Annotated in this window: 103 protein-coding genes, 1 pseudogene and 1 riboswitch (2 of these 105 cut by a window edge); of the genes and pseudogenes, 49 read left to right on the forward strand and 55 right to left on the reverse strand. The window is 69.7% G+C overall.

The window, feature by feature from the left end:
- Together Q5696_RS06785 and Q5696_RS06790 are read right to left on the reverse strand one after the other, a co-directional pair.
- Window positions 1-1,313 carry the 5' portion of a molybdopterin-dependent oxidoreductase gene (locus tag Q5696_RS06785; RefSeq protein ID WP_305094432.1) on the reverse strand. Its footprint begins 490 nt before the window's first position, so 1,313 of the gene's 1,803 nt are visible here — the first part of the coding sequence; it begins with the start codon at window positions 1,311-1,313; its stop codon lies off the left edge, out of view.
- Window positions 1,314-1,323: 10 nt separating this feature from the next.
- On the reverse strand, window positions 1,324-1,581 hold the full coding sequence (locus Q5696_RS06790; protein ID WP_305094433.1) for a hypothetical protein: 258 nt from the start codon (window positions 1,579-1,581) through the stop codon (window positions 1,324-1,326).
- Between the two features lie 245 nt (window positions 1,582-1,826).
- Here Q5696_RS06790 and Q5696_RS06795 point away from each other — a divergent pair, with 245 nt between their 5' ends.
- Window positions 1,827-2,204 (forward strand): DUF488 domain-containing protein, encoded by a 378-nt coding sequence (locus tag Q5696_RS06795; protein ID WP_305094434.1) that lies wholly within the window; start codon window positions 1,827-1,829, stop codon window positions 2,202-2,204.
- On the opposite strand, the gene Q5696_RS06800 is transcribed toward Q5696_RS06795, so the two are convergent.
- From Q5696_RS06800 to Q5696_RS06815, 4 genes are all read right to left on the reverse strand, one after another.
- Window positions 2,196-2,354 (reverse strand): hypothetical protein, encoded by a 159-nt coding sequence (locus Q5696_RS06800; protein ID WP_305094435.1) that lies wholly within the window; start codon window positions 2,352-2,354, stop codon window positions 2,196-2,198. The two genes, Q5696_RS06795 and Q5696_RS06800, sit on opposite strands and share 9 nt — an antisense overlap.
- A gap of 319 nt (window positions 2,355-2,673) precedes the next feature.
- Window positions 2,674-2,799 (reverse strand): hypothetical protein, encoded by a 126-nt coding sequence (locus Q5696_RS06805; RefSeq protein WP_305094436.1) that lies wholly within the window; start codon window positions 2,797-2,799, stop codon window positions 2,674-2,676.
- Window positions 2,800-2,859: 60 nt separating this feature from the next.
- Complete coding sequence (locus Q5696_RS06810; RefSeq protein ID WP_305094437.1) at window positions 2,860-4,182, reverse strand: amidase family protein; 1,323 nt, start codon at window positions 4,180-4,182, stop codon at window positions 2,860-2,862.
- 23 nt (window positions 4,183-4,205) lie between these two features.
- Complete coding sequence (locus Q5696_RS06815) at window positions 4,206-5,516, reverse strand: D-arabinono-1,4-lactone oxidase (RefSeq protein WP_305094438.1); 1,311 nt, start codon at window positions 5,514-5,516, stop codon at window positions 4,206-4,208.
- Window positions 5,517-5,593: 77 nt separating this feature from the next.
- Here Q5696_RS06815 and Q5696_RS06820 point away from each other — a divergent pair, with 77 nt between their 5' ends.
- From Q5696_RS06820 to Q5696_RS06855, 8 genes are all read left to right on the forward strand, one after another.
- On the forward strand, window positions 5,594-6,295 hold the full coding sequence (locus Q5696_RS06820; protein WP_305094439.1) for a TetR/AcrR family transcriptional regulator: 702 nt from the start codon (window positions 5,594-5,596) through the stop codon (window positions 6,293-6,295).
- 13 nt (window positions 6,296-6,308) lie between these two features.
- On the forward strand, window positions 6,309-7,487 hold the full coding sequence (locus Q5696_RS06825; protein ID WP_305094440.1) for an amino acid deaminase/aldolase: 1,179 nt from the start codon (window positions 6,309-6,311) through the stop codon (window positions 7,485-7,487).
- A gap of 43 nt (window positions 7,488-7,530) precedes the next feature.
- A complete protein-coding gene (locus Q5696_RS06830) occupies window positions 7,531-8,160 on the forward strand; it encodes an alpha/beta hydrolase (RefSeq protein ID WP_305094441.1) in 630 nt (209 codons plus the stop codon).
- Complete coding sequence (locus Q5696_RS06835; protein ID WP_305094442.1) at window positions 8,157-8,942, forward strand: maleylpyruvate isomerase N-terminal domain-containing protein; 786 nt, start codon at window positions 8,157-8,159, stop codon at window positions 8,940-8,942. The genes Q5696_RS06830 and Q5696_RS06835 overlap by 4 nt, the downstream gene beginning before the upstream one ends.
- Before the next feature lie 326 nt (window positions 8,943-9,268).
- Complete coding sequence (locus tag Q5696_RS06840) at window positions 9,269-10,261, forward strand: AraC family transcriptional regulator (RefSeq protein WP_305094443.1); 993 nt, start codon at window positions 9,269-9,271, stop codon at window positions 10,259-10,261.
- Window positions 10,262-10,380: 119 nt separating this feature from the next.
- Window positions 10,381-11,565, forward strand: a complete 1,185-nt coding sequence (acmB, locus tag Q5696_RS06845; protein ID WP_305094444.1) for a methyl acetate hydrolase AcmB — start codon at window positions 10,381-10,383, stop codon at window positions 11,563-11,565.
- A 678-nt stretch (window positions 11,566-12,243) separates the two neighbouring features.
- Complete coding sequence (locus tag Q5696_RS06850; protein WP_305094445.1) at window positions 12,244-12,672, forward strand: nuclear transport factor 2 family protein; 429 nt, start codon at window positions 12,244-12,246, stop codon at window positions 12,670-12,672.
- Window positions 12,673-12,955: 283 nt separating this feature from the next.
- Entirely contained in the window at window positions 12,956-13,171 is a 216-nt protein-coding gene (locus tag Q5696_RS06855; protein WP_305094446.1) for a hypothetical protein, read from the forward strand.
- 292 nt (window positions 13,172-13,463) lie between these two features.
- Here Q5696_RS06855 and Q5696_RS06860 read toward each other — a convergent pair whose 3' ends face one another.
- The 5 genes from Q5696_RS06860 to Q5696_RS06880 form a co-directional block, all read right to left on the reverse strand.
- Window positions 13,464-14,726, reverse strand: coding sequence for an IS701 family transposase (locus Q5696_RS06860; protein ID WP_305094447.1), 1,263 nt, complete (start codon window positions 14,724-14,726; stop codon window positions 13,464-13,466).
- Between the two features lie 75 nt (window positions 14,727-14,801).
- Window positions 14,802-16,589, reverse strand: a complete 1,788-nt coding sequence (locus tag Q5696_RS06865) for an AMP-dependent synthetase/ligase (protein ID WP_305094448.1) — start codon at window positions 16,587-16,589, stop codon at window positions 14,802-14,804.
- 163 nt (window positions 16,590-16,752) lie between these two features.
- Window positions 16,753-17,463 (reverse strand): DUF8548 family protein, encoded by a 711-nt coding sequence (locus Q5696_RS06870; RefSeq protein WP_305094449.1) that lies wholly within the window; start codon window positions 17,461-17,463, stop codon window positions 16,753-16,755.
- Between the two features lie 69 nt (window positions 17,464-17,532).
- Window positions 17,533-18,177 (reverse strand): phosphoribosyltransferase, encoded by a 645-nt coding sequence (locus Q5696_RS06875; protein ID WP_305094450.1) that lies wholly within the window; start codon window positions 18,175-18,177, stop codon window positions 17,533-17,535.
- 119 nt (window positions 18,178-18,296) lie between these two features.
- Entirely contained in the window at window positions 18,297-19,592 is a 1,296-nt protein-coding gene (locus tag Q5696_RS06880; RefSeq protein WP_305094451.1) for a TrpB-like pyridoxal phosphate-dependent enzyme, read from the reverse strand.
- 192 nt (window positions 19,593-19,784) lie between these two features.
- Between Q5696_RS06880 and Q5696_RS06885 the strand changes: the two genes are divergently transcribed.
- Window positions 19,785-21,575 carry a DEAD/DEAH box helicase gene (locus Q5696_RS06885; protein ID WP_305094452.1) on the forward strand — a complete coding sequence of 597 codons (1,791 nt, stop codon included), beginning with the start codon at window positions 19,785-19,787 and terminating at the stop codon, window positions 21,573-21,575.
- A gap of 197 nt (window positions 21,576-21,772) precedes the next feature.
- A complete protein-coding gene (locus tag Q5696_RS06890; RefSeq protein ID WP_370654876.1) occupies window positions 21,773-22,288 on the forward strand; it encodes an NlpC/P60 family protein in 516 nt (171 codons plus the stop codon).
- Here the strand turns inward: Q5696_RS06890 and Q5696_RS06895 are convergent, their stop codons facing one another.
- The 3 genes from Q5696_RS06895 to Q5696_RS06905 all read right to left on the reverse strand — a co-directional run bounded on the left by Q5696_RS06895 (window position 22,289) and on the right by Q5696_RS06905 (window position 25,804).
- On the reverse strand, window positions 22,289-24,187 hold the full coding sequence (locus Q5696_RS06895) for an ABC transporter ATP-binding protein (RefSeq protein WP_305094453.1): 1,899 nt from the start codon (window positions 24,185-24,187) through the stop codon (window positions 22,289-22,291).
- 101 nt (window positions 24,188-24,288) lie between these two features.
- A complete protein-coding gene (locus Q5696_RS06900) occupies window positions 24,289-24,924 on the reverse strand; it encodes an AMIN-like domain-containing (lipo)protein (protein WP_305094454.1) in 636 nt (211 codons plus the stop codon).
- Window positions 24,925-25,027: 103 nt separating this feature from the next.
- Complete coding sequence (locus tag Q5696_RS06905; RefSeq protein ID WP_305094455.1) at window positions 25,028-25,804, reverse strand: deoxyribonuclease IV; 777 nt, start codon at window positions 25,802-25,804, stop codon at window positions 25,028-25,030.
- Between the two features lie 128 nt (window positions 25,805-25,932).
- Here Q5696_RS06905 and Q5696_RS06910 point away from each other — a divergent pair, with 128 nt between their 5' ends.
- From Q5696_RS06910 to Q5696_RS06945, 8 genes are all read left to right on the forward strand, one after another.
- A complete protein-coding gene (locus Q5696_RS06910) occupies window positions 25,933-26,694 on the forward strand; it encodes an SDR family NAD(P)-dependent oxidoreductase (RefSeq protein WP_305094456.1) in 762 nt (253 codons plus the stop codon).
- A gap of 85 nt (window positions 26,695-26,779) precedes the next feature.
- Window positions 26,780-29,158, forward strand: coding sequence for an arylsulfatase (locus Q5696_RS06915; RefSeq protein WP_305094457.1), 2,379 nt, complete (start codon window positions 26,780-26,782; stop codon window positions 29,156-29,158).
- Window positions 29,159-29,301: 143 nt separating this feature from the next.
- The gene (locus tag Q5696_RS06920) at window positions 29,302-30,042 is read left to right on the forward strand and encodes an ABC transporter ATP-binding protein (RefSeq protein ID WP_370654906.1); all 741 of its coding nucleotides are present in this window, start codon (window positions 29,302-29,304) and stop codon (window positions 30,040-30,042) included.
- Between the two features lie 4 nt (window positions 30,043-30,046).
- The gene (locus tag Q5696_RS06925) at window positions 30,047-32,572 is read left to right on the forward strand and encodes an ABC transporter permease (protein WP_305094459.1); all 2,526 of its coding nucleotides are present in this window, start codon (window positions 30,047-30,049) and stop codon (window positions 32,570-32,572) included.
- Between the two features lie 48 nt (window positions 32,573-32,620).
- Window positions 32,621-33,064: a hypothetical protein gene (locus tag Q5696_RS06930; protein WP_305094460.1), complete on the forward strand. Its 444-nt coding sequence runs from the start codon at window positions 32,621-32,623 to the stop codon at window positions 33,062-33,064.
- A gap of 94 nt (window positions 33,065-33,158) precedes the next feature.
- Window positions 33,159-34,334 (forward strand): acyl-CoA dehydrogenase family protein, encoded by a 1,176-nt coding sequence (locus Q5696_RS06935; RefSeq protein WP_305094461.1) that lies wholly within the window; start codon window positions 33,159-33,161, stop codon window positions 34,332-34,334.
- 9 nt (window positions 34,335-34,343) lie between these two features.
- Entirely contained in the window at window positions 34,344-35,495 is a 1,152-nt protein-coding gene (locus Q5696_RS06940) for an acyl-CoA dehydrogenase family protein (protein WP_305094462.1), read from the forward strand.
- A gap of 27 nt (window positions 35,496-35,522) precedes the next feature.
- Window positions 35,523-38,345, forward strand: coding sequence for an ATP-binding protein (locus tag Q5696_RS06945; protein WP_305094463.1), 2,823 nt, complete (start codon window positions 35,523-35,525; stop codon window positions 38,343-38,345).
- A 19-nt stretch (window positions 38,346-38,364) separates the two neighbouring features.
- Here the strand turns inward: Q5696_RS06945 and Q5696_RS06950 are convergent, their stop codons facing one another.
- The gene (locus tag Q5696_RS06950) at window positions 38,365-38,943 is read right to left on the reverse strand and encodes a TetR/AcrR family transcriptional regulator (protein ID WP_305094464.1); all 579 of its coding nucleotides are present in this window, start codon (window positions 38,941-38,943) and stop codon (window positions 38,365-38,367) included.
- A gap of 58 nt (window positions 38,944-39,001) precedes the next feature.
- Between Q5696_RS06950 and Q5696_RS06955 the strand changes: the two genes are divergently transcribed.
- Window positions 39,002-39,523 (forward strand): SRPBCC family protein, encoded by a 522-nt coding sequence (locus tag Q5696_RS06955; protein WP_305094465.1) that lies wholly within the window; start codon window positions 39,002-39,004, stop codon window positions 39,521-39,523.
- Between the two features lie 23 nt (window positions 39,524-39,546).
- Here the strand turns inward: Q5696_RS06955 and Q5696_RS06960 are convergent, their stop codons facing one another.
- Together Q5696_RS06960 and Q5696_RS06965 are read right to left on the reverse strand one after the other, a co-directional pair.
- Window positions 39,547-40,485, reverse strand: coding sequence for a hydroxymethylglutaryl-CoA lyase-like TIM-barrel protein (locus Q5696_RS06960; protein ID WP_305094466.1), 939 nt, complete (start codon window positions 40,483-40,485; stop codon window positions 39,547-39,549).
- The gene (locus Q5696_RS06965) at window positions 40,482-41,720 is read right to left on the reverse strand and encodes a CaiB/BaiF CoA transferase family protein (RefSeq protein ID WP_305094467.1); all 1,239 of its coding nucleotides are present in this window, start codon (window positions 41,718-41,720) and stop codon (window positions 40,482-40,484) included. Before Q5696_RS06965 ends, Q5696_RS06960 begins: the two co-directional genes overlap by 4 nt.
- A gap of 146 nt (window positions 41,721-41,866) precedes the next feature.
- Between Q5696_RS06965 and Q5696_RS06970 the strand changes: the two genes are divergently transcribed.
- Both Q5696_RS06970 and Q5696_RS06975 read left to right on the forward strand, forming a co-directional pair.
- A complete protein-coding gene (locus Q5696_RS06970; protein ID WP_370654907.1) occupies window positions 41,867-42,724 on the forward strand; it encodes an SDR family NAD(P)-dependent oxidoreductase in 858 nt (285 codons plus the stop codon).
- Between the two features lie 64 nt (window positions 42,725-42,788).
- Complete coding sequence (locus Q5696_RS06975) at window positions 42,789-43,937, forward strand: hypothetical protein (RefSeq protein ID WP_305094469.1); 1,149 nt, start codon at window positions 42,789-42,791, stop codon at window positions 43,935-43,937.
- On the opposite strand, the gene Q5696_RS06980 is transcribed toward Q5696_RS06975, so the two are convergent.
- The 5 genes from Q5696_RS06980 to Q5696_RS07000 all read right to left on the reverse strand — a co-directional run bounded on the left by Q5696_RS06980 (window position 43,869) and on the right by Q5696_RS07000 (window position 48,077).
- Window positions 43,869-44,861 (reverse strand): barstar family protein, encoded by a 993-nt coding sequence (locus tag Q5696_RS06980; protein ID WP_305094470.1) that lies wholly within the window; start codon window positions 44,859-44,861, stop codon window positions 43,869-43,871. The two genes, Q5696_RS06975 and Q5696_RS06980, sit on opposite strands and share 69 nt — an antisense overlap.
- Before the next feature lie 34 nt (window positions 44,862-44,895).
- Complete coding sequence (locus Q5696_RS06985) at window positions 44,896-45,576, reverse strand: SDR family NAD(P)-dependent oxidoreductase (protein WP_305094471.1); 681 nt, start codon at window positions 45,574-45,576, stop codon at window positions 44,896-44,898.
- Between the two features lie 148 nt (window positions 45,577-45,724).
- Entirely contained in the window at window positions 45,725-46,228 is a 504-nt protein-coding gene (locus tag Q5696_RS06990) for an excalibur calcium-binding domain-containing protein (RefSeq protein WP_305094472.1), read from the reverse strand.
- Between the two features lie 114 nt (window positions 46,229-46,342).
- Complete coding sequence (locus Q5696_RS06995; RefSeq protein WP_305094473.1) at window positions 46,343-47,425, reverse strand: T3SS (YopN, CesT) and YbjN peptide-binding chaperone 1; 1,083 nt, start codon at window positions 47,423-47,425, stop codon at window positions 46,343-46,345.
- A gap of 52 nt (window positions 47,426-47,477) precedes the next feature.
- Entirely contained in the window at window positions 47,478-48,077 is a 600-nt protein-coding gene (locus Q5696_RS07000) for a DUF4232 domain-containing protein (RefSeq protein WP_305094474.1), read from the reverse strand.
- Window positions 48,078-48,208: 131 nt separating this feature from the next.
- On the opposite strand from Q5696_RS07000, the gene Q5696_RS07005 reads away from it, so the two are divergent.
- Both Q5696_RS07005 and Q5696_RS07010 read left to right on the forward strand, forming a co-directional pair.
- Window positions 48,209-48,688, forward strand: coding sequence for a MarR family winged helix-turn-helix transcriptional regulator (locus tag Q5696_RS07005; protein ID WP_305094475.1), 480 nt, complete (start codon window positions 48,209-48,211; stop codon window positions 48,686-48,688).
- Entirely contained in the window at window positions 48,681-50,465 is a 1,785-nt protein-coding gene (locus tag Q5696_RS07010; RefSeq protein WP_305094476.1) for an AMP-dependent synthetase/ligase, read from the forward strand. Before Q5696_RS07005 ends, Q5696_RS07010 begins: the two co-directional genes overlap by 8 nt.
- Here Q5696_RS07010 and Q5696_RS07015 read toward each other — a convergent pair.
- Window positions 50,453-51,226 (reverse strand): NAD-dependent deacylase, encoded by a 774-nt coding sequence (locus tag Q5696_RS07015; protein ID WP_305094477.1) that lies wholly within the window; start codon window positions 51,224-51,226, stop codon window positions 50,453-50,455. The genes Q5696_RS07010 and Q5696_RS07015 overlap by 13 nt on opposite strands.
- Window positions 51,227-51,305: 79 nt before the next feature.
- On the opposite strand from Q5696_RS07015, the gene Q5696_RS07020 reads away from it, so the two are divergent.
- Window positions 51,306-52,178, forward strand: coding sequence for a uracil-DNA glycosylase (locus Q5696_RS07020; RefSeq protein ID WP_305094478.1), 873 nt, complete (start codon window positions 51,306-51,308; stop codon window positions 52,176-52,178).
- Between the two features lie 108 nt (window positions 52,179-52,286).
- The gene (locus Q5696_RS07025) at window positions 52,287-53,825 is read left to right on the forward strand and encodes an FAD-binding protein (RefSeq protein ID WP_305094479.1); all 1,539 of its coding nucleotides are present in this window, start codon (window positions 52,287-52,289) and stop codon (window positions 53,823-53,825) included.
- Between the two features lie 78 nt (window positions 53,826-53,903).
- On the opposite strand, the gene Q5696_RS07030 is transcribed toward Q5696_RS07025, so the two are convergent.
- From Q5696_RS07030 to Q5696_RS07050, 5 genes are all read right to left on the reverse strand, one after another.
- The gene (locus Q5696_RS07030; RefSeq protein ID WP_305094480.1) at window positions 53,904-54,626 is read right to left on the reverse strand and encodes a chymotrypsin family serine protease; all 723 of its coding nucleotides are present in this window, start codon (window positions 54,624-54,626) and stop codon (window positions 53,904-53,906) included.
- A gap of 201 nt (window positions 54,627-54,827) precedes the next feature.
- Entirely contained in the window at window positions 54,828-55,565 is a 738-nt protein-coding gene (locus Q5696_RS07035; protein ID WP_305094481.1) for an ABC transporter ATP-binding protein, read from the reverse strand.
- On the reverse strand, window positions 55,558-56,343 hold the full coding sequence (locus tag Q5696_RS07040) for an ABC transporter permease (protein WP_305094482.1): 786 nt from the start codon (window positions 56,341-56,343) through the stop codon (window positions 55,558-55,560). The genes Q5696_RS07035 and Q5696_RS07040 overlap by 8 nt, the downstream gene beginning before the upstream one ends.
- Entirely contained in the window at window positions 56,327-57,340 is a 1,014-nt protein-coding gene (locus Q5696_RS07045; protein WP_305095166.1) for an ABC transporter substrate-binding protein, read from the reverse strand. The genes Q5696_RS07040 and Q5696_RS07045 overlap by 17 nt, the downstream gene beginning before the upstream one ends.
- A 5-nt stretch (window positions 57,341-57,345) precedes the next feature.
- Complete coding sequence (locus tag Q5696_RS07050; protein ID WP_305094483.1) at window positions 57,346-58,080, reverse strand: TenA family protein; 735 nt, start codon at window positions 58,078-58,080, stop codon at window positions 57,346-57,348.
- Window positions 58,074-58,171, reverse strand: a riboswitch (TPP riboswitch). (Overlaps the previous gene by 7 nt.)
- Before the next feature lie 98 nt (window positions 58,172-58,269).
- On the opposite strand from Q5696_RS07050, the gene Q5696_RS07055 reads away from it, so the two are divergent.
- Window positions 58,270-59,838, forward strand: coding sequence for a carboxylesterase/lipase family protein (locus Q5696_RS07055; protein WP_305095167.1), 1,569 nt, complete (start codon window positions 58,270-58,272; stop codon window positions 59,836-59,838).
- A gap of 6 nt (window positions 59,839-59,844) precedes the next feature.
- Here the strand turns inward: Q5696_RS07055 and Q5696_RS07060 are convergent, their stop codons facing one another.
- The 4 genes from Q5696_RS07060 to Q5696_RS07075 form a co-directional block, all read right to left on the reverse strand.
- The gene (locus tag Q5696_RS07060) at window positions 59,845-60,141 is read right to left on the reverse strand and encodes a DUF2470 domain-containing protein (RefSeq protein ID WP_305094484.1); all 297 of its coding nucleotides are present in this window, start codon (window positions 60,139-60,141) and stop codon (window positions 59,845-59,847) included.
- Complete coding sequence (locus Q5696_RS07065; protein ID WP_305094485.1) at window positions 60,138-61,403, reverse strand: MFS transporter; 1,266 nt, start codon at window positions 61,401-61,403, stop codon at window positions 60,138-60,140. Before Q5696_RS07065 ends, Q5696_RS07060 begins: the two co-directional genes overlap by 4 nt.
- Window positions 61,404-61,481: 78 nt before the next feature.
- Entirely contained in the window at window positions 61,482-63,986 is a 2,505-nt protein-coding gene (locus Q5696_RS07070) for an FtsX-like permease family protein (RefSeq protein WP_305094486.1), read from the reverse strand.
- Between the two features lie 2 nt (window positions 63,987-63,988).
- Window positions 63,989-64,759, reverse strand: coding sequence for an ABC transporter ATP-binding protein (locus Q5696_RS07075; RefSeq protein WP_305094487.1), 771 nt, complete (start codon window positions 64,757-64,759; stop codon window positions 63,989-63,991).
- A gap of 109 nt (window positions 64,760-64,868) precedes the next feature.
- Here Q5696_RS07075 and Q5696_RS07080 point away from each other — a divergent pair, with 109 nt between their 5' ends.
- Window positions 64,869-66,119 (forward strand): sensor histidine kinase, encoded by a 1,251-nt coding sequence (locus Q5696_RS07080; protein ID WP_305094488.1) that lies wholly within the window; start codon window positions 64,869-64,871, stop codon window positions 66,117-66,119.
- Window positions 66,107-66,751 (forward strand): response regulator, encoded by a 645-nt coding sequence (locus tag Q5696_RS07085; protein ID WP_305094489.1) that lies wholly within the window; start codon window positions 66,107-66,109, stop codon window positions 66,749-66,751. The genes Q5696_RS07080 and Q5696_RS07085 overlap by 13 nt, the downstream gene beginning before the upstream one ends.
- 7 nt (window positions 66,752-66,758) lie before the next feature.
- Here Q5696_RS07085 and Q5696_RS07090 read toward each other — a convergent pair whose 3' ends face one another.
- Window positions 66,759-67,067: a hypothetical protein gene (locus tag Q5696_RS07090; protein WP_305094490.1), complete on the reverse strand. Its 309-nt coding sequence runs from the start codon at window positions 67,065-67,067 to the stop codon at window positions 66,759-66,761.
- A 168-nt stretch (window positions 67,068-67,235) separates the two neighbouring features.
- On the opposite strand from Q5696_RS07090, the gene Q5696_RS21435 reads away from it, so the two are divergent.
- On the forward strand, window positions 67,236-67,304 hold the full coding sequence (locus tag Q5696_RS21435) for an Rv1535 domain-containing protein (protein ID WP_370654908.1): 69 nt from the start codon (window positions 67,236-67,238) through the stop codon (window positions 67,302-67,304).
- A 110-nt stretch (window positions 67,305-67,414) separates the two neighbouring features.
- Here Q5696_RS21435 and Q5696_RS21440 read toward each other — a convergent pair.
- Both Q5696_RS21440 and Q5696_RS07100 read right to left on the reverse strand, forming a co-directional pair.
- Window positions 67,415-69,904 (reverse strand): annotated as a pseudogene (locus Q5696_RS21440) (HAD-IC family P-type ATPase); the annotation flags it as partial.
- 1,448 nt (window positions 69,905-71,352) lie between these two features.
- On the reverse strand, window positions 71,353-71,847 hold the full coding sequence (locus Q5696_RS07100; protein WP_305094492.1) for a hypothetical protein: 495 nt from the start codon (window positions 71,845-71,847) through the stop codon (window positions 71,353-71,355).
- Window positions 71,848-71,987: 140 nt separating this feature from the next.
- Here Q5696_RS07100 and Q5696_RS07105 point away from each other — a divergent pair, with 140 nt between their 5' ends.
- Window positions 71,988-72,845, forward strand: a complete 858-nt coding sequence (locus Q5696_RS07105) for a spermidine synthase (RefSeq protein ID WP_305094493.1) — start codon at window positions 71,988-71,990, stop codon at window positions 72,843-72,845.
- On the opposite strand, the gene Q5696_RS07110 is transcribed toward Q5696_RS07105, so the two are convergent.
- Entirely contained in the window at window positions 72,842-73,216 is a 375-nt protein-coding gene (locus Q5696_RS07110) for an SdpI family protein (protein ID WP_305094494.1), read from the reverse strand. The two genes, Q5696_RS07105 and Q5696_RS07110, sit on opposite strands and share 4 nt — an antisense overlap.
- Before the next feature lie 67 nt (window positions 73,217-73,283).
- A complete protein-coding gene (locus tag Q5696_RS07115) occupies window positions 73,284-74,069 on the reverse strand; it encodes an enoyl-CoA hydratase/isomerase family protein (RefSeq protein WP_305094495.1) in 786 nt (261 codons plus the stop codon).
- A gap of 129 nt (window positions 74,070-74,198) precedes the next feature.
- On the opposite strand from Q5696_RS07115, the gene Q5696_RS07120 reads away from it, so the two are divergent.
- Complete coding sequence (locus Q5696_RS07120; protein ID WP_305094496.1) at window positions 74,199-75,122, forward strand: SPFH domain-containing protein; 924 nt, start codon at window positions 74,199-74,201, stop codon at window positions 75,120-75,122.
- A gap of 11 nt (window positions 75,123-75,133) precedes the next feature.
- Window positions 75,134-75,346 carry a type II toxin-antitoxin system antitoxin gene (locus tag Q5696_RS07125; protein ID WP_305094497.1) on the forward strand — a complete coding sequence of 71 codons (213 nt, stop codon included), beginning with the start codon at window positions 75,134-75,136 and terminating at the stop codon, window positions 75,344-75,346.
- On the opposite strand, the gene Q5696_RS07130 is transcribed toward Q5696_RS07125, so the two are convergent.
- The 6 genes from Q5696_RS07130 to Q5696_RS07155 all read right to left on the reverse strand — a co-directional run bounded on the left by Q5696_RS07130 (window position 75,343) and on the right by Q5696_RS07155 (window position 80,100).
- A complete protein-coding gene (locus Q5696_RS07130; protein ID WP_305094498.1) occupies window positions 75,343-76,341 on the reverse strand; it encodes an MBL fold metallo-hydrolase in 999 nt (332 codons plus the stop codon). The two genes, Q5696_RS07125 and Q5696_RS07130, sit on opposite strands and share 4 nt — an antisense overlap.
- 113 nt (window positions 76,342-76,454) lie before the next feature.
- Window positions 76,455-76,733, reverse strand: coding sequence for a GNAT family N-acetyltransferase (locus tag Q5696_RS07135; protein WP_305094499.1), 279 nt, complete (start codon window positions 76,731-76,733; stop codon window positions 76,455-76,457).
- Between the two features lie 23 nt (window positions 76,734-76,756).
- On the reverse strand, window positions 76,757-77,680 hold the full coding sequence (locus Q5696_RS07140; protein ID WP_305094500.1) for a hypothetical protein: 924 nt from the start codon (window positions 77,678-77,680) through the stop codon (window positions 76,757-76,759).
- Window positions 77,664-78,014 carry a DUF7144 family membrane protein gene (locus tag Q5696_RS07145; RefSeq protein WP_305094501.1) on the reverse strand — a complete coding sequence of 117 codons (351 nt, stop codon included), beginning with the start codon at window positions 78,012-78,014 and terminating at the stop codon, window positions 77,664-77,666. Before Q5696_RS07145 ends, Q5696_RS07140 begins: the two co-directional genes overlap by 17 nt.
- 13 nt (window positions 78,015-78,027) lie before the next feature.
- Entirely contained in the window at window positions 78,028-79,305 is a 1,278-nt protein-coding gene (locus Q5696_RS07150; RefSeq protein WP_305094502.1) for a T3SS (YopN, CesT) and YbjN peptide-binding chaperone 1, read from the reverse strand.
- 84 nt (window positions 79,306-79,389) lie between these two features.
- Window positions 79,390-80,100: an NUDIX hydrolase gene (locus Q5696_RS07155; RefSeq protein WP_305094503.1), complete on the reverse strand. Its 711-nt coding sequence runs from the start codon at window positions 80,098-80,100 to the stop codon at window positions 79,390-79,392.
- Between the two features lie 65 nt (window positions 80,101-80,165).
- On the opposite strand from Q5696_RS07155, the gene Q5696_RS07160 reads away from it, so the two are divergent.
- On the forward strand, window positions 80,166-81,128 hold the full coding sequence (locus tag Q5696_RS07160; RefSeq protein ID WP_305094504.1) for an ADP-ribosylglycohydrolase family protein: 963 nt from the start codon (window positions 80,166-80,168) through the stop codon (window positions 81,126-81,128).
- Window positions 81,125-81,634, forward strand: a complete 510-nt coding sequence (locus Q5696_RS07165) for an O-acetyl-ADP-ribose deacetylase (protein ID WP_305094505.1) — start codon at window positions 81,125-81,127, stop codon at window positions 81,632-81,634. The genes Q5696_RS07160 and Q5696_RS07165 overlap by 4 nt, the downstream gene beginning before the upstream one ends.
- 7 nt (window positions 81,635-81,641) lie before the next feature.
- Here Q5696_RS07165 and Q5696_RS07170 read toward each other — a convergent pair whose 3' ends face one another.
- Together Q5696_RS07170 and Q5696_RS07175 are read right to left on the reverse strand one after the other, a co-directional pair.
- A complete protein-coding gene (locus Q5696_RS07170) occupies window positions 81,642-82,376 on the reverse strand; it encodes a FadR/GntR family transcriptional regulator (RefSeq protein ID WP_305094506.1) in 735 nt (244 codons plus the stop codon).
- A gap of 35 nt (window positions 82,377-82,411) precedes the next feature.
- On the reverse strand, window positions 82,412-84,079 hold the full coding sequence (locus tag Q5696_RS07175) for an L-lactate permease (RefSeq protein WP_305094507.1): 1,668 nt from the start codon (window positions 84,077-84,079) through the stop codon (window positions 82,412-82,414).
- Window positions 84,080-84,291: 212 nt separating this feature from the next.
- On the opposite strand from Q5696_RS07175, the gene Q5696_RS07180 reads away from it, so the two are divergent.
- Genes Q5696_RS07180 through Q5696_RS07190 form a run of 3 tightly spaced genes read left to right on the forward strand, consistent with a single transcriptional unit; the run spans window position 84,292 to window position 87,202 of the window.
- The gene (locus Q5696_RS07180; RefSeq protein WP_305094508.1) at window positions 84,292-85,059 is read left to right on the forward strand and encodes a (Fe-S)-binding protein; all 768 of its coding nucleotides are present in this window, start codon (window positions 84,292-84,294) and stop codon (window positions 85,057-85,059) included.
- Window positions 85,056-86,570, forward strand: coding sequence for a LutB/LldF family L-lactate oxidation iron-sulfur protein (locus Q5696_RS07185; RefSeq protein ID WP_305094509.1), 1,515 nt, complete (start codon window positions 85,056-85,058; stop codon window positions 86,568-86,570). Before Q5696_RS07180 ends, Q5696_RS07185 begins: the two co-directional genes overlap by 4 nt.
- Complete coding sequence (locus Q5696_RS07190) at window positions 86,567-87,202, forward strand: LutC/YkgG family protein (RefSeq protein ID WP_305094510.1); 636 nt, start codon at window positions 86,567-86,569, stop codon at window positions 87,200-87,202. Before Q5696_RS07185 ends, Q5696_RS07190 begins: the two co-directional genes overlap by 4 nt.
- Here Q5696_RS07190 and Q5696_RS07195 read toward each other — a convergent pair.
- From Q5696_RS07195 to Q5696_RS07205, 3 genes are read right to left on the reverse strand one after another with little or no spacing between them, the layout of a single operon-like run.
- Complete coding sequence (locus Q5696_RS07195) at window positions 87,189-88,739, reverse strand: AMP-binding protein (RefSeq protein WP_305094512.1); 1,551 nt, start codon at window positions 88,737-88,739, stop codon at window positions 87,189-87,191. The genes Q5696_RS07190 and Q5696_RS07195 overlap by 14 nt on opposite strands.
- Window positions 88,736-89,719 carry an NAD(P)H-dependent flavin oxidoreductase gene (locus Q5696_RS07200; protein ID WP_305094513.1) on the reverse strand — a complete coding sequence of 328 codons (984 nt, stop codon included), beginning with the start codon at window positions 89,717-89,719 and terminating at the stop codon, window positions 88,736-88,738. Before Q5696_RS07200 ends, Q5696_RS07195 begins: the two co-directional genes overlap by 4 nt.
- Entirely contained in the window at window positions 89,716-91,329 is a 1,614-nt protein-coding gene (locus tag Q5696_RS07205; RefSeq protein ID WP_305094514.1) for an ABC transporter substrate-binding protein, read from the reverse strand. Before Q5696_RS07205 ends, Q5696_RS07200 begins: the two co-directional genes overlap by 4 nt.
- 183 nt (window positions 91,330-91,512) lie before the next feature.
- Between Q5696_RS07205 and Q5696_RS07210 the strand changes: the two genes are divergently transcribed.
- From Q5696_RS07210 to recD, 4 genes are all read left to right on the forward strand, one after another.
- Window positions 91,513-92,778, forward strand: coding sequence for a globin domain-containing protein (locus Q5696_RS07210; protein WP_305094515.1), 1,266 nt, complete (start codon window positions 91,513-91,515; stop codon window positions 92,776-92,778).
- A 97-nt stretch (window positions 92,779-92,875) separates the two neighbouring features.
- On the forward strand, window positions 92,876-96,157 hold the full coding sequence (gene recC / locus Q5696_RS07215; RefSeq protein ID WP_305094516.1) for an exodeoxyribonuclease V subunit gamma: 3,282 nt from the start codon (window positions 92,876-92,878) through the stop codon (window positions 96,155-96,157).
- Window positions 96,154-99,474, forward strand: a complete 3,321-nt coding sequence (locus Q5696_RS07220) for a UvrD-helicase domain-containing protein (RefSeq protein ID WP_305094517.1) — start codon at window positions 96,154-96,156, stop codon at window positions 99,472-99,474. The genes recC and Q5696_RS07220 overlap by 4 nt, the downstream gene beginning before the upstream one ends.
- A complete protein-coding gene (gene recD, locus Q5696_RS07225) occupies window positions 99,471-101,345 on the forward strand; it encodes an exodeoxyribonuclease V subunit alpha (protein WP_305094518.1) in 1,875 nt (624 codons plus the stop codon). The genes Q5696_RS07220 and recD overlap by 4 nt, the downstream gene beginning before the upstream one ends.
- A 27-nt stretch (window positions 101,346-101,372) precedes the next feature.
- Here the strand turns inward: recD and Q5696_RS07230 are convergent, their stop codons facing one another.
- The 4 genes from Q5696_RS07230 to Q5696_RS07245 are packed head-to-tail and all read right to left on the reverse strand — an operon-like array spanning window position 101,373 to window position 106,339.
- Entirely contained in the window at window positions 101,373-102,347 is a 975-nt protein-coding gene (locus tag Q5696_RS07230; protein ID WP_305094519.1) for an alpha/beta fold hydrolase, read from the reverse strand.
- Complete coding sequence (locus tag Q5696_RS07235) at window positions 102,337-102,879, reverse strand: nuclear transport factor 2 family protein (RefSeq protein WP_305094520.1); 543 nt, start codon at window positions 102,877-102,879, stop codon at window positions 102,337-102,339. Before Q5696_RS07235 ends, Q5696_RS07230 begins: the two co-directional genes overlap by 11 nt.
- Before the next feature lie 49 nt (window positions 102,880-102,928).
- Window positions 102,929-104,392: an MFS transporter gene (locus tag Q5696_RS07240; protein ID WP_305094521.1), complete on the reverse strand. Its 1,464-nt coding sequence runs from the start codon at window positions 104,390-104,392 to the stop codon at window positions 102,929-102,931.
- A 24-nt stretch (window positions 104,393-104,416) separates the two neighbouring features.
- Complete coding sequence (locus tag Q5696_RS07245) at window positions 104,417-106,339, reverse strand: flavin-containing monooxygenase (RefSeq protein ID WP_305094522.1); 1,923 nt, start codon at window positions 106,337-106,339, stop codon at window positions 104,417-104,419.
- A gap of 282 nt (window positions 106,340-106,621) precedes the next feature.
- Here Q5696_RS07245 and Q5696_RS07250 point away from each other — a divergent pair, with 282 nt between their 5' ends.
- Together Q5696_RS07250 and Q5696_RS07255 are read left to right on the forward strand one after the other, a co-directional pair.
- A complete protein-coding gene (locus Q5696_RS07250; RefSeq protein ID WP_305094523.1) occupies window positions 106,622-107,557 on the forward strand; it encodes an SDR family oxidoreductase in 936 nt (311 codons plus the stop codon).
- Window positions 107,558-107,574: 17 nt separating this feature from the next.
- A complete protein-coding gene (locus tag Q5696_RS07255; RefSeq protein ID WP_305094524.1) occupies window positions 107,575-108,501 on the forward strand; it encodes an alpha/beta hydrolase in 927 nt (308 codons plus the stop codon).
- A gap of 13 nt (window positions 108,502-108,514) precedes the next feature.
- Here the strand turns inward: Q5696_RS07255 and Q5696_RS07260 are convergent, their stop codons facing one another.
- The 3 genes from Q5696_RS07260 to Q5696_RS07270 all read right to left on the reverse strand — a co-directional run bounded on the left by Q5696_RS07260 (window position 108,515) and on the right by Q5696_RS07270 (window position 110,689).
- A complete protein-coding gene (locus Q5696_RS07260) occupies window positions 108,515-109,111 on the reverse strand; it encodes a TetR/AcrR family transcriptional regulator (protein WP_305094525.1) in 597 nt (198 codons plus the stop codon).
- Between the two features lie 122 nt (window positions 109,112-109,233).
- The gene (locus tag Q5696_RS07265; protein WP_305094526.1) at window positions 109,234-109,896 is read right to left on the reverse strand and encodes an SIMPL domain-containing protein; all 663 of its coding nucleotides are present in this window, start codon (window positions 109,894-109,896) and stop codon (window positions 109,234-109,236) included.
- Between the two features lie 28 nt (window positions 109,897-109,924).
- A complete protein-coding gene (locus tag Q5696_RS07270; RefSeq protein WP_305094527.1) occupies window positions 109,925-110,689 on the reverse strand; it encodes an 8-oxoguanine DNA glycosylase OGG fold protein in 765 nt (254 codons plus the stop codon).
- Between the two features lie 304 nt (window positions 110,690-110,993).
- Between Q5696_RS07270 and Q5696_RS07275 the strand changes: the two genes are divergently transcribed.
- The 5 genes from Q5696_RS07275 to Q5696_RS07295 all read left to right on the forward strand — a co-directional run.
- Window positions 110,994-111,692: a hypothetical protein gene (locus Q5696_RS07275; protein WP_305094528.1), complete on the forward strand. Its 699-nt coding sequence runs from the start codon at window positions 110,994-110,996 to the stop codon at window positions 111,690-111,692.
- A 104-nt stretch (window positions 111,693-111,796) separates the two neighbouring features.
- On the forward strand, window positions 111,797-112,264 hold the full coding sequence (locus Q5696_RS07280; RefSeq protein WP_305094529.1) for an NfeD family protein: 468 nt from the start codon (window positions 111,797-111,799) through the stop codon (window positions 112,262-112,264).
- The gene (locus tag Q5696_RS07285) at window positions 112,261-113,154 is read left to right on the forward strand and encodes a slipin family protein (protein ID WP_305095168.1); all 894 of its coding nucleotides are present in this window, start codon (window positions 112,261-112,263) and stop codon (window positions 113,152-113,154) included. The genes Q5696_RS07280 and Q5696_RS07285 overlap by 4 nt, the downstream gene beginning before the upstream one ends.
- A gap of 67 nt (window positions 113,155-113,221) precedes the next feature.
- Entirely contained in the window at window positions 113,222-113,740 is a 519-nt protein-coding gene (locus Q5696_RS07290) for a DUF3558 domain-containing protein (protein ID WP_305094530.1), read from the forward strand.
- A gap of 25 nt (window positions 113,741-113,765) precedes the next feature.
- On the forward strand, window positions 113,766-113,971 hold the 5' portion of the coding sequence (locus Q5696_RS07295; RefSeq protein WP_305094531.1) for a hypothetical protein. The gene runs 163 nt beyond the window's last position; 206 of the gene's 369 nt are visible here — the first part of the coding sequence; its start codon is at window positions 113,766-113,768; its stop codon lies off the right edge, out of view.

Below are 113,971 nucleotides of genomic sequence, written 5' to 3' on the forward strand. Positions count from 1 at the left end.
AAGTCGTTTTCCGCCAGGTGTTTGTACTCGGCGCTGTCGGGGGTGGTGCCGTTGGGCCACAGATACGGGGAGACGTCGTCGTCGGTGTAGGCGCCGGGTTTCGGGTTCACGTACTCGAACAGTCGCTGGAACGGTCCGATCAGCGCGTACCCGACCCGCTGCACGACGCGCGGATGCCGGAACGTGAACGGGGTGGCCGCGACCCACGCGACGGTCGTCACGACCAGTGCGACGCAGAAGACCCCGAATCCGATCCACGAGTCGTCGTCGCGTCCGGCGAACATGTGGTTGAAGTTGCGCAGTGCGCTCGTCGTCACCACGAACGTCACATGAATGACGATGAACTGCACGAACCACACCATCACCAGGAAGTGGATCGAGCGGGCCAACTGGATGTTGAGCGGCTTGCCGATCCACGGGAACCGCGTCGACAACGCCGGCGACATCGCCAGCCCGGACAGCACCGCGAGTGGCGCGAACACGAACACGGTGAGGAAGTACGTGAGCAGTTGCAGGCTGTTGTAGACGATCCAGCCGTTGTCCGTCGGCCAGTCCAGCGACAGATAGCGGACCAGGACGGTCACCGCGTTCGGGAACACCTCCCAGCTGGACGGGACCAGGTGCCGCCACTGGCCGGTGGTGAACAGCAACACGAAGAACACGATCCCGTTGACCAGCCACAGCACGTCGGCGCCGAGGTGCCACCACCGGGCCAATCCGATCGAGTGCCGGATCCCGGGCAGACCGACCTGGCCGGGCAGGCCGACGGAATCCTCCTTCGCGGTCCACACACGCCCCTTCGGCACCCGGTGCTGGACGCGCAGCCACTCCTTGCCGGGGGTGCAGTCGCGGGTGAAGTACAACCGCGGATGGTCGACGAAGATCTGGATCCCGGACCGGATGATGAACGTCATCAGGAACAGGTTGAAGAAGTGCTGCCACTGCACCCACGCGGGGAACCCCTGATGTTCCTCGAGTTCGACGGGCACGTGGGTGCCGGGATGCCGGACCATGAAGTCCTGCATCGCCGGAATGTTGTGGACGCCCTTGGCGATCGCGACAGCCGAGATGAGCACGACGAATCCGATCGGCAGCAGCCACAGGACGTTGAACCATCTGTCGCGGCCGATGCGCAGGCGGGGCGCGATACCGCCGGTGTGCGGTATCCGCCCGGCCCACGTGCCGGGATCGAGGACGTCGTTGCCGGGTTCGAGCCTCGGACGACGATCGGAGAGTGAGGTACTGCCCGCCCCGTGGGCGCTCGGTGTGGAACCGGTGGGTCGATCAGGGGCAGGGCGATCGACAGAGCCCATGACTTCGACGCTACGCCACCGGTGCGTGGCGCACGAGCAGGGCGGACACCTCGATCAGGGCGATACCGCCGACGGTGACGGTGCCGACGAATGCCCCGACGGAGGTGCCCACAGCGGCGCCGACGATCGTGCCGGTGAGACTCCCCAGGGTCATGGCGGTGGAGAGCGTGTCCGCAGCGGTCGACAGCCGGGGGTCGGAGAGCACCGGCGGGGTCAGGAGAGCCGGCGGGGGCGAGGGGAAGGCCGGGACGGAGAAGACGGTGGACATGACAACGACCCTTCGGTCGTCCGCGCGAGCCGCACGGTCGGGCAGGGACTGTGACCGTGGCTGTGACCGGATTTCATCGTCCCCACCTCCTCACGGTCGTGGCACGGTGCTCGTGGCACACCGGCCCGGTGGATCGGGTCCATGTCCAGAACGGCACCGGGCCGGTCGGGACGCACCCCTGCACGTTGACGGGTCGTGACCGGCCTGGTTGTGTCGAGGACACGCCCCGAACGGGAGGGAACACGATGGTGAAGACGGACGGACGGGTCCGGGTGCGCCGCATCTACGAGGAACCCGACTCCCACGACGGCACCCGGGTCCTCGTCGACCGGATCTGGCCGCGCGGCGTCAGCAAGGAACGCGCGCATCTCGACGAGTGGTGCAAGCAGATCGCGCCGTCGACCGACCTGCGCAAGTGGTACGGGCACGAGCCGGACCGGTTCGACGAGTTCACCCGCCGCTACCTCGACGAACTCACCGAGGACGAGCACGCGGCCGCCGTCGAGCACCTGCGCGAGCTGGCACGCGACGGCACGCTGACGCTGCTGACCGCGACGAAGGCCGTCGACATCAGCGAGGCCGCGGTGCTCGCCGACGTGGTCGCGGGCCGGGCGTCATCCTGATCCGATACTGCTCGTTCCGAGCTGTCGCCGGGTGTGCCGACGTCCGAGACGAACCGCCCGCCGGGTGAACGCCGGGTCGAAGAACAGATAGCTGAGCAGGTTGCCGTGGTCGTCGGGGTCGCCACCGATGAGCCGCGACAGCATCCACATCGACGGATTCCGGGCGAGGCCGAACGTGCCGTACCGGGCGTGGAACGCGTCGTCGGCGAGGGCGGCGATGTCGCCGCGTCATCGGCTGGGTAGCGACGACACCGAGCCGGTCGCAGCCGAACGCGATCGCCGGGCTGAGCGGGGCGTTCAGGCGCAGGCCTCCGTCGACGTACCAGCCTGCCCACGGCTCGGGATCGTAGATCCGGACGGGCCGGAACAGCAGCGGCACCGACGGGTGTTTCTCGACGAACACGACGGTGCCGCCCGTTGCGACCGAGGTGGTCGTCACCCGCGACGACCAGGCCGGTCCGCGAGTCTGTCACGGGGCCGGGTCCGGTGGCGGATCGGCCACGGTCCGGCAGCCGCCCACCACGAGTGCGACGGCGAGCGCGACCGCGCAGGCCGCGCAGCGTGTCGGTGGGACGGGATCGACCGGTGGGCGCATGACGGCTCCTTCGAGCCGGTGCCTCCCCGGGGCGGGAGGCCCTCGGTTCCACCTTGGCACTCAACCGACCAGGTCGGCGACCTTCGCGGCCAGCGCGAGCACGTCCCGGTCCCGTCCGGCGGGCCCGATCACCGACAGCCCCGCCGGCAGGCCGTCGGTGCGGAGCGGGACGGTCGCGGTCGGTAGTCCGGCGACGGTGGCGATCGCGGTGAGCAGGCCGGTGCTGCGCAACTGTTCCGCGACCCGGACGTTGGCCGGGTCGTCGGTCGTCGACGGGGCGGGTGTCGCGGTGGTCGGGACGAGCAGCACCCCGCTGCCGACGAGATCCTGCACGATGTGTCCGGCCGCCGTCACCTCGTCGAGGCGGCGCCGGTACGTCGACTCCGACACCTTCGCGGCGTCGAGGAAGTTCGCGCGGGCCTCGTCGCCGATCGAACCGGTCGCGGTCGACACCCAGCCGCCGTACTGCTGCCACGCCTCGTAGCCCTGTACGGCGCGGACCGCGTCGTACCAGTCCGGGAGGGCGGCGAGATCGACGTCGACGGTCGACAGGGCGGGCAGCCCGGACCGCCGCCATCGGGCGAGGGCGGCGTCGACGGCGGGCGCGACGACCGCGTCGGCGATCGCGACGACACCGGGGGACACCACGGCGGTATCGATCGGGTGTGTCGCCGCCGTCGGCAGCAGCACGTCGCCGACGGCGGCGAGGGTCGCGGCGTCCGCGCAGATCCACCCGACGGCGTCGAAGGTCCGGGACAGCGGCAGCATGCCCGCCGTGGACACCGCGTCCCGGGTGGGGACGAACCCGAACAGACCCTGGTAGGCGGCCGGGATCCGGATCGACCCGGTGGTGTCCGGTCCGAGCCCGACCCGGGCCGACCCGCTCGCGACGGCGGTGGCGGCACCGGAGGTGGCTCCACCCGGAATCCGTCCCGGCGCAGCAGGATTCGTCGGCGTCCCGTACGAAGCATTGATGCCGGAGTGGCCGAATCCGAAGTCGACGGTCTGCGCGATCCCGACGACGCGGGCGCCACCGGCGAGCAGCGCGGCGACAGCGTCCGCGGTGGTCGTCTCCACCGCGGCCTGGCCGAGCCATCCCGGATTGCCGGCCCCGATGCGCTGCCCGCGCACCGCGAACAGGTCGGTGACCGCGACCGTGAGCCCGTCCGCGCGGCCCGCCCCCGCCGCACCGACGAGCGGATCTCCCTGCACCCGCCACGTGACCGGATCGGCGGCCACCGTGTTTCCGCCGGGGAGTGGCGGCACCTCCGGATCACGCAGTCCCGCACCACAACCGGTGAGCAGGGCGGCGCCACCCACGCCGGCGGCCAGCGCACTCGCCCGCAGGAACGAGCGGCGGTCCAGGTGGGACGATCCGGTCATGAGGGCCTCTCCGGGGGCTCCGGTCAGGCCAGCACCTGCCGGAGGTAGTCGTTGTCGAACGTCCGGGACGGATCGTACTTGTCTCGGACGGTGCAGAAGTCGTCGAAACGCGCATACGTGGGACGCAGATCCGCGGCTGTGCGGCCGTGCATCTTGCCCCAGTGCGGACGTCCGTCGACGGCGCGGGTGATCGCCTCCACCGCGTCGAAGTATTCGCGATGCTCCCGCCGGTGGTACTGGTGGACGGCGATGTACGCGCTGTCGCGGCCGTGCGCGGTGGACATCCACACGTCGTCGGCCGGGGCGAAACGCACCTCGACGGGGAATGCGACCCGGCACCCCGATCGGTCCAGCCACGTCTCGATCTCCCGGAGCGTGTCCTTCACGGCGGCCTGCGGGATCGCGTACTCCATCTCGCGGAACTTCACGCGGCGCGGTGACGCGAACACGCGGTAGCTGCGATCGGTGAACTCGCGGGCCGACAGCACCCGTGCCGAGACCTGGTTGATCTGCGGGATCATCGCGGGCCACAGGACCGTGGCCCGGTTGATGCCTTCGAAGACCGTGTTGGAGAGCAGTTCGTCGTCGATGTAGCCGCTCACCCGGCCCACCGGACGCAACGGTGTGTCGCCCGGCAGGCGGGTGTTGCGTTTGGTGAGCACCCGGTCGGTGTGCGGGAACCAGTAGAACTCGAAGTGGTCGACGGTCGCGAGGTCGTGCTCGAGGCCGTCGAGGGTCTCGCCGAGCCGGGCCGGGCCCTCGACCGCCCGCATCGTGTAGGCGGACTGCACCGCGAGATCGACCTTGGTGACGATGCCGAGTGCACCGAGACCGACTTTCGCGGCCTCGTACAGGTCCGGGTTCTCGGTGTCCGAGCAGTTGACGACGCTGCCGTCGGCCAGCACGATCTGCAGGCCGCGGATCAGGGTCGCGAGCCCGCCGAATCGGGCGCCGGTGCCGTGGGTGCCGGTGGCCAGGGCCCCGGCGATCGACTGCACGTCGATGTCACCGAGGTTGATCATCGCGAGCCCACGGTCCCACAACTGCTCGTTGAGGTTCCGCAGTCGTGTGCCCGCCCACACGGTCACGATCGGCCCCTCCGGGGTGTCGCGTACCGATTCGATGCCGGTGAGATGGTCCAGGCTCACCAGGACGCCGCCGGTGACGGCGATACCGGTGAACGAGTGGCCGGCCCCCACGGCCTTGACGCGCAGTCCCTGCTCGGTCGCGTCCGCTGTCAGCGTGCTCAGTTCCGCCACCGATCGCGGAGTCGCGAAGCGGTGCGGTGTCGACGAGTGGGTCCCCGCCCAATTGCGCCACGTGTCTTTTGTCACCTGGGTCACTATTCTCTTGGACGAGCGTCCAGGCAAATGGAACACGAATTTTCGGTCGCAAGACTTACGATCGGGGGATGCTGAACCGGCTCCCTGCGGAAGAACGTCGCGCCCAACTCGTCGAAGCTGCACTCTCGATCGCCGAACGGGGTGGGATCGCGTCGGTGACGATTCGTGCCGTCGCGGAGGAGGCCGGCGTCTCCCTCGGGGTCGTGCACTACTGCTTCGAGAGCAAGGAAGCATTGGTCGCGGCCATGGCCGAGAGCCTGGTGCTGCAGCTCAGCGGCGGTGTGCGCGAGACGTTCGCGTCGGTGTGGGACGGCCGGGAGCTGAGCGGTCTGCAGGATCTGCGGGAGGTGCTGCACACCGGTCTGACCGCGATGTGGTCGCTGCTCGAGGCGTTCGCGGACCGGCAGTTGCTCACCTACGAGATCACGGCGTACGCCCTGCGGCATCGTGCCGCCGGCGCGCCGATGGCCGGCAGTATCGCCGAGGAGCAGTACCGCGTCATGGACGTCGAGGCCACCGTGTTCCTCGGTGAGGCGACACGCCGGACCGGGTGCACATGGACGGAGCCGGTGGCGTCGATCGCCCGGTTCGCGCTCGCGGTCATCGACGGCATCGTGTTGCGGTGGCTGGTGGACCGGGACAGCGACGCGATCGTCGCCGAGCTCGACGATCTGGTGCGGATCGTCGCGGCCAAGGCGGTCGAGGTCGAGCCGGGCGATGTGACTGCGGCGGAAACGGAATCGAACCTGGACAATCGTTCAGGAGAGTGATCGACTGGTCGTCATGACCGCACCGATCCACCGACTGGCCACCGCCACCGCACATCTCGACCCGCCGCTCGCCGCGGTCGATCTCGGGACCCTGCAGGTCAACGCGGCCGATCTGGTGCGGCGGGCCGCGGGCACACCGGTGCGGGTGGCGAGCAAGTCGGTGCGCTGCCGGACGGTCCTCGAGACGGTCCTCGGGCAGGGACTGACGGCGTCCGGTGGATTCCGGGGCATCATGGCGTACTCGTTGCGCGAGGCGATCTGGCTGGCCCGGCTCGGGGCCGAGGACGTCCTCGTCGGCTATCCCACCGTCGACCGCGGCGCGCTCGCCGAACTCGGTTCCGATCCCGTTCTGCCGCAGCGGATCACCCTCATGATCGACTCGGGTGCGCATCTCGACCTGATCCGGGACGCCGTCGGCTCCGAACGGGTGCGGCCGCGCGTGTGCCTCGACGTGGACGCGTCGCTGCGGATCGGTCCGGCGCATCTCGGGGTGCGTCGCTCCCCGCTGCGCGACCCCGGTGACGTCGCCCGACTGGCCCGGGCCGCACGGGATCGCGGGTTCGTGGTGGCCGGGGTGATGTTCTACGAGGCGCAGATCGCCGGTCTGCCCGACACGAGTCTCGCGGTGCGGCTGGTGAAGAAGGCCTCGGCGGCCGAACTGTCCACGCGCCGAACGGCGGTCGTCGACGCCGTGACCGCGGAGGTGGGCCGGCTCGAGATCGTCAACAGCGGTGGCACGGGCTCGCTCGAGGTGAGTTCCGCGGATGCGGTGGTCACCGAGGTCACCGCCGGATCGGGCCTGTACGTGCCCACACTGTTCGACCGCTACCACTCGTTCACACCGCGTCCGGCGATGTTCTTCGCGCTGCCCGCGGTCCGCAAACCGGCACCGCGGATCACCACGCTGTTCGGCGGCGGCTATATCGCGTCCGGGCCGGCGGGCGCGTCCCGTGTCCCGGCGCCGGTGTGGCCGCACGGACTGAAGCTGCTCCGCAACGAGGGCGCGGGCGAGGTCCAGACCCCGGTGACCGGCGCTGCCGCGGCCGAACTGGCAGTGGGGGACCGGGTGTGGTTCCGGCATGCCAAGGCCGGGGAGATGTGCGAACGCTTCACCACCGTGCACGTCGTGGACACCGACGGCAGCGCCGTCGCCGCGCCCACGTACCGCGGTGAGGGGCACTGTTTCGGCTGACCGGTGGCGCCGACCGCCGAGACGGACCGGCAGAATGGCCGTCATGCCGTTCTTCGCCGGGGCCACCGGACAGATCCACTACCGCCGCTGGACCGTCGACGCGCCCCGGGCCGGGGTCGTGTTCCTGCACGGCATGGGCCAGCACACCGGCCACTACCACCGGTTCGCGGCCGGACTGGCCGCCCACGGCATCGAGATGTGGGGCCTCGACCAGGCCGGGCACGGGCTGTCGGAGGGCACCCCCGGCACCCCTGGGCCGCTCGCCGGCCTCGCCGACGACGCCACCCGTCTCACCGGGATCGCGGTCGCCGACCGGCCGGGGCTCCCGTTGGTCCTCATGGGGCATTCGCTCGGGGCGGCGGTGTCGGTGACGCTGCTGCGCCGCACCCTCGACCCGTTCCGCGGTGCTGTCCTGTGTGGAACCCCGAAATCCGTTGTACAGACGCCGGATACGTCGGACTTCACCCGTGCCGGGTTTCCGGTGCTCGCGATCCACGGTGTCGACGACCGGCTCGCACCGGTCGACGGTGTGCGGGCATGGGTGTCGGGACTGCCCGGGGTGACCCTGCGCGAGTACGCCGACACCGGCCACGACCTCCTGCACGAGAAGATCCACCGCACCGTGACGGGCGATGTCGCCGCGTTCGTGTCGGCCAGTACTGTGAGCGGATGAGTTCCGCCGCACCGCATCCCGGCTCCGACCTCGCCCCCGCGATCCTGCTCGACGCGCTGCGGGAGCAGGGCGAGATGCTCGCCGCGACACCCGCGCTGGCCCTGGCCGAGCCGGTGCCGGCGGTGCCGGGGTGGACCGTCGAGGACGTCGTACGCCACACTGCCGAGGTGCACCGGTGGGTGCGCGCGGTGCTGGTGTCGTCGCCGGACACGCGACTGTCGCAGATCCCCGACGCGGATCCGGTCCCGCACGGCCCGGCCTGTCTCGACGCGTACCGGGACGCGCTCGACGAGATCGTCGACGCGTTCACGAGTCGTGATCTCACGCAGCCGGTTCGGACACTGTCCGGTACCGGCACCGTCTCCTGGTGGCTGCGCCGGCAGGTCCACGAGGTGGCGGTCCACCGTATCGACGTCGCCGACACGATGCGGGCGCTCGGCGGGCCCAGCGTTCCCGCGCTGGATCCGGCGATCGCGGTCGACGGCGTCGACGAGTGGGCGCACGTCTTCCTGCCGAGGTTGGCGCGGGCCGGGCGGTTCCCGAGCCTGGACGGGCGCAGCATCCACCTGCACGGCACCGACACCGGGCACGCGGAGTGGCATCTGACGTTCACCCAGGCCGATGTCGTGGTCACTCGGGAGCATCGGAAGGGCGACGTCGCGCTGCGCGGCCGCGCTCAGGACCTGCTGCTGGCAGTGTGGCGCCGCCGCCCCCTGTCCCGGCTCGAGACGATCGGCGACGAGGCGATCGCGGAGACGATGTGGGGTGCTGCGGCGCTGTAGCCGTGCGGGGCGGTGTCCAGCAGGACTTTGTTGGGTTGGAAACCTGTGGTGACACAGCGGGCAGGTGCCGATCCAGATGGTGAGTGCGCGTTGGATGTCGCATCCGATCCGGCGGCGATCACCATGTCCTTGCAGCTGGACTTCGGCACCCGGTAGCGAGCGGCGGCGGGACGGCCGGGGCCGATTCTTCGCTGTCGGTGTGGTCGATTGTCTTCGTGTCCGTCAGCGACGTGGTGTACGGCCGCGGTACAATGTCGGGCTCTTTGACTACTTAGACTACTTATAAGTATGAAAAGTACGTGTTCGGTGCTGCCTATACTCTCGATGTGCCGTCGATCTTCGATCCCCGGACCCGCCGCGAGCGTGGTGTCGGGCCCGTCACCGACTGGGATGCGATCAAGCAGTGGTCGGATGCGGTGTACATGCCGTACGAGGTCCGGCCGGTGGGCCGCGCGCTCGTACCTGCGTCCGACATGTTCTCGGTGGAGATCGGCGAGATGACGCTCACCCGGTTCAGCTACGGGATTCCGGTCGAGCTCGGCAAGTTCGCGCCCGAGGCCGGAAACATTCTCGTGCTCACCACCTTGACTGGACGGACGCGGCACGAGACGAACTCGAAATCCAGTGTCGACCTGACGACTGGACAGACGTTCGTCGTCGACTGCAGTCGGGTCGACTACAGGTTTGCCGCCGACGCAGACCACCTCCAGCTCAATCTCACCGTCCCGCACCGGCTGTTGGCCGATTTGGCGTTGCGCTGGTGGGGTCGGGCTCCCGACGACCGACTGTGGCGGCACAAGTGTGTCGTCGGTGGTCCGAACAGTCCGTGGCTGGCGTTGTTGGATTATGTTTCGCGTACCTTGGCGACGGATCGCGACGTGGTCGCGCACGGCCGCATCGGGGTGAATCTGCAGGAACTCATCGCTGCGCAGTTGCTCGAGGAATGGGCGGCGAGTGCGGGCGTCGACCTGGCGTCGGCCACGGCGGTGCCGGCGCCAGGTTACGTTCGGCGAGCGGTCCGCTACATCGAGGACAACGCACGTGACCTTCCGACGGTGGCCGAAGTGGCCCAGGAGGTCGGTGTCAGCGTCCGGGCGTTGTCCGGAGCATTCCGTGAGTATCTCGGGACCACTCCACGGGACTGTCTCCGCGAGCATCGACTGGAAGGGGTGCGGCGAGAGCTGTCGTCCCCGGCGGAGACTACCGTCGCCGCCGCCGCAGGTGCATGGGGATACGTCAACATGGGTGTCTTCGCCGCGGCTTACCGGCAACGGTTCGGTGAGAACCCGTCCGACACCCTGCGTCGTGCGCGAGGGTGACGCCGATCATCGATATCTGCCGATTCGAGACGGTGATTGCCGATTGAGGACATGGTCGCCGCGGAAATCTCCATAGTTTGCCCTCCTGTACGAGATCATCGATTGGTGGGAGAGATATTGTGGAACAACGTGATTCGAACCTGAACTGCGTTCTCGATGCCGTGATCGGGGCCGGAGCCGGGCAGGTTCCCGGTGTGGTCGCGATGCTGACCGACCGGAACGGGACCGTGTACGAGGGGTCGGCCGGAGTTCGGTCGGTACGTGACGTGCAGCCGATGACACCCGACACCGTCTTCGCCATGTTCTCGACGACGAAGGCGATCACCGGCACCGCTGTGCTGCAGTGTGTGGAGGAAGGTCTCCTCGATCTCGACGCCCCGGCGTCGAACTACTTGCCGGAGATCGGGAAGCTCGAAGTGATCGACGGGTTCGATGCGAACGGGGTGCCGATATTGCGGGCGCCCAGACGTGCGATCACGACACGTATGCTGCTGTTGCACACCGCCGGGTTCGGATACTCGTTCTTCGACGAGACCTATCATCGGTTGACGGTCGAGCACGGCCAGCCGAGCGTCATCACCGGCGCCAAGTCCGCGCTGACGACGCCGTTGCTGTTCGATCCGGGTGACCGCTGGCAGTACGGTTCGAGCATCGACTGGGCGGGGCTGGTCGTCGAGGCTGTGCGGGGTGAGCGTCTGGGGGAGGTGATGTCCGAGCGTATCTTCGCCCCGTTGGGGATGTCGGACACGGCGTTCACTCTCGACGAGGCGATGGAGCGGCGTCGGGCGACGATCCATCAGCGGCGGCCGGACGGTGTGCTCGAGCCACTCGACCTGGTGTTGCCGCAGGATCCCGAAGTGCACATGGGCGGTCACGGTTTGTACTCGACTGTGGGTGACTACACCAGGTTCCTCCGCATGTGGCTGAACGACGGTATGGGCGAACACGGCCGTGTTCTTGCGCCCGAAACTGTGGAGCGGGCGGTTGTGAGCGGTCTGCGTGATCAGCGGGTAACGATGTTGCCCGGCGTCGAACCGGAACTGTCGAACGACGCCGAGTTCTTCCCAGGGCAGCGCAAATCCTGGGCGTACACGTTCATGGTCAACGATGAGCCGGCTCCGACCGGGCGGTCGGCGGGCTCGCTCGCCTGGGCTGGGCTCGCGAACCTCTACTACTGGATCGACCGTCAGAACGGCATCGCGGGTATGTGGGCCGCGCAGGTTTTGCCCTTTGCGGACCCTGCATCGCTCGGGGGCTACTTCGAGTTCGAAGCGACCGCCTACCGCACTCTCTGGCAGCAGTAGGGCCACCGCCCGGCAGGGAAGGCTCTTGTTGCCACTGCCGGGCGCTCGTGGCTCGCTCGAACGTGAGTTCGCTCGACCGCGCGGTCGCGGTGGTGCGGCGGCAGGCTGGTGCACAGCTGCGCCATGTTCGATCCCGCACGAGATGCCGACTTCTACTGCACGGTCGCTACAGGAGATGTCGGTCGAACGGGCACCCTCTTCCGTCGCCTCCGTCCCTTCCTCGACATGATCGTCAGCGGAGGCTCCTCACCGCATTCAAGTCCGGCCTGCAGGGCATCGGAATTGATGCCGGCCTCCCACGCAGGCCGCTACTTCCCCTCAGCGATTCCGATACGGCCAGGCTCCGCAACCTCATTGCGAATGCATAGCGCACGTGGATGTCCCACGAGGCAATCGACAGGTACTTACCTCGCCCCGCCACGCGCTCTATGCGCTGACTGAACCGCAAGCGTGGACGGCTGCAAGGTCGTCCGGCTCGGATGGCAGGTCGGGGTGTACCCGGCATTCACGCCCGGCGTCGCGACCGTGATCGCACTCGCGGCGGTCTCCGCCTCACGTTCAGAGTCGAGGACACTTAGTGGCCAATAGGACACATGGTTGACTGGGCGACCGTGGCGCAGTAACCTCTCTCACTATTCGTTGCATTTCGTCGACCAACAAAGTGAGGAAAGGAATCGAATGAACAAGCTCGAGAATGCGCGGAAATTCTTCGAGGCATGCGAATCTGCATCCGGGTGGGAAGGGTGCCGAAGCTACGTTGCGGATGGTGCTTCTTTTCAAACTTTCGCGCCCGGATCCGCTGGAATGAAGACCGTGAAGTCATATTGCGATGCTGTCGCAGTATCCTTCAAAACGACATTTCTCGGCTCAACTTACGAATTGGCAGCTTCTGCCTACGACGCAGAGAACGACATTGCGCTGCTGCATGGCGTGTCGCATGCGCAGCACACGGGCGAAGGTGGTCCGGTGCCGCCGACAGGGAAAGTAGCGCAGATTCCCTTTGTCTACTCGATCAAGTTCAACTCTGACGCCAAGATCGTCCATCTGAGCAAGGTTTTTGATGAGTCCTCTGTGAAGCAGCAACTTGGCTGGCCCGAATCCTACTAGCCTCGATCTTTCGCTTCTCTGAAGGCAAGGACCTGGCGCAGTCGTGAGTGAGGCCCACTGAGTTGCGGTTTCAGGGAGGAAGAGGCTCGACGGAGCACGTGAATTGGGGCGGGCACGACTGTCTCGGTGATGGTTCAAGTTCCTACGCAATCCCCACCACCAGGGATGAGTCGTGCCCGCTGCCTTGTCTTCTCCCCATGCGCGTTCCGGTACCGGACACCTCGTCCTCGAGGTGCTCGATCGGGTTCCTGACCCACGATCGCGGTACAGGATCCGGCACGGGTTGACGGTGATCCTGTCGATCGTGCTCGCCGCGGTGTGCGCGGCGCGCGGTCGCTCACCGCGATCGCAGAATGGGCCCGCAGACGCACCGGCGAAAGCACTCGAGAAACGCGGGATCGTGGGCCTGCGGTTGGTCGGCCACGCCGGCATCGTCGCCGCGCTACGACACCACAGCCGCAACCCACACCGGCCGGTCGAGCTACTTCACACCATCTGACATGTAATTACACGACTTTGCCGGAGTTCTGAGCTGTCACCCGATCGTGCAGCAGTCCCAACGCCGGTTCTGCCACCTCGAGCAGTGGCGCGGTCTGGCCACTCGCTTCGACAAACTCGCCATCGTCTACCTCGCAGCGGCGGTTCTTCACGCCGTCATTGCCTGGGCTCGCCGATTGTCAGACATGCCCTAGTAGGACTTTGTTAGGTTGGGAATCTGTGGTGACACAGTGGGCAGGTGCCGATCCAGATGGCGAGTGAGCGTTGGATGTCGCGGACGATGCCGTAGAGGGTCAGCCCTGCCCACCGGCTTTTGGGTCGGCCAGCCGCAGGGTGGTCAGGAACAGGTGGGCGGCGGTGACGAGGGTGGCGTGGTGGTGCCAGCCGAGCCAGGAGCGGCCTTCGAAGTGGTCGAGGCCCAGGGCGACTTTCAGTTCGCGGTAGTCGTGTTCGATGCGCCAGCGTAGTTTCGCGAGGCGGACGAGTTCGTAGATCGGGGTGTCGGCGGGCAGGGTGGACAGCCAGTAGTCGGTGGGTTCTGTTGCGCCGATGGGCCATTCGGCCAGTAGCCACACCTGCTCGACCGATCCGTCGGTGGCGCGAGGCACTCGGTGGCCGGCGGGTCGGGCACGCGCGGCGACGAACCGGGAGCGCATGACGGCATCAGGATTACCGGGTGTGGTCTTGGTGCCGCGCCGCCACGACACTTCCTGTGCCGCATCCAGTCCGGCGTCGATCACCATGTCCTTGCAGCTGGACTTCGGCACCCGGTAGCGGGCGGTGAACGGGCGGCCGGGGCCGATCCGGGGAGGGGTCTCGGGTCGGGCGTCGGCCGGGTAGACGCCGGTCGCCGATTTGACGGCCACCATGCAGGGGATGCCGCGGTCGGAGAGTGCGGCACGGAACTGTGCGCCCTCGCCGTAGCCGGCGTCCGCGACCACGACATCAGGCCGGGGGCGACCCCAGGCGATCAGTTCGTCGATCATCTCCACCGCCATCTCCCATTTCGGCCGGTGTCGCTCCCCGTCGGGTATCGCCGACTTCTTCCGGCGTGCCGCGACCACGCTCGCAGCGTCTGGATTATCGGCGCAGGTCTCGTCCCAGCTCTGCGGCACGAACAGTCGCCAGTTCAACGGGCACGACGCGGTATCGGACGCGACGTGCACGCTGACCGCGACCTGGCAGTTGCCGACCTTGCCCAGCGTGCCCGAGTACTGCCGGGCCACGCAGGGAGAGGAATCGCCGTCCTTACCGAAACCCGTGTCGTCGACCACCCACGCATCGGGTGCGATGAGCTCGCACGCCTTGCGTGAGAGCACCATCCGCACTGGCTCGACCTTCCACGGGGAGGTGGTCACGAACTGCTGTAACCGTTGATGATCGACACCGAGTCGGGCCGCCATCGGCTGCATCGACTTGCGCTCACCACTGAGCATCAGTCCCCGCGTGTACACCCCCGCCGTCGCCAGCCGGTCCTTACGCAACAACGACGAGAACACCTCACCGACAAAGGAATCAAGACGTTCATCGACCTCGTGCAGGGCTGCGGCATCCACCCGATCATCGTCTCGAAGATCACGCCGAAACTCGAGACCCCACACCCAAACCGTGACAGACCTAACAAAGTCCTACTAGGTGTAGATCCGTTCGATCGCTTCCGCATGCTGGGTGTGGATGATGTTGCGCTTGAGCTTGAGTGTCGGGGTGAGCTCACCGGTCTCGACGGTGAAGTCGACGTCGAGGATCCGGTACTTCTTGATCTGCTCGGGTTGGGACACCTTCTTGTTGCCCTCGGAGACCGCGGCGTCGATCTCGGAGACGAGGTCGGGATGCGTCACGAGATCGGCGATCGGGGTGTCGGCCGGCAGGCTGTTCCGCTCCAACCAGCCGGGCAGGGCCTCGGGATCGAGGGTGATGAGGGCGCCGATGAACGGTTTCGCGTCGCCCACGACGAGGCACTGGCTGATCAGCGGGTGCGCGCGGAGCGCGTCCTCGAGCGTCGCCGGGGCGACGTTCTTGCCGCCCGCGGTCACGATGATCTCCTTCTTGCGGCCGGTGATGGAAACGTAGCCTTCGGTGTCGATCGAACCGAGATCGCCGGTGTGGAACCAGCCGTCCCGAATGGCGTCCGCGGTGGCCTGCTCGTTCTTCCAGTACCCGTCGAACACGACCGGCCCGCGTACGAGAAGCTCACCGTCCTCGGCGATCTTCGCGGCGTGCCCGTTGATGGGTTTGCCGACGGTGCCGACCTTCTGGTTGCCGGTGGTGTTGACGGTGATCGCGGCACTGGTCTCGGTGAGCCCGTAGCCCTCGTACACGGGGACGCCGACGCCGCGGAAGAAGTGGCCCAGGCGGGCGCCGAGCGCGGCACCACCGGAGACGGCGCGGGTGCACTCGCCGCCGAGCGCGGCGCGCAGCTTGGCGTAGACGAGCTTGTCGAACAGGGCGTGCTTGAGTCGCAGCCCGAGTCCGGCGCCACCGGTGTCCTGGGCCTCGCTCCACGCGATCGCGGTGTCGGCGGCCGCGGAGAAGATCTTGCCCTTGCCGCCGTCCTCGGCCTTCTGCTTGGCCGAGTTGTACACCTTCTCGAACACGCGCGGCACCGACAGGATGAAGTTCGGTTTGAACACCGCGAACTGGTCGAGCAGCGTCGTCAGGTCGGCGGTGTGCGCGACGGTGACCTTGGCGTCGAACGCGCCGAACGAGATGGCGCGGGCGAACACGTGCGCGAGCGGCAGGAACATCAGGGTGCGCTTGCCCTCCTCCATCGCGTCGCCGAGCGCGATCTGCACCGCGGCCGACTCGGCGTAGAAGTTGGAGTGGGTGAGTTGCACTCCCTTGGGGCGGCCGGTGGTGCCGGACGTGTAGATCAGGGTGGCCGGCGACGAGGCGTGCACCTGCCGACGGCGCTCGTGCAGGGCGTCGTCGTCGATGCCGGCGCCGCGGGTGGCGAGTTCGGCGAGGGCGCCCGTGTCGATCTGCAGGACCTCGCGCAGCGCGGGTGCGGCCTCGGCGACGTCCTTGACGCGTTCGGCGTGGGCCGAGTTCTCGACGACGAGCAGTGACGTCGCCGAATCCTCGAGAATCCACTGCGCCTGGTCGGCCGACGACGTCTCGTAGATCGCGACGGTGCAGCCGCCGGCGGTCCAGATCGCGTAGTCGAGGACGACCCATTCGTAGCGGGTGGCGGACAGGATCGCGACGCGGTCGCCGAGTTCGACGCCGGACGCCATGAGCCCCTTGGCGGTGGCCGCGACCTCCGCGGCGAACTGTGCGGCGGTGACGTCGACCCAGCGGCCCCCGTCGAGTTTCTTGAACGGCACGAGGTTCGGGCACTCCGCTGCGTACCGGAACACGGTGTCCGCCATGGACGCGTCCTCCGGAATGGTGAACGACTGTGGAACCGAATACTCGCGCACTGTGACCCCTCCGTTTGGTGACCTTCCGGATGTGCATTGCATCACATTCGAGGGGGCTTCGCACCAAGTCGATCGCCTGATTCGGCCCGTTCGCGCGTCTACCTGCGGAAATACCTGTAACTGTGAGTGATGCTAATTTTCTGCTGGTAGGGGCGTCGGCCGTTCACGCGACGGACACGACGTGGTCCTCGCGCGTGCAGTGCCAGCGCCGGACGGCATGCTCGAGTGCGGCGGGGGAGACGTCCAGTCGTCCGGCCGCGGCGGCGAGTGCGTCGGCGGACTCGGACGCCGACGGGTCGCCCCCGGCTGCGGTCCGGACGAACCGGGTCACCGCGGTCGTCGCGGGATCGGCGGCGTCCGGAACACCGGCGAGCAACAGCAGATGTTGCCACGGGGTGGCGTCGCAGGTTCCGCTCGATTCCTTCCACGCCGCCCGGACGGTATCGGTGCGGGAGTTCCCGGACGTCGCCGCCACGAGGTCGGGCACCGAGTCGATGTGCAGGTCGTGGAGGCGTTCGGCGGTGCGCTGGATCTCGCCGGCCCGCAGCGGCGGCGCCGATGCGGTGTAGCGACGCCGGTAGTTGCCGACCTTGCCGGCCCACTGATCGGCGCTGCCCGCCTCCTCGAACGTGCGCAGCAGTGTGCGGGCGCCGTCGGTCACCGGCTCGGTGTCGCGGGCGCGTCGGTACGCGAGATAGCGGTCCACCACCGTACCCGCGTCGGCCAGCCGGGTGCCGGCGGCCTGCACGGATTCGATGATGCACAGCGCGAGGCTGCGTCGGTACATATCGGGCGCCAGCCATCCGGACGGATCGCCGAGGCGTGCCCGGCACGCGTCTACGACGGATCGGACGAGCTGTTCCGAGACGGTCACGGGTCCTCCCTGGAATGTGCGGAGCTTCCGAGGCGTGTATCGGTCCCGCCGCACGAAGTGTTGCGCCCGTCACCTGTCGCGGGTGCGGTACCGGTCGAGCAGTGCGGTGACCTCGCGGTCGTCGAGCTGATGGAAGTCGGTGAACGCGGCGCCGACCGAACCCAGGTCGACCGGTACGTACGGGCAGATCACGTCGTCGGCGACCACCCGGAGCCGGGCCACCGCCTCGGGTGGCGCCACCGGGACCGCGACCACCACCCGGGCTGCGCCCGCCGCCCGCACCACCCGGCACGCGACGGCGGCCGTCGCGCCGGTCGCCATACCGTCGTCGACGAGGACCACGGTCCGCCCGGACACCGGGATGCGCGGGTGCCCGCCCCGCAGGATCGCCGCCCGTCGCCGTAGTTCGGCGCGTTCCCGGACCCGGACCGCATCGATCACCTGCCGGGTCACCCGGCCGCGGCCCACCACGTCGTCGTTGAGTACCTCGGCGTCGTCCTCGCCGATCGCACCCATCGCCAGTTCGGGCTGCGTCGGAAGACCGAGTTTGCGGACCGGGACGATGTCGAGGGGCGCGTCCAGGGCGCGGGCGACCTCGTACGCGACGGGGACGCCACCGCGCGGCAGCCCGAGGACGACGGTGTTCGAGTCGTTCAGATGGGTCAGTGAATTCGCCAGGGCGCGACCGGCTTCCGCGCGCGACGCATAGTGCATGCGGGTACTCCGAAAGGATCGTTCGGCAGGGGCCGACTTCCTCCACCGACGATACGCCGCGGGCCGCGACGCATCACGGCGTCGCGGCCCGCAGGAGGGATCGGCTGTGCGATCGAGACCTATGCCGTCGAGACCAGGTCGCCGTCGATGTGCGACTGGTACGCGGGCAGATCGAGCATGCCGTGCCCGGACAGGCCGATCACCAGGACCTCGGGTTCGGTGAGGCCGCGCGCGTACTCGGCGGCCGCGGCGATCGCGTGCGCCGACTCCGGTGCCGGGACGATGCCCTGCGTGCGGGCGAACAGCACACCCGCGTCGAACGAATCGCGCTGGTCGACGGCCTGACCGGTGACGTAACCGAGTTCGACGGTGTGGCTGAGCAGCGGCGCCATGCCGTGGTAGCGCAGGCCGCCGGCGTGGATCGGGTCCGGCACGAAGTCCTGGCCGAGCGTGTGCATCTTCAGCAGCGGCGTCAGGCCGGCGACGTCGCCGTGGTCGTAGCGGTACTCGCCCTTGGTGATCGACGGGCACGCGGCCGGCTCGGCGGCGATGATCCGGGTCTGCGCCTTGCCCTCGAGCACCTCACGGATGAACGGGAACGCCAGACCGGCCAGGTTGGAACCGCCACCGGCGCAGCCGAACACGACGTCCGCGTTCTCCTCGCCCGCATTCCGCAGCTGTTCGACGGCCTCGAGTCCGATGACCGTCTGGTGGAGCACGACGTGGTTGAGGACGCTGCCGAGCGCGTAGCGGGCGTCGGGGTCGTTCGCGGCGACCTCGACGGCCTCGGTGACGGCCATGCCCAGCGAGCCGGGGGTGTCGGGGAAGTCGGCGAGCATCTTGCGGCCCGACTCGGTGAGCTCGGACGGGCTCGGGTGCACGGTGCCGCCGTACGTCTCCATCAGGTGCCGGCGGTACGGCTTGGACCGGTACGACGCCCGCACCTGCCACACCTCGAGGTCGATACCGAACTTGGCGCACGCGAACGACAGCGCGCTGCCCCACTGACCGGCGCCGGTCTCGGTCGTGATCTTCTTCACGCCGTCCTGCGCGTTGTAGTACGCCTGCGCGACCGCGGTGTTGGTCTTGTGGCTGCCGACCGGGCTCACACCCTCGTACTTGACGTAGATGCGGGCCGGGGTGCCGAGCGCCTTCTCGAACTCCCGCGCCCGGATCAGCGGCGCGGGCCGCCACGTCCGGTACGCCTCACGGATCGGTTCGGGGATCTCGATGTAGCGGTCGGTGGCGACCTCCTGCGCGATGAGGGCGCTCGGGAACAGTGCCTCCAGGTCGGCGGCCTGCACCGGCTCCTTGGTGCCCGGATGCAGGTGCGGCGGCGGCGCGACCGGCAGGTCCGCCACGATGTTGTACCAGTGGGTGGGGATGGGGGTGGCGGCGAACGCGTCGTCGGACACTGCGTGGTTCCTTCCGGACGTGACTGGGGATCACCACATTGTGCATTCCGTGTGTATTCACGGAGTCCGGGTGTCGAACGGGAACCCGGGGAGCGCTCCGTCGACGAAAGCGGTACCAGATGTCCCGTTCGTGGACCGTGGGAGGCGGTCCGGCGATCCCCATAGCACGCATCGATTAAACTCACTGGTCAAATGAGTGACACCGAGCGCGACCCGCAGTCCGACAACCATCCCCCCACCTTCGCCGAACTCGACATCGACGAGCGCGTGCTGAAGGCGCTTTCCGACGTCGGATACGAGTCGCCCTCGCCGATCCAGGCGGCGACGATTCCGCCGCTGCTCGCCGGTAGCGACGTCGTCGGTCTCGCGCAGACCGGTACCGGTAAGACGGCCGCGTTCGCGATCCCGATCCTCACCCGGCTCGACGTCGAGAAGCGGGTGCCGCAGGCCCTGGTCCTGGCGCCGACGCGTGAGCTGGCGCTGCAGGTCGCCGAGGCGTTCGGCAAGTACTCCGCCCACATTCCGGGTCTGCACGTGCTGCCGATCTACGGCGGTCAGGCATACGGCGTGCAGCTGTCCGGGCTGCGGCGCGGCGCACAGATCATCGTCGGTACCCCCGGCCGCGTCATCGACCACCTGGAGAAGGGCACGCTCGACCTGTCGCAGCTCGAATACCTCGTCCTCGACGAGGCCGACGAGATGCTCAAGATGGGTTTCCAGGACGACGTCGAGCGCATCCTGGCGGACACCCCCGAGTACAAGCAGGTCGCGCTGTTCTCGGCGACGATGCCGCCGGCGATCCGCAAGATCTCCAAGCAGTACCTGCACGATCCGGTCGAGATCACCGTCAAGTCGAAGACACAGACGGCGTCGAACATCACCCAGCGGTGGGTGCAGGTGGCGCACCAGCGCAAGCTCGACGCGCTCACCCGCTTCCTCGAGGTCGAGACCTTCGAGGCGATGATCATCTTCGTCCGCACCAAGCAGGCCACCGAGGACCTCGCCGAACGTCTGCGGGCCCGCGGTTTCTCGGCGGCCGCGATCAACGGCGACATCGTGCAGGCCCAGCGTGAGCGCACGATCGGCCAGCTCAAGGCCGGCACCCTCGACATCCTCGTCGCCACCGACGTCGCCGCCCGCGGCCTGGACGTCGAGCGCATCTCGCACGTCGTCAACTACGACATCCCGCACGACACCGAGTCGTACGTGCACCGCATCGGCCGCACGGGCCGCGCCGGCCGCACCGGTGACGCGCTGCTGTTCGTCGCCCCGAGGGAACGGCACCTGCTCAAGTCGATCGAGCGCACCACCCGCCAGTCGCTCATCGAGATCCCGCTGCCGTCGGTCGACGACGTCAACGCGCAGCGCGTCTCGAAGTTCAACGACGGCATCACCGCGGCCCTCGAATCCGAGCACCTGTCCCTGTTCCGCAAGTTCATCGAGGACTACGAGCGTGAGCACGACGTCCCGCTCGCGGACATCGCCGCGGCCCTCGCCGTGCAGTCCCGGGACGGCGAATCGTTCCTGATGGCGCCCGAGCCGCCGCCCGCGCCGCGCCGCGAACGCGAGCCGCGGGAGCGTCCGGCCCGACGCTTCGACGAGGGCGGCCCGAGCGGCCCGCGCGTCGGACGCGACGGCCAGGAGTTCGCCACCTACCGGATCGCGGTCGGCAAACGCCACAAGGTGGTGCCGGGTGCGATCGTCGGTGCCATCGCCAACGAGGGTGGCCTGCGACGCAGCGACTTCGGGCACATCAGCATCCGCCCCGACCACAGCCTCGTGGAGCTGCCGGCGAACCTGCCGTGGGAGACCGTCGAGGCGCTGCGCGCCACCCGGATCTCCGGTGTGCTGATCCAGCTGCAGCCCGACACCGGGGCGCCCGGGGGACGGCCGTCGTCGCGCGGCGGCCGGGACGATCGGGCCGGCGGCAAGTACGGCCGCAAGGGCGGCGACAAGTTCGGGAAGCGTCGCCCGCGCGACTGACGCTCCACCTCGCCGAAGGCGTCGACGGTTCCGGCCGTCGGCGCCTTTTCCGGCTTTCCGGACTATCGGTGGGCTGTGCGTTCGATTCTGCGACACAACCGTTTTCGGGTCGGTAGGGTTCCTCACGGTTTGCGGTCGGGGGATCCCCTGTAGTCCGACAGAGAGGCTCGAACGTGGCGCACACGTTTCGTCGAGGATTGATCGCAGCAGCACTCGTCGCCGGTTCCACCGTCCTGGTGGTGGCCCCGGCGGCGGCACAACCGGCCGGAAGTTCCGGCAGCACGGGCAGCACCGGGAGTGCGAGCCTGTTCACCGGCAGCGGCGACATCGCGATTCCGCTGCCGATCCCGAGTCCGCGCGGGCTGGCAGCCCTCGCGGCCGCCCAGACCCAGATCGGGAAGCGGTACGTGTGGGGCGGTAACGGCCCCGACGTGTGGGACTGCTCGGGTCTGGTGCAGTGGGCGTTCCGGACCGTCGGCATCGCTCTGCCGCGCACCAGCCAGGAGATGGCCGCGTATCCCGGCGGCCTGCTCGTCCCGCTGTCGGTGCTGCAGCCCGGCGACGTCGTCACGATGAACACGTACGACATCGCCGGGCACGTCGGCATCTACGCCGGCAACGGAATGGTGTTCAACGCGTACGGCGACGGGGTGCCGATCGGGTTGACTCCGTTGTCTGACTTCGACATCCACAACATCCGACGCTACTTCTGATCAGGTGATCACCTCGGTGAGCAGCGGGCGGGGTGCGGCACCGGTGTCGAACTGGGTCCGGTACAGCTCGGCGTAGCGCCCGCCCGCGGCCAACAGCGTGGTGTGGTCGCCGCGTTCGACGATGCGGCCCGCCTCCACGACGAGGATCTCGTCGGCGGCGCGGATCGTGGACAGCCGGTGGGCGATCACGACGGCGGTGCGGCCGGTGAGGGCCTCGGCGAGGGCGTCCTGCACGGCGGCCTCGGACGTCGAATCCAGGTGGGCGGTGGCCTCGTCGAGGATCACGACCCGCGGCTGCGCCAGCAGCAGTCGCGCGATGGTCAGGCGCTGGCGTTCACCACCGGAGAGCCGGTAGCCGCGTTCGCCGACGACGGTGTCGAGGCCGTCGGGCAGCGACCGGATCAGGTCGGTCAGGTTGGCGCGGCGCAGTGCGTCCCACAGGTCGGTCTCGGTGGCGTCGGGGCGGGCCAGCAGCAGGTTGGCGCGCACCGATTCGTGGAACAGGTGACCGTCCTGGGTGACCAGGCCGACGGTCGCGCGGATCGAATCGGTGGTCAGGTCGCGCACGTCGACACCGCCGATGAGGACGGCGCCGGCGTCGACGTCGTACAGGCGGGGGAGCAGTTGCGCGACCGTCGACTTCCCGGCGCCGGACGATCCGACGAGCGCGACCATGCGGCCCGGTTCGACACGGAACGAGATGTCGTGCAGGACGGGGTCGCCGCCGCGGGTGTCGATACCGGCGACCTCCTCGAGGGATGCGAGGGACACCTTGTCGGGGGCCGGGTAGGCGAAGTCGACGGACCGGAACTCGACGGATGCGGGACCGGCCGGGACGTCGATCGCGTCCGGCTTCTGCGCGATGAGCGGGGTGAGGTCGAGGATCTCGAAGACCCGCTCGAAGCTGACCAGTGCACTCATGACGTCCATGCGGGCACTCGCGAGGGCGGTGAGCGGCGAGTACAGCCGGGTGAGCAGCAGCGCGAGGGACACCACGGCGCCGGCCTCGAGCTGCCCGCGCAGTGCGAGGTAGCCGCCGAGACCGTAGACGAGGGCCAGGGCGAGGGCCGACACGAGCGTGAGGGCGGTGACGAACACCGACTGCAGCATCGCGGTGCGGACCCCGATGTCGCGTACGCGCCGGGCGCGTACCGCGAACTCCGCCGATTCCTGCGACGGCCGGCCGAACAGCTTGACGAGCGTCGCGCCGGGCGCCGAGAACCGCTCCGTCATCTGCGTGCTCATCACCGAGTTGTGGTTGGCGGCTTCCCGGCTCAATCGGGCCAGCCGGGTGCCCATCCGCCGGGCCGGGATCACGAACACCGGCAGCAGTAGTAGCGACAGCAGCGTGATCTGCCACGAGATGCCGACCATCACGACCAGGGTGATCGCGAGCGTCACGACGTTGCCGACGACCCCGGACAGGGTGTCGCTGAAGGCGCGCTGTGCGCCGATCACGTCGTTGTTGAGGCGGCTGACCAGGGCGCCGGTGCGGGTGCGGGTGAAGAACGCGACCGGCATGCGCTGGACGTGGTCGAACACCGCGGTCCGCAGGTCGAGGATGAGGTCTTCGCCGATGCTCGCCGACAACCACCGGGTCAGGACGGCCAGTGCGGCCTCGAGCAGGGCGATGACGGCGATCGCGACGGCCAGCAGCACCACCACCCGGACGGCGTCACCGGCGACGATCGCGTCGACGACCCGGCCGGCGAGGACCGGCGTCGCCACCGCGAGAGCCGCGGTGACGACGCTGAGCAGCAGGTACCACGAGATGTTCCGGCGGTGTGGCTGCGCGAACGCGACGATCCGGCGCAGTGTCGCCTTGGAGAAGGGCCTCCGGTCCTGTTCCGCGTGCATCGCGTTGTACATCGCGTTCCACGCGGTGACGTCCATACTCATCGTTCGCCCCTCTCGTCGGCCCCGTCACGATAGGACGGGGGTCCGACACCGACGGTAGAACTTCGAGCGAGGTTTAAGTCAAACGACGGGTGGGGGCGTGGTCAGCGGGCGATGTCCACGACGAGACGGGTGGGCCCGTCGAGCGTGTAGACGCGGTACGAGACGTCCCGGGTGGTCAGTCCGATCGCGGTCTGTGCGGTGCCCTCGAACACGCCGGCGTCGCGGACCTCGGTGACGATCTCCGGGTTCGGGACCTCCACCGGATTGGGGCCGTCGTACGGCTCGACACCGGTGGTGACCGGCATCGCCGAACCGTCGATCAGGACCTGCAGGATGCCCTGCCCGGCCACCGCGATCGGGTTGCCGCTGCCCTGCTGGGTGACGGTGCCGACGATCTCGGTGCGCCAGCCGGGGGTGCCGGTGCCGTCGAGTTCGTAGACCACCCGGTCGAAGCCGTCGTGGTGGCCGACGCGCATGTCGGTGATCGTCAGGGCGGCATCGGCGGACGCGTCCCCACGTTGCCCCTCCTGCGTGGTGGGGGCGTCGGTGCGGGCGCCGTCCTCGGTCGCGGCCAGCGGAGTCGAGGCCGGAGTGGTCGATTCGTTCGTCGTCGTCGACGTGATCGATGTCGACGACGCGGTCGGCTCGGTTTCGGAGCTGGTGCAGCCCGCGAGTGCGAGGGCTGCGACGGCGACGGAGGACAGGGCGAGCGTGCGGCGGGACCGGTAGTGCGTCATGGCACGGATGCTAGGCGCCGGAGGGGTGTCGGGCAGGTTTCGACGCGGCGCCGTGTCCGTTTCGGAATGTGATTCCGGAGACCCGGAAGGGTGGTGTCCCAGCTCAGCGGTGTCCCAGTGCATCGCGCAGGTAGGCGAGGTCCTCGGCGACGCCGTCGGCGGGAGTCTCCAGGACGACGGGCGCGTCGGCGGCCGCAGCGACCGCGACCAGCATCCCGGGGTCGATCGTCCCGGAGGTCAGGTTGGCGTGCCGGTCACGGGCCGAGTCGAACGGGTCGCGAGAGTTGTTGAGGTGGACCAGGTCGATGCGGCCCGTGATCGTGCGGATCCGGTCGACGAGTCCGACGAGGTCCTCGCCGCCGGCCCACGCATGGCACGTGTCGAGGCAGAAGCCGGCACCGAACTCGCCGATCGCGTCCCACAACCGGGCGATCGCGTCCAGCCGGCGGGCCATCGCGAAGTCGCCGCCGGCGGTGTTCTCCACCAGGATCGGCACCCCGAACCCACCCGCGTCCTGTTGCCGCTCGAACAGTTTGCGCCAGTTCGCGATTCCGGCAGCCGGGTCGTCGCCGTCGCGGACGTGGCCGCCGTGGACGACGAGGCCGATCGCACCGATGTCGGCGGCCGCGGCCGCCTGGTCCGCGACCGCTTTCCGGGACGGGATCCGCAGCCGGTTGTTCAGGCTCGCCACGTTGATCACGTACGAGGAGTGCACGACGACGTCGAGCGGGCTCTCCCGGATCCGGTCGGCCTGCGGGTGAGGCTGCGGCGGATCCCATTTCTGTGGATCGGTGAGGAACAGCTGGACGAGGTCGGCGCCGAGCCGTTCACCGGCCCCGACGGGGTCGGTGTCCTGCCGGACGTGTGCTCCGATCCGCATACGGGCGAGCCTAGCCGGGGGACGGTCCCGATCAACGGGAAACGGGCTGTGGTCGTGGGGGCCGCCTGGTTGGGTGTGCAGCGACAAACGGACGGGCACACGGACTGTTGCGGGAGACGAAGAGACACATGGGCAAATTGGACGGGAAGGTCGCGCTCATCACGGGCGCCGGTCAGGGCGTCGGCCAGGGCACGGCGTTCGCACTCGCGAAGGAGGGCGCGCGGATCGCGGTGACCGGACGCACCGAGTCGAAGCTGATCGACACGGTCGAGGCGATCACCGCGGCCGGTGGCATCGCCGAGCCGATCGTCGCGGACGTCTCCGTCCCCGCCGACATCACGCGGGCCGTCGAGACGACGGTGTCGCTGTTCGGGGGTGTCGACATCCTCGTCAACAATGCGAGCCTCAACCCGCTGGGCCCGATCAACGATCTCGAGCCCGACTACCTCGAGCGGGCGTACGCGGCCGGACCGGTCGCGGCGCTGCGGGCCATGCAGGCGTGCTATCCGTCGATGAAGGAGCGTGGCGGCGGCGCGATCGTCAACATGGTGTCGTCGGTGGCGGTGCGCTGGGATGCCAGTGGCTACGGCGGCTACGCGTCGGTCAAGGAGGCGCTCCGCTCGCTCACCCGGGCTGCGGCCTGCGAGTGGGGTGTCGACAACATCCGGGTCCTCGCCGTCGCGCCGCACGCGATGTCGCCCGGCCTGCAGCGGTGGACGGAGGCCCGCCCGGAGGAGGCTGCCGCATTCGTCGCGAGCATCCCGATGCGTCGGATCGGTGACTGCGAGACCGACATCGGCAATGCCATCGCGTTCCTCGTCGGCCCCGATGCCGGTTATCTGACGGGTGCGACGATCCCGCTGGACGGCGGCCAGTCCCGCTGGGGGTGACCGGTCGGTTGTGATCACGACGTGACCTTGCCGGGCTCCCGATGCGTGTGATGATGGAAGTCCACCGCATCGGGAGGTCCCGGCCATGGGTGAGGAATTCACGAGCAATCGGTTCACCGGCAAGGTAGCGACGGACATTCGGGATTCGACGCCCGACTGGTCGCCGTTCGCGGAACCCACTGCCCCCGAAGGCGCCCCGAATGTCCTGTATCTGGTGTGGGACGACACCGGTATCGGCACGTGGGACATGTACGGCGGTCTGGTGGAGATGCCGAATCTGCGGCGGATCGCCGACCGCGGCATCCTGCTGAGCCAGTTCCACACCACCGCACTGTGTTCCCCGACGCGGGCGTCGTTGCTGTCGGGTCGCAATCCGACGACCGTCGGGATGGCGACGATCGTGGAGTTCACCGACGGGTTCGCCAATGCGAACGGCAGGATGCCCGCGGACTGTGCGTTGATCTCCGACGTACTCGGAGAGCGGGGCTGGAACACGTACGCCGTCGGCAAGTGGCATCTGACGCCGCTCGAGGAAGCGAATCTTGCCGCATCGAAACGGCATTGGCCGCTCGGGCACGGATTCGAGCGGTTCTACGGTTTCCTCGGCGGCGAGGCCGACCAGTGGTATCCGGACCTGGTGTACGACAACCACCCGGTGGAGCCGCCGTATTCGCCGGAGGACGGCTATCACCTGTCGCGGGATCTGGCGGACCGGTCGATCGAGTTCGTCCGGGACTCGAAGGTGATCGCACCGGACAAGCCGTGGTTCCTGTACCTGTGCCCGGGCTGTGGTCATGCGCCGCACCATGTTTCGCGGGAGTGGGCGGACCGGTACCGGGGCCGGTTCGACATGGGGTACGAGAAGTATCGCGAGATCGTGCTGGAGAACCAGAAGCGTCTGGGACTGGTGCCCGCGGACACCGAACTGTCTCCGATGAATCCGTACGCCGACGAGGTGAGTGCGGACGGGACACCATGGCCGGAACTGGACACGGTGCGGCCGTGGGAGTCGCTGAGCGACGACGAGAAGCGCCTGTTCTGCCGGATGGCGGAGGTGTTCGCCGGATTCCAGAGCTACACCGACGCGCAGATCGGCCGGGTCCTCGACCATCTCGAGGAGTCCGGGCAACTGGACAACACGATCGTGGTGGTGCTGTCCGACAACGGTGCCAGCGGGGAGGGCGGGCCCAACGGGTCGGTCAACGAGTACCGGTTCTTCAACGGGTACCCGGACCGGATCGAGGACGGGCTCGACCGGATCGACGACCTGGGCGGGCCGGACACCTACAACCACTACTGCCTCGGTTGGGCGATGGCGTTCAACACGCCGTACAAGCTGTTCAAACGGTATGCCTCACACGAGGGCGGGATCGCGGACCCGTGTCTGATCTCGTGGCCGGACGGGATCCCGGCGCGCGGGGAGACCCGGGACCGGTACGTCAACGTCTGCGATGTCACGCCGACGGTGTACGACCTGCTCGGGGTCACGCCGCCCGCGTCGGTGCGCGGGATACCGCAGCGTCCGCTCGAGGGCACCAGCTTCCGATCGATACTGTTCGATCCGGACGCGGCCACCGGGAAGCGGACCCAGTTCTATTCGATGCTCGGCACCCGCGGCATCTGGCACGACGGCTGGTTCGCGAACACCGTGCACCCGGCGGCCCCGTCGAACTGGTCGCACTTCGACGACGACCGCTGGGAGTTGTTCCACCTCGAGAGGGACCGCAGCCAGTGCCACGATCTCGCGGCGGCCCGGCCCGACCTGCTCGACGAGATGAAGGCCCTGTGGTTCGCGGAGGCACAGCGGTACGACGGGCTGCCGCTCAACGACCTGGACATCCTGTCGGCGTTCCTGCGGTACCGGCCCTATCCGACCGGGCAGCGCACGTCGAACACCTACTATCCGGACATCGCGCCGGTCGGACCCGGGGCCGCCCTCGACATCCGCGGACGGTCGTTCGCGCTGCTCGCCGACGTCACCGTCGATGCGGCGGACGACGGCGCCGTGCCCGAGGGGGTCCTGTTCTCGCACGGGGGACGGCTCGGCGGGCACACCCTGTTCGTGCAGGACCGGAGGCTCGGATACGTCTACAACTTCCTCGGCGAGGAGCAGCAGGAGGTGACCGCCACCGAACCGGTCCCGGCGGGCCGACACGTGCTCGGGGTGCGGTTCGACCGGGACGGGGTCGCCGACGACGGCTTCACCCCGGTCGGCCGGGTGACGTTGCACGTCGACGACCGCGAGGTCGGGGTGCGGGACGGGGTGCGGATCCAGCCGGCGATGTTCTCCGGGGTGGGGAAGGGGATCCGGGTCGGCCGGGACACCGGGCGGTCGGTGTCCGACCGGTACGTGGCGCCGTTCCGGTTCCGGGGCGGCACTGTCGCGCACGTCACGGTCGACGTCTCCGGTGACCCGTATCTCGATCTGGAACGGGAGATCGCACGGGCGTTCGCCCACGACTGACCTGCCGTTCGCCACGATCGGCACGGGAGTTCGCCCACGAGCGACATCGCCGGCCACGATTCCCGGACAAGATCAGGGTTGTCCCCGATAGCGGCATGTCACCGGTTCACGTCAGGATGGTGGGCATGTCAACCGAAACCGAGATGTCCACGGAAACCACGGTGGCCGCACGCGCGGTCGACCTGACGAAGGTCTACGGCACCGGCGACACCCGGGTCCACGCCCTGGCGGGGGTGTCTGCGGAGTTCGCGCGCGGCGAGTTCACTGCGATCATGGGGCCGTCCGGCTCCGGTAAGTCGACGCTCATGCACTGCCTCGCGGGCCTCGACGCGGCCTCCTCGGGTTCGGTGCTGATCGGCGACACGGACCTGACGACGCTGTCGGACAAGCAGATGACGCAGTTGCGCCGGGACCGGATCGGGTTCGTGTTCCAGGCGTTCAACCTGGTGCCGACGCTGACTGCGCTCGAGAACATCACCCTGCCTCTCGACATCGCGGGCCGCAAGGCCGATCAGCAGTGGCTCGACACCGTGATCGATCGGCTCGGTCTGCGGGACCGGATCGACCACCGCCCCGGTGAGCTCTCGGGTGGCCAGCAGCAGCGGGTCGCGTGTGCGCGGGCGCTCGCGGGCCGGCCGGAGATCATCTTCGGTGACGAACCGACCGGCAACCTGGACTCGCATTCCTCGGGCGAGGTGCTGTCGATCCTGCGGGCCGCGGTCGACGAGTTCGACCAGACCGTCGTGATCGTCACGCACGATCCGCGGGCCGCGAGCTTCGCCGACCGGGTCGTGTTCCTCGCGGACGGCCGGATCGTCGACGAGCTCCGCGATCCCACCGCCGAGTCGGTGCTCGACCGCATGAAGAACCTCGAGACGGTCTGACGCCATGGCCGTGACCACATCCCCCATGCGCAAGGTGTCTCTGCGCAATCTCGCCGCCCACAAGGTGCGGCTCCTGCTGACCGTGCTGTCGGTGGTGCTGGGCACCGCGTTCGTCGCGGGTTCGTTCGTGTTCACCGACACCCTGCAGAAGACGTTCGACAGCATCTTCGAGGGCACCGCGCAGGGTGTCGACGTCCGGGTCAGCGCGGTCGAGCAGGGCTCGAGCGGTGTTCCGACCGCGGACATCGACACGATCGCGGCGATCGACGGCGTCCGTGTCGTCGCACCGGCCGTGAGCGGGCAGATCGTCGTCCTGAACGCGGACGGCAAGCCCATGCAGAACGGCGGCGCCCCGAGCCTCGGATCGGCGTATCTACCGCCCGAGCAGCAGCTCGGTGAGCAGACGCCGTTCGTGGCGGGCACGCCGCCCGAGCAGCCCGGGCAGATCGCACTCAACGAGTCCGCCGCGACCCGGGCGGGTCTCGCGGTGGGCGACCGGACACGGGTGCTGACGATGTCCGGCTGGAACGACGTCACCCTGTCGGGCGTCTACTCCACCGACACCGACACCGGCGGTTTCGTCGGGGCCCTGTTCACGGATGCGCAGGCCCGCCAGCTGTTCACCGACGGCAACCACGTCGCCTACGTCGACGTGGCCGGGACCGGGGTGTCGCAGGAGGAGCTGCGGGACCGGGTGGCGGCCGCGTTGCCCGACACCAAGGTGCAGACCGGCGACCAGGTCCGGGAGGAGACCAAGGACGAGATCGCGCAGGCCCTGAGTTTCGTCAACTACTTCCTGCTGGCGTTCGGCGCGATCGCGCTGCTGGTGGGCACGTTCATCATCTACAACACGTTCTCGATGATCGTGGCGCAGCGACTCAAGGAGCTCGCGTTGCTGCGGGCGATCGGCGCCGGACGCGGTCAGGTGGGCCGGTCGGTGGTGTTCGAGGCCCTCGTCATCGGTGTGATCGGCAGTGCGCTCGGCCTCGCGGCCGGTGTCGGGCTGGCGTACGGACTGCGGGGCCTGCTCAACGCGTTCGATCTGGGTCTGCCGGAGGGGCCGCTGCAGGTGGCGCCGCGCACGATCGTGGTGGCACTGGTCCTCGGCATTCTCGTGACCGTCGTCAGTGCGTACGCGCCGGCGCGGCGGGCCGCGAAGGTGCCGCCGGTCGCCGCGATGCGCGAGGAGTTCGCGTCCGCCGGTGACACACTGCGGGTGCGCACCCTGATCGGTGCGATCGCCGCGGTCCTCGGTGCGGTCGCGCTGATCGCGGGCGCGCAGTCCACCGGTGGTGGTGCGGCCGGGCTCGTCGGGATCGGGGCGCTGGCCCTCGTCCTCGCGGTGCTGCTCGCGGCCCCCGCCCTGTCCCGGCCGATCGTCGGGGCGCTCGGCGCGGTGTTCGCCCGGCCGTTCGGGCCGGTGGGCCGGCTGGCCCGCACCAATGCGGTCCGCAACCCCAAGCGCACCGCCGCGACGGCGTTCGCGCTCACCCTCGGCCTGATGCTGGTGTCGGTGATCGGTGTGTTCGGTGCGTCCGCGAAGGAGAGCACCAACGCGCTCGTCGACAAGGGCATCGAGGCGGACTTCGTGCTCACCGGCCCACCCGGCATCGGTGTCCCGGCGGGTGCGGCGGGGGCGGCGGCCCGTGTGGACGGCGTCGTGGACGCGGTCTCGTTGCACGGTGTCGCCGTGAAGATCGACGACGAGGACGTGTTCGGGTCCGCGGTGAGCGGATCCCTCGACGGGGTACTCGCGTACACGATGGAGGAAGGCTCGGAGACGGTCGCCGGCACCGACATGATCGTCTCGCAGACCGAGGCCGCCGACCGTGGCTGGACGCTCGGCACCCCGGTCACGCTGACCGACCGGGACGGCGGGCAGGTCACCACCACGGTGACCGGTATCTACGCCGACAACCAGTTGCTCGGCTCGTGGGTGGTGTCGAACGAGGTGTACCAGGAGGTGACGCCGGTCAACCAGCGCGCCGAATGGGCGGTGATGATCAAGGCCGCACCGGGTGCCGATCAGGCGACGATGGCCGCCGACCTGGCGACCGCGACCGACCCGTTCGTCGTGGTCCAGGTCCAGGACCGGGAACAGTTCAAGGGGGCGCAGGCGCAGCTGATCGACTCGTTGCTCGCGGTGCTGTACGGGTTGCTCGCACTCGCCGTGGTCATCGCGATCCTCGGCATCGTCAACACGCTCGCTCTGTCGGTCGTCGAACGCCGCCGGGAGATCGGCATGCTCCGGGCGGTCGGCATGCAGCGCGCCCAGGTGCGCCGCACGATCTACCTCGAGTCGGTGCTCATCGCGGTGTTCGGTGCCCTCGTCGGGGTACTGCTCGGTGTCGTGTTCGGCTGGGGATTCGTGCGGACCCTCGCCGATCAGGGCCTCGACCACATCGCCGTCCCGTGGGGCCAGGTGGTGGCGATGCTGATCGGTTCCGGCGTCGTCGGTGTCCTCGCGGCCCTGTGGCCGGCGGCGCGGGCGGCGCGGACCAAGCCGCTCGAGGCGATCGCCGACATGTGACACCGGACGGTACCTTCGCGGTGAATGCCGCGAAGGTACCGTCCTCGGGTGAGTAATCTGCAGGACATCGGAGACCGTGACGGCTGGCGTTGCTGGCTGTGCGACGAGGCCGTCGACCCGGACATGTCGGTGAACGATCCGCGCGGACCGAGTGTCGACGCGATCGGTACCGCGAAGAAGACCAAGGGCAAGGCCGTGCAGGAGCGGCTCGCGCACCGCGCCTGCAACACCAAGAAGGGTGCCGTCAAGCCGGTCGTGCCGTGGCCGGACCACCTGTTCGTGGTCGACCCGGCGCCCATCGTCGGGGTCGTCGAGCAGCTGACCCGCAAGGGCGGCCGGGTGGCGGTCGCCCGCTGCCCCGGCGAGGCGGACGCCGTCGCCGCGGGGGAGTGGCTGCTCGACCGGCTCTCCCGGCTGGCACCCGACCTGGACCTGGCCACCCGCATCGACGCCGGCGGCGGCGGGTACCTGCTGGTGCTCGAGACACGCTAGGCGGCGACGCAAAGCCGCAGCTCCCGGCGCAGGAACGGAGTAGCGTTCGCTTCGAGGCCCCGGCCGATCCCAGCGCATGTGGAGGACGTCGTCGATGAATCTGGCTCTGACTACCGAGCAGCATGCGTTCCGGGACGAGATGCGGACCTTCTTCCGCACCGAGATCCCGGACGAGATCCGAGAGAAGGTGGCGTCCGGGGCTCCCGTGGACCGCGACGATCTCGTCGTCACGCAGCGCATCCTGAACACGGCCGGGCTCGCCGTCCCGCACTGGCCGGCCCGCTGGGGCGGCCGGGACTGGTCGGCGGTGCAGCGGCACCTGTGGCGGGACGAGATGCAGCTCGCGTCGGTGCCCGAACCGCTGGCGTTCAACGTCGACATGGTGGGGCCGGTGATCGCGGCGTTCGGGTCCGAGGAACAGCAGGCCCGGTTCCTGCCGGCCACCGCGAACCTCGACATCTGGTGGTGTCAGGGCTTTTCGGAGCCCGGCTCGGGATCGGATCTGGCGTCGCTGCAGACCCGGGCGGTGCGCGACGGCGACCACTATGTCGTCGACGGGCAGAAGACGTGGACGACGCTCGCGCAGCACGCCGACTGGATCTTCTGCCTCGTCCGCACGAATCCGGACGCACCGAGGAAGCAGGCCGGTATCTCGTTCCTGCTGATCGATCTGGCGTCGCCGGGGGTGACGGTGCGCCCGATCCGGTTGATCGACGGCGGCCACGAGGTCAACGAGGTGTTCTTCGACAGTGTCCGGGTGCCCGCGGAGAACCTGGTCGGTGAGGAGAACGCGGGCTGGAGTTACGCGAAGTTCCTGCTCGGCAACGAACGCACCGGCGTCACCGGGGTGGGCCGGTCGAAGGTGCGGCTGGCCCGTGCGAAAGCGCATGCGGCACAGGTTCGGACGGGCGCGGGAACGCTGCTCGACGACCCGCTGTTCGCGGCCCGCGTCGCCGACCTCGAGAACGAACTGCTGGCACTGGAGTTGACACAGCTGCGGGTCGTGGCGGGGTCGGCGCACGGCAAACCGGATCCGGCGTCGTCGCTGCTGAAGTTGCGCGGCTCGCAACTGCAGCAGGCGGTCACCGAACTGATGGTGGACGTGGCCGGACCCGACTCGTTGCCGTTCGACGCCGGCGACGACGTCGCGAGCCCACTCTGGGCGCAACGCGCCGCGCCCACATATCTGAACTATCGCAAGGTGTCCATCTACAGTGGGTCGAGCGAGGTACAGCGCAGCATCATCGCGTCCTCGATTCTGGGTCTGTGAGGCGGGGGTATGGACTTCGAGCTGGACGACGAACAGAAACTGTTACGGGACACCACCCGGGAGCTGCTGGCCCGCACCTACGATGCGGCCTCGCTCGCGGCGGTGAAGGCGACGCCACGCGGCTGGAGTGAGGACATGTGGCGCCGGCTCGCCGAAACCGGGCTGCTGGGGCTCGGATTCGCCGACGAGGACGGCGGTTCCGACGCCGGTCCGATCGAGGTCGGGATCGTGATGGGGGAACTGGGCCGGCGGCTGGCACCGGAGCCGCTGCTCGACTGTGTGCTCGTGCCCGGACGGCTCGTCGCCGACGCCGGCAGCGCGGCGCAGCGCGGCAAGCTGCTGCCCGCAGTCGTCGGCGGCGAACTGCTGCTCGCGTTCGCGCACGCCGAGCCCGGCGTCCGGTGGCCCGCCGTCGATGTCGCTACCCGTGCTGTCCGGCAAGGGGATTCGTGGTCGGTGACCGGTATCAAGAATCCGGTGCCGCACGGCGGCTGCGCGGACGTCCTCGTCGTGTCGGCGACACTGCCCGGCGGTGGTGTCGGCCTGTTCCTCGTGGCCGGGGACGCTGTCGGGGTGACGCGCCGAACCTATGCGACCCACGACGAACGGCGCGGCGCCCAGGTCGAATTCGTCGAAGCGACGGCCGAGCCGCTCGGTGACACTGCGGCCGGAGTTCCGGACGATGCCATCGCCACGATCCGCTCCGCGCACGTGTACGCGCAGGCCGCGTTGTGCGCCGAGGCCGTCGGGGCGATGGAGGAGGCGTTGCGGCTCACCGTCGACTATCTGCGCACGCGTAAGCAGTTCGGGGTGCCGCTGTCGACGTTCCAGGCGCTGACGCATCGTGCGGCCGACATGTACGTGGCGCTCGAACTGGCACGGAGCATGAGCCTGTACGCGACGATGTCGCTCGCCGACGGTGTCGCCGATCCGATGGCGGCGTCGCGCGCGAAGCTGACGGTGGACCGGTCTGCCCGGCTGATCGGGCAGGAGTCGATCCAGATGCACGGTGGGATCGGCATGACCGCCGAATACGCCGTGGGGCACTACGTGTCGCGGTTGACGGCGATCGGGCACACGTTGGGGTCGATCGACGATCACGTGCGGGTCCTGGCTGCCGATGTGGCGGGGCACGACATGGTGGACGTCACGGGCGGGTAGCGAGGGCGAGTCGGGAAGGGGTGCGCGGTGGCGGACGACATCGAGTTCGCGGTCCTGGGACCTGTCACGGCATCGGTCGGGGGGCGGCCTCTGGTGTTCGATGCGGAGCAGCGTGCGGTGCTGGCTGCGCTGCTGGTGGCGTACCCGAATTCGGTGGACATCGAGCGGTTGCGGGGCCAGCTCCGCTGCGACGACCTGGAGCGCAGTCTGGCCCGGTTGGCCGGCCGGCTGGATCCGGACGGTGACGGCGGCGCCGTGAGCGTACTGGTCCGTGAGGGAACCCGGTACCGGCTCGACGTGCCGCGCGACGCGGTCGACGCGACCCGGTTCGTCGACGAGGTGCAGCGGGGTACCGCACTGCACGCGCACGCCCCGGACACCGCGGCCGACGCCTACCGGGAGGGCCTGCGGCTGTGGCGCGGCCCCGCGTTCTCGGGTATCGACCCGTCCCGGTTCGTGGAGTCGGCGTATCTCGAGGCGGAGGCGGACAGGCTGACCGAGCTCCGGTTCGAGGCGCGGCTCGCGTTGACGCAGGCCCAGTTCCAGGCGGGGGAGCCGGCTGCGGCCATGTCGGCGGAGGCGCTGGTGGCCGACCATCCGCTCGAGGAGCGCGCGTGGGAGTTGCTGGTGCTGGGCCTGTACCGGTCGGGTCAGACGGCGCAGGCCCGGACCGCGATCCGCCGGTGCCGCGCCATGTTCGACGACCGGCTCGGCTGCGAGATCGGGCCGGGGCTGCGCCGTCTGGAGGCCGCGATCGCGTCGAAGGACAGCGTGTACCTCGAGGCCGCGCAACCGTCTGCGGCACCGTCGCTCGGTGGCTCCAATCTGCTGTTGCCGACCACCCGGTTGATCGACGACGAGCAGGCGATCTCGTCGGTTCTCGGGTTGTTCGAGGAGCACCGGCTCGTGACGCTCGTCGGACCGGAGGGGGTCGGCAAGACCCGGCTGGCCGTCGAGGTGTGTCGCCGGATCGAGATGCCCGACGGCCCGTGGGTGGTCGATCTGACGAAGGTGAGCGACGGCGCGCTGATCCCGTCGACCGTCGCGACGCTCCTGCGGCTGCCGGGGATCGGGTCGGCGACGCATCTCGCGGAGATCCTGGCGTCACGCGAATGCGTCCTCGTCCTCGACAACTGCGATCACGTCGCCGACTATGCCGCGGACGTCGCACGGGCGATCGTCACCGCGTGCCCCGGCATGCGGGTCGTCGTCACCGGTGCGGCCCCGCTCGGGGTCGACGGGGAGGCGGTGTTCGAGGTCGAGCCGCTGCCGGAGGACGCTGCTGCCGCCCTGTTCGCGGAACGCGCCGCCGGGGCGGACGAGTCCTGGACGTCGTCGCCGCGGAACCGGAAGGCGGTCGCCGTGATCTGCCACGAAGTGGGCGGCTACCCTCTGGGAATCGAACTTGCTGCAGCGCAACTGCGTTCGGGAAACGAGAAGACGATCGCGGCGGGTCTGACGAAGCATTTCACGTACCTGTACGGCAGGGACACCGCGACCGTCGGGCCGCGCGGACGGACCTGGGACGTCGTCGACTGGGTGTACCGCGGGCTGACCCGGCAGGAGGCGCGGCTGCTGCGCCGTACCGCGGTGTTCGCAGGATCGTTCGATCTGACCGCCGCGACCGCGGTGTGCGTCATCGGCGTGCCGGAACGGGTGTCGGTGGTGTTGACGTCCCTCGTGCGGCGCGGGCTGCTGCGGGTGGTGCCCGGTTCCGCTCCTCCCCGTTACCGGATGCTGTCCACGGTCCGGCGGTTCGCGCGGGCGCAGGTCGACGACGCCGAATGGGTCGCCGTTCAGGCCGCGCACCGCGACTATGTTCTGGGCCGGGTTGTGGGCGTGGAGGATTCGTTGCGCAGTGCTCGTGTCGGGCAGGCGTTCACGATGCTCGCGAGCGACCAGGCCGAGCATCGGGCCGCCTTCGAGTCGGCGTTCGCGGTCGGTGACTCCCACTACGCGCTCGAGCTGGCGGGACGGCTGTCGTGGTACTGGTACCGCACCGGCAACGTGGGGGAGGGGCTGAAGTTCGTCCGGGCGGCGCTCGATTTGGTGGCGGCGGACTGGCGGCCGCCGGATCCGCGGTCGATGGCCCGTGTGTTCGACGGGCTGGCGTCGTTGACGTATCTGATCGGTGACGTTCCGGCGGCCGAGAAGGCGGTCCGGCGGGCGGTGCAGTTGTGGTCGTCGATCGACGAGGCCGGGGAGGTGGCCCGGGACGAGGCGTGGCGCGCACACTTCGTGGCGGTGCAGGGACGGTCGGGGCCGGCGATCGACCTGGCCCGGCACGCGGTGCAGATGGCGGCCGACCACGAGGCGGTCTGGGTGGAGGCGGAGGCGCGCACCGTGCTCGGGTTCCTGTTACGCGCGTCCGGGGATGCGGAGGCGGCGCGGGTGGAGTTGCGCGCCGCGATCGCAGCGGGGGAGCGCAGCGGCAACCGCTGGGCGGTCACGTCGTCGACGTGGGGGTTGATGAAGGCGGCCGCCGACACGGGGGACGTGGACGGCGCGTTGGCCACGATGCGGGTGCTGCGCGCCGACCTCGAGGACGCCGACGACGTCATCTCGTGGCTCGTGATGGTGCATTCGACGGCCGCGGTCCTGGCGTCGGCGGGCCGGCCCACCGACGGCGCGGTCCTCATGGGTGCGGTCGACACCCTCGGTGCGCAGGCCGGTTTCGTGCCCGCCTGGATCGACGTCGTGGACGGGCCGATCGAGGCGGCCGCCGTCCACGACGCCCTCGACGAGCAGGAGTACCAGCAGTACGCCACGATGGGCGCGCACCTGAACCGTCAGCAGGTCGACCGGCTGGTCGGTGAGCTGGTGGAGGGGCCGCAGACCGAGTCGGACTAGGTTCCGGCGCGGGCGGCGGTCAGGCGAGCGCTCGACGCACGATCAGCTCCACGGCGTCGACGGTGGTGTCGGAGACCGTGCCGGTGCCGGACAGCTGTCGGCGGAGTGCTGCGGAGGGCAGGTCGACGAGCAGAAGGACCAGTCGTTCCCGGTCGGCTCGTCCCCGGTATCCGAGCCGTGTGCTCAGGGCGTCCAGTTCTGTCGAGAGACGGTGCTGTCGTGCTGCTTCGGCGCTGCGGGCGTCGTCGCTCCAGTACGTGTATCCGAATGCGGACCGGCCGGCCAGGAGCACCGTGGCATCGACCGGGTTGTCGCGAGACCATTCGACGACGTGACGGGCCGCCTGCACGGCGGCTCGATCGGCCGGGGTGCCGGCCAGGGCCTCGAGGAAACCGTGGTGGAAGCGATCGACCGTGCGGAGCCACAGGGCCGACAGGAGTGCGGCCCGGTCCGGGAACCGGTAGTACACCGATCCGCTGGGTGCCTGGGCGGCGGCGGCGACCGCGCTCATGGACACCGCCGCCGCGCCCTCGGTCGCCGCGATGCGGGCGGCCGCGTCCAGAAGGGACTCGGCGGTGTGGGTGGCTTTTCTCGGCATGTTTCGGAGAGTATCGTCCACTACATATAGAGACCACTCGCTAAAACGAGGAGTCGACATGATCCGCAATGTGCACCACCGAATGATTCCCGCCGACGCCCGAGTCGTCGGGGAGTTGCTCGACACGCTGGCGAGTGACGACGACCGACTCTGGCCGTGCCATCGATGGCCTGCGATGCGTTTCACCGGACCGCTCGGCGTCGGTGCCGTGGGAGGACACGGTCCGGTGCGTTATTCGTGCGAGGACTACGTCCCGGGCAGACGCGTGACCTTCCGGTTCCGGCGTCCCCGCGGCTTCGTGGGAACGCACGGATTTGTCGTGGAACCGGTGGATGCGAGCCGGACGCGACTGACGCACCGCCTGGAGATCGACGCCCGGGGACCGGCCCGGATCGGCTGGCCGCTGATATGGCGCCCACTGCACGACGCCCTGATCGAGGACGCGCTGGACCGGGCCGAGAATGCCGTTGTGCCGCACCGGCATCGGGAGCCGCGTCCGCTGAGCGGGTACGTGCGCCTGCTACGACGCTGCGCATCCGGCCGGGCCGTGCATCCTCGGCGCGATCGGTCCACCGTGTGAGTAGCGGCCCGCCGGCGTCGATGTCAGGGTGTTGCGGGCCGAACCCAGGCGAAAGCGTGTGCCTGCGAACGGTTTCCCTGTGCCGTCCGGGAGCGGTTGGGTTCGCCGAGTTCGTCGAGCATCGGTGCCGCGATGTCGACGAGCGCGGTCAGGGCGGCGGGATCCAGCCAGTCCGGCCGGGTCGCGAACGCGATGTCCTCGGTGGCGGTGTTGCCGGACGCTCCCGGCGCGAACGGGCAGCCGCCGAGCCCGCCGAGCGATCCGTCGACGACGTCCGCGCCGGCGGCGACCGCGGCGAGCGTGTTCGCGACGCCGAGCCCCCACGTGTCGTGGCCGTGGAAGACGATGCGGCGCTGCGGGGTCTCGTCCTTCACCCGCGCGACCAGATCGGCGACCTGTGCGGGCACTGCCTGCCCGAGGGTGTCGGCCAGGACGATGTCGTCGGCGCCGTCGGCGCGTGGATCGTTCGCGATCGCCAGCACCCGATCGGCCGGGGTCTCCCCCTCGAACGGGCACGTGAACGCGGTCGCTATGCACAGCTGGATACGTCCGTCCACGGCCCGGGTGAGCTCGATCGCGGACGGCATGGCCGCGAGGCTGTCGTCGACGCTGCGGCCGATGTTGGCCCGATTGTGGGATTCCGAGGCCGAGAAGCAGTACTGGAAGTTGCGGGCCCCGGCGGCCGCGGCCCTCTCCACGTGACGCGGGGTGGCCACCCACACCCAGCAGCGGGCCAGTTCGTCGGCGGTCAGCTCGGCGATCAGCTCGAGTGTGTTCGCCATGGGCGGCACCAGGTCCGGCCGCGCCATCGACCCGATCTCGAGCTCGGGGACACCGAGGCCCAGCAGGGCACGGGCGATCTCGACCTTGCGTGCGGTGGGCAGCAGCTTGCCCGTCAACTGCAGTCCGTCGCGCAGGGTGACGTCCCGCAGGATCGGCTGGGGTGCAATCGAATACGTCACGGCTGCTCCGTTTCGGCAACGATGCGGTCGATGTCGGTGTCGGACAGGCCGAGTATCTCGGCGAGAACCTGTCGGGTGTGCTCGCCCAGATCGGGGCCGACGTGGTCGATCGGCAGCGACGCCCCGCCGATCACCGGCACGATGCCGGGGAAGCCCACGGGAGTAGGAGTGTCCGCCCCCGTATCGACACTGAACGTCTGGATCATGTTGCGGGCGTTGTACTGGGCGTCGTCGACGATGTCGGCGGCCGTGTAGATGGGGCCGGACGGCACCTGTGCGGCGTCCAGGATCGCGAGGGCGTCGTCGCGAGTGTGACGCGACGTCCACGCCCCGATCGCAGCGTCGAGTTCGTCGCGGCGCGCCCAGCGTCCGGCGTTGGTCTGCAGGTCCGGGTCGGCGGCGAGGTCGGGGCGCTCGATGGTGTGCATGTAGCGCTGGAAGATCGCGTCCCCGTTGCCGGCGATGATGATGCTGGTGCCGTCGGCGCACGGGTACGCATTCGACGGGGCGATGCCCTCCATCCGGCCGCCGACCCGCTCGCGTTTCACGCCGTACGCGAGGTAGTCGGGGACCAGCGACTCCATCATCGACAGGATCGACTCGTTGAGGGCGACGTCGATGATGCGCTGCGACAGCGGAAGTGGTTCGCCCGCTCGCGCTGTGCGCTGGTAGAGCGCCATGACCGCACCGAACGCCGCGTACAGTCCGGCGATCGAGTCGCCGATCGACACCCCCACCCGCACCGGCGGCCGGTCCGGGTCGCCGACGAGCTCACGGAAGCCGCCGACCGCCTCGGCGACGGCTGCGAACCCGGGACGCTGCGCCAGCGGACCGGTCTGCCCGAACGCCGAGACCCGGGTGATCACCAGGTCCGGGTTGGCGGCGCTGAGCTGCTCGGGGCCGATGCCCCATTTCTCGAGAGTGCCGGGCCGGAAGTTCTCCAGCACGATGTCGCATTCGGCGGCCAGGTCGAGCACCAGCTTCCGGCCCTGCTCGGAACGCAGGTCGAGCACGATCGACTTCTTGTTCCGGTTGATCGTCCGGAACAGCATCGACGTGCTGCCCGAGTACAGCCGCCAGTTCCGGATCTCGTCGCCGGTGCGCGGCCGCTCCACCTTGATCACCTCGGCGCCGAAGTCCGCGAGCAGGCGGCCCGCGGTGGGGGCGGCGATGTAGTTGCCGAGCTCGAGCACACGCACGCCGTGCAGCGGGCGGTCCGGGATGTCCTGCGTCATGCGTCGATTCAATCAGCACACACCTTTTCCCGGGAACACACACGTTCTGGGCAGTGAAAACGTGTGTGTTGCCGAGAAACGATGTGTGGTACATGAGACGTAGGCCACGTTCGGTGGTCGTTCGGTGAACGGAGGTCGTGGTGGGATTGAGTTCGGATCGGATCGTGGTGGTCACCGGCGCGAGCCGCGGCGCGGGCAAGGGGATCGCGCTGGCGCTCGGGGCGACGGGAGCGACGGTGTACGTTACCGGCCGCACCGCCACCGAGGGAGATGCGCCGCTGCCCGGCACCGTGTTCGCGACGGCAGAGGAGATCACCGCCCGCGGCGGCACAGGTGTCCCCGTCGTACTCGATCACAGCGACGACGCCCAGGTGGAGGCGTTGTTCGCGCGGATCCGGGAGGAGCGCGGACGGCTCGACATTCTCGTCAACAACGCGTTGGCGGTGCCCGACGCGCTCACGGCGAAGGGCCCGTTCTGGGAGAAGCCGCTGTCGTTGACGGAGCTGTTCGACGTCGGGATGCGGTCGAGCTACGTGTCGAGCTACTACGCGGCGCCGCTGCTCGCCGCGAACGGTGAGGGCCTGGTGGTGAACACGTCGTCGTTCGGCGGCACCTGCTACATGCACGGTCCCGCGTACGGGGCGGGCAAGGCCGCGGTCGACAAGATGGCGCACGACATGGCGGTCGACTTCCGGCCGTTCAACGTCGCGGTGGTGTCGCTGTGGATGGGCCTGCTCATGACCGAGCGCACCAAGGCCGGATTCGACGCCAACCCGGGCGCCTACGACGGGCTCGCGGCGACGGCGGAGTCGGCGGAGTTCCCGGGCCGGGTCATCGACGCTCTCGCGAAGGACCCGGATCTGATGAAGCGCAGCGGGCGGGTCCTGGTCGGCGCGGAGGTGGCCCTCGAGCTCGGGGTCACCGACCTCGAGGGGAAGCAGCCGCCGTCGCACCGCCCGTTCCTGGGGGATCCGCCGGTGTACAGCGACGCCGTCATCGACTGAGGCAGCGGCGGTCGCCGTCGGTTTCTGGGACAGTGGTGGGCAGACGGTTTTCCGAGGAGGCACCATGCCCGCAGCCGAACGGATCGACGGCGACATCCGACGCTGGTGTGCGGAGGCTCGGCTCGACGGCCGGCATCCGCCGTTGTCCGACGCCGCGGCCGTGCTGATCGCGGCCGGTCGGGTGGGGCCGGAGATCCGGCAGATCCTCGCGGTGCGGCGCCTCGCCGGGCGGGGTCTGCCGTCGATCGGCGGGTTCGGGGAGCTGAGGTTGCTCGCCGACGAATACACCCGTCTCACCGGGAAAGCGGCGTCGCTGCGGCCCGGCCCGAAACAGCTCGCCTACCGGTATAGGGCCGCCGAACTGGGGAAACGTCTCGACGGGCTGAGGTCGGCGCTGACGACGTCGACCGCGCACTATGCGAGCGGGGTGCGGGCCATCCGCCGCGACCGCCGGGACGGCCTGCACCTCGACCCGGACCAGCGTGGCGCCCTGTTCGCGGCCCTGACCCGGACCCCGGCGCCGCTGCCGGTGGCCCGACGGCAACTCCACGAGCTGCACAATGCGGTGGTCGAGGCCACCGCCGAACGGGTGGTGCGGGGCTCGGACGGCACCCGCGCGGCGGAGGCCGGGCGCCGCGCCGCGGCCGCGTTGGAGCGGGCGACGGTGCCGGACGACGACCGGTTCACCGACCGCTTCGACACCCTGCTGTTCCTCACCGGTCTGCTGTACGACCGGATCGAAGGATCGGCGGCGTGGCATTCGGAACATTTCGCGATGCAGCGCGCCCAACTGGATCTTCCCGACGAGGTCACCCAGATCGCCGTCGACGCCGTCGCCCTGTCGGGGATCGTCGCCGAACTCGATGCCGCGGCCGCGTCCACCCCGGAGGCCCGCGAGCACGTGGCGTCCCGGCGGGCGGCGCTCGAACCGGTGTGGGAACAGCTCGTCGACCGGGTCGCAGCGCTGGCGCGGATCGCGAACCTGTTGGTGCAAGCCGAAACTCAGCTGCGCGCCGCCGCGTCCATGCGGTGGGCCACCAGTCTCGACACCCGCATCGACGACCTCATCGCCCGCTCCGGCAACCGTGAACTGTCCGCCGCCAACACCCACCAGGTCGGTGACCAGCTCGGCGAGATCGAGGAACTACTCGGCACGTTCCGCACCGCCCTCGTCGGCGACATCGCGACCCTCACCGCCCGGCGGGACCGGTAGGGGACGGCGCAGACCCGGGAACCCGTCGAAGACCGGATGGTCCGGCGGCGGGTCGTGGACGACGCTGCCGAACGATTCGGCGTTGTAGCCGACGGATCGGAGTCGGGTGTCGAGCTCGTCCCAGAGCTGTTCCAGATCCCCGGTTCCGCGGATACCGATACCGATCCGGTAGACGCTCGCCCCCTCGTCCCGCACCTGCGAGTCGTACTTGTAGAAGTTGGACGCCTCCTCGCGCGTGGCCTGCTGAGGTGTCGGGACCTGCACGCGGTCGAACTGCTCCAGGAGGGGGCGCAGGGCAGCCACGGCACGGTCGGCGCCGGACGCGTCGGCCACCGCCTGGAACACGATGTAGGCGACATCGGTACCGGTGAAGGGAACCGGTGGGTCCGGTTCAACGTCCCATGTGGGGCCCGCGTAGACCCGGGAGCCGCCGACCTTGCCGAGAGTCGCATCGTCGGTCGCGATCAGGCACAGCATCGCGTGCCCGAGCAGGCCTGCGAACCGGGAATGATCGGCGATGATGTCGAGCAGTGCGACCGCGGTGTGCCGGTCGATCGCGGTCAGCTGGTCGAAGTGGTCGATCGCGAACACCGTGCCGGTCACCGAGTCGTCGCCGCCGAGGCGGAACGAGCCCACGTCGGAGAGCAGATCGTTCAGAGCATCGAGGTTGCGGCCGTACCAGGACGGGAAGTCCAGCGCCGACGCGACCGCCTCGTGTAAGTCCTGGGTGGTGGACCAGTCGGCGGCGTCGAGCAGGTGGACCCGATAGCCGAGCCCACGCAGACGGTGCTGCGCTGCAGCGAAATCGAAGGCGCTGGTGTAGCGGGCGATCGGCCCCGACCGGAGCAGCGCCCAGTCGAAACGCTGCCGGTCCGCTTCGAACCGCTCCGGATCGGTCGGGTCGAACGTCGAGTGGCGCACCATGTTCGGGACCCTAGTGGACGTCGTGCCGACGGAATCACAGCCCCAGCGGGATCGCGGCCCCGGTGATCGAGGCTGCGTCGTCGGAGATCAGGAATGCGATCACCTTCGCGATGTCGTCCGGGTCGACCCACGTGGCGCGAGTCGAGTCCGGCATCGAGGACCGGTTCGCAGGGGTGTCGATCACGCCGGGCAGCAGCGCATTCGAGCGGATGTGGTCCTTCTTGTATTCGACGGCGATCGACTTGGCGAACGCGAGAACCGCGGCCTTGGCGGTGCTGTAGGCGGTGCCGCCGGGGAACGGGTTCAGGGCCGCACCCGACGACGTCGACACGATCGAGCCGCCACCGTGCGCGACGAGGTACGGAAGCACTTCGCGCACAACCGCATACGTGGTGCGCACGTTGATGTCGAGCTGCCGGTCCAGGGCGTCGGCGTCGACCTCGTGGGTACGGGGACCGGAGGCGAAACCGCCGACGAGACTCACCAGCGCCGTCAACGGTGCCGCCGGATCGTGCGCGGCGACTGCGACCGCGTCGGCCAGTTGCGCCGGATCGCCGATGTCGCAGTGCACGGTCTCGAGCCGCGGATGCTCGGGCAGGGCGTCCGACGGTCGTCGCACCGGCACCACCACCCGCCAGTCCTTCGCCAGCAGATGCGTCACTACGTGCACACCGAGGCCGCCGGTGCCTCCGGTGACGAAAACGGTTCCGGTCACGAGTCCTTGTCCTTCCGAACGGGGCTGATCCGAGTTCGACCCTAGCCCGGGGTGAGGCTCGCCACCCCGCAGCTGAAGGGACCCTTCGTGCGCACTGGGCGAACACGGGGTCCCTTCAGCTCGTACGGGTGGGAGCCGGGGGCCGGCGCTATTCGCAGGCGATGCCGTCGTTGTCGCGGTCGAGGTGCGGCGCGTAGCCGGCCTGTCCACGGTAGATCGGGGTCACCCCGGCGTTGCGTGCTTCCGTGCAGTTCTTGTAGCTGGTCTGCGGGCGCGGAGCCGGAGCGGAGGGTGCCGGAACGGCCTGCGGACGAGCCTGCGGTGCCGGTGCCGGTGCCGGTGCGGGGGCGGGGGCGGCGACGATCGGTGCCGGAACCGGTGGCAGCAACGGCGCAACGGCGTCCGCGGAACCGCTCGGGACGAGGCTCGCCAGATCGAGCGGCAGGTAGTCGTACACCGTTGCCGCCCGCACGGGCGCGCCCGGAGCGGGAGGAAGCAGTGGCTGGACGGCGTCGGCAACGAACTGGGGGATCGCGTCGGCGATCGGCGCGGGGACGAAATCACGGATCGTCGATGCCTGAGCGACTGCGGGGGAGATCGCGGTGAGTGCTGCGCAGCCGAGTGCGACGAACGCGAAACGATGGGCCTTCATGGCGCCTCTCTTGTCGGTGAACGGTATGTGACCCTTGCGGGCGCCGCTGATTGTGACAGTCGGCCGCGACAAAAGAGGACGAATCGGAAGAAAGCGGTATCGCTGCGGGGCGGGTCAGTCCTCGAACTCGTCGAACAGGGACGGCTGGATGGGTTCCTGGACAGGGTGGGCGCGCTCGGGGCGGGGGGCGTCGTCGGCGGGGGTGGCCGGCGGCGGTGTGGGTGCCGGTGCGGCGCCTTCGGCGGTGTCGGGGGCGGGCGGGAAGTGGAGGTGGCCGCCGAAGTGGGCGGCGAATTCTTCGTCGACGTTGCCGAGGAAGTCGCCGAGATGTTCGACCATGTCGGCGAGGTGCTGGGGCACGAAGGGGTCGGCGAGCATGTCGATCATGACGCGCAGTCGGTCCTCGTAGAGGGCGAAGCGCAGGTGCTGCCAGCGCCGGTTGAGGTCGCCGACCAGTTCGGCGGCGCGGGTGCGGCCGCTGATGTCGCGGACCAGTGGCGCCCACAATTGGATCTCGGGTGCCGAGTCGTTCGCGATGACGAGGGCCAGTGCGGACCCGAAGCGCAGGACGATGTCGCCGTCGGAGTCGAGTTCGGGCATCTGCTCGTACACGTCGGTGAGGGTGTGCGCGACGAGTTGGCGCAGGTGGTCGGTGTCGCGGGGGCGGATCGCGACGTACCGGTCGAGGGGAGTGGGTTTCGGGACGGTCTCGGTGGCGGGGTCGTGTGCGGCGTTCTCACCGAGGTGCTGGGACGACAGGAAACTCGGATGCGGCACCGCCCACGTCTCCCGGAACACCGACAGGATCATCGACGCGAGCTGATCCGCCCAGCGTGGCGCCTTCTCCACGACGAGAGAGAACTCGGCGGCGATGTCGGCGTCGGCCGGAGCGGTCCAGCCCTGCTCGTGCAGGCGGGCCCGGTCGGAGTCGGACAGTCGCCGCCACGGCGGCAGGTGCAGGTCGGTGGGGATGCCGCAGCGCACGAGGGGCCCGTCGGGGCCGTCGACGATGTCGCACTGCACGAACGGCATGCGCCCGTCGGCGTCGTCCGTCTCGCACACGGTCTCGACGATCACCTGGTCGTCGACGGGTGCGGCCGCGATCCGGTCGGCGAGCCGACTCCGGCAGGCGCCCCATGCGTCACCGACCGCGCGATCGAAGTTGCCACCGGTGAACCTGTTCGAGAGCTCGGACACGGCGTCTACGGTATCGTGCCAGGTTTCGCCGTCGCACGGTCGGTCGATGCTCTCACCCGGTCACGGCCTGCACCGACAGTTGGGTGATGCCGGCGCCGGTCGCCGAACACCCTGTCGTCGCGTACGGCACGAACATCGGGTCGGTGGTGTTCGGCGGGTAGACGCGCAGTCCCGTGACGGGTGTCGGGGCGCACGTGTCGGCCGGATAGTTCGCCACGTTCACCGCCCGCACCTGCGCGGTCGCGGTGGCGTCGGGAGTCAGGGACACGGCCCCGTGGGAGTCGCCGTCGCGGACGGCGGCCGCCCCGACCTGGGTGCCGTCGGGTCCGCCCTGCGTGTAGGAGACGCCGGGGAATCCGTCGAGCATGCACGTGCGGGAGCCGGTGTTGGTGAACACGAGCGGCAGGATCGACGAACCGGCCGCGCCCTGTACCTGGCCGAGGTCGACCCGCAGTTCGTCGGTGCCGCACCCGTCCGATCCGGTGGTGGCGGCGAGGGTGCCGGCCGCCGCCTGCGCCGTGGTGGTGGCGGGGGCCGGGTGTGCGGCGGTGGAGTCCGGTTCGGTACTGCATCCGGTGACGGTCAGGACCACTGCGGCACCGAGTGTCCCCAGTGCCCACCGGCCGCGTTTCACAGTCGACGTCTCGGGCATGGCACGAGCCTCCTCACCGGAATCGGCGATAGCTTCTCTGCCGAATATCCCACGTGTACCGTGCCGCTGCCGGGCATCGGGTGTTCGACGGCGAACGTCCGCGACCAACCGGGCGGGCGTACAGTTGCACTGTGCAACATGAACCGGTGATCGATCGGACGTCCGACGTCCACGCCGAGCTGGTGCAGTTGGCGCGGGCTCTCGTCGTGGGAGGCCGCGACGTCGCGGGCGGGCCGTCGTTCGCGCAGCATTCGCTGCTCGCGTACATCGCCCGGAATCCGGGATGCCGGGCCACCGACGTCTCCGAGGAGTTCGGGCTCAACCGTTCCACCGTCTCCCGGCAACTGCGGGGATGTATCGAATCCGGCTGGGTGCTCGCCGAGCCCGGATCGCTACGCACCGGCTACCCGCTGCGACTGACCACCCACGGCACCGACGTGCTCGCGGCCGCCGACGTCCGACGGCTCGACGAGGTGCGCGCCCGGCTGCACGGCTGGTCACTCGACGAGATCGCCCAGTTCGCGAACACTCTGCACCGGTTCCGGATCGCGCCGGCCGTGGTCGACCGGACCGACGACACCCCTCGACTTGGAGATGACGCCCATGCGTGAATACGGCACTCCCGCCGGTTTTTCCGTCGCCGAGGACGACGCGATCGTCCACACCGTGTTCGAGCACGCGCGCCGGCACGCCGGACTGGTGGTGTTCTCGCGCCCCGACGGGACCGGCTGGGTGGATGTGACGGCCGCAGAGTTCGCAGCGCAGGTCACCGCCGTCGCGAAGGGGCTCGTGGCCGCGGGTGTCGGCCCCGGGGACCGAGTGGCGCTGCTCTCGCCCACCCGCTACGAGTGGTCGCTGTTCGACTTCGCGATCTGGGCGGCCGGGGCCGTGTCGGTGCCGATCTACGATTCGTCGTCGCCCGAGCAGATCCGGTGGATCGTCGAGGACTCCGGCGCAGTGCTCGCAGTCGTCGAAACCGATACGCATGCGGCAGGATTCGACGGCACCGGGATCGGCCGGGTGCTGCGGATCGAGTCCGGGGCCGTCGACACGCTGACCACGGAGGGGGCCGGCGTCGACGACGCGGTGATCGCCGACCGGCTGGCCGGGATCCGGGCCGACGACCTGGCATCGCTCGTATACACGTCGGGCACCACGGGCCGCCCCAAGGGGTGCATCCTCACGCACCGCAATCTGCTGTCGGAGGTGCGCGGCATCCTCAACGCGTCGATCGGTGACGTCGCCCGCCCGGGCAACCGGATGCTCACGTTCCTGCCGCTCGCGCACGTCCTGGCCCGCGCCGTGTCCCTCGCGATGTTCGAAGCGGGTGGGATACAAGCGCACTGGTCGAACTTCGGGACCGTCGCCGGGCAGTTCGAGCGGTTCCGCCCGCACGTCATCCTCGGCGTTCCACGCGTGTTCGAGAAGGTGCGCGACGCTGCCGCCGCGTCCGCCGACCGGGGCGGACGCATCCCGCGCGCGATCTTCGCGTTCGCCGAGGACACCGCCGTCGCCTACAGCGAAGCCCTCGACGCGGGCGGCCCGTCGTGGACGTCGAAGGTGCGTCACGCGGTCGCGGACCGGCTCGTCTACCGCAAGCTGCGGGCCGCGATCGGCGACGAATGCTGGTGGGCGATCTCCGGTGGTGGTGCGCTGATGCCGCGGCTCGGGCACTTCTTCCGCGGCGCCGGCATCCCGATCTACGAGGGTTACGGGCTCACCGAATCGACTGCGGCGCACTGTGTCAACGTGCCCGGGCAGCAGAAGATCGGGACCGTCGGCCGGCCACTGGGCGGCAACACGGTCCGCATCGCCGACGACGGGGAGATCGAACTGCGCGGCGGCGTCGTGTTCGACGGCTACTGGCGCAACGAGGAGGCCACCGCGGCCGCCCTGCACGACGGCTGGCTGCGCACCGGGGATCTCGGTGAGCTCGACGCCGACGGCTACCTCGTGCTCACCGGGCGCAAGAAGGATCTGCTGGTCACCGCCGGCGGCAAGAACGTCTCACCCGGCCCGCTCGAGGACCGGTTGCGCTCGCACGTGCTGATCTCGCAGGCCGTCGTCGTCGGGGACGGACGCCCGTTCGTCGGCGCACTGCTGACCGTCGACGCGGAACCGTTCGAGGACTGGAAGGCGGCGAACGGCAAACCGGTGGCGGCGACGATCGCGGACCTCGTCGACGACGCCGACCTGCGTGCCGCTCTGCAGTCGGTGATCGACGACGTCAACACCACCGTCTCGCACGCCGAGTCGATCAAACGGTTCGCGATCCTGCCCCGCGATCTCACCGAGGAGGCGGGAGAGCTCACCGCCACCCTCAAAATCAAACGAAACGTCGTCGCCGACCGGTTCGCCGAGCACATCGAGTCCGTCTACCGGCGCTGAACGGCGTCGACGAGGGCGGGCAGTCCGACCGCGGCGGTGGTGCGCCACGAATACTGCACGGCGGCACTGAGGTCCGTCGACTGTGGATTGATCTCGACGACCGTTGCGCCGGAATCGAGGGCACGTAGCGGCAGTGCCGCCGCCGGATACACCACGGCGGACGTGCCGACGACGAGCATCAGATCGCAGGCGGCGGCGGCCCGGTCGGCGCGGTCCCACGCCTCCGACGGCAGGGCCTCCCCGAACCACACCGCGCCCGGGCGCACGTCGCCGCCACACACCGGGCAGGTCGGCGGCGGGATCGGCCCGGACGGTTCGACGTCGAGTCCGCCGTCCGACGGAAACGGGGCCGCGCAGGTGCTGCAGCGCGGTGCGAGCAGGCTGCCGTGCAGGTGGGCGGCGACCGTGCTGCCCGCGCGTTCGTGCAGGTCGTCGACGTTCTGGGTGAGGATCGTCAGTTCGGTGTCGCGGGCCCACGCGGCGAGCGCCCGGTGACCGGCGTTCGGCTGTACCCGGCGCACCAGGCCGGTCCGCCACTGGTACCACGCCCACACCAGGCCTCGGTCGTGCTCCCAGCCGTCGGGGCTCGCCAGCTGTTCCGGGGAGAACCGCTCCCACAGTCCGGTCTGCGCGTCCCGGAACGTCGGCACCCCGGACTCGGCGGACATGCCGGCGCCGGTGAACACCACGACGTTGCGGGCGGATCGGACGGCGTCGACGAGGGCGGGATCGAGCGGGGTGGGGGAGGCGTCGCGGTACATGGCGTCGATTGTGCCGAGCCGTGACGGGCCGCGGCGACCCGATCGGGTTGAATCGAGACATGCTCAGGTGTGTGTTCCGATGACCGGCGAGTTGCTGCCCCATCCCGGGACCGGGGTGCCGTTCGCGTCGCCGGTGCCGCCGGGGACCGGGTGGCCGGAGGATCCCGCCACCGCGGAGACCCCGGTCGCACGATCGGCGTCGGATGTCGTCGAGTCGGCGGCCGGCGCCGCGAATCTCGCCGACCTCGACGCCCGCGTCAGCGTGTGCCGGGCGTGCCCGCGGCTGGTGCAGTGGCGAGAGGACGTCGCCGAGACGAAACGTCGCTCGTTCGCCGACCAGCCGTACTGGGGGCGTCCGGTCACCGGCTACGGGGACACGTTCCCGAAACTGCTGATCATGGGATTGGCGCCGGCGGCCAACGGCGGCAACCGCACCGGCCGCATGTTCACCGGTGACCGGGCCGGGGACTGGCTGTTCCGGTCGCTGCACCGTGTCGGCATCGCGAACAAGCCCACCGCCGAGTTCGCCGGCGACGGACAGAAACTGTTCGGTGCCCGGATGATCTCGACGGTCCGCTGCGCACCGCCGGACAACAAACCGACCGTCACCGAACGCGACTGCTGCGCGGGCTGGTTGGACGCCGAACTCGCCGACGTGCTGCCGTTCGTGCGGGCCGTCGTCGCACTCGGCACGTACGGATGGGACGCCACCCTGCGCGCGATCCGGCACTCCGGCGGCACTGTTCCCGTCCCGAAACCGACGTTCGGGCACGGCGCCACCACCGTCGTGCACACGGCGGGCGGCAAGGCTCTCACCGTGATCGGCTGCTACCACCCGAGCCAGCAGAACACGTTCACCGGGCGGCTCACCGAACAGATGCTCGACGACGTGTTCTCCCGGGCCCGTGATCTGGCCGGTCTCGGTTGGGGGTGCGGCGGGTCCGGTCGTTGAATCGGGTGTCCTCTGAGCGGGACGAACCCTGAGGGGCTCCCGGTCTCCGTGGCACCATCACCTTCGCGTCGACGATTGTCGACGGCGTCGTCCGGGAAAGGTGCAGTGATGGTCGTCTGGAACGAAGAATGTGACGTGCTGGTGGCGGGCTCGGGTGCGGGTGGCGTCACCGGTGCCTACACCGCGGCCCGTGAGGGACTCGACGTGATCCTCGTCGAGGCGACCGACAAGTTCGGTGGCACCACCGCCTACTCCGGTGGCGGCGGCTTCTGGTTCCCGTGCAACCCCGTCCTGAAGCGTGCCGGCGTCGACGACACGATCGAGGACGCGCTCGAGTACTACCACGCGGTCGTCGGCGACCGGACTCCGCGCGAGCTGCAGGACACCTACGTCAAGGGCGGCGGCCCGCTGGTCGCGTACCTGGAGCAGGACGACGACCTGCAGTTCGCCACGTACCCGTGGCCGGACTACTTCGGCAAGGCCCCCAAGGCCCGCAACGACGGACAGCGGCACACCATCCCGAGCCCGCTGCCGATCTCCGAGGTCGGGGACCTGCACACGCAGATTCGTGGGCCCCTCGACTTCGATCGCCTCGGCGCGGACCTGCCCGAGATGCTGATCGGTGGCCGAGCCCTGGTCGGTCGGTTCCTCAAGGCCATCGGCAAGTACCCGAACGCGAAGCTGAACCTGAACACCCCGCTGGTCGAACTGGTCGTCGAGGACGGCGCCGTCGCCGGTGCCATCGTCGAGCGCGACGGCGAGCAGGTCGCGATCCGCGCCCGCAAGGGTGTCGTCCTGGCCACGGGTGGCTTCGAGGGCAACGACGAACTGCGCCAGAAGTACGGTGTCCCGGGCGTCGCCCGCGACACGATGGGTCCGTGGGGCAACATCGGCCAGGCGCACCAGGCCGGTATCGCCGTCGGCGCCGACACCGACCTCATGGATCAGGCCTGGTGGTCGCCCGGTCTGACACACCCGGACGGGCGTTCGGCGTTCGCGCTGTGCTTCACCGGCGGCATCTTCGTCAACCAGGACGGCAAGCGCTTCGTCAACGAGTACGCGCCCTACGACCGTCTCGGCCGCGACATCATCGCGGGCATGGAGGACGGCTCGGTCACGCTGCCGTACTGGATGATCTACGACGACCGCGCGGGCGAGCGTCCCCCGGTGGGGGCCTCGAACGTCTCGATGGTCGAGACCGAGAAGTACGTCGACGCCGGCCTGTGGCACACGGCCGACACGCTCGAGGAGTTGGCCGCGAAGATCGGTATCCCGGCCGACAACCTGCTCGCGACGGTCGAGCGTTTCAACGCGATGGCCGCGAACGACGTCGACGAGGACTTCGGTCGCGGCGACGAAGCCTACGATCGCGCCTTCACCGGTGGCGGCCCGGCGCTCATCCCGATCGAGCAGGGTCCGTTCCATGCGGCCGCCTTCGGCATCTCCGACCTCGGCACCAAGGGCGGCCTGCGCACCGACACCGCGGCGCGCGTCCTCGACACCTCGGGCAACCCGATCCAGGGCCTGTACGCGGCCGGTAACACGATGGCCGCCCCCAGCGGCTACGTCTACCCCGGTGGCGGCAACCCCATCGGCACCTCCATGCTGTTCAGCCACCTCGCCGTGATGGACATCGTCGGCAAGTAGGCCGTAACGCACCCACGCGCCCCGCTGCCGGTTTCCCGGCGGCGGGGCGCGTGGCGTTTCGGCTGTTCGCCCGGCGGATCAGTTGTCGGTCACGGTGAAGCCCTTGCCGATCGGATTCGGCTGGGCGGCGATGCCGGCGAGGACGGCGCCGATGTCGATGAATTCGAACGGGCCGCGGACCATGCCGACGAGTCGGTCGCCGTCGATGTAGGCGGGGCCTCCGCTGTCGCCGCCGTTCGCGGCGACAGCGGAGGCGATCCGGGTGGCGGCCTGCGCGAGGACCGGGCCGCACGTGACGCCCGTGCGGGCGCCGGCCTTGCACAGGGTGCCGTCGAGGGTGGGAGTGCCGATGCCGTCGATCCGCACGTCGGGGCCGGTCGCGGACAGGACGATGTCCGGACTCAGGGTGATCACGACGTAGTCGATGCGCGGGTCGCGGTAGGCGATCGTGCCGATCGGGGTGCCGGTCCCGGACGGGCCGAACCGGTAGACGGCCGCGCCGTCCGGATAGTCGGCGGCGCCGCCCGCGGCGGTGGAGACGCAGTGCCCCGCCGAGAGGGCGATCTTGTTGCCGAGGATGTCGGTGCCGACGGCGCCGAGTGTGCAGTAGTCCGGCACCGCGCCCGGGTTCGCCGGACCCGCATCGGGTTTCGCGGTCCAGGCGATGCCGTTCGAGACGGTCCCGGGGCTGGGGGGTGCTGCCGCCGCCGACCGGGTGATCGCCAGGGCGGGGGTGAGTGCCGCGACGGCGACGAGTGCCGTCGACAGGATTCGCTGGACGGACGACGACCGATTGCCCATCGGGGATACCTCGTTACTGCGTACTGACCGGCGCGGGAAACGTCGCCTTCCGACGACTGCGCCGCAACAAAAGGGTAACGGGGATGTATCGATCCGTCGAGGGGCGGCAACGGGTGGTTCCGGATCGAGAGAACCGACCGTTTCCTATTGTGACGCAAGAGGTTTCGTGCGACGTGCGTGGTCGACGAGTTCCGGTGCTCCCTAACTGTGCACCGGGGTCGTGCGCCGCAGGAGCGCGATCAACTCGCCCTCGATCGCCGCGAACTCGGGGGACGTGACGATCGACAGGTCCCGGGGCCGGGGCAGATCGACGACGACGTCGCGGCGCACGGTCGCCGGCCGGTCGGACAGCACGATCACGCGGTCGGACAGGAACACGGCCTCACGGACGTCGTGGGTGATCATCAGTACGGTCCACCGGTCCTGGAGCCACACGTCCTGCAGCCAGGTCTGCATCTCGGTACGGGTGAGGGAGTCGAGAGCGCCGAAGGGCTCGTCCAACAGCAGCACCGGGCGGTCCTGGACGACGGTGCGCAGCAGGGCCGCGCGTTGCCGCATACCACCGGACAGTTCGTGCGGGCGCGCGTCCTCGAAGCCGGCGAGCCCGAAGCGGGGGAACAGTGCCGCCGCCCGGGCCCGGGCCTGCTTGCGCGGGATCCGCTGCACCTCGAGGCCGAGGGTGGTGTTGTCGAGGATCGAACGCCACGGCAGCAGCAGATCCTTCTGCGGCATGTGGGCGCACGTCGGGGCGGTCGCGGTGCCGGTATCCGCCGTCTCGAGTCCGGCGACGACGGCGAACAGGGTGCTCTTGCCGCAGCCGCTCGGCCCGATCACCGACACGAATTCGCCGGGCCGGACGGTCAGGTCGATGCCGTCGAGCACGCGGCGCGGGCCGAACGACTTGGTGACGGACGACAGGGCGACGATCGGCTCAGTCATGGCGGTGTCCTCCGGAGGTGTGACGGATCCAGGGCGCCACGACCCGCTCGATCGCGAACGTGCACAGGTACAGCGCGACGCTGATCGCCGCGGTCACGAGCACGGCCGCCAGCACGAGGTCGGTGCGGAACGAGTTCTTCTGCACGCTCATGTAGATGCCGAGCCCGGCGGTGGCACCGACGTATTCGGCGAACACCGCGCCGACGACGGCGTACGTGATGCCGATGCGCAGCGCGGTGAAGAACCGGGGGAGTGCCGACGGCAGCCGCACCAACCGGAACTGCTGCCACCGGGACGCGCCCATGCTGCGCAGCAGTGCGCCGGCGTCCCGGTCGGTGGACGCGAAGCCCTCGATCAGCCCGATCGCCATCGGGAAGAACGTCACGAGTGCGATCACGAGGATCTTCGGCAGCACCCCGAAACCGAACCAGATGATCATCAGTGGTGCGATCGCGATGATCGGCAGTGTCTGCGAGACCACGAACAGCGGCACGAGGGCCCGCCGCAGCCACGGGGAGAAGTCGACGAGGATCGCGAGCGCCCAGGCCACCACGAGCGACACCGCGAACCCGAGCAGCGTCACCTGCAGCGTCGCCCACGCGTGGACGGCGATGTCGTCACGGTGCGACCAGCCCTGACCGAGCACCCGGGCCGGTGAGGGCAGCACCTGCGGGCGGATCCCGCTGACGCTCACATAGATCTGCCACGCGGCGACCAGCAGCGCCGCGACGACGGCCGCGGGGAGCAGTCGGCGCGCGGTGCTACGCGAGGTACTCATCGGTGAAGTACGTCGACCAGTCCGGTTCGACGGTCAGCGGCGCGCCGTCCGGGCCGGCGAGCAGGCCGTGTCGGAACAGGAATCCGGAGTAGCCGGCCCACTGGTCGAGCCTCTGGGTACCGACCCGTCCGTCCGCGTCCAGCATGTAGTCGGCGGCGAGCATCCGCTGGCTCTCGCGGACGAGGGCCTCGTCGGTGAAGACACCCGGGTTGGCGTCGATGAGGGCCTGCGCGCCGCGATCGGGATCGTCGGCGGCCGTCTGATAGCCCCGTTGCAGCGCCTGCACGAATGCGCGGGCCTGCTCGGGATGCTCGGCGAGCCACTTCTCGTTGCCGTTGACGACGATCGCGTATGCGTCCGGGAAACCGAAGTCGGTGTAGTGGAAGTAGCGCATCGGGGTGCCGCGGTGCTCGGCCTCGATGCCCTCCCACGCGAAGTACGACACCGTGAAGTCGGCCTGCCCGCCGTACACCGCCTCGTACGCCGACGTGCCGAGCACGACCGTGTCGAAATCGCCTGTGCCGCCGTCGTTCCGGATCACCTGACGCAGCGTCTCCCGCTCGCCCGGATCGCCGAACCCGGCGTAGGTCCTGCCGTCGAGATCCTTCGGGCTCGCGAGGTCGGCCCGATCGGCCTTGACGCCGATGCCAGTGGCCCAGTGCTGCATCGGCGCGAGCACCGACACGGTCTGCGCGCCGGCGGCCCGGGCGAACGTCGCCGAGTCCTGGAAGCTGATCCCGAACTCGGCGTTGCCGGCGTCGACGAGGGTGTCGGGGGCGGTGTTGTTGTACGGCAGCACCTGCACGTCCAGGCCGGCGTCCGCGAACCAGCCCTCCTGCAACGCCACGAACAGACCGGTGTGGTTGGTGTTCGGCGTCCAGTCCAGGGCGAACCGGATCGTGTCGTCGGACTCGCCCGACGCCGTGCACCCGGTGAGAACACCCACCGCCGCCACCACGATCGCCGACGTCGCCAGGGCGCGGCGCAGCCGCGACATCGCGCTCACGACGCGGGCCACGGCTGCGGGTGCAGCGCGGTGTCCCAGAACAGGAACTCGTAGCGGGCCGCGTTCACGAAGGCGCGGATCATCGCGTCGCGCTGCTCACCGGTGGCGGCGTCGGCGGCCGCGTCCACCAACCGTCGTGCGGTGTCGACGGATTCGTGGAATGCCGGGTCGTCGTACGTGGTGACCCACTGCGCGTACGGGTGCGACGGATCGGCAGCGAGCACGTCGTGTGCGCTCGCGGCGAGACGTCGTCCGACGACGGCGTAGATCCAGAAGCACGGCAGCACCGCGGCCGCCCCCACCGGGTACGGTTCGGTGGCCGCGGTCGCCGTCAGATACGACACGTATCCGAGGCAGGCCGATGAATGTTGCAGTGTCTCAGTGCTTTCCGGGAGAAGTCCGCCGGAGAGCAGGTTCTCGTGCAGCTCCGATTCGACGACGGCGGCCGTCGCCGCCGACGTCGCCCAGAACGCCGAGGTCTGCGGGTCCGGGGACTTGGCGGCGAGCAGCGCGAGCGCCTTCGCGTACTCGGCGAGATACAGCGAGTCCTGCTCGATGTAGGTGCGGAACACGTCGAGCGGCAGCGTGCCGTCACCGAGCCGCCGCAGGAACTCCATGTCGTCGATCTCGGCCCGCAGGGACGCAGTGCGCTCCCACAGCAGATCGGTGAAGCGTCCGCCGTCGGCGGATGCAGGGGTGGATACAGATATGTCGTGGACAGGCGTCGTCATCGCCGTGACATCCCTTCGTCAGCATTACCTGAGCAGGTTCTCCGGGTGTGATCTCAGCCCCGCTCTGTGCGGAGCACCCCGTGTCGGTGAACGAGCCGACCATAGCACCGCCGGATTGGTACGTTGGCAGACGGCAGCCCAGGGGGCCGGTGGGCACCCGGAAGGTCAGGAGGTCGGGCCGTGGAACCAGTGGACGTACTCGACGCCGGCCGCTCCGAGCGGCCCGGCACGGTCGTCGCCGACACGACGTACGGCCCGGTTCGCGGGCACGGTGACGGCGCCGTCGTCGCCTGGAAGGGCATCCCGTACGCCGCGCCTCCGGTCGGCGACCTGCGGTTCCGCAGCCCACGGCCGCCGGAGCCGTGGAGCGACGTCCTCGACTGCGCGGTGTTCGGGGCGATGGCGCCGCAGGGACACGACACGTCGGTACCGCTCGATCCGTCGATGCGGATCGACGAGGACTGCCTGACCGTCAACGTGTGGGCACCGCCCCCGGACGGTGAGCCGCGTCCGGTGATGGTGTGGATCCACGGCGGCGCGTACTGCCTGGGCTCGTCGGCGCAGGCCGTCTACGACGGTCGCCTGCTCGTCGAACGCGGCGACATCGTGCTCGTGACGTTCAACTACCGGCTCGGGGCACTGGGTTTCCTGGATCTGTCGTCGCTGTCGACGGCGAACCGGACATTCGAGTCGAATCTCGGGTTGCGGGACCAGATCGCGGTCCTGGAGTGGGTACGCGACAACATCGCGGCATTCGGCGGCGACCCGGGTGCGGTGACACTGTTCGGGGAGTCGTCGGGCGGCGGATCGATCACGACGCTGATGACGGTGCCGCGGGCCGAGGGCCTGTTCCATCGGGCCATCGTGCAGAGCCCGCCCGCGACGTCGGTGTACGGCGCCGAGCGGGCTGCGACCGTCGCCCGCCGCTATCTGGAACTGCTGGACCTGCCGGCCGAGGGGGCCGGGGACCTGATCGGTATGCCGGTCGACGACCTGGTGAAGGCTGGGGACCTGCTCGTCGACGAGATCCCCACCCGGGTGCCGGGCACGCTCGCGATGGCGCCCGTCGTGGATCGTGATCTGGTGCCGCACTACCCGGTGGCGGCATTCCAGAAGGGGCTCTCGCACCGGATTCCGCTCATCATCGGCTCCAACAAGGACGAGGCGTCGATCTTCAAGTTCATGCGCTCGCCGCTGCTGCCGGTCAGTTCGGAGGCCGTGCAGCAGATGTTCACGGGGCTGGCCGAGGACAACCCGGATCTGTCGCCGGAGCGGCTCGCCGAGATCGCCGCCGCCTACCCGGATGCGACGAAATCCCGTGGGGTACTGGCGCTGTCGCGGGACGCGGCGTTCCGGATGCCGGTGCTGTGGGTGGCCGACGCGCACAGCCGGCACTCCCCGACGTGGATGTACCGGTTCGACCACGCCACCCCGATGCTCAAGGCGGCGCGGGTCGGGGCGGGGCACGCCACCGAATTGCCCTACGTGTTCGGCAATTTCGGCACCCTCAACCCCGACCCGACGTTCTGGCTCGGTGGCCGCAAGAGCACACTCGAGGTGGCGGGACGCGTGCAGCGCCGCTGGCTCGCGTTCGCGCGGCACGCCGTTCCCGCAGCCCTCGACGGGTCCAAACACTGGCCCCCCTACACCGAGGGCACCCGGTCGACGCTGCTGATCGACAACCACGACAGCGTCGTCGTCGACCCCGACCACGACATGCGGATCGCGTGGGGGGACGAGGTGATGGGGTTCAGCTGAACTGGATCAGTGCCCGGTCGGCTCGATGCCCAGTTTCTCGTACGCGGCGGTGCACAGCGCGACCACCTCGACTCGGATCGACGGCCGGTCGGTGACCTCACCGATCCACGGCACCCGCACGGTCTTCTCGACGCCGTCGACGGTGACGGTCCACTCGCCGGCCGCGGTGTCGAGCCCCGTCATGCGGGCATCGGTGGCGGTCGGCTCCGCGAAAGCGCGGACGATGTGCAGGTTGTCGCCGGTGTGGTCGTCGTTCATGTGCTTGGTCACGGCGGCGACGACGGCGGCATCGAAGGTAGTCATGACGGTGAGCCTAACCTCACTGTCGGTGGCTTCCGGTCGGCGTCCAGTTCCCGCAGCACCGGCAGCGTGAAACACACGGCGGCAACGGCCACGACCGGCACGGCGAGGACGAAGAACGTGGTGCGGACACCGAGCTGATCGATGAGCGGTCCCGCGAGCAGGAATCCGAGTGGCCCCGCGGCATAGGCGGTGGAGGTCATCACGCCGACGACGCGTCCGCGCATGTGCTCCGGACTGCGGGTCTGCATGGCCCAGTTGGCGATCGGGCCGACGGGCCCGTACACGAGGCCGATCGCGACGGACAGTGCCAGCAGCACCCACAACGGAGGGAGGAATGCCATGCCGAGCATGGACAACCCCAGGCCGCTGACCGCGATCAGCATCAGGATGCGGCGCTGGAGAAAGGGCGCCAACGCGCCGTAGGCGAGGGCTCCGACCAGCCCGCCGACGCTCATCGCCATCAGCACCCAGCCCAGTTGGGCGGGTTCGTTGCGGTCGGTGAAGTACTTGGGGAACAGCACCGATTCGATCGGCAGGTACAGCGCGACGATTGCCATGTCGACGAGGGCGAGGGTGCGCAGCAGGCGGTCGTTCCACACGAACCGCAGGCCCTCGAGCGTGCCCGTCCACATCGATTTCGGCCGGGTCGCGTGGTCGGGGCGACCGGCATGTTCGAGGCGCAGGAACGCGATCGTCACGATCGACAGCACGAAGCAGACGGCGGTGACCCACAGCGTGCTCTCCGGGCCGACCAGCGCGATCAGCAGACCGCCGATGCCGGGTCCGACGAGATAGGCGACGTTGTAGTTGGCCTCGTACAGGCTGTTGACCCGGTCGAGACGCCAGCCGGCGGCCGTGGTCGCGGCGGGCAGCATCGACTCACGCGCCGAGATCCCGGCCGGGTCGAACGTGGCGCCCAGCGCGGCCAGCACCGCGAGCACCGGCACCGACAGACCGATGGTTCCGGCGACGACCGGGATCGCGGCCACCGAGAGCGCCGACAGCGCGTCCGACACCAGCGAGGTGGGCCGCCGGCCGAACCGATCCACTACGGTGCCCGAGAACAGGCTCGCGAGCAGCAGGGGCAGTGTGGCAGCCCCCGCGACGATCGCCGCGTCGGTCGCCCGCCCGGTCTGCTCGAGCACCAGCCACGGCAGGGCGACGATGACGATGCCGTTGCCGGTCGCCGACAGCAGCGTCGCGACGTTGAGCAGGATCAGTGGTGTGAGTCGTCGGGTCGTCGTCTGGTGGGGGGTGCTCACGGCGCGGGCTTTCGGTCGATCGGGCGTCGAATCGAAGCTAACAGCGCGACCGGAACCCGCGCGAGCGGATTTCCTCGTCTACTCCCGGGTGCCGATCGCGGTCACCGGGTCCTGCCGCATCGCGGTTCGGGTCGGGATCGCGATCGCGGTGAGTCCCAACAGGACGGTCACCCCGAGGATCAGGGCGTAGACGGCCGGGTCGACGCTCGGGATCGGACGCCCCGAGACCGCGGCCGCGACACCCGCGAGCGGGGGCAGCGCGATCACCGACCCGACGACTGCCGCGACGGTCACCACGATCACCGATTCGGTGCGCATCATCCGGCGCACCTGCCGACTGCTCGCGCCGACGAGTCGCAGCAGCGCGAACTCGCGACCCCGTTCGGCGGTCGCGAGCACGAGAGTGTTCACGACGGCGACCGCGAGATAGCCGAGCAGAACTGCGAGCGCGACGATGCTCACCCACGCCTGCGTGCGACGCTGTTCCTGTCCGGCGGTGGCGAACTCCGCGCGATCCGCGACCGTGACGCCGCCCATCGCGGTGACGGCGGTGCGGGCCTCGTCGACCCGTCCGGGTTCCGTGGAGACGAGCAACATGTCGGTCAGTCCCGTCGTGGTGTGCGCGCGGACCTGCGAGATCGGCAGCGTCACGTCGCCGAACCCGAGGCCACGGCCGTACGTCGCGACGACGGTCGGGGTGACGAGGGTGCCGTCGCCGAGGCGCAGAGGGACGGTGTCGCCCACGCGGGCGCTCATCGAGAACGCGGCGTCGGTGCTGAGCGCGACGGTGCCGTCCCGGAGCTGCCCCAGGTCGCCGTCGCGGACGTCGAGGTCGAGGGTCGACGGCGTGGCCGCAGGATCGACGCCCTGCACCGGGTACGCCGTGGTGGACGGCGACTCGCCGCCCGTCGTGAACAGGGCCTGACTGCGGGCGATCGGATTGGCCGCGCGCACAGCGGGATCCGCCTCGATCGTGTCGACGAGGTCGGGAGCCAGTCCGGCGGGAGCGGTGACGACCAGGTCGGCCGTGATGCCGGAGCGGGACTGATGGTCGGCGGCCGCGGCGACGGTGTCCTGGGTGAACAACTGCACCGAGCCGATCGCGATGGCGAGTGCCAGCGGGGTGATCGCCGCGGCCAGACGTCGTGCCCGCGCCCCGGAGTTGGCGGCCGCCAACACGAGTGCCGGTGACGCGCTGCGCCGCAACGGGCCACCGAACCGGCGGACCGCCCCCGCGACCAGCAGCGGGCCCAGCAGCGCCACCGAGATCACCAGCAGCACAGCCGAAGCACCGGCACCCGCGAGCGCGGCCTCTCCGGGCAGCACCGCCGGCAGCAGCGAGGTGGCGAGTCCGCCGGCGCCGAACACGAGGCCCGTGACGAGTCGGCCCCTGCCGATGGAGGCCGGCTCCACGGCCGATTCGCGCAGGGCCTCGGTGGGATCCAGACGGGCCGGACGTCGGGCGGCGACGGCAGCCGCGATCCGCGCGGTGCCGACCGCCAGCAGCACCCCGACCACGGCCGGGAGCGGGCTGTACGCGAGCGCGAAGTCCGAGGACAGGACACCGGCCTCGGCGAACTGGGCGCGCAGCACCTGTGCGAGCGCATAGCCGGGGCCGGCACCGAGCAGTGCGGCGAGACCCGCGACCAGCAGCACCTCGCTGCCGATCAGACGGTGTACCTGGCCGGGGGTCGCGCCCATCGCGCGCAGCAACGCGAACTCGCGGCGCCGCTGCTGGATCGACAGCGACAGCGTGCTCGCCACCACGAACATCGCGATCAGGACTGCCAGGCCGGCGAACGACCCGCACAGCATCATCAGTTCGCTTCGCGCGGCCCCGGCATCGAGGTACTCGACGTCGCCGCGGGCGCTGCCGGTGTAGGTGCGCACGTCGAGACCGGGCAGGTGGTCGCGGACCCGATCCGCCAGAGCCGAGGCGTCGCCGCCGGGGTCTGCGAGCAGACCCACCGCCGCGACACGGTCGCCGTGCGGCCACAGCTCACGGATCCGGGTATCGGACACGAACACCGACGCCGGCCGGTCCGCCGGCTCGGCGGTGGGGGCCGCGGCGATGCCTACGACGGTGTACTCGTCACCGATTCCTCCGTGCCGCAGTGTGATCCGATCACCGGGTGCGCCTCCGGTCACGACGATCTCGTCGGCTGCCACCGGCGCCCGGCCGGCCGTCAGCTCGTACGGCGCGAGAGCGGCGGACGACCAGCCGTGCGCATCCATTGCGGTGCCGTCGTCGGTAGTGAGGGGCACCTCGATGTCGGCGACCGCCTCCCGAACGCCGGGGACGTCGGACAACTCGTCCACCACCGAGTTCGGTAGCAGCGCACGTTCGACGTACGGCTGGTCGATGTCCTCGCGGACGTCGAGGGCCTGCGCCGCGCCGACGACGACGTCGGCGCCCGCGTAGCGGTGCGGGGTGACACCGCCGCGGATCCCCGACTCGAACAGCACGCCCAGCGCGCAGGTGAGCAGGGCGGCGCAGAACACCGCGACGAACACTGCCGCGAAGCTGCCGCGGCGCTGCCGGATGTTGGCGCGCGCGAGCGCGCGCAGACCGGGACGATGCATGCTCACCACTCCCCGAGGTGGGTCATGTGGTCGGCGACCGCGGCGGCGCTCGGTGCATCCATCCGCCCGACGAGCCGGCCGTCCGCGAGGAACAGGACCCGGTCGGCGTGCGCGGCCGCGACGGGATCGTGGGTGACCATGACGATGGTCTGCCCCAGTTCGGTGGTGGTGCGGCGCAACAGGTCCAGAACCTGGCGTCCGGTGCGGGAGTCGAGCGCGCCGGTGGGCTCGTCGGCGAACACCGCGTGCGGACGGGTGATGAGGGCGCGCGCGATCGCGACGCGTTGCTGCTGGCCGCCGGACATCTCGGCCGGGCGACGGTCCCGCTTGTCGGCCAGTCCGACCGCGTCGAGGACGTGGTCGAGATGCGCCCGGTCGGCGGTGCGTCCGGCGAGCAACAGCGGCAGCGTGACGTTCTGTTCGACGGTGAGCGCGGCCATGAGGTTGTACGCCTGGAACACGAAGCCGATGTGGTCGCGACGGAAGATCGTGCGGGCCTTGGGCTTCAGAGCACTGATCTCGGTGTCGCCGAGCCATACCGAGCCGCGGGTGGGCTGATCCAGTCCGGCGGCACAGTGCAGGAACGTGCTCTTACCGGACCCGGACGGCCCCATGACGGCGGTGAAACTGCCCGGGGCGAGGGCCAGGCTGACGGTGTCGAGCGCGGTGACCTGGGTGCGCCCGGAACCGTACGTCTTGCTCACGTCGGCGAGACGGACCGCGGACTGCGGTGGGCTCTGCACGAGCGGCGATGTGGAAGCGAAGGGGGACATGCAGAGAACGCTATGGAGCGGCGGGCCCCCGGAACATCCCGTGCGGTACCCGATCGATGGTGTAGCCGGCTGTACCGACATCGGGTGGCCGGTGCGGCATGCTGGACCGATGACGTGGACCGAACGCCTGAAGGTGAGATGGGGCGCCGTCCGCTTCCTCGCGGTGGAGGCCGTCGCCGCGCTCGTCTCGCTGTGCTTCCTGACGGCGGGCCTGGTGATCGCGGCGACGCTGATCCTGATCGTCGGATGGCTCGCGGTGCCGTCGTATCTGCGGGCGCTGCGCTGGTGGGCGGGCCGGGCGCGGGAGCGCGCCGGGCGATTCACCGGGACCGTGGTGGGAGAGCGCTACCCGCCGATCCCGGACCGGCCGGGCTTCGACGACCTCCGCCGGCTGCTCACCGCACCGTCGACGCGCCGCGACTTCACGTGGGTCGCGGTGCACTCGATCGTGGCGCCGGCCGCGGGTCTGCTGGCGATCGCACTGCCGTTGGCGGCGCTCAACACCCTCGCCATTCCGTTCTATTGGTGGATGCTGCCGGCCGAGGAACCGGTGAGCAGCATCTACCCGGTCACGTCGTGGTGGGGTGCCGCGCCGATGCCGCTGTTCGCCGTCGGCTACGCCGTGCTCGGGTGGTGGCTGATCCCCGTGATGGCCCGCGGCATCTGCGCGCTCGCATCCGGATTGTTGGCGCCGCGGCGGAATACCGAACTGTCCGAACGGGTCACAGCGCTCACCGCGAGCCGGGCCGCGGCCCTGGACGCGCACGCTGCCGAGTTGCGCCGGATCGAACGCGACCTGCACGACGGTGCCCAGAACCGGCTCGTCGCCGTTGTGATGATGCTCGGGCTGGCGGAGCGGTCGCTGCGGGTCGCACCCGATCAGGCTCTGCCGCAACTCCTTCGGGCGCAGGACGCCGCGTCGGACGCGCTGTCGGAGCTGCGCACCCTCGTGCACGACATCTATCCGCCCGTGCTCGACGAACTCGGTCTCGGCGGCGCCGTCTCCGCCCTCGCCGGCCGGAGCGCCGTGCCGTGCGTGCTCGATGTCGACGGTCTGCGACGCGCCCCGGCCGCGGTGGAGGCGGCCGCCTACTTCGTCGTCGCCGAAGCCCTCACCAACGTCGCCAAACACAGCGGCGCCGAGCGCGTGCAGGTGACCATCGCGACCCGCGACGACGAGGGCGGGGCGACGATGGTGATCGACGTGCTCGACGACGGCGTGGGCGGCGCGGTCGAGCGAGCGGGCAGCGGATTGGCGGGTATCCGCCGCCGCGTGGCAGCGTTCGAGGGGACCGTGACCGTGAACAGCCCGCTCGGCGGGCCGACGAGACTCGAGGTGGAACTGCCGTGCGGATTCTGATCGCCGAAGACGACGCGCTGCTGCGGGAGGGACTCGTGCTGCTGCTCGGCAGCGTCGGCATCGAGGTGACCGCCGCCGTCGACGACGCCGACAAGTTCCTCGACGCGTTCGAGGCCGACCCGCCGGACGGCGCGGTGCTCGACGTGCGGATGCCGCCCACGTTCATCAACGAGGGACTGAAGGCGGCGATCGAGGCCCGCCGTCGCAGGCCCGGCTTCCCGGTGCTGGTGCTGTCCGCGTACGTCGAGGACCGGTATGCGGGCGAACTGCTCTCCGGCGGGGCGGGTGGGGTCGGCTACCTGCTCAAGGAACGGGTCGGCAAGGTCGAGGAGTTCGTCGACGCGCTGCGCAGGGTGGTCGACGGCGGCACCGTGATGGATCCCGAGGTGATCTCCCAGTTGATGAGCCGGCGTCGCGCCGACGACCCGATCCGGAGCCTGACGCCCCGCGAATCGGAGGTGCTCGGTCTCATGGCGGAGGGGCTCGGCAACGCCGACATCGCCCGCAAGCTCGTCGTGAGCGACACCGCGGTGAGCAAGCACATCGGCAACATCTTCGCCAAGCTCGGGCTGTCGGCGTCCGACAGCGGGCACCGCCGGGTTCTCGCGGTCCTCGCGCACCTGCGGTCCTGACCCGCGGTCAGACGGTCTCGAGGACCTCGCCCACCTCGCGCAGCGCCCGATGCCGCTGGTCCTCGGCGAGGGTGTGGCCGACGGCGATCGCGAGCGCGACGGGCCAGTCGATCACCTCGAGGACGGCGAGCAGCCCGAGCGCACCGTAGTAGGCCAGCTGGTCGGGGCGGGGGACGCCGACGTCGCCGATCAGTGGCAGCCGGATCGCGAACCGGGAGCCCCGGGTGATCCGTTCGAGTGCCTCGCGGTGCGAGTCCGGTGACGACGCCCGGTCGGCGGTACCGGTGGCGGTGTCGATCGTGGGGGTGTCGGTCATGATTCGCCTCGCCTGTTCGCGTCGTTCACCTGCTGTACACCTGCACCCGCCATCGTGGGTGCCGTGACCGTTTCGTTATCAGCCTTCTCGTCCGTGTCGGTGGTGTCGTCCTTCGCCTCCGCTGTCCGGTCGGCTGCCCCGGACCCGGTGACCGGTGCCGTGACATCGGTGCTGACGCCGCCGTTGCGGCATGCGTACGCGGTGCTGCTGCGCGCCGGGGTGCTGGTCGTCGACTGACGGCCCTGCCACCACCGGATCGCGTGCGGGGCGAGTGCCGCGCCCGTGGTCGCCGCCGCCGCCGACCCGAGCGCCTGCGCCCACCCCACCGGGCCCAGCGGTGTGCAGCCGAGGAACTGGCTCACCCCCGGCGTGCTCACGACGGCCCCCAGCGCCACCAGCGAGCCCAGCGCGGTACCCACCACGAGCGGGCTGCGCGAATCGATCAACGTCTGCCCCAACTGCGCCCCGACGAGCGCCACCAACCCCACCGTCGACGCCCGCCGCGGCCGCCCCGTGAGCGACGCGAGCGCCCACGCCGTGCCCGCGCCCGCCGCCGTCGCGGTGCCCCGGATCACGACGGTCCGCCACAGCGCCCCGGTATCGGGGCCGCGGCCGGCACCCGCCCGATCGCGCCGCGGCGGGCTCACCGCGACCGCGGCCGCGGGCAGCGCGTCCGTCAGCAGGTTCACCAGCAGCAGCTGCCGGGCCCCCAACGGTGCCCGGCCGGTCAGGGCGCTGCCGAGCAGTGCGAACGCGATCTCGCCGGCGTTCCCCCCGAGCAGCACCGACACCGCCGACTGCACTCGCTGCCACAACTGGCGGCCCTCGTCGATCGCGTCGACGATCGCGTCCACCCGCCCGTCCAACAGCAGGAGGTCGGCGGCGCTGCGGGCGGGCTGGTTGCCGCGGGACGCGACCCCGATCCCGATGCTCGCGGCCCGGATCGCGGCCGCATCGTTCGCGCCGTCCCCGACCATCGCGCACACGTGCCCGACCCGTTCGAGCGTCTGCACGATCTGGACCTTCTGCTCGGGGGTCATCCGGGCGAACACCTGTCGGCCGCTCACCGCCTTCTCCTGCGCGTGCTGCGACAGCGACTCCCACTCGGTGCCGCTGACGACGGCGGACGCGTCGACGTCGAGCCCGAGATCACGGGCGATGGCGGCCGCGGTGACCGGATGATCGCCGGTGATCAGCCGCACCGAGATGTCCCGCTCCTCGAGTGCCGGCAGCAGTCCCGCGGCCTCCGGGCGCAGCGTGTCGGACAGACCGAGCAGACCCAACGGTTCGAGCCCCTCGGAGCACAGGGCCGCGAGATCGTCCGGGTCGCCCCCGGGCGGTCCGGACGGGACGGTGCGGCGGGCCACCGCGATCACGCGCGTGCCGGCCTCGGCCAGGGCCCGCACCTCGTCGTGGACGTCCTCGATCGACGTCCGGTCGGCGGCCGTGCACGCAGCCAGCACCACCTCCGGGGCGCCCTTGACGACGAGCTCGGTGCCGGTGAGCGCGGCCGCGTACGGGCGGCCGGCCCGGAACGGGAGCACGAGATCCGGGAGCCGGTCGAGCCGGTCGGCGGCCTCGACCACGGCCCGGTCGGTGGCGTGCGGGGCGGGCCGGCCGTCGGCGGTGACGGAGGTGCGGGCCGCGGCCGCGAGCACACTGTCGGTGTCCCGGCCGCGGGCGGGCCGGACCGCGGTCACCCGCAACCGGTCCTCGCTGAGGGTGCCGGTCTTGTCGAAGCATGCGACGTCGACGCGACCCAGGGCCTCCACCGAGCGCGGCTCTCGGACGAGCGCCGACGAGCGGGTCAGCCGCCGGGCCGCCGCCTGCTGCGCGAGAGTCGCCACGAGCGGCAGGCCTTCGGGGACGGCGGCGACGGCGACCGCGACCCCGCTGGTGACGGCCGATTGCAGACCGCCGCCGCGCAGCAGCGACGTGACGGTGACCAGGACACCGCCCGCGATACTGACCGGCAGCACCTTGCCGGTGAGTTCACGCAGCTGCGCCTGTAGGCCGACGCGGCCGCTCGGGGCGGGCGACAGGGCCGTGGCGCGGCCCGTCTCGGTGGCCGGGCCGACGGCTGTGACCACCGCGGTCGCGGTGCCGGTGAGGACCGTGGTGCCCGCGTACAACATGCAGTCACGTTCGGCCAGAGGAACACCCGGTGTGGCAGCGGTCTGCTTGTCGACCGGGAGCGACTCGCCGGTGAGCGACGATTCGTCGACCTCGACACCGTCGGCGGTGAGCAGACGCCCGTCGGCGGGCACCACCTCCCCGGGCCGTACCTCGATCACGTCGCCGGGGCGCAGGGCACCGGCCGAGACGAGGCCAGGACTCTCGGGGCCCCCGGACGCGCGGACGGTGCGGGCCGGCGGGTCCTGCACCGCGAGCAGCCGGTTCAGGAGCCGTTCGGCGTGCAGACGCTGGGCCGCCGACAGGGCCGCGTTCCCGACGAGGACCGAGCCGACGAGAACCGCGTCGACGGGGGAGCCGAGCACGGCGCTGGCCGCGGATCCGGTGGCGAGGATCGGGGTGAGCGGATCGGACAGTTCGGCGCGCAGCGATCGCCCGAAGTCCCACACGATCTCGGCCGGGCGACGGGCCCGGACGGCCGCCGACCGGAGCCGCGACGGCCCGTCGGCGTCGGCTGCCGGTTCCGGGGTGCCGAGCAGGGCGCGGACCCGGTCCGGCGACATCGCGTGCCAGTCGTGCTGTGGATTCGGCACCGGGGCGGTGGCGCGCAGGACCCCGCGGGCGAGGCCGTAGCCGGTCCACAGCGCACCGCCCGCGCCGGCACTGACCGGGCCGGGACCGCGGCCGTGGGTGCCGGGCAGCATGAGGAGGGAACCGAGAAGGGATGCCCCCGAGGCGATCTCGATGCCGCGTCGGCTCGCGGTTCGGGCGGCGGGCAGCGCGTGCAGCACCCGCCAGGTCGCGGCGAGGTCGGGGACCAGCAGATCCCACCCGGTGTCGTCGGCGGTACCGGCGATCCCGATCGCGAGGTCGGCGCACGCCACGGTGTCGGGGCACCCGGTTGCGAGGACGGCCACGACCCCGCCCTCGGCGCGGAGATCGCGCACGATCGCCGTCAGGTCGGAATCGACTGTGCCGCCGGGCGTCCGGAGGTCGTCGAATGCCGAACGCAACGAGCCGAGTGCCTCGTCGTCGAGCGAGTGGACCGTCACCCCGGCGAGCCGTGCCTGTTCGAGGACCGCGCCGGCGAGCGGATCCCGGACCCGGGAGACCAGCACTGCTGCGTCCGTGCCGTCCGGGACCCCGACACGGGTGGGGAGGAGGTCGAGCGGGCACCAGCCCTCACCGATCGTCCCCGCCTCGACGGCCTCGCGTGCGGCGTCCCACACCTGGGTCCGTAGATCGTCCGGCACTCCACGGATACGGCTGACCCGCAGATCGGCGGTGAGCAGGGCCCGCGGGTCGACGACGAGTGCGGTCACCGCGTCGAGGCGGCGGACCGCGTCGGGGCCCCGGCCGAGTACGCCGTACCGGTCGGCGAGACCCCGCCCGAGGGTCGCGGCGAACGATTCCCGTGCCGCGCGCGCCGCCTTCGGGGCGGTGACCAGCGCGGCCGTCCCGGCGGTGCGGATACTGCCGGTGGCGACGCCCACCGCGGCCGCGGCCCCGGTCTGCGCCCACGCGGTCCGCTCGAGATGCCGCTCCACCGGGCCGGTGCACGGCGGGCGGGGTCCGTCGTCCGGGAAGGCGGGACTGCCCGGGGAGACGGGACTGCGCCGCCACGCCGCCCGGGCGGCGACGATCTCACCGACGAGGGCGGTGCGGAGCAGGGCGTCGACGGCGAGAGGCAGCGGGGCCTGCGTGAACGCGTTCCCGGTCGCGGTCGCGACCGACAGCAGCACGTCGGCGCGGCGCCCGCCGACCGCGGACGCGAGCAGACCGCGCAGCCGCGGCTGATAGTCGACGACCGTCGCCGGTACGGTCACCTCCAGCGGCAGTCGCGGCGCGCGCACGACCCGTCCGGCCAGCGCAACCGTCAGCCCCGACGTGTGCACCGCGAGTTCGCTCACCCGCGCGGCCAGCGCGGCATCCGACCAGGCAGGTGGTGTCGCCGGGGGCGCCGGCGTTTCCGGGCGGGGCGGGGCGGCGACGGAGGGGGAGATGGCAGCGGGGGAGGTGACAGCCGTCCACGCCCCGGTCAGCACTCCCGCGGACGCGGCGACGCTCACCGTCGCTGTCGTGACGGCAGCGTGCACGGCTCGCTGCGGCAGGACCCGCACCCGCCCCAGAATCGTCGTCACCCCCGGAATCGTCACCGAGTGGTACGCCCCTGTGGACGGGATGCGGTGGTCTTCTTCGCCGGACTCTTCTTCTCGGTCCGCTTCGACACGGCCTTCTTCGACACGGCCTTCTTCGGCGCGGTTTTCTTCGGCGAGACCTTCGCCGCAGTGGATTTCGGGGACGTGCCGCGTTCGTGGAGTTGCCTCAGCACGAGCGCGGCACCCCCGACGGTCAGGACCACCGGCCATTCGACGACGCCGATCGCACCGGCGGCGGCCATCGTCGCGATGGCGGCGGGGGTGGAGTGACTGCCCTGCTCGAGACCCCGGCGGGTGCCCTCGGCGACCCCGCTCACGGCGCCGCGTACACCGCCGACGAGGCTGCCTACGGCGGCACCGCCGAGCGCCCCGATCGACGACGTGGTGACCTCGGCGATACCCGTCACGGCACGGACTGCGCCGTCGGAGAACGACGTTCGGCCACCGGAACGGTGACCGTCGTGCGCGGTACCTGCTGTCTGTGCCATCGAACCACCCGTCCGGTCGGTGTGTGGGATCGAGCGTCACGCGTAGGCCGAGTCTAGTCCCGGCGGCCCGATATCTGAACCGGTTCTCGTGGCAGCTGGGTGAATTGTCTTGTCTTTCAAGATCTGTGTAGCCTCGTGCCGTGGGTAGGCAGCGCAGTGGCCGCAGGAACGAGCGTCACGATTCCCGAGGGGGCGGGGGTCCGGTCGCCGGCACCTACGTCATCGACACCGGGACGTGCGAGCTCGAGGAGGATCCGTTCGATCCGCAGAGTTGGATCGTGCGGATCAACGGAGAACCCAGTTCGCACATCGATCTGGCCGATCCACAGACCCTCGCGTTCGACTACATGCGGTGGATCGCGGAACTGACCCGGTCCCAGTGGGATTCGTCGGAACCGCTGCGTGTCCTGCATCTCGGTGGCGGCGCCTGCACACTCGCCCGCGCCTTCGCGTCGATCTACCCGCAGGCGCGGCAGGTGGTCGTCGAACTGGACGGGCGTCTGGCCGTGCTGGTGCGCGAGTGGTTCGACCTGCCGCGGGCGCCGCTGCTGCGGGTGCGGGTGGGGGAGGCGCGGGCGGTCACCGAGACCCTCACCGCCGACAGCCGCGATCTGATCGTGCGGGACGTCTTCGCCGGGCGCACGACGCCCCGGGCGTTGACGACCCTCGAGTTCACCCGGCACGCCCGCCGCGTCCTCGCCCCGGGCGGTATCTACGCCGTCAACTGTGGGGACGCACGGGATCTACGGCGGGCCCGGGCGGAGGCCGCCACGATCGGTGCGGTGTTCGAGCACACCGCGATCATCGCCGATCCCTCGATGCTCAAGGGCCGACGCGAGGGCAACGTGATCATTGCCGGTAGCGACGTGCCGATCGGACGGTCACCGGCGCTGGCGAGCCGGGTCCTCGTCGGTGGAACGCAGGCACACGTGTGGCACGACGAGCAGGTGCACCGGTTCGCCGAGTCTGCGAAGGTGCTCCACGACCTCGGCGGCTAGTTCTTCTCGGCGCTGCCTGCCGGAAGGTTTCGCGCCGCCCGGATCCCCACCCAGGCCCCGGCTCCGGTGAACCCGCCCAGGCACGCCACACCGGTGACGGTGACGGCGGTCAGGGCGGCCTCCGGCATCGGGATCAGCGCGGCGAGACCGGCGAGGATCATGAGCCAGCCGCCGGTCTCCGTCAGCGGACGCCCGGCCCGGTGCGCGACCGTCCACGCCTCGTCGCCGGCCATCGTGGTGGCGGTGCGGATGCCGACGTAGTGGTTGCGGCGCAGACGGCCGCTTCCGGCCGAGCGCGCAGTCCACACGACGAGCGCCCCGCCGATGGTGAACGTCAGGCACAGGACAATCCGCAGGCCGATCGACTCCATGTGGCCACGGTAGAGGACCTGCGCGCGAGTCGGGCGATACGGGCGATCGTCGGTGCGTCGGGAGAGGTCAGGCTCCGGCCGGGAGATTGCCGAAGTCGGGGGCCCGCCCCTCCGCGAACGCGGTGAGTGCCTCGGTGTTCGCCGGTCCGCCGAGCAGATCGGCGAAGCAGGCGTTCTCCCGGGTGCGGGCGTCGGCGATCGCGGCCCGCAGCGGTGCGGTCATCGTCTCCTTCACTGCGGTCAGGCTCGAAACAGGTTTGGCGGCAAGGAGTTCGGCGTGCTCCCGGGCTGTGTCGAGGAGTTCGTCGGGTGGGCACACCTTCCATGCCAGGCCCATCTCCTTCGCCTGCTGCGCGTCGATCCATTCCGAGCTCATCAGCATCCAGGCCGCGTTCTGGTGCCCGATCAGGCGGGGCAGCAGAAAGCTCGACCCCGCCTCGGGGGCCACTCCGAGATCGGTGAACGGGCACTTGAGCCGGGCTTCGCTCGACATGAACGTCAGATCGGAAAATCCGAGCAGGGTCACGCCGGCGCCGAGGCCGATGCCGTTGACCGCGCAGATCAGCGGTTTGGGGAGGTCGGCGAACGCGTCGATCATCCCGGTGAACCCGTGTGCGGCCCGGGGCGGATTCGGATCGGTGGTCAGGGCCCGCATCTCGCGCAGGTCGGTGCCGGCACTGAACGCGCGCCCGGCGCCGGTGAGCAGCACGACCGCCACCGAGGGGTCGGCGGCGGCGTCGCGCACGGCCTCGGTGGTGGCGTCGTAGAGCGCAGTGTCGAAGGCGTTGAGGGCCTCGGGGCGGTCGAGGGTCAGGGTGCGGACGCGGGCGCGGTCCTCGATGCGAATGCTCATACCGGAACCGTAGAGCGCGCGACGGTTCCGCGTCGGACATTGCGGACCACAGTTTGCCGAAAAAGTGATATCAATTTAATATCTGTTTCATGCGGTCCGGAAGGGTCCGTACAGACGAGGAGGGACGTCATGACCACAACGACAGCCGCACCCGAGCGTGGATCCGCCGGAGCGACGGGGGTCGAGGAGAGGATCGGCTGGTCCGTCAACGGCTGGCCCGTCGCGATCGGCTCCCTGATCGGTGTCCTCGCCGGAGCCGGCCTCGTCGCGCTCGCGATTCTCGTTCTCTCCGTGAACGTTCCACTGATCGTTGTCGGAGTTCTCGTCGCCGTCGTGTCACTGATCGCACTGGCCGGGCTGGTCCTCGTCGAGCCGGGGCAGGCGCGGGTGCTGCAGTTGCTGCAGGGCTCGTACACCGGCACCCTGCGCCAGGACGGGCTGCGCTGGATCAACCCGCTCAACACGCGGGAGGCGATCTCCACCCGGATCCGCAACCACGACACCGGCAAGGCGAAAGTCAACGACGCCGACGGCAATCCCATCGAGATCTCCGCGATCGTCGTGTGGCAGGTGCGCGACACCGCGCGGGCCACGTTCGACGTCGACGATTTCGAGGAGTTCGTGGCGGTGCAGACCGAGTCGGCGGTGCGGCACATCGCGAGCAGCTACCCGTACGATGCCGACGCGGCGTCGATCTCGTTGCGGCAGAACGCCGACGAGATCACCTCGAAGCTGTCCGAGGAGGTGGCCGAGCGGGTGCGGTCGGCAGGTGTCGAGGTGATCGAATCCCGCATCAACCAGCTCGCGTACGCGCCGGAGATCGCGCAGGCGATGCTGCGTCGCCAGCAGGCCGGCGCGGTGATCGCGGCCCGCGAGCAGATCGTGCACGGCGCCGTCGGCATGGTGGCCACCGCGCTCGAGCGGCTCGAGCAGGAGCACACCGTCGCACTCGACGAGGAACGCAAGGCGGCGATGGTGTCGAATCTGCTGGTGGTCCTGTGTGGCGACCAGAGTGCGCAGCCGATCGTCAACACCGGAACGCTGTACCAGTAGGCTGCGCCGACATGGTCGAACGCAAGAAGGTGCTGTTGCGCCTCGATCCCGCGGTGCACGACGCGCTCGCGCGGTGGGCCGCAACGGAATTGCGCAGCACCAATGCGCAGATCGAGTTCGTGCTGCGTCGGGCCCTCGCGGAGGCGGGCCGGCTCCCGAAGGATGCCGCCGAGATGCGGCGGCCGGGCCGCCCCCGCAAGGACGAGTCGACCGACGGCAGCTAGACGCGGGCGAAGCGGGCCGGTTCGTTGCCGGGCACCTCGGCGACCTGGCCGCGTGCGACCAGGTGCCGCAGGTGCGCGGCGGCCTCGGACAGGGCCATCCCCTTCGCCATCGGATGGAACTTGTCCCACGGGCGGTACCACTGCATGCGGGACGCCACCTCCCACACGGTGATCTCGTCGTCGCCGAACGCCTCGATCAGATGGTCGAGGCGTTCCTCGTGGTGGTCGACGAGTTCACCGGCGCGGCCCGCGACGTCGACGATGGGCATGCCGTGGGCGCCGAGCCCTCGGGTGACGTCCATCTTCTGCACGCGCCGCAGCGAGTCGAGGAATTCGGCGAGGGCGTCCCGCTCCTCGAGCGGGTAGGCGAAGTTCCCGACGTGCGGGGTGGTCTTCTGCAGCACGTGGTCGCCGGTGAACATGACGTTCGCGTCTTCGAGGTAGAAGCACACGTGGCCGGGGGTGTGGCCGGGCGTGTACACCGCGCGCAGGTTGCGTCCGGTGAGTGCGATGAGCTCGTCGTCGACGAGGATCCGGTCGGGCGCCGATTCCGGGCCGACGGGGGAGTCGGTTCCGGACGCCTGCTCGAACGCCTCCCGGTCGGCGAGCGGGGCGCCGGCGCGGGCGAGGTTCTCGAGCTGGTAGGCCATCCACTCCGGACCGCGGCTCGACGACATCTTCTCGAACATGTCGTGATCGGCCTCGTGCATCGCGATCCAGGCGCCGGACGCTTCCCGCACCCGCCCGCACAGGCCGGTGTGGTCGGGATGGAAGTGGGTGACGACGACACCCTCGACGTCGGTGATCGACCGGCCGACGGATGCGAGGCCCGCGGTCAGCCCCTCCCAGCCCTCGTCGCCGTCCCAGCCGGCGTCGACGAGCACGAGGCCGCCCGGAGACTCCATCGCGTACACGAGCGTGCTGCCCAAAGGGTTGTGGGACATGGGGACGGTGATCTGCACGATGCCGTCACCGATCTCGGAAGCAAAACTCATGGTGCGCAACCTCTCCAGGACAAACCACTGACGAGAACTCGTTCTATTGTCGAATTCATGGTTACCCCGCGCCGCACGGTGGCGGGCGGGGTGGTCCCACTGGGCAAGAAAAATCAGGCCACGAGGTCGGCGTATTCGGGGTGCGTCTCGATGTACTTCGCGATGTACGAGCACGACGGCACCACGGTGAAGCCCTGCTCACGGGTGGTGTCGAGGGCGGCCTTCACGATCTGCCCGGCCAGTCCCTGCCCGCGGAACTCGGGTTCGGTGACGGTGTGCCCGAAGTCGCGGACCGTGCCGGTCTCGACGTAGTCGGCGTAGCCGGCGAGGGCGTCGTCGACGTAGATCTCGAAGCGGTTCTGCGCGGTGTTGTGTTCGATCCGGTTCGCCACGATGGGGTTCCTTTCGTCGGTCCTTACGATCGCACGTTACCGCTCCGGCGGGCCGTGACCCGTTCGGCCGTGCGAGCACCGACCGCGACGACGACCCCGGCCCCGGCAACGACGACCGTGGCCGTGCGCAGCGTCCCGAGCAGTGCATCGACGTACGTGGACGCGATCACAGGTTCGACGTCCGACGGCAGCAGGCCCGCGAGATAACGGTCCCGGACGATCCACACCGTGAGCGCGAGCAGACCGGCTCCCGCGACGACGGCGATCCCGGCCCGGGAGAGGGTGCGCAGCCGACGCCCGGGAGGGGCTACGACGATCGCCGCGGCGGCGGCCGCGAATCCCAGCCACGGCAGCACCGTCGCCGCGAGGTCGATCCCGTTGGCGGCTCGCCGTGCCGTCGCGAGTTCGGGGGACTCGAACAGCACGAGGCGGGCGTCGACGTCGGGGGCCCGGTCGATCAGCGGTACCCCACGTTCCGTCAGGGCGGTGCGGGCGGCGTCGACGATGGGTCCCAGTTCGATCGCGACGGTGCCGGTGTCGTCGATCCGGACGGCGTCCACCCCGTGATCACCGGTCACGACGGCGACCGCCACGGCGTGCGCCCGCCGGTTCGCCTGCGCCCACAACGACGCGAACCGGTCCGAGCGCACGAACGCCCCGACCCCCTCGGTCACGGCGCGCGTCGTCGGCCCGGTGAGAGCACCGAATTCCGTGCGGGAGAGGATGTCGTCGCTGATCCGGGTGGTGAGCGCGTCCTGGACCGCCGGATCCTGCGCGACCGGTGCGACCGCCGCAACGTAGTGATCGGTGTCGGTGAGCAGACGATTCACCGACACGGCGGCGATCGACACCCCGGACAGCAGCACGGTCAGGACGAGCAATACGACGGCCGTGATCGTCCGGGCCCGGTGCGGCCGGACGTCGGAGACGTCAGATGCGGGTGTCACGACCGGGTTTCCAGGTGGCGACCGCCCAGATCACGACCGCGTTGAGCAGCACGATCGGGATCGCCCACAGGGGATGCTCCGGCAGGGACACCGCGTTGACGACCAGCGAGATCGCACACAGCACGATCGCCGAGATCCGCGCCCACCGGGCCCCGGTGAACAGGACGGCCCCGACGACGGCGACGAGCCCCCCGAGTACGAGATGGGTGCCGCGCCAGTCCGGGGTCGTGACGCCCTGCAGAACCTCGAGGACACCGACGACGATCAGCAGGACCGCGCCGCCGAGCGCCGTCCCCTTCGCCACCGCCTGCTCGATCACCTTGTCGACGGACATGTCTCGTCCTTCCTCACCCGGTGGCCGGATGCTCCGGCAGTGCGATGACCCGTAGCGCGCCGCGCAGCGACTCGCGGGCCCGCGCCCACGCCAGGGCCTCGTGTGCGCAGGCCGCGGCCTCCACGTCGTCGCCGTCGTCGTCGGCGTCGTCGGCGAACCGGTGCCAGACGAGTTCCTGTTCCTGCGCGATCTGCAGGTAGTCGAGGACCGCGTCGCGGTCGAACTCGCACACCGCAGCGACCTCGACCGGATCGAGCGCATCCGTGCCGTCCGCGTCGAGGTGCAGCAGGGTCAGCAGCGGCCTCGGCAGATCGTCGTCGGCGACGAGACGGCCGCCGGGATCGCCGAGATCGGTGGCCGGTCCGTCGACGTACCGGATGCCGCCGAACCGGTCGGCGAAGTCGGCGTCGACCGTGGGGGCGAGGGACCGCAACTGATCGAGGGCGTCGACGAGATGCCGGGGCACGAACGGGCTGCCGAAGAGGTCGATCGACGCGCTGAGCCGGTCCTCGTCGAGCGTGAACCGCAGCCCCGGCCACTGTTTCGTGAGATCGCACGCGTTCTCGGCGGCCCGGGTGCGGCCGACGATCCCCAGCAGCAGCGGCATCCACAGCCGCACCAGCGGCTTGTCGGGGTGGACGATGACGAACACGCGCTGCTCGCCGAGTCGCAGCGCCACGTCACCGTCCTGGTCACGGTCCGGGGGGTGGCCGATCACCTGTGCGACGGTGCGTGCCACCAGGTTCCGTAGTTCGTGTGCATCGACGGACTCGAACGCGGCACGCTCGTCCAGCGCCGGCTCCGGCCCGGATTCCGGCGCCGGATCGACCAGCACGGCCCCCTCGAGGGTGCCGGTGATCTCGGGGCGCAGGAACACCGGATGCGGCACACTCCAGATCTCCCGGAGCGTGGCAACGGTCATGGCCGCGGTCCGGCCGGCGTCCCGCTGCCCGAGGTCGACGAAGAACGCGGGGGAGCCGCCGTCGGGATCTCCGTCGGGCCGGCGCGTCGGCCGATCCCATCCGAGATCGCACAACCGGGACTCGGCGGCATCGTCGAGTGTGTACTGGTGTGCCAGATACGGATTGGAGGACACCTCGGCCCGCACCTGGTCGCCGTCCCACAGCAGGAACTGGATCCACGGGGCGAACCCGTCCACCGTGGACTCCTCGGCCCACTCCAGGGTCAGTGTGTCGTCCGTGCTCATCTGCCCCAGATGGTCGGCCAGCCGGTCCCGGAAGGTGCCCCACGCACGATCGACGGACGCATCGAACTCTGTGGTCTCGAACATCATTCCCCTCCTCGTCCCGACGTCGCGATCAACGTAACCCGGCGGTCCGACAAGTGCCGTGACGCCGGGCCGGTGCACCACCGCTCAGTCCGTGAGCAGCCCGGCCGCTCCTGCCGGCATGTCGGTGCCGGGTCTGCGACGGAACAGTTCGGCGGGCCGGCCGGACCCGCCGCTCGACATGCGGCCCGTGGCGTCGAGTGCGTCGATGACCAGGCGGCGGAACGAGTCCTTGGGCAGCGGGCGGCCGAAGACGGTCTCGTACAGCCGACGCAGTGCGAACACCGTGAACTCGTCGGGCAACAGGCGGGACGGGTCGACCCGGCTCCGGTAGCGGTCGCGCAGGTCGTCGACCGCGTTCGCGACCATCGCGGCGTGGTCGAACGCGAGACGTTCGGTCACGGTGCGGCCGTCGATCGGGATCAGCCGGGTGGCAGCCGGGTCGTCGGTGGGCAGGGCGTGGAGGGGGAGGGCTGCGCCGTGCGCCATCGACAGCACCCAGCCGCGGTCGTCGCGGTCGGGGGCGTCGAACATCGCGAGCTGGTGGAACGCGGTGCCGTCGAGTCCGGCCTCGGTGGCCAGGGCGCGGGTGGCGGCGTCGGCGAGGCGTTCGCCGGGGCGCAGGAAGGAGCCGGGGAGGGCGGGGGTGCCGTCGGGTCGGGGGACGGTGAGCACGTGCAGGCGGCCCGCGGCGACGGTGAGTACCGCGACGTCGACGGCCACCGACGGGCGCGGGTAGTCGGTGAGGGCCTTGCCGTGGTCGTCGCGCCATTGCGGGGAGGCTGGTTGTCGGGTCACCGTTGCAGATTAGCGCAATGGTGATCTAATATTTGGCGCGAAACTGATCCAATAGGGGGAATGCGATGAACGACGAACGACTCGACCGCGCCGCCGGCGTACTGCTCGCCACCGCGGCCGGCGACGCACTCGGCGCCGGCTACGAATTCACGATGCCCACGGCCGACACCGTCATCGACATGATCGGCGGAGGCCTCGGCGGGTTCGCGCCCGGCGAGTGGACCGACGACACCGCGATGGCCGTCGCGATCGCCGAGGTCGCCGCGACGGGCGCCGACATCTCCGGCGGCCCCGGACTCGACGCCGTCGCCGCACAGTTCGTCCGCTGGTACGACTCCGATCCGGCCGACATCGGCAACCAGACGTCGGCAGTACTGTCCGCGCGGCCCGCGTCGGCCACCGAGATGCAGCGGGTCGCCGCCGCGATCCCGGGACGCACCGGCGGCAACGGATCGCTCATGCGGACCGCGCCCGTCGCGCTGGCCTACCTCCACGACGCCGCCGGCTGTGTGCAGGCCGCGCGGGCGATCGGCCTGCTCACCCACCACGACGAGCGGGCCGTCGAGGCGTGCGAGATGTGGACCTTCGCGATCCGGCACGCCGTCCTGCACGGCACGTTCGACGGGGTCCGCGCCTATCTGGCCGAGGCGGCCCCCGACACGTTCGCGTACTGGACACCGCTGCTCGACCTCGCCGAAACCGGTGCGCCGTCCGACTTCCCGAACAACGGCTGGGTCGTCGACGCCCTGCTCACCGCGTGGTGGGCGATCACCGGTACCCCGGAGGGACCCGGGCACCTGCCCGCGGCACTCGAACGCGCTGTCCGCGCCGGACGCGACACCGACACCACCGCGGCCATCGCCGGGGGACTGCTCGGGGCCCGTTGGGGGGCGTCCGCGGTGCCGGAACGCTGGCGGGGGATGCTCCACGGCTGGCCGGGCCACCGCGGCGACGACCTCGTCCGGATCGGTCTCGAGATCGTGTCGCACACCGCCGTGACCACTGCACAGAACGGAGAACAGGAATGACCGTCGTCCACGTCGCCGAAGGCGACATCACCACGTTGCGGGTCGATGCGATCGTCAACGCCGCCAACTCGACTCTGCTCGGCGGCGGCGGAGTGGACGGCGCCGTCCACCGGCGCGGCGGACCGGCGATCCTCGCCGAATGCCGCACACTGCGTGCGACGACGCTGCCCGACGGGCTCGCCGAGGGGGCCGCGGTCGCCACCACCGCGGGCAACCTGCCGGCGTCGTGGGTGATCCACACCGTCGGCCCACGGTTCTCCCCCGACGAGGACCGGTCCGCCGTGCTGCGTTCCTGTTACACCCGCAGTCTCGCGGTCGCGGACGGACTCGGCGCGCGGACCGTGGCGTTCCCGCTGATCTCGGCCGGCGCCTTCGGGTGGCCCACGGAAGACGCGGTGAAGCAGGCGGTTTCGGCGATCGAGGCGTCGCGGACCGCGGTCGACGTGGTCACCCTGGTCGCGTTCGGCCCGCACGTCGCGCAGTTGATGCGCCGTGCAGTGGGATGAGCGGCGCTCACCCCTTGCTGCGCACACCTTCGTAGTACCCGCGGATGTGGTCGACGATCCGTTGCTGCGCAAGGTCCGCGTCGCCGCTGGTGACCGCCTCGACCAGGCCGCGGTGCTCGTGCCGCAGCCGCGTGCACGTCGTGGGCCAGGCGATCCGGTCGACACCGCCCACGACGTACGACTCGATCGAGGCGCGCAGTCCGGCCATCATCGCCGCGATCACCTGATTGCCGGCGGCGTCGGCCATCGCGACGTGGAACTGGGCGTCGAGCACCAGGAACTCGTCGGAGGTCAGCGACGTCTCGTCCATCGAGTCGAGTAGTTCGACGGCGGTGGACAGGTCGACGGTCGGCTGTGCGGCGAGCGTCCGCATCACCTCGGATTCGAGGACGAGGCGGGTCTGGACGACATCGGTGACGGGGAAGCTCTGTGCGGCGACCTGCATGCGCATGAGCATCGTCATGCCGCCGGTGGGGCGGGAGACGATCATGGCGCCCGCGTTGGGTCCGGATCCGGTCTGGGTCTTGAGGAGCCCGAGGGCTTCCATGACCCGCAGCGCCTCCCGGACGGACGACCGTCCGACGCCGAGGTCGGCGGCGAGGGTGCGTTCGCTGGGGAGGCGCTGGCCGGGGAGCAGATCCCCCGAGACCATCATGTTCTCGACGTTGCCCAGCACGTGCTCCCAGGCGCGTGGGTGCGACGCGGTCGGTAGGTCGGAAGGTGAGGTCTCGGCGGGGGGCATGAGATGTCAGCCTAGGGGGTTCGTCCGGTTCGACGTCACGGCAGCATCCAGTCGAGGACCGGGGTCGACTGCAGGTAGACGAGGGTGCACAGGATCAGCAGCATGCCCAGGCTGTAGCCGATGACCTTGCGCAGCAGGATCGGTTCACTGCCGGGCTGTCCGACGGCGGTGGCGGCGATCGTCAGGTTCTGCGGGCTGACGAGTTTGCCGACGACGCCACCGGAGGTGTTGGCGGCCACGAGCAGGGTCGGGTCGATGCCGGCGCCCTGCGCGGCGGTCTGCTGCAGCTTCGCGAACAGGGCGTTCGCGGAGGTGTCGGAGCCGGTGACGGCGGTGCCGAGCCAGCCGAGGATGGGGGAGAAGAACGCGAAGATCGCGCCGGTTCCGGCGAGCCAGGTGCCGATGGAGACGGTCTGCCCGGACTGGTTCATGACGTAACTCAGGCCGAGGACGGTGGCGACCGTCGCGATCGCCAGCCGCATCTTGACGACGGTGACACCGAACGTGGTCACGGCGTCGCGCGCGGTGAGGGGGAACCGGCCACCGGAGGTCCAGGCGCCGTACACGATCGTGACGATGACGCCGCAGATCAGCAGCAGGGTACCGGGGTTCGACAGCCACGAGAACGTGTAGATCGCACTCGACGCCGGGTCGCCGCTGCCGGTGAGCAGGTTGCCGTACAGGCCGGGCCATTCGATCGTGCGGTCGGTGCCGGTGAGCCACTCGGGGATGTCGACGCCGAGCGTCCACAGCTTCGCGATGCCGAACACGACGACCACCAGCAGGTACGGGAACAGGGCCAGGAACACCCGGGAGCGGGACAGCGGTTCGGGTTCGATGTGGGAGCGCTGGTCGTCGGGGGTGGTGGGCGCCCAGAAGCGCAGCATGATCACGGCGGCGGCCAGGCCGGCGAGGGATGCGACGACGTCGGTGAGCTCGTAGGAGAAGTGGGCCGAGCACCAGAACTGGGCGATGGCGAACACGGCACCGGTGACCAGCGCGATGGGCCACACCTGTGTGAAGCCGCGGCGGCCGTCGACGAGGAACAGCAGCAGTAGCGGCACGAACAGGGCCAGCACCGGGGTCTGCCGGCCGATCACGGCGGCGATCTCGGTGGCCGGAATGTCGGTGAGGTTGCCGGCGGTGGTGATCGGAATGGCCATGGCGCCGAATGCGACCGGGGCGGTGTTGGCGACGAGCACGGTGACTGCGGCCCGGATGGGCGGCATCCCGATCGCGATGAGCATCGCGCCGGTGATCGCGACGGGCGCACCGAAACCGGCGAGGGCCTCGAGCATGCCGCCGAAACAGAAGGCGATGAGCATCGCCTGGATGCGCATGTCGCCGCGGCCGACGGAACTGAACACGCGCCGCAGGTCCTCGAATCGTCCACTGACGACGGTCAATTCGTAGAACCAGATGGCGGTGACGACGATCCACATCACCGGGAACAGTCCGAACGCGATGCCCTGCAACGCGGACAGGCCGGTCAGCGACGCCGGCATGGAGAAGCCGACGATCGCGACGAGGACCGCGACGGCGAGGGCGCCGATGCCGGCGTACCAGGCCTTGAGTTTGACGCCGGCCAGCAGCACGAAGAACGTGACGAGCGGGGCCAGAGCGACCAGCGCGGTGACGGTGAGGTTGCCGCCGATGGCGTCGGTCGCGGGGGTGAAGGTCACCGCGAGGGTCTCGGTTTCCACATGTAACTCCTGGTTTCGCGCCGGGGCGGGGCGGGTGTGCAACGGTCCGCGCTGTGGTCAGACCACAGGACGGTACACCATGACGGCCGTCACAATCGAGGTCTGTACAAAAGTCGGTGCGAAAGCGGTATCGGAAGTCGTCGTTTCTTGCATCGACGCGCTGACCATGCGTTACTGTGGTCTGACCACACTGCCGACCCCCGGAGAACCGCATGCGAATCGCGCTGTTCGCGACGTGCATGGGGGACACGATGTTCCCGAATGCCGTCAAGTCCACCGCCCTGTTGCTCACCCGGCTCGGGCACGACGTCGTCTTCCCGCCGGGGCAGACGTGCTGCGGCCAGATGCACGTCAACACCGGGTACCAGCCCGAGGCGCTGCCGCTCGTGGAGAACTACGCCGCCACGTTCGGGGACACCGCGATCGATGCGGTCGTCGCGCCGTCCGGGTCCTGCGTCGGATCGGTGCGGCACCAGCACGAGATCGTCGCCTCCCGCTACGGCTCGACCGCACTGTGCGGGCAGGTCGACACCGTCGCGGCCAAGACGTACGAGTTGTCGGAACTGCTCGTCGACGTCCTCGGTGTGACGGACGTCGGCGCATATTTCCCGCACCGCGTCACCTACCACCCGACGTGCCATTCGCTGCGGATGCTGCGGGTCGGCGACAAACCACTGCAACTGCTGCGCGCGGTCCGCGACATCGACCTCGTGGAACTGCCGGAAGCCGACTCGTGCTGCGGGTTCGGTGGCACCTTCGCGATCAAGAACGCAGAGACGTCGACGGCGATGCTGGCCGACAAGATCCGCAACGTCGCCGACACCGGCGCCGAATTCTGTTCCGCGAGCGACTCGTCGTGCCTCATGCACATCGGCGGCGGCATGTCCCGGTTGAAGATGGGGGCCCGCACGATCCACCTGGCCGAGATCCTGGCGTCCACCGAGCAGAGCCTCGAGCGCACCGCGGTGGTGACCGCATGACCGCCGTGGGGCTGGGACTGCCCGCGATGCCGCCGCGCGCCCCACAGGGCGTCGGGTTCCTGCGCGGCACCGAGACGTTCCCGAAGGCCGCCCACCACGAACTCGCGAACGCGCAGCTGCGCCGCAACATTGGCAAGGCCACCCACACGATCCGCGCCAAGCGGCTCGCGGTCACCGGTGAACTGCCGGACTGGGAGGCCTTGCGCGACGCCGGCTCCGCGATCAAGACCGACGTGATGGGCCGGCTGCCGGAACTGCTCGAACAACTCGAGGCCGCTGTCGTCGCACGCGGCGGTGTCGTGCACTGGGCGGCAGACGCCAACGAGGCCAACGCGATCGTCACCGAGCTGGTTCAGGCGACCGGCTCCGACGAGGTCATCAAGGTCAAGTCGATGGCGACGCAGGAGATCGAGCTCAACGAGCACCTCGAGGCCCACGGCATCCACGCGTACGAGACGGATCTCGCAGAGCTGATCGTGCAACTCGGCCACGACAAGCCGTCGCACATCCTGGTGCCGGCGATCCACCGGAACCGGTCGGAGATCCGGGAGATCTTCCTGCGCGAGATGGCCGGTGTCGATCCGGGACTCGACGACGATCCCGCGCATCTCGCGGCCGCGGCCCGAAAGTTCCTGCGCCACAAGTTCATGACCGTTCCGGTGGCGATTTCGGGAGCCAACTTCGGTGTCGCCGAGACCGGCACACTCGGTGTCGTCGAATCCGAGGGCAACGGCCGCATGTGCCTGACGATGCCGCAGACACTGATCACGGTGATGGGGATCGAGAAGGTGATTCCCTCCTACCGGGATCTCGAAGTGTTCCTGCAGTTGTTGCCGCGCTCGTCGACCGGGGAGCGGATGAACCCCTACACGTCGATGTGGACCGGGGTGACGCCCGACGACGGGCCGCAGGAGTTCCATCTGGTGTTGCTCGACAACGGCCGCACCGCCGCCCTCGCCGACAAGGTGGGCCGGGAGGCGCTCAACTGCATCCGCTGCTCGGCATGCCTGAACGTGTGCCCGGTGTACGAGCGCACCGGCGGCCACGCCTACGGGTCCACGTACCCGGGCCCGATCGGTGCGGTCCTCACCCCGCAGCTCGCGGGCATGGACGCCGAGAACGATCCGAATGCGACGCTGCCGTTCGCGTCGAGCCTGTGCGGGGCGTGCTTCGACGCGTGCCCCGTGAAAATCGACATTCCGTCGCTGCTGGTGGAGTTGCGGCACCAGAAGGTCGAGAAGGCCGGGATGTCGGCGGAGAAACTGGCGATGAAGGCGGCGTCGGTCGCGATGTCGTCGTCGAAGCGGTTCACGTTGGCGCAGAAGGCCGCCGGGCTCGGACGCGTCGTCGCCGGGAAGAAGGGCGTCATCGAGACACTGCCCGCACCACTGAACGGGTGGACCGCGGCCCGCGACATTCCGGCGCCACCGAAGCACACGTTCCGGCAGTGGTGGGATTCCGACGAGGGACGGGCCGCGATCGCCGACGCACGAAAGGACGCACAGCAGTGACAGCCGCGAGGAGTTCACGGGACGTGATCCTGGGCCGGATCCGGGACGCGCTGACGATCGCTCCTCCTGCCGCGCAGGAGGTTCCGCGACAGTACCGGATCGGACGCACCCTGCCCGACACCGACCGGGTGGAGCTGCTGGTCGACCGGTTGATCGACTACAAGGCCGTCGTGCACCGCAGCAGCGCCGACGAGGTGCCCGCGGTCCTCGCGACGGTCCTCGGCGATCTCGGAGTGGACCGGGTGGGTGTGCCTGCAGGACTGGACGAGTCGTGGCTGGCGTCGTTCACCGGTGACGTGATCGTCGACGCCCCGGACGTGCCGGCGCCGGACCTGTCGGACCTCGGCGGAGTGGTGACAGCGTCGGCGGTGTCGTGCGCGGAGACCGGCACGATCTTCCTCGACGGCAGCCCCGACCAGGGGCGGCGAGCGTTGACCCTGGTCCCCGATCTGCACGTGTGCGTCGTGACGGTCGACAGCATCGAGGTCGGTGTCCCCGAAGCCCTCGCCCGGCTCGTCCCCGAACGCCCCACCACCATGATCAGTGGGCCGTCCGCGACATCCGACATCGAACTCGAACGCGTCGAAGGCGTCCACGGGCCGCGGAACCTGCACGTCGTCATCGTCGGCTGAACCGGTCAGCCCCGTCCCGCAGCTTCTTCTTGTCCACCTTGCCGAGCGCGGTCAGTGGCAGCTGTTCGGCGAACACGATGTGTTTCGGGGTGTGCAGGCTGCCCTTGGCGGCGCGGACGTGGGCGGCCAGGTCGTCGGCCGTCACGGTCGTATCGGGTTTGAGAACGACGGTGGCGGTGACGGATTCGCCCCAAAGCGGATCGGGGAGACCGTACACGGCGGCCGATGCGACCGCCGGATGCATCGTCAGTGCGTCCTCGACACCCCGCGAGTACACGTTGAAGCCGCCCGTGATGATCATATCCTTCTTGCGGTCCACGATGAACAGGTAGCCGCGGTCGTCGACGCGGGCGACGTCACCGGTGTGCAGCCAGCCGTCGGACAGGGTCTCCGCGGTCAGTTCCGGTCGATTCCGGTAGCCGTCCATCACCGTCGCCGACCGCACCCACAGCTCACCAGGCTGCCCGGCCGGCACCTCGCCGCCGTCGTCGCCGCGGATCGACACATCCGTCCCGGACGTCGGAATCCCGCACGACGCCAACAGGTCCGGCTCGTCCACCCGATGATCGGTGGTCCGCAGGAACGAGATCGGATAGCACTCCGTCTGCCCGAACATCTGCGCGAACACCGGGCCGAACCGGTCCAGTCCCTCCGCGAGCCGGGTCGGCGACATCGGTGACGCCCCGTACAGGATCAGCTCGAGCGACGACAGATCCGCGCGCACCGACGCCGGATGATCGAGCAGCGTATAGATCATCGACGGCACCAGCAGCGTGCAATCGATGCGTTCACGCTCGACCGTCCTCAGTACCTGCTCCGGATCGAAACCGGTCACCAGATGCACCGTGCCGCCACGGATCAGTGTCGGCAGCACCTTGCTGCCCGCGACATGACTGATCGGGGCCACCGCCAGCATCCGCGGCACCCTCGGCAGCTCGAACTCCGACAGGATCGTCTGCGTCAGAGCGATGTTCGACGGATGCCGCCGCACCGCACCCTTCGGCCGGCCCGTCGTCCCGCCCGTGTAGCCGATGTTCGCGACATCACCCGGCTCCGCGAGATCCACGAAACCCCCGGCACCCGAACCGTCCAGCAGTGCCGGCGCGAACCCGCTGCGTCCGAGCGTGAACACCGGAATGCCCAGTGCCGCACACCGGTCCGCGAGTTCGCCGCCCCGCGCGGCGAACGTCCGCTCGTCCACGACGAGTGCGGCCGCATCGGCGTCGGTCAACTGGAACATCTGGTCGTCGACCGCGCCGAGCGGATGCAGCCACGTCGACGCCATCCCCAGTGCGGTGGCTGCCGCACCGGTACACCATATTTCGGCGCGGTTCCCGCCGAGCAGCGCGAGGGTGCGGCCCCGCCCCAGCCCCACGGCGGTCAACGCGCCCTGCAGGCGTCCGATCACCTCCAGGGTGCCGCGGTAGGTGAGCTGCCCGCCGTCCCACGAGAACGCCACCCGGTTCGGGTAGCGGCGCAGGGCCCGCGCCGTGACCGCACCCAGCGTCGGCCCGGCCTGGTGAGACGATGCGGTCATCGGTTCGCTCCTTCGACGTTCCGGGTCAACAGGTCGAGCGTGTCCCGGCGGGCCTGCTCGTACTCGGCGGCCGTCTGCGCGACGATCCCGGCCGCCGGTTCGATGCGTTTGACCCCGGACACCGAGTGCCCGGCACTCCAGATGTCCTTCCAGCGCTGCGGCCCCGGCGCCTTGTCGCCGTAGATCTGCGCCGAATCGGACGGGGTGATCACCTCCTCGAGCCGGTCCGGGTCGAGGCCGTTCGCGCGGATCGACGGCGCCAGCATCGACGACCGCAGCCCGGTGAACGCGCGGGTGAGGACGACGTCGTCGAGGGTGCTGTCGCACAACATGTTCCGATAGTTGTCGTCGGCGAGGCTCTCCTGCGCGGCGATGAACCGGGTCCCCATGTAGCCGAGGTCGAAACCCGCCACCTGTGCCGCCCACAGGGCGTGGCCGTCGGAGATCCCGCCTGCCACCACCAGGGGGCCGTCGAAGAATTCGCGGACCGCCCGCACGAACGCGAACGGGTTCTGCCAACCGGTCTGCCCGCCCGCACCGGCAGTGAGCAGGATCAGCCCGTCGGCGCCGACAGCGGCCGCGCGTTCGGCGTGTGCGAGAGTCCCGACGTCCGCGAACACCAGGGTGCCGTTGTCGTGCAGCGGGCCGATCACGGGTGCGGGGGAGCCGACGCTGGTGATCACCATCTCCACCCGGTGCCGGGTCAGGCAGGCCAGGTGCTCGTCGAGCCGCGGCTGCCGGATGATCAGGTTCGGGCAGTACGGGGCGAGCGTGCCGCCGCTGTCGGCGACCTCCGCGTCGAGTCGGGTGAGCCACTCGTCCAGCCGGTCGACGCCGCGGGCGTTCGCGGTCGGGAACGCGCCGATCACCCCGGCCCGGCACGCCGCCAACGTCACCTCGAGCCCGGAGACCCGCAGCATCGGCGCGGCGATCAGCGGCACCGTCAGCCGGTCGGCGATCCGGGAGGGCAGGGCAGTCATCGCGTCGCCCCCGCCGTCCAGGCGTCGTCGAGGAGCATGATCTCGGCGAACGAATGCTTCACGCCGTGCACGTCGGGCGCCCACACGACCATGTTGTCCTGGGCGGCGAGAGGGATGGCGGGGACGGTTTCGGTGGTGAGTTGTTCGATGTCCGCGATCACGTTGCGGGTCTCCTCGTCTCCGCGGGCGGACTGTAACTGCCCGAGCAGTCGATCCATCTGCGGGTCGGCGTAGTTGCTTGCATTGCTCGACGACGCACTGTGGAACACCTGGTAGAGCTTCAGGAGTGGGACGTCGTCCCGGATGTTGAAGCCGGTTTGTGCGATGTCGTAGTCCCGGTTCACGTTGACGCGCCGAATGGATTCGGTGATGTCGGTGACGTACTCGATTGTGGTGTCGAACCCCACGGCGTCGAGTAGTGCCTGGAGGGCGAGCGCGCGACTCTGTGCCTCCGGAGTCTGGCGGGTCACGAAGGTGATCCGCCCGTCGTAGCCGTCGGACTTCGCCTGGGACAGCAACTCTCGCGCAGCATCCGGGTCGAACCGGTTCGCCGGCTGGTCTGTCGCCCAGCGCGATGTCGGCTGGAACAGTGCGGTGCCGGGCCGTCCGAGACCGGCCTGGGCGCGGGAGTCGACGAGCGCCGGATCGATCGCCCGCTGCAGCGCCTGCCGGACGCGGACGTCGGCGCCGGGACGGCCCTCGGCGTTGTTCACGAGGATTGCGCTGCCCGCGTTGGTGATCTGCAGGTATCCGGGAAGGTCCTCGTCGCGGAACGTCTTCGCGACTTCCTCCTCGTACACGTACACCATGTCGAGTTCGCCGGCGTGGAACATGTCGACCTGCATCTGCCCACCCGACGGTGCGGTGACCCGGATCTCGTCGAGGTTCGGGCGTCCACCCCAGTAGTCGTCCCGCCGGGTCAGGACGATCTCGTGGCCCGGCGCGAGGCGGTCGAGGACGAACGGGCCGGCGCCGATCGGAGTGAACTCGGGGCCCGCGTAGCCGGCCGGGGCCACGATCATCCCGGCACCCGTGGCGAGCATGACGGGGAACTGTTCCCACGGTTCGGCCAGCTCGAAGACGACGGTGTCCGGCGCCGTCGCCGTCGTCGATTGCACGGTCCGGGCCCACAACTGCGAGTCGGTGCCCTTGTTCGAGACGAAGCGGTCGATGCTGCCGACCACCGCCGCCGCATCGACGGGCTCCCCGTTGCTGAACGTCACACCGTTGCGCAACGTGAGCGTCCACGCCGTTCCGGTGTCGTCCACCCGCAGGTCCTGCGCCAGCTGCGGCTCGTAGGTGCCGGTCTCCGCCTCGTAGCGGACGAGCAGGTCGTAGACCGCGGCGAGTTCGGTGCCGCCGGTCGAGCCGGACGGCACGGTTCGGGCCGGATCGAACGAACCGGGCAGCGAGAAGGCCCCGAACCGGAGGACCCCACCGGTCACCGGATCGGCCGCTTCCGATTGCGTGCCGACGAATCCGCTCGCCGCGGCCGACGGGTCGGCGGGTGCCGCCGAGGGGGCCGACGAGCAGGAAGTCAGGAGAACCGCTCCGCTTGCTGCGGCGCAGATACCCATCGTGATACGGCGGAGACGGTACGACGGCGTCATCGGCAGATCCGTTCGGTATGCGAAGTTTCCGGGAATGTAACGTGGGTCACAACTTCCGGCAAGGTCGGTTCCATCCAGCGGGCCGTCGGTGAGGTACGCCATCGCTCCAGCGGGCTTGTCTGTTACCAGAAGATCGAGGATGCTGTACGCCGGTAAAGGAACAAGTGGTCCCGAAAGGTCTCGATGTCTGGCACTGCGGTCGTCCCTGTCGAATCGTCCGATGCTGTCGTCTCCGAGGCGGTGAACGGGGAGGCGGCGGATGCGGAGGCGCCGAACGCGACACTGCTGTCGGAGCGGTCACGTCCGATCATCGAGGCGACCCTGCCGGTGGTGGGGGAACACCTCGGTGAGATCAGCGAACTGTTCTACCGCGATCTGTTCGAGGCCCTGCCGTCGCTGAAGACGGACCTGTTCAACAAGACCAACCAGGAGAACGGCGAGCAGCAGAAGGCGCTCGCCGGGTCGATCGCCGCGTTCGCGACCCTGCTCATCACCGAGGATGCGCCGCCGATCGACCAGGTGATGGAGCGGATCGCGGCCAAGCACGCGTCGCTCGGCATCGTGCGCATGTACTACCACCTCGTGCACCGGGCCCTGTTCAAGGCGATCGCTCAGGTACTCGGCGACGCCGTCACGCCGGAGGTCGCCGCGGCGTGGGACGAGGTGTACTGGCTGATGGCCGACTCCCTCATCGCGCAGGAGGCCGACATGTACGCGCGGGCCGGGGTGTCCGCCGGGCAGGTGTGGTTCCCGCTCACGGTGATCGACCGTCGCCGCATCGCCCCCGACGTGTGGACGTTCACCCTCTCCGGATTCGAACGCTGCCCGATGCGGAACTTCGAAGCGGGACAGTACATCTCGGTGTCGATGATCTTCGAGGATGGCAGCCGGCAGATCCGTCAGTACACGGCGATGGCCGGTGCGGAGCCGGACACGTGGGAGATCAGCGTCGAACGCATCCCGGGCGGACTGGTGTCGAACAAGCTCGTCGACGAGGCCGGTATCGGCTACCCGCTGATCGTGTCCATCCCCGCCGGCACCCCGTACCCGGTCCCGAACGACCGGCCGGTCGTACTCGGCTCGTCCGGTGTCGGCTCGTCGCTCACCGTCGCGGTCCTGCAGAAGATGATCGCCGACGAGGACACCCGCCCCGTCCACGTCGTGCACGTCGACGCCTCCGCCGAGGCGTTCGGGCACCGCGGCGCCATCGAGGCCCTGCTCGCCGACTACCAGGGGCGGACCTCACTCGACGCCTACGTCGTCACCGACGTCGACGACGCCGTCCGTCAGTTGCAGCAGCGCGACTGGGACCGCCAGTCCGAGGTGTACCTGTGTGGCTCACCACGATTCATGCGCCGGATGCGCAAACTCGCCGTCCTCGGCGGCGTCGCACCCGAACGCGTCCACTACGAGGTGTTCACACCCGATTCGTGGCTCGGGTTCGACTGAACACCCGCCCAGGCGTGTCGGCGGTGGTCGGTACGGTGTGATGGGTCGAGCGCACCGCTCGGCCACCGACCCGACCACCACCGCAGGGGGATCATTCGTGCTGACGCTCCACCGCGCCGAGAGCGCCGGCACGCTCGCGTCCCAGTTGGCGCACGTGCTGGCCACCCCACCGGCGGACCCCTTCGCCCGTGAGGTGGTGGCGGTGCCGGCGCGCGGTGTCGAGCGGTGGCTGGCGCAGCGGCTGTCGCACACCCTCGGCGCACGGGACGACGCCGCGGACGGGGTGGCCGCGAACATCGACTTCCCGTCCCCGACGCGGCTGATCGACGGGGCACTCGCCGCCGCCACCGGGTACGCCGTCGACACCGACCCGTGGCAGCCGTCACGGATGCTGTGGACGCTGCTGCAGGTGATCGACGATCATCTCGGCGACCCGTGGTGCGCAGTCCTGGCCCGGCACCTCGGGCACGGTGCGACGGATCCGGCGGACCATCGGGCCGGCCGCCGGTACGCCACCGCCGCCCACCTGGCCGGACTGCTGCGCACCTACGGTGCGGAGCGGCCGGAGATGCTGATCGACTGGGCAGCCGGCCGCGACACCGACGGGGCCGCACCGCTCCCCGACGACCTGCGCTGGCAGCCGGAACTGTGGCGCCGACTGCGGGAGCGGCTCGACTGCCCGAGCCCCGCCGAACGCCTCGGCGACGCGTGCGCCCGGCTGCGCGACGACCCCGGAGTCGTCGACCTACCGGAACGGCTGTCGCTGTTCGGCCCCACCCGGCTCGGCGCCGACCAGATCGCGGTGCTGTCCGCGCTCGGCGCCGAACGCGATGTGCACCTGTGGATTCCACACCCCAGTATCGAAATGTGGGGGGCGTTCGCCGACGACGTCCCGCCGCACCGCCGCCGGGACGACACCCGCACCCTCACGGTCACCCATCCGTTGCTCGCGAGCCTGGCCCGCGACGTACGCGAGATGCAGTCCCGGCTGGCCACCGTCCCACTGGTCGACGTCCACCATCCCGGCCCGCAGCGCCCGCAGACCCTGCTGGGGCGGCTGCAGTCCGACATCGCCGCCGACCGGGAGCCGTCGGTGTGCCCCGCCGACGACACCGTCGAGATCCACGCCTGCCACGGCCCGGCCCGGCAGGTGGAGGTGCTGCGCGAACGCCTGCTGCACCTGTTCCGGGACGATCCCACGCTCGAACCGCGGGACGTGATCGTGCTGTGCCCCGACGTCGACACGTATGCCCCGCTCGTGCGGGCCGCGTTCGGGCAGAACGCATCCGGCAGCCTCGCGCACCCCGGGCACCAGCTGCGGGTGCGGATGGCGGATCGTGGCCTGCAACAGAGCAATCCGGTGCTCGCGGTGGTCGCCACCCTGCTCGACCTCGCGGACTCCCGCGTCCCGATCGGCCGGGTGATCGACCTCGCCGCCACCGGTCCGGTGCGGCGCTGCTTCGGCTTCGACGACGACGGGATCGAACGCATCCGCGACTGGACCGCAGCGGCGGGCGCCCGCTGGGGGATCGGGGTTCGGGAGCGGCGGGCGTTCGGCCTCGACGGTTTCGAGCAGAACACCATCCGGTCGGCCCTCGACCGGATCCTGCTCGGTGCGGCCGCCGACGACGCGGACGCCGAATGGCTGTCGCTGGCGCTGCCGCTCGACGACGTCGAGAGCAACGACATCGAACTCACCGGCCGCCTCGCCGAGTTCGTCGACCGACTCGACGTGGTGCTGCGCCGGCTCACCGGACCGCAGCCGGCCACCCGGTGGGCCGCCGCCTTCGCCTCGGCCCTGGAACTGCTGGTCGACGTCCACCCCGCCGACGCGTGGCAGCTCGCGCAGGCCCGCCGGGAACTCGCGGCCGCCGTCGAGCACGCCGGGGACACCGTGCTGCGGCTCGCCGACGTGCGGGCCATGCTCCGCTCCCGGCTCGCCGGCCGCCCCGGCCGCATCAACTTCCGCACCGGTGACCTCACGGTGTGCACGATGGTGCCGATGCGGTCGGTCCCGCACCGGGTGGTGGTGCTCCTCGGGCTCGACGACGACGTGTTCCCCCGAGGCTCGGGCATCGACGGCGACGACATCCTGTCCCGCGAACCCCGTGTGGGGGAACGGGATCCGCGCAGCGAGGATCGGCAGCTGCTGCTCGACGCCATCATGTCCGCCACCGAGCGGGTGCTGCTGCTGCACACCGGCGCCGACCCGGTCGGCGGCACCACACGGCCGCCCGCGGTGCCGCTCGCCGAGATCCGGGACGTGCTGGCGGTCATGACCGGGGCCGATGTCGTGCAGCGGCACACGCTGCAGCCGTTCGATGCCCGCAACTTCGATCCGGTATCGCCGCGCAGCTTCGACGTCGCCGCGCTCGCCGGGGCGCGGGCCGCACAGCAGCCACCGACCCCGCCGGCCCCGTTCCTGCCCGAACCGTTACCGGTCCAGGATCGGGAGAAGGGGGACGGGGCCGTCGCGCTCGCGGACCTGATCGCGTTCCTCGAACATCCCGTGCAGGGGTTCCTGCGGCAGCGGCTCGGTATCCGGGTACCCGAACTCGACGAGGACGCCGCCGACGCCCTGGACCTCGAACTCGATCCCCTCGCCAAGTGGGGGATCGGGGACCGGATGCTCACCGCCCGCCTCGCCGGCGTCGACCCCGACGCGTTCCGGGCCGCCGAGTGGCGGCGCGGCACCCTGCCCCCCGCCAAGCTCGGGGAGGCCGCGCTCGGCGACATCGAATGGACCGTCGACGCCCTCGCCCGCGCCGCCGCCCCGATCCATGCCGCACCGGCCGAGACGTTCGATATCGACGTCGACCTCGGGGACGGACGCCGCCTCGTCGGCACCGTCGACGGCCTGCACGGCGACGTGATCGCCCGCACCACGTTCTCGCGGCTCGCCGCGAAACACCGCATCGGGGCGTGGGTGCGGCTGCTCGCCGTCGCCGCCACCGGCCGGTACGAGCAGCCCACCGCCGTCACCACCGGCCGGGGCCGCGGCCGCTCCCCGGTGGCCCGGTCGACGCTCGTCGCCCCCGACAACGCCGTGCAGGTGCTGCGCCGGCTCGTCGACCTACGGGAACAGGGACTGCAGCAGCCACTCGCGGTCGGTCCCGGGGCGACCGCCGCATACGCGGAGACCCGGTTCCGGGGCCGATCCGTCGAACTCGCGCTCGCCGCCGCCGAGAAGGCGTGGGGCGGCGACTACGGCGACGGCAAGGACCGGCACATCACCTACGTGCACGGGGCCGGCGCGGAACTGTCGGTGCTCACCGACACGCCGGCACCGCCCGGCGCGCACGAGCCCACCGTGTTCGGGGTGCTCGCCGCCACGCTGTGGGGTCCGCTGCTGGCCGCCGAAACCCTGGGAGAACCGTGACCGCGACCGCCACCGACACCACGTTCGACCTGCTGGCGCCGCTGCCGACCGGCACCGTCGTCCTCGAGGCCAGCGCCGGCACCGGAAAGACGTACGCGATCGTCGGACTCGCGGCCCGGTTCGTCGCCGAACACGGCGTCGACCTGTCGCAGCTGCTGCTCGTCACGTTCAGCCGGGCCGCCACCAAGGAACTGCGGGAACGTGCCCGATCCCGATTCGCCGAGACCGCAACCGCACTGGCCGACCCCGCCACCGCCCGCGGGCACCGCGACGAACTGATCGCCCACCTCGCCGACACCGACGACGACGAGGTGCGGCAGCGCCGGGACCGGCTGCAGCGGGCCCTGTCGGACTTCGACGCCGGCACCATCGTCACCACCCACAGCTTCTGCCGGAGCATGCTGGGCAGCCTCGGTATCGCCGGGGAACACGACCCCGACGCGGTGCTCGTCGAGGAGGCCGACGAGATCGTCGACGACGTGATCGCCGACCTGTACGTGCGGCACTTCGGCCGCGCCGACACCCGCACCCTGAAACCGGACGCCGCCCGCAAGGCCGCCCGGTACGCGGTCTTCGACCCGCAGGCCGTACTCGCCCCGGAGGACGCCGACGGCACCCGCGCCGGGGACGCGGTCGCGTTCGCCACCGCGGTCCGGCGGGAAGTGCAGCGCCGCAAACAGATCGCCGGAATCCGCGACTTCGACGACCTGCCCGCCCTGCTGCACCAGGTGCTCGCCGACCCCGACCACGGAGAGGCCGCCTGCCGGCGCGTCCGGGACCGGTATTCGGTGGTGCTCGTCGACGAATTCCAGGACACCGACCCACAACAGTGGGGGATCCTGCGGTCGGTGTTCCACGGGCACGCCACCCTCGTCCTCGTCGGCGACCCGAAACAGGCCATCTACGCGTTCCGCGGCGCGGAGGTACTCAGCTACCTCGACGCCGTCGAGACCGCCGACCGCCGCCTCGAACTCGCCTGCAACTGGCGCAGCGACACCGATCTCGTTGCCGCCCTCCACTACCTGCACGGCGGCGCCGCCCTCGGACACCGCGACATCGTCGTGCACCCGGTCGAGGCCGCCACCGCGGGCTCCCGGCTCGCGGGCGCGTCGCCGCTGCGGCTGCGGTACCTGCCGCGCACCGGCGCGGGACGGCTCAACAACTCCGGATTCCCGGTGCTGGGCCGGCAACGCGAACGCGTCGCCGCGGACGTCGCCGCCGACATCGTCCGGCTCCTGAAAAGCGGCGCGACCCTCGACCTCGGGGACGGACCGCGCCCCGTGGTACCCGGAGACATCGCGGTCCTCGCCGGCACCAACACCCAGATCGACCTGGTCACGGCGGCCCTCGACCGGGCCGGGGTGCCGTCGGTGGTCGCCGGCGGATCCAGCGTGTTCGAGACACCCGCCGCCCACCACTGGCTGCGGGTGCTGCAGGCGCTCGAACAGCCGCACCGCGCCGACCGGGTCCGCCTCGCCGCCCTCACCCCACTGTTCGGCTGGACCGCGCAGCGGATCGACGCATCCCGCGACGACCTCGTCGGGGACGTGGGCGGCCGGCTGCGGGAGCTGTCCACCCTGTTCACCGACACCGGATTCGCGGCCCTGTTCGAACAACTCGCCGCCGACACCGGACTCGAACAACGCCTGCTCACAGCCGCGTCCGGGGAACGCACCCTCACCGACCTGCGGCACCTCGCGCAGCTTCTCGGGGCCGTCGCCGTCGACGAATCCCTCGGACTCACCGCCCTGACCGGCTGGCTCACCGACCGCATCGCGGACCCGAAATCCGGGGGCGACGGCCGACTCCGCCGCCTCGACAGCGACGCCGCCGCCGTCCAGCTGACCACCGTGCACAAGAGCAAAGGTCTCGAATACCCGATCGTGTACGTGCCGTTCGGCTGGAACACCGGACGCTTCGCCGACCCCGACCGGCTGCTGCTGCACGACGACCACGGCCGCCGCATCCTCGACATCGGCGGGGAGGGCAGCGTCGACTACGGGGACCGCCGACGCCGCCGCGACCTCGAGGCCGCCGGGGAGGATCTGCGGCTGCTGTACGTCGCCCTCACCCGCGCCCAGTGCCAACTGGTGCTGTGGTGGGCGCCCGCATGGGGCACCGACTCCGGGCCGCTGCACCGGCTGCTGTTCGGCCGCGGCCCCGGCGAGGCCGACGTACCGCAGAAGGCGGGTGTGCCCGAGGACCCGGAGGTCGCCGCACACCTGACCCGATGGGGTGACCGTGCACCCGCCACGATCAGCGTCGAGGAGGTCGGCTCCGACCCGATCGAACAGCTGACGTGGACCCCGGAACGGGCCGGGACCGGCGAGCTGGCCGCCGCCGTGTTCGACCGCGTACTCGACAGCGACTGGCGACGCACCTCGTACACCGCCCTTACCGCCGCAGCACACGAATTCCCCTCCACCACCGTCGAATCCGAGGAGACGGTGATCGGCGACGAACCCGAGGAGCCCGACGTGGTCGACACCTCGGACCGGTCCGACGGCATCGCATCGACCATGAACGACATGCCGTACGGCGCAGTGTTCGGCACCCTCGTCCACGAGATCCTCGAACACGTCGACACCGCCGCCGACGACCTCGACACCGAACTGGTGCGGCACTGCCGCGAGGCCGTCGACGCCCGGATGTCGGACGTCGACCCCGACGCCCTCGCCGCCGCCCTGCTGCCGGTGCTGCGCACACCCCTCGCGTCCGGCGGCACCCTCGCCGACATCACGCCACGAGACCGGCTGCCGGAACTGGACTTCGAGCTGCCGCTGGCCGGCGGCGACACCCCCGCCGCCCTCGCCGCGACCCTGCACACGATCGTCGACCTGCTGCGCCGGCACCTGCCCCCCGACGACGTCCTCGCCGCCTACCCGGACCGGCTCGACACCCTCGATCCGACACCGCTGCGCGGCTACCTCACCGGCAGCATCGACGCGGTCCTGCGGATCCCCAGCCCGGCCGGACCACGCTTCGTCATCGTCGACTACAAGACCAACCGCATCGCATCCGCCGAACACCTCACCACCGCCCACTTCACCCGCGACGCGATGGCCGGCGAGATGATGCGCTCCCACTACCCGCTGCAGGCGCTGCTGTACGAGGCCGCGCTGCACCGCTATCTGCGCTGGCGGCTGCCCGGCTACGACCCGGAGATACACCTGGGTGGTGTGCAATACCTGTTCGTGCGCGGGATGGTCGGCCCCGACACCCCCGACGGGGCCGGGGTGTTCGACTGGCATCCGCCGACCGCACTGGTGGTGGAGCTGTCGGATGCGCTGGCAGCGGCAGGGGAGGGACAGCAGTGATCGAGGCGCGGATCGCACAGCGCGGCAAGGGCATACTGCGCGAGTTCAACGAGGCGAGAGTGCTCAGCGCCGCCGACGTTCACGTCGCACTGCGACTCGCCGCACTCGGCGGGGAAACCCGGGAACCCGTGTATCTGGCGACGGCACTCGCGGTGCGGGCCGTCCGCTCCGGATCGGTGTGCCTGGACCTGACCCGGATACGGGAGGTCACCGTCGACGACAGCGGCGACGGCCCACCGATCGACCCGGCCACACTGCCGTGGCCCGACGACACCGTCGTCGCGGACGGACTGGCGACGAGTCCCCTCGTCGTCGGCGGGGACGCCGGCCCGCTGCGCCCACTGCGCCTGGTGGACGGCCTGCTCTATCTGGACCGGTACTACCGGCAGGAACAGACGGTGCGACGCATCCTCGACGACCGCGCCCACAGCCACCCGCCCGTCGACGAGAACCTGCTGCGGGACGGACTCGACGAACTCTTCCGCGATGTCGCCGACCCGACACGACCGTCGGCGGCCCCCGACCGGCAACGGATCGCCGCCGCGGTCGCCGCCACCCAGTGGACGTCGGTGATCGCGGGCGGCCCCGGCACCGGCAAGACACACACGGTGGCCCGCGTCCTGGCCCTGCTCGAACGGCAGCAACCGGGACTGCGGATCGGCCTGGCCGCACCGACCGGCAAGGCCGCCGCCCGACTCGAGGAATCGGTCAACGAGCAGGTCGCAGCGGTCGGGCTGACATCGGAGCTGTCGGCGGCAACCCTGCACCGCATGCTCGGCTGGCAGCGGGGGACGAGCCGGTTCCGCTACAACGAGACCAACCATCTGCCGTTCGACGTGATCGTCGTCGACGAAACCTCGATGGTGTCGCTGACCATGATGTGCCGACTCCTCGAGGCGGTCCGCCCCGAGGCACGACTGGTACTCGTCGGGGACCCCGACCAGCTGACATCGGTGGACGCCGGCGCGGTCCTCGCCGACCTGGTGGCCCGCCCCGTGACCGGCACCGCGAACCCGATCCTCGAGAAGGTGGTGGGCGCGGACCTGTCGGCGTCGGACGACCCGGCGGAGGCGGCACTCAGCGCGGCAGAGCGGGATCGTTTGCGGGGCGGTGTGATCCGACTCAGCCGGGGCCGACGGTTCGGCGGCACGATCGCCCGACTCGCGGTCGCGGTCCGCGACGGCGACGCGGACGAGGCACTGGCGATCCTGCACAGCGATGCAGCCGATGTGTCGTTCGTGCGACGCGACGACCTGGCCGGACTACGTGCGGATGTGGTGTCGACGTCGGCGGAAGTGACCGCCGCGGCCCTGGCCGGGGATGCGGCGGCGGCGCTGCGGGCCTCGGAGAAGCACCGGCTGTTGTGCGCGCACCGGGACGGCGAACACGGGGTGTCGTGGTGGGCGCGGGACGCGATGACATGGATCGGGGAGTCGACGGGCCGACGACTGGACCCGGCCCGCTGGTATGCGGGGCAACCGTTGATGGTGACCGCGAACGATCACGAGTCCCGCATCTACAACGGCGACACCGGAGTCGTCGTCGCCGACGGACCCGACAGTGACGGCACCGGCAGCGGAGGGTTGGTGGCGGCATTCGCGCGCGGCAAAGACCCGTACGTGCTGCACCTGAGCCGGCTGGGAGCGGTACAAACCGTGTACGCCATGACCATTCACCGCAGCCAGGGCAGCCAATACGACATCGTGTCCATCGTCCTCCCCGACGAAAACTCGTCCCTCCTCACCCGCGAACTCCTCTACACCGCCATCACCCGCGCCCGCACCCACGTCCGCATCATCGGCGACGAAAACGCCGTCCGCGCCGCCGTCGGACGACGCGTCCTGCGGGCCAGTGGGCTGCGGCGGGGGTGAGGGCGGCCTCTTTCCTGGGGTCCTGGGCTAGAAGTTCCTGGTCAGCCACTCGATCAGGATGGCGTTCGTGCCGTCGGGATCCTCGAGTTGTGTCCAGTGGCCGGTGTCGATCATGCGGCGTTCGAAGGTGGCGAAGTACTGCAGCATGGTGTCGGTGAGCGACGGATGGCAGATCGGGTCGTGGCGGGCCGAGATCAGCAGCGCCGGCACCTCGAGTTTGGCGACGTTGCCGTCCGGGTAGAGGGCCGTGTGGGTCCGCCAGTTCTCCAGGATGCTGTGATACCAGTTCAATCCGCCGCGAAATCCTTTGCGCGCGAAGGTGTCTGCATAGAATCTCAGATCTTCGGGTGACAGCACCGGTTCGCCGGGCCACGTGGATTCGTCGTCGGCCAGCCAACGGATGTACGACATCGTGTCCGCGTCGTGAGCACCGCTGCGGGAAAGGTTGGTGCCCGCCCCGGTGTCGCGGCGCATGAAGAACCGGAACGTCCGCGCCGGGTCGGCATCCATCAGTTTCTCGCACTCGTCGGTGCGGAAGTAGGCCACATAGTTGTCGGGACCGTACGCCTGCTCGTACTTCTCGAGGGGGTTGTCCCGCATGTACCCGAACGGCGTGTTGAGGGTGACGACACCGGCAACCGAGGCCGGGTGCAGGTGCGGCATCCACCAGGAGACCATGCCGCCGAAGTCGTGTCCGATCACCACCGCTTTCTCGTAGCCGGCGTCGGCGACGAGCCCCGCGATGTCCGTCGTGGTGTCGGCGATGCCGTAGCCGTTGCGGTCGTCGGGTCCGGTGGAGAGCCCGTATCCGCGCATGTCGGGTGCCATGACGTGGAACCCGGCGGCCGCGATGGGCCCGAGCTGGTGTCGCCAGGAGGCCGCGAGCTCGGGGAAGCCGTGGCACAGCACCACACAGACGTCCCGGGTGCGTCGCGCGGGACGTTCCTCGTAGACGGCCAGACGGACTCCGTTGGTGTCGACGTAACGGGGTTCAGGAAGCATCGGCGAGGACCTGTTCGGGTAGCTGGTCTTCCGTCAGCACAGTGACACTCGCCGGCCCGGAGTGGTAGGAATCCTCACCCTGGATCTTTCCGTCCGCGTCGACCGGCCACAGGATCAGCTGCCGGGACACGACCAGGTAGTAGGCCGATTCGTCGTCGACAGGGATACCGATCTGCGCCGCATACGAGCCAGGATAGATCTGTTTCAGGAATCCCTCGGTGACGAGGCAGTCGTCGTCGAGGACCAGGCGGTCGATCGCGTATTCGAGGACGTTGGAGCGCGACGCGACGAAGTCCGCGTAGTAGGTGCGCACGCCGTCGGTGCCTTTGGGGCCGCGGTCGTGGCCGGCGTGCCAGAAGTGGTAGTCGGGTGCGTCGTTGAGGGTGTCCATCAGCCGGTCCAGATTCGGCTCGGCCTCGGCCTTCATATGTTCGATGACGGCGGACAGCACCACGCGCTGACGTTCGCTGGACGTCGTCTCCAAGCGTCGCTGCAGGGGTTCCCACGTCTTGGTCGGGTCGATGATCGGCATGTGCCGTGTTCCTTTCTCTCAGGGGTCGGGATCCGGTGACGATGTGACGTCAGGACAGGGCTGTTTCGGGAGTGCGCTTACGGGGAATCGCCAGTGAGACAACGGCCCCGATCAGGGCTGCGGCCGCCGCCACGAGGAACGCGCCACGGAAGCCGTCCGCCTCGTAGGCGATGCGGCCCTTGTCGGAGCTGACGACGAACTCGGCGAGGATCGCGAAGCCGATCGTGGAGATCAGCGTGCCGGCCATCGTCTGCGACACACCGACGAAATTCGATCCGAAAGCGCGATCGGTCTCCGGCAGGACCTGCAGGGCAAGATTCGGAACGGCTGCGTAGATCATGCAGCCGAGACCGAAGACCACCCAGACGACGACGATCACAGCCGGTGCCGTCGGGATGCTCGCGAGCACGGCGGAGGCGACAGCGAGGAGTACGGCGCCCAGCACGAGATGCATGCGGAATCCGATCGATCGGGCCGTTGCACCCACGATCAAGCCGCTGACGACGATGGCAAGCTGTCCGGGGAGCAACCAGCCAGCCATGTGCGTCGCGGAGAGACCGAATCCGTATCCGGTGGACGTCGGTGCCTGCAGCAGCATCGGGGTCAGGCTGGCCAGCAGCGTCGTCGCACCGTATGCGACACCCCCACCGATCAGGATGTAGCGCAGGGCCGGATGCGAGATCAGGTCGAGGCGGATCAGCGGTTCAGGGGTGCGGCGTTCCCACCAGACCCACGCTGCGAAGCCTGCCAGTGCGACACCCACACAGAGCAGCGTGCGACCGTCGGCCAGTCCCCATTCCTTGCTGCGCGACAGGCCCAGCATGATGACGAAGACGCCGGCGGTGAGCAGTGCCGCACCGAGCCAGTCGATCCGGGACTTCGACCGAATCGGTGTCTCGGGCACACACAGTGCCGTCAGCACGGCGCCCACCGTGCAGAACGCGAACGCGAACCAGAAGACCGAGCGCACCCCGAAATGGTCCAGGAAGACACCGGCCAGGAGCAGCGAAACGACACCGACGAATCCGACTCCGGTATTCGCGATGCTGATCGAGATCGGTTGCAGGCGTGGCGGAAAGATGTCGCGGATGAGGGTGTAGCCGAGAGCCATACAGGCGAACGCCACACCGGACAGGAAACGGCCCACGACCAGGATCGGGAACGTCGGCGCAGTTGCCGAGATCAGGGCGCCGACGGCACCGATCGCGGCGGTGACCACGAGCAACTTCTTCTTGCCGTAGCGGTCGGCGAGTTTACCGATGATCGGCGACGCCACCGCGCCGGAAAGGGTGAACGCGGTCATCACCCAGACCACCGCCGACGTGTCGAACTCTGCCCCGACGTGCGGGAGCGCGGGAGCGAACAACGAGAACCCCAGGGCGGACTGCTCGGTGAGCAGCAGGATGACCGCGAGGACCCCGATCCAGTACCGGGTGGGCCGACCGGGCACGACCGCGGAGTCCGCCACCTGCGCTGAGCCGTAGGACTCACCGGGCGAAGTGGAAACACTCATTCTGATTCACCTTTGCTCGCGGGATCAACGGAGGACGAAATGCTCTGCGACGGGGGTGCGATGGGCGTTCCAGACGTCGACGAGCCGCCACGGGCAGGCGACGACGACTCGTCCGTCGGCGTTGCGGTAGTAGGTGTGGGCGGTGTCGGTGTGCCGCCAGACGGTGTTCTCCATTGCGGTGTCGATCTGCTCGACGTAGTCGTCGTAGGCCTGCCGGGTGGGCTCGATCGACCGGACGCCGCGCTCGGACATCAGGTGCAGGCATTCGAGGAGGAAGTGCACTGCGACCTCGATCCCGAAGTTGTTGCCGGCGCCGTGGCTGGGATTCGCATTGGGTGCAGAGGTGATGAACAGGTTCGGGAAGCCCGGCACCGTCCCGCCCCGGTACGCGCGGGGGTCGTCTCCCCACTCGGCACGTAGGGTGTGGCCGTTGCGGCCGCGAATATCGATGGTGGACAGGAAGTCCAGGTGGAATCCGGTGGCGTAGACGATGACGTCGGCTGCGACGAGACGTCCGTCCTGTGTGACGATTCCTTCCGGCACGACGCGCGCCGGAGCTTCCGCGACGACGTCGACGTGCTCGCGGGTCAGTGCCGCGTAGTAGCCGCCGGGATCGCGGATGATGCGTTTGCCGAAGGGCGCGAAGTCCGGGGTGAGCTTGGCGGCGAGTTCCGAGCCGGCACCGAACGTGCGATCGATGTATGCCAGACAGTCCTGGAGCAGGAAATCGTTGGCACGAGAGATCGACAGATGCGTCGCGGCCCAGTCCGGGTCCACGATCACGACGGGGTACGCGCTGTCCGCCGAACCCCAGAACGCCTTGAGTCGTATCCAGTTGGCGTAGAAGGGAACGTTCGCCGACAGCCAGCGCTGATGCTCGGGGACGTCGTCGCTGTCGCGTTTGCGTGGCGCAACCCAGTGCGGTTGACGCTGAAACAGTGTCAGGTGCTCGACGTCGTCGACGAGTGAGTCGACGATCTGTGCCGACGTGCACCCCGCCCCGACGACCACCACCCGCTTTCCGGCGAGGTCCACGGTCGGATCCCACTCACCCGAGTGGATGCTGGTGCCGGCGAACGATTCGATGCCGGGGACGTCCGGGTACTTCGGCCGATTGAGGTAGCCCATGGCCGTCACGACGACGGCGGCACGGGACGTGGTGTGGGTGCCGTCCGCGTTGCGAACATGGATGTCCCACAGAGACTCCGAATCGTCCCAGGACAACGAGGTCACTTCGGTGCCGAATCGGGTGTTCTCGTAGATCTCGTGCTTGGCGGCGATCCTCCGCAGATACTCCTGATACTCCGATCCCTTCGGGTAGTAGCTGGACCAGCCGGGGTTCAGTTCGGACGACAGCGAGTAGTACGACGACGGTGTGTCGACCCCCACCCCGGGATAGGTCTGGGTCAGCCAGGTGCCACCGAGATCCTCGTTGCGCTCGAAGATTCGGTAGGCGAGACCCTCACGGGATGCGCTGATTGCAGCGGCGATACCGGCCAGGCCGCCCCCGATGATCGCGAGGTCGAACTTCGGGGGATGCTCCGAGATGCGGACGGGTCCGGCCGGTCGGAAGCCGCCCTGCTCGGCCAGCATCGGGAGGAACTCTGCATCGAGGTCGACACCGAGCGCCACCGGTACGAGCCGGCCGAACAGCTCGAGCGCCCGGTCGGGATCCGGCTGTGCCACGCTCGACGCGCGGAGAAGCTCGTCGACGAGGGCCTCGGCCGTGTCCGGATCGGTGCGGCCCGCATGTTCCGGAGGATCCGGCACATGCGAGATGGCTGCCGCGTACCTGTCGAGGTACGCGGTCTCCCCGGTGAGCTGCACGAGAATCGCCAGCAGCACACCGGGATCCGCCTGACGGAGGTGCTCCCGGAGCACGTCGGGGTTCGCCGTCGGTGCTCCGGTGTCGCAGGAGGAGAGGGTCGTGTCGGTACCGACCGTCATGGGTCAGCTCCTTGCTGTGTGCGCCGTCGAGGTGGCGGCTCGGGTTCGGGTGGGCCTCGGTTCGCTCGATGCGTGAGCACGGTGTGACCGAGGACACTAAGATACTTATATCTCGATGTCCAGACTCTCAGTCTGATTATCGGGAACACGATATGTTTTTCGGCCCGAAAAGCTGTTTCGGGGCTCTCGGATGGGTTACCGTCCGTCTCACGCCGACCGAGGTATCCGGTCGCCGTAACCACTTGCGTAGCAGTCACATTCCCGACCAGAGGAGCATCGCTCATGGAAGAGCTTCGGTTCGACGGACAGGTCGCACTGATCACCGGCGTGTCCACTTTCGGGCTCGGACTCGCCTACGCCACCCAGCTGGCCGAACGGGGCTGCGCGATAGCGGTCAACGATCTCGGTCGAGACTGGGCCGGCGGCACGAGCGAGCCCGGAACGGCCGAGGCGGTGCGGACGATCACGGACGGGGGTGGGACTGCCGTGGGCGTCAGCGGTGACGTCGTCTCCGACGCGGACGACATCGTGCACCGCACACTCGACTCGTTCGGGCGCCTCGACATCGTGATCAACAATGCCGGCGCGGGCGGTGACTTCGACACCCTCGTCGACGTCCATCTGCGCGGAGCGCACCGCATCACCGAAGCCGCGTGGCCGCATCTCGCCGAAACCGGCGCGGGACGGATCCTCAACATCTCGTCGAACGGCAGCTTCGGTGCGCCCGCAATGCCGGGGTACGCGGCCGCCAAGGGCGGAATCCTCTCACTGACCCGCACCCAGGCCATCCTGGGCAGACGCGACGGGATCCGTTCGAACGCGATACTCCCGGCTGCATGGACACGATCCACCGCGGGAATCGACAACACCGAGTTCGCCGAGTTCATGCGAACACACTTCCCCGCACGCGCAGTCGCCGCGTTCGCCGCCTACCTGCTGCACACCGAAACCGTCGTCAGCGGCGAATCCTTCACCGTCGGAGGAGGTTTGGTCTCACGCGTGGTCCAGGCGGAAACGCAGGGAGCCCTGTCCGGCGACCACAACCCGGAAGCATGGTCGACCCTGATCGACGACGTCATGGCCGACAGCAGCATGACCGTCTCCACCTCGATGTGGTCGCAACTCGACGCCTTCGTCGGCCGCATGGGCGAGAACGTGCGTGCCGACTGGGAAACCGCACGGATACAGCCGGACACCGACGCCAAGGTCGCGTCCTGAACCAGGAGATGACACCGATGCTCGAACTCGACCCCGACGTCGCGGCGTACCTGGGCACACGCGAGAACTGGGTGCCCATGCACGTAGCCGGAGTGGACGCCGCACGGGCCGCCTTCGACGCAGTACCGCAACCACCGGGCCCGCCCATGCACCACGTCGAAGACCACATCGTGCCGGGTCCCCACGGGCCACTGCGTATCCGCGCCTACCGTCCGCGTGCCGCTGCGGGACTCCCCGCGATCGTCTACTTCCACGGAGGCGGACTGATCATCGGCAGTATCGACCATTTCGACCGGCTTGCGCGGCTGATCGCACAGGCTTGCGATGCTGTCGTCCTCGGTGTCGACTACCGGCTCGCACCCGAACATCCGTTCCCGGTCGCGAACGACGAGGCGTACTTCGCGACACAATGGGCCGCGGACAGCGCCACCCGACTGGGTATCGACCCACACCGGATCGCATTGGCGGGCGACAGCGCGGGCGCGGCACTGGCCGCGGGGACGACACTGCAAACCCGCGATCAGGGCGGTACACCGATCACGTTCCAACTACTGATCTATGCGGGTCTCGACCGCGATGACACGAAACCGTCGGTGCACGAGTTCGCGGACGGCCCCATCATCACCGCGGGTGACTTCGCCTGGACGAAGAACCTCTACCTCGGCGACGACCCAGCCACGGACCACCCGTACGGTGTGCCCTCACTCGCCGAGGATCTTGCGGGACTGCCGCCCGCGATCGTCGTCACCGCCTCCCACGATCCCAGCCGCGACGGTGCCGAGGAATACGGAGAAAGGCTGCGTGACGCCGGCGTCCAGACAGCCCTGCTCAGGTATCCCGGTGTCGCACACGGGTTCCTGATGCACGCGGACCGTCACGTACGGGCCCGGCTGGCACTCGCGGAGATCGGGGGCATCGTGCGCGCCAAGTTCGCCGCGACCTGACCGGAGGCGTCGGTCACCCCGGTGAGAGGGTGGAATGCCAGACATCGGTGATCGTGTCGATCGCACCGTCGCGATCGACCGACCACCCTCGCACCATCCACGTGTTGAGGAACAGCTCGAGACCACTGATGAGGAGAAGCGCACGCCGCTCGGTCTCGGCGGCGTCGAACCGCCCCCACAGTTCGGTGTTCGCGGTCAGGGCGGAAATGAACCGCCGGTGGTAGTCGATGTAGAACTCGTCGAACTGAACCAGCCCCGCGGACTGGACCCGCAACCGGGAACTACTGGCCTCCCACACCTCGACGACGTGCTCGACCCAGGTACGGATGGACGGCCGAGTCCACTCGCCGAGCCGACCGAAGTCGGCGTAGAGCTCCTCCGCGCGATCCCACGACTCGAGCACGATCGCCCGGACGATCGCATCCTTACTGGGGAAATACGAGTACAGCGTGGCCCGGCTCGCGCCGGCGACCCGAGCGATGTCGTCGATGGTCGTCCCGCGGTACCCGTGCTCACTCATCAAACGAGCGGCGACGTCGACGAAGTGGGCGCGCGTCCGCTGTTTCTGCACATCACGCAACGACGGAACGTGCCCTGTCTCGCTTTCCATACCGATAGTTCAACACACGGCGGACGTCGGCAGGTTCACGGATGCCGCGGCACGCCCTGGACGAACCCGACCGCGGGTTCCATGCCCACCTGATCCTGCGGGACACCCAATCGGGGCTGCGCTCACCGCGCCTCGAATCGTGCCTCCACATCCGCGGTGATCCGCAGCTTCTCCGGGACCAGTTCGACGGTGGGCCGATCACCGTGCGCGGGCCCCGACGCCGCCATCGACCGCATCACGGGCATACCGGCGTCGGGGCGGTGTCCGTCGAGCAGACCCGGATCGGCGAGCGCGACCGCGGTGACATTCTCGAAACCGAGACTGTCGGCATAACCATGCGCCTTCGCGAGAGCATCCTGCACCGCCAGATCACGCACCCGCGCAACTACTTTCGCATGCCTCTTGCGGGTGAGACTCCAGCCGATACCGGTGACGTCGACGCCCTCGATCCCGGCCAGCCGATCCACGATCGCGGCGACCGCATCGAGATTGCGGACCGTCACCGCGCCGGTCGCAGTCGACCGATAGTTCCACGGCAGCCTCTCGCCCTCCGGGTGATACGGGCGGTAGCGGGAATGCTGCACCCGATCCAGCGACCAGCGCGACAGATCGTGCTCGACCCCACGGATCGCGTCGGTGAGGGCTGCCGCCGACGAGGTCGCGGCATCCGCTGCTTCGGCACGGCTCGAGCCGTCGAACTCGATACTCACACGGACCACGCACCGGTTCGGGGCAACGGAACGCTCGCCATGGCCGGTGACGGTGATCGTGACAGGGTTCGTCATGACACCAGTGTTCCCGAGAGCGGGGCGGTCAGAACAGCGTCGGCTCCGCATGGGCGCCACTGCGGGCCTCCCGCACGCGAGCATTCCAGCGCTGCACCAGCCACATCTCGATCAGCTCCGGATCGGTGCCCACCCGCTGCGACCACGCGTCGAGCAGCTGCAGATAGCGGTCGTAGCGGCGCAACGTGAACCCACTGACCGACGGCTCCTCGAGCCAGCCCTCGTGGATCAGCGTCGACACCCCGTGCTGGTCGATCAACTGGGCGCGGACACCACCGCGCCGCACCCCGGCCGCCCACAGGAACAGCGCCATCAACGACACCCCCACCCCCGGCATGTCCGGCCACCCCGACCACGAATCGCCCGACGGCTCCGGAATCCGCTTGTCCTTCACGCACCGATCCAGCACCTGCTGGATACGGGCCAGCGGATTCTGCTCGACGAGCGGAGTGAACACATCCGGTACCCGTCGGGACGCCCGACGGTCCCGATGCGCACTGCGCCACGCCGCACACAGAAACAACAACCCCAACGCATCATGATCGGATTCGACCAGCGCACTGCCCAACTGCAGATCGTTACGCTGCACCACCGCCGTCCCACGATCCACGATCCGACCGTCCAGATCACGCCCGTGCAGCACGACCTCGTGGCCCACCTCCCGCAGATGGTGATTCCACCAGTCCAGATCCACGTGCGCACTGTCGTCCAGCACATGCAGCGGATAGGCGCGGGCGCGGCACCACAACACACACGCCTCCGGAGGAGCGAACCCTTCGTCGAGCAGATGCATGCCGCGATGATCGCACCGGGCACCGACAAGAGCCGGGTACGACACGGTGTCGGTGCTGGTCGGTAGCATCCGCACCCGATCTTGTAGTTCGGGGAGATTCGGGGGAACAACAGTGCGTGGATCTACGACGGCAGTAATCGGTGCAGCGGCCGTGCTGCTACTCGCGGGGTGCGGGCCGTCCGACGGCGACAACGCGGAGACCGCAGCCGAGACGACATCGACCGTGTCGCCGACATCATCCGCAGAGACAACCACCGGGGCGCCGTCGACGTCGTCGGAGACCGTGTCGAACGAACCTATGTCGGTGTCGGCAGACGACTACTACCTGGGCTACGGCAAACATGCGTTCCGGCTGGAGTCGGGAGTCGGGGGCTGCTGGTTCAATCCGAACGCATCGACACCCGGCCCGCACATGTCGTGCAGTGTGAAACTGGTGGACCAGACCCCGATCGTGGATCCGTCTACCGGGGTCCGGGCTCCCGCCAACGCCGTCGTGCTCGACCCGGACGGAGCCCGCAAGGTCGTCAATGTGGCCGGCGGACTTACTGCCGGCCCGGTGTTGCCCGCAGGAGCGACACTGACCGTCGGTGAACTCGAATGCGCGACGACTCCGTCGGGTGCTGTTCTCGAGTGCAGTGGACCTGCCGGATCGTTTCGATACGACGGTGTGGCCGGCGAGGTAGAAATCGTCTCGAACGGCGCACCCGAGACAGCTGCCCCGAAACTGTCCGGTGTCGGCGACCGGTGCGGCACCGTTATGGGCCGCACCGCGCTACCGGTGGTGGTTCTCGACGGTGCAGTGGACTGCGAGGCCGCGCTGGCGATCGCGGACCGCTACCTGAACGATCCGACTGTGGAAGCACAGGGGCAGGGACGGTACGCGAAGATCGACGGCTGGATGTGCATGTGGCCGTACGTGCCCGGCCGATCACACGCAGATTCCTACCTGCAGTGCGACGACGATCCGATGCACCCACAAGCATCGTTCCGAATCGGCGACTGAACCGCACGGTGGCCGAACCTCTACTCCACGCCTACCGTTGACGGTGAGGCCCCGATCGCGAATGGCTACGTAAGCGATCGGGTCCTCGCAGCAGGTGAATGCACATGATTGCGTTGGCGGTATCGGCGCTGGTGGTGGGTGTGGCGCTGATCGTGCTCGAAGCCCACGTCCCGACCTTTGGTGTGCTCGGCATCGCCGGCACAGCCCTGGTTGGCGTCGGCGTGTGGCTGCTCATCGAATCCGGGGGCTTCGGATTCGAGGTGGCCGTGCCGGTGACCGTGGGTGTCGCCGCCGTCGGGCTCGGAACCGTCGCCGTCACCGGACGGAAAGTCCTACGGGCCCGCCGCGCCCCCGTCCAAGGCGACGTCGATTCGCTCGTCGGAGCCGACGCCGTCGTCCGCACCTGGGACGGCGACCGGGGCCAGGTGCAGACCGGTGGCGAACTGTGGAGCGCCCGAATGGAGTTCGGCTACCCCGGAACACCGACCGTGGGGGAGTCCGTCGTCGTCGAACAGGTGCACGGGCTGACGCTGGGCGTACGGCGTCGTGAATCGTGGGAGCTGCCATGTTGACCACCATCGTTCTGGCCGTGCTCGTCGTCGCACTGGCGGCAGTGGTGATCGCATCGGCGTCGGTGCGGGTGCTACGCGAATACGAGCGCGGCGTCCTGTTCCGGCTCGGCCGCCTCGTCGACCTGAAAGGACCCGGACTGGTGCTGCTGATCCCGGCGATCGACCGGATGGTGCGGGTCAGCCTGCGGACCGTCACATTGAACGTGCCCGTGCAGGAAGTGATCACCCGCGACAACGTGCCCGTCAAGGTCACCGCCGTCGTGTACTTCCGCGTCGTCGACGCCGACCGCTCGATCCTCGCAGTGGAGGACTACGTGGCGGCCACATCACAGATCGCGCAGACCACCCTCCGTTCGATCCTCGGCAAAGCCGAACTCGACGCCCTGCTGGCCGAGCGGGAACGCCTCAACGAGGACCTGCAGAAAGTGATCGACCAGCAAACCGAACCGTGGGGTGTGAAAGTCAGCACCGTCGAAATCAAAGACGTCGAGATTCCCCGCGACATGCAACGCGCCATCGCCCGCCAAGCCGAAGCCGAACGCGAACGCCGCGCCAAAATCATCAACGCCGAAGCCGAATATCAGGCATCGTCGCGGCTCGCCGAAGCCGCCGACGTCATCAGCCGCAACCCCACCACCCTGCAACTCCGCTACCTGCAAACCCTCGGAGAAATCGGCGGCGAGAACACCTCCACAGTCGTGTTCCCGATGCCCATCGACCTGATCCGGCCGTTCCTCGGCTCCGCGGGTGACGCCAGCGGCCCCGTTGAGACTCCGGCCGCTTCATCGATCGGCACCGAGACGCCCGCGCTGCGGGGACGCAGCGACATGGAAGCACTCATCGCCGGCTGGACGTCTCTGGCTGCCGACGCACAGAAGATGCACAGGTAGCGGACTGGAACCGTTTCCCGCCGCGGTGCGTCGAACTAGTGTGAGCCGCGTGAATGGGGGGAAACAGGTGCGTGCAGCACTGGGGATCGTAGGAGCGGTGCTCGTGCTGGCCGGATGCTCGTCGGGAACAGTGGCCGGGGACGCAGGACCGGTCGGGAAAACAGCCGGGGAGCCGGTGTTCAGTCCGTGCGACGACATCCCCGACGACGCCGTGCGGGCAGTGGGCATGGATCCGGCGACGGAAGAGCGCGACATTATGGACGTGCACCAGCCGGGGTGGAACATCTGCATGTGGAATAACGACACCCACTTCGTCACGGTTTTCTCGTCGGCATACACCCTCGACGACGTACGGCAGAACCCGGACTTCGAAGAGTTCGTACCGGTGGACCTGGCAGGGCGGGAGGCGTTCACGTTCCGTGACGTGAGCGACCGAGTGAGGTCTCGCTGTGACGTCGCGACGGCGGTGTTCGGTCGTGCGGTGATGGTCTCGGTGTCTGAGTCAGGGAAGACCTTGACGGCAGAAGCACCGTGCGATGCAGCGTTGCGTGTAGCTCAGGTATTCGAGCCGTATCTACCTGAGTAGTCCGATCAAGGGGAGGAGATTGCGGATGGTCGAGAACTACGGATGGGAAGGCCTCACTGCGGTGGTTGAGGCCGGTGATCTGTCCATGGATCCGGGGACTGCGAAGCAGTGTGCTCGGAAGTGCGTCGAGTTCGCAGACAAACTGCGGGTGATCCGAGAGCGGGCACACCAGTTGGGGCGCGTAGAGGGCTTCGGAACTCTTCCCAGCGGACTCGCACTGAAGGCCAAATT

Origin of the sequence: Prescottella sp. R16 (assembly GCF_030656875.1) — a bacterium.
Classification (GTDB): domain Bacteria; phylum Actinomycetota; class Actinomycetes; order Mycobacteriales; family Mycobacteriaceae; genus Prescottella.

What these genes read in the sequence shown, in the direction of transcription:
- Q5696_RS06910 (WP_305094456.1), top strand. Translation starts at nt 25,933, where the DNA reads ATGGGCAAATTGGACGGGAAGGTCGCGCTCATCACGGGCGCCGGTCAG.
- Q5696_RS07115 (WP_305094495.1), bottom strand. Translation starts at nt 74,069, where the DNA reads ATGAGCATTCGCATCGAGGACCGCGCCCGCGTCCGCACCCTGACCCTC.
- Q5696_RS07210 (WP_305094515.1), top strand. Translation starts at nt 91,513, where the DNA reads ATGTCTGGCACTGCGGTCGTCCCTGTCGAATCGTCCGATGCTGTCGTC.
- Q5696_RS07265 (WP_305094526.1), bottom strand. Translation starts at nt 109,896, where the DNA reads ATGACGAACCCTGTCACGATCACCGTCACCGGCCATGGCGAGCGTTCC.
- Q5696_RS06905 (WP_305094455.1), bottom strand. Translation starts at nt 25,804, where the DNA reads ATGCGGATCGGAGCACACGTCCGGCAGGACACCGACCCCGTCGGGGCC.
- Q5696_RS06895 (WP_305094453.1), bottom strand. Translation starts at nt 24,187, where the DNA reads ATGAGTATGGACGTCACCGCGTGGAACGCGATGTACAACGCGATGCAC.
- Q5696_RS07100 (WP_305094492.1), bottom strand. Translation starts at nt 71,847, where the DNA reads ATGGCACAGACAGCAGGTACCGCGCACGACGGTCACCGTTCCGGTGGC.
- Q5696_RS06965 (WP_305094467.1), bottom strand. Translation starts at nt 41,720, where the DNA reads ATGACGCAGGACATCCCGGACCGCCCGCTGCACGGCGTGCGTGTGCTC.
- Q5696_RS07015 (WP_305094477.1), bottom strand. Translation starts at nt 51,226, where the DNA reads ATGTACCGCGACGCCTCCCCCACCCCGCTCGATCCCGCCCTCGTCGAC.
- Q5696_RS06875 (WP_305094450.1), bottom strand. Translation starts at nt 18,177, where the DNA reads ATGCACTATGCGTCGCGCGCGGAAGCCGGTCGCGCCCTGGCGAATTCA.
- Q5696_RS06925 (WP_305094459.1), top strand. Translation starts at nt 30,047, where the DNA reads ATGGCCGTGACCACATCCCCCATGCGCAAGGTGTCTCTGCGCAATCTC.
- Q5696_RS06850 (WP_305094445.1), top strand. Translation starts at nt 12,244, where the DNA reads ATGAACAAGCTCGAGAATGCGCGGAAATTCTTCGAGGCATGCGAATCT.
- Q5696_RS06950 (WP_305094464.1), bottom strand. Translation starts at nt 38,943, where the DNA reads ATGCCGAGAAAAGCCACCCACACCGCCGAGTCCCTTCTGGACGCGGCC.
- Q5696_RS06800 (WP_305094435.1), bottom strand. Translation starts at nt 2,354, where the DNA reads ATGTGGATGCTGTCGCGGCTCATCGGTGGCGACCCCGACGACCACGGC.
- Q5696_RS07240 (WP_305094521.1), bottom strand. Translation starts at nt 104,392, where the DNA reads ATGAGTGTTTCCACTTCGCCCGGTGAGTCCTACGGCTCAGCGCAGGTG.
- Q5696_RS06915 (WP_305094457.1), top strand. Translation starts at nt 26,780, where the DNA reads ATGGGTGAGGAATTCACGAGCAATCGGTTCACCGGCAAGGTAGCGACG.
- Q5696_RS07025 (WP_305094479.1), top strand. Translation starts at nt 52,287, where the DNA reads ATGGTCGTCTGGAACGAAGAATGTGACGTGCTGGTGGCGGGCTCGGGT.
- Q5696_RS06900 (WP_305094454.1), bottom strand. Translation starts at nt 24,924, where the DNA reads ATGACGCACTACCGGTCCCGCCGCACGCTCGCCCTGTCCTCCGTCGCC.
- Q5696_RS06990 (WP_305094472.1), bottom strand. Translation starts at nt 46,228, where the DNA reads ATGAAGGCCCATCGTTTCGCGTTCGTCGCACTCGGCTGCGCAGCACTC.
- Q5696_RS06885 (WP_305094452.1), top strand. Translation starts at nt 19,785, where the DNA reads ATGAGTGACACCGAGCGCGACCCGCAGTCCGACAACCATCCCCCCACC.
- Q5696_RS07060 (WP_305094484.1), bottom strand. Translation starts at nt 60,141, where the DNA reads ATGACTACCTTCGATGCCGCCGTCGTCGCCGCCGTGACCAAGCACATG.
- Q5696_RS07010 (WP_305094476.1), top strand. Translation starts at nt 48,681, where the DNA reads ATGCGTGAATACGGCACTCCCGCCGGTTTTTCCGTCGCCGAGGACGAC.
- Q5696_RS07030 (WP_305094480.1), bottom strand. Translation starts at nt 54,626, where the DNA reads ATGGGCAATCGGTCGTCGTCCGTCCAGCGAATCCTGTCGACGGCACTC.
- Q5696_RS06940 (WP_305094462.1), top strand. Translation starts at nt 34,344, where the DNA reads ATGGACTTCGAGCTGGACGACGAACAGAAACTGTTACGGGACACCACC.
- Q5696_RS07125 (WP_305094497.1), top strand. Translation starts at nt 75,134, where the DNA reads ATGGTCGAACGCAAGAAGGTGCTGTTGCGCCTCGATCCCGCGGTGCAC.
- Q5696_RS06955 (WP_305094465.1), top strand. Translation starts at nt 39,002, where the DNA reads ATGATCCGCAATGTGCACCACCGAATGATTCCCGCCGACGCCCGAGTC.
- Q5696_RS07205 (WP_305094514.1), bottom strand. Translation starts at nt 91,329, where the DNA reads ATGACGCCGTCGTACCGTCTCCGCCGTATCACGATGGGTATCTGCGCC.
- Q5696_RS07280 (WP_305094529.1), top strand. Translation starts at nt 111,797, where the DNA reads ATGATTGCGTTGGCGGTATCGGCGCTGGTGGTGGGTGTGGCGCTGATC.
- Q5696_RS06980 (WP_305094470.1), bottom strand. Translation starts at nt 44,861, where the DNA reads ATGGTGCGCCACTCGACGTTCGACCCGACCGATCCGGAGCGGTTCGAA.
- Q5696_RS07170 (WP_305094506.1), bottom strand. Translation starts at nt 82,376, where the DNA reads ATGCCCCCCGCCGAGACCTCACCTTCCGACCTACCGACCGCGTCGCAC.
- Q5696_RS06795 (WP_305094434.1), top strand. Translation starts at nt 1,827, where the DNA reads ATGGTGAAGACGGACGGACGGGTCCGGGTGCGCCGCATCTACGAGGAA.
- Q5696_RS07195 (WP_305094512.1), bottom strand. Translation starts at nt 88,739, where the DNA reads ATGACCGCATCGTCTCACCAGGCCGGGCCGACGCTGGGTGCGGTCACG.
- Q5696_RS07080 (WP_305094488.1), top strand. Translation starts at nt 64,869, where the DNA reads ATGACGTGGACCGAACGCCTGAAGGTGAGATGGGGCGCCGTCCGCTTC.
- Q5696_RS06805 (WP_305094436.1), bottom strand. Translation starts at nt 2,799, where the DNA reads ATGCGCCCACCGGTCGATCCCGTCCCACCGACACGCTGCGCGGCCTGC.
- Q5696_RS06790 (WP_305094433.1), bottom strand. Translation starts at nt 1,581, where the DNA reads ATGTCCACCGTCTTCTCCGTCCCGGCCTTCCCCTCGCCCCCGCCGGCT.
- Q5696_RS07035 (WP_305094481.1), bottom strand. Translation starts at nt 55,565, where the DNA reads ATGACTGAGCCGATCGTCGCCCTGTCGTCCGTCACCAAGTCGTTCGGC.
- Q5696_RS07070 (WP_305094486.1), bottom strand. Translation starts at nt 63,986, where the DNA reads ATGCATCGTCCCGGTCTGCGCGCGCTCGCGCGCGCCAACATCCGGCAG.
- Q5696_RS06920 (WP_370654906.1), top strand. Translation starts at nt 29,302, where the DNA reads ATGTCCACGGAAACCACGGTGGCCGCACGCGCGGTCGACCTGACGAAG.
- Q5696_RS07200 (WP_305094513.1), bottom strand. Translation starts at nt 89,719, where the DNA reads ATGACTGCCCTGCCCTCCCGGATCGCCGACCGGCTGACGGTGCCGCTG.
- Q5696_RS07145 (WP_305094501.1), bottom strand. Translation starts at nt 78,014, where the DNA reads ATGTCCGTCGACAAGGTGATCGAGCAGGCGGTGGCGAAGGGGACGGCG.
- Q5696_RS07165 (WP_305094505.1), top strand. Translation starts at nt 81,125, where the DNA reads ATGACCGTCGTCCACGTCGCCGAAGGCGACATCACCACGTTGCGGGTC.
- Q5696_RS07180 (WP_305094508.1), top strand. Translation starts at nt 84,292, where the DNA reads ATGCGAATCGCGCTGTTCGCGACGTGCATGGGGGACACGATGTTCCCG.
- Q5696_RS07270 (WP_305094527.1), bottom strand. Translation starts at nt 110,689, where the DNA reads ATGCATCTGCTCGACGAAGGGTTCGCTCCTCCGGAGGCGTGTGTGTTG.
- Q5696_RS06830 (WP_305094441.1), top strand. Translation starts at nt 7,531, where the DNA reads ATGCCGTTCTTCGCCGGGGCCACCGGACAGATCCACTACCGCCGCTGG.
- Q5696_RS07090 (WP_305094490.1), bottom strand. Translation starts at nt 67,067, where the DNA reads ATGACCGACACCCCCACGATCGACACCGCCACCGGTACCGCCGACCGG.
- Q5696_RS06825 (WP_305094440.1), top strand. Translation starts at nt 6,309, where the DNA reads ATGACCGCACCGATCCACCGACTGGCCACCGCCACCGCACATCTCGAC.
- Q5696_RS07050 (WP_305094483.1), bottom strand. Translation starts at nt 58,080, where the DNA reads ATGACGACGCCTGTCCACGACATATCTGTATCCACCCCTGCATCCGCC.
- Q5696_RS07150 (WP_305094502.1), bottom strand. Translation starts at nt 79,305, where the DNA reads ATGTTCGAGACCACAGAGTTCGATGCGTCCGTCGATCGTGCGTGGGGC.
- Q5696_RS07110 (WP_305094494.1), bottom strand. Translation starts at nt 73,216, where the DNA reads ATGGAGTCGATCGGCCTGCGGATTGTCCTGTGCCTGACGTTCACCATC.
- Q5696_RS06975 (WP_305094469.1), top strand. Translation starts at nt 42,789, where the DNA reads ATGCCCGCAGCCGAACGGATCGACGGCGACATCCGACGCTGGTGTGCG.
- Q5696_RS07120 (WP_305094496.1), top strand. Translation starts at nt 74,199, where the DNA reads ATGACCACAACGACAGCCGCACCCGAGCGTGGATCCGCCGGAGCGACG.
- Q5696_RS07235 (WP_305094520.1), bottom strand. Translation starts at nt 102,879, where the DNA reads ATGCCGATCATCGACCCGACCAAGACGTGGGAACCCCTGCAGCGACGC.
- Q5696_RS07245 (WP_305094522.1), bottom strand. Translation starts at nt 106,339, where the DNA reads ATGACGGTCGGTACCGACACGACCCTCTCCTCCTGCGACACCGGAGCA.
- Q5696_RS07040 (WP_305094482.1), bottom strand. Translation starts at nt 56,343, where the DNA reads ATGAGTACCTCGCGTAGCACCGCGCGCCGACTGCTCCCCGCGGCCGTC.
- Q5696_RS06820 (WP_305094439.1), top strand. Translation starts at nt 5,594, where the DNA reads ATGCTGAACCGGCTCCCTGCGGAAGAACGTCGCGCCCAACTCGTCGAA.
- Q5696_RS06810 (WP_305094437.1), bottom strand. Translation starts at nt 4,182, where the DNA reads ATGACCGGATCGTCCCACCTGGACCGCCGCTCGTTCCTGCGGGCGAGT.
- Q5696_RS07185 (WP_305094509.1), top strand. Translation starts at nt 85,056, where the DNA reads ATGACCGCCGTGGGGCTGGGACTGCCCGCGATGCCGCCGCGCGCCCCA.
- Q5696_RS06835 (WP_305094442.1), top strand. Translation starts at nt 8,157, where the DNA reads ATGAGTTCCGCCGCACCGCATCCCGGCTCCGACCTCGCCCCCGCGATC.
- Q5696_RS07255 (WP_305094524.1), top strand. Translation starts at nt 107,575, where the DNA reads ATGCTCGAACTCGACCCCGACGTCGCGGCGTACCTGGGCACACGCGAG.
- Q5696_RS07160 (WP_305094504.1), top strand. Translation starts at nt 80,166, where the DNA reads ATGAACGACGAACGACTCGACCGCGCCGCCGGCGTACTGCTCGCCACC.
- Q5696_RS07130 (WP_305094498.1), bottom strand. Translation starts at nt 76,341, where the DNA reads ATGAGTTTTGCTTCCGAGATCGGTGACGGCATCGTGCAGATCACCGTC.
- Q5696_RS07250 (WP_305094523.1), top strand. Translation starts at nt 106,622, where the DNA reads ATGGAAGAGCTTCGGTTCGACGGACAGGTCGCACTGATCACCGGCGTG.
- Q5696_RS07000 (WP_305094474.1), bottom strand. Translation starts at nt 48,077, where the DNA reads ATGCCCGAGACGTCGACTGTGAAACGCGGCCGGTGGGCACTGGGGACA.
- Q5696_RS07260 (WP_305094525.1), bottom strand. Translation starts at nt 109,111, where the DNA reads ATGGAAAGCGAGACAGGGCACGTTCCGTCGTTGCGTGATGTGCAGAAA.
- Q5696_RS07230 (WP_305094519.1), bottom strand. Translation starts at nt 102,347, where the DNA reads ATGCTTCCTGAACCCCGTTACGTCGACACCAACGGAGTCCGTCTGGCC.
- Q5696_RS06935 (WP_305094461.1), top strand. Translation starts at nt 33,159, where the DNA reads ATGAATCTGGCTCTGACTACCGAGCAGCATGCGTTCCGGGACGAGATG.
- Q5696_RS07020 (WP_305094478.1), top strand. Translation starts at nt 51,306, where the DNA reads ATGACCGGCGAGTTGCTGCCCCATCCCGGGACCGGGGTGCCGTTCGCG.
- Q5696_RS07075 (WP_305094487.1), bottom strand. Translation starts at nt 64,759, where the DNA reads ATGTCCCCCTTCGCTTCCACATCGCCGCTCGTGCAGAGCCCACCGCAG.
- Q5696_RS07045 (WP_305095166.1), bottom strand. Translation starts at nt 57,340, where the DNA reads ATGTCGCGGCTGCGCCGCGCCCTGGCGACGTCGGCGATCGTGGTGGCG.